Source organism: Rhodopseudomonas sp. NSM (assembly GCF_052445935.1).
In the GTDB taxonomy this organism is placed as follows: Bacteria; Pseudomonadota; Alphaproteobacteria; order Rhizobiales; family Xanthobacteraceae; genus Rhodopseudomonas.
The window spans coordinates 279,106-393,611 of record NZ_JBQTCH010000002.1 but is presented as its reverse complement, the minus strand read 5'-3'; the positions used below and the strand labels follow the sequence as shown (position 1 = coordinate 393,611).

At 65.0% G+C, this 114,506-nt stretch carries 101 protein-coding genes and 3 tRNA genes (2 of these 104 only partly in view); 70 read left to right on the top strand and 34 right to left on the bottom strand.

Features of this window, described 5'->3' with window-relative positions:
* The 3 genes in view from ACTZWT_RS06095 to lptF are tightly spaced (at most 13 nt apart) and all read right to left on the bottom strand, a layout consistent with a single transcriptional unit that may run on beyond the window.
* Nucleotides 1–2,431: the 5' portion of an LPS-assembly protein LptD gene (locus tag ACTZWT_RS06095; RefSeq protein ID WP_444769214.1), read on the bottom strand. The gene continues 71 nt to the left of window position 1, outside the view; 2,431 of the gene's 2,502 nt are visible here — the first part of the coding sequence; the start codon lies at nt 2,429–2,431; the stop codon falls past the left edge of the window.
* Between the two features lie 5 nt (nt 2,432–2,436).
* Nucleotides 2,437–3,522 (bottom strand): LPS export ABC transporter permease LptG, encoded by a 1,086-nt coding sequence (gene lptG / locus ACTZWT_RS06090; RefSeq protein WP_444768801.1) that lies wholly within the window; start codon nt 3,520–3,522, stop codon nt 2,437–2,439.
* 13 nt (nt 3,523–3,535) lie between these two features.
* Nucleotides 3,536–4,702, bottom strand: coding sequence for an LPS export ABC transporter permease LptF (lptF, locus tag ACTZWT_RS06085; protein WP_444769213.1), 1,167 nt, complete (start codon nt 4,700–4,702; stop codon nt 3,536–3,538).
* A 405-nt stretch (nt 4,703–5,107) separates the two neighbouring features.
* Between lptF and ACTZWT_RS06080 the strand changes: the two genes are divergently transcribed.
* The 3 genes from ACTZWT_RS06080 to ACTZWT_RS06070 all read left to right on the top strand — a co-directional run bounded on the left by ACTZWT_RS06080 (nt 5,108) and on the right by ACTZWT_RS06070 (nt 7,721).
* Nucleotides 5,108–6,610: a leucyl aminopeptidase gene (locus ACTZWT_RS06080; protein ID WP_444768800.1), complete on the top strand. Its 1,503-nt coding sequence runs from the start codon at nt 5,108–5,110 to the stop codon at nt 6,608–6,610.
* A 9-nt stretch (nt 6,611–6,619) separates the two neighbouring features.
* On the top strand, nt 6,620–7,072 hold the full coding sequence (locus ACTZWT_RS06075) for a DNA polymerase III subunit chi (protein WP_444768799.1): 453 nt from the start codon (nt 6,620–6,622) through the stop codon (nt 7,070–7,072).
* 118 nt (nt 7,073–7,190) lie between these two features.
* Nucleotides 7,191–7,721 (top strand): hypothetical protein, encoded by a 531-nt coding sequence (locus tag ACTZWT_RS06070; RefSeq protein ID WP_444768798.1) that lies wholly within the window; start codon nt 7,191–7,193, stop codon nt 7,719–7,721.
* Nucleotides 7,722–7,739: 18 nt separating this feature from the next.
* Here ACTZWT_RS06070 and ACTZWT_RS06065 read toward each other — a convergent pair whose 3' ends face one another.
* Nucleotides 7,740–9,617 carry an ABC-F family ATP-binding cassette domain-containing protein gene (locus ACTZWT_RS06065; protein ID WP_444768797.1) on the bottom strand — a complete coding sequence of 626 codons (1,878 nt, stop codon included), beginning with the start codon at nt 9,615–9,617 and terminating at the stop codon, nt 7,740–7,742.
* Between the two features lie 179 nt (nt 9,618–9,796).
* Between ACTZWT_RS06065 and ndk the strand changes: the two genes are divergently transcribed.
* Nucleotides 9,797–10,219, top strand: a complete 423-nt coding sequence (ndk, locus tag ACTZWT_RS06060; protein WP_444768796.1) for a nucleoside-diphosphate kinase — start codon at nt 9,797–9,799, stop codon at nt 10,217–10,219.
* 31 nt (nt 10,220–10,250) lie between these two features.
* Nucleotides 10,251–10,412: a hypothetical protein gene (locus ACTZWT_RS06055; protein ID WP_444768795.1), complete on the top strand. Its 162-nt coding sequence runs from the start codon at nt 10,251–10,253 to the stop codon at nt 10,410–10,412.
* Nucleotides 10,413–10,458: 46 nt separating this feature from the next.
* Here ACTZWT_RS06055 and ACTZWT_RS06050 read toward each other — a convergent pair whose 3' ends face one another.
* On the bottom strand, nt 10,459–11,247 hold the full coding sequence (locus ACTZWT_RS06050) for a Crp/Fnr family transcriptional regulator (protein ID WP_444768794.1): 789 nt from the start codon (nt 11,245–11,247) through the stop codon (nt 10,459–10,461).
* 538 nt (nt 11,248–11,785) lie between these two features.
* Here ACTZWT_RS06050 and ACTZWT_RS06045 point away from each other — a divergent pair.
* A complete protein-coding gene (locus ACTZWT_RS06045; protein ID WP_444768793.1) occupies nt 11,786–11,989 on the top strand; it encodes a cold-shock protein in 204 nt (67 codons plus the stop codon).
* Nucleotides 11,990–12,053: 64 nt separating this feature from the next.
* Here the strand turns inward: ACTZWT_RS06045 and purN are convergent, their stop codons facing one another.
* Both purN and purM read right to left on the bottom strand, forming a co-directional pair.
* Nucleotides 12,054–12,710, bottom strand: a complete 657-nt coding sequence (gene purN, locus ACTZWT_RS06040; RefSeq protein WP_444768792.1) for a phosphoribosylglycinamide formyltransferase — start codon at nt 12,708–12,710, stop codon at nt 12,054–12,056.
* 4 nt (nt 12,711–12,714) lie between these two features.
* A complete protein-coding gene (purM, locus tag ACTZWT_RS06035) occupies nt 12,715–13,788 on the bottom strand; it encodes a phosphoribosylformylglycinamidine cyclo-ligase (protein WP_444768791.1) in 1,074 nt (357 codons plus the stop codon).
* 270 nt (nt 13,789–14,058) lie between these two features.
* On the opposite strand from purM, the gene ACTZWT_RS06030 reads away from it, so the two are divergent.
* From ACTZWT_RS06030 to ppx, 4 genes are all read left to right on the top strand, one after another.
* Nucleotides 14,059–14,604, top strand: a complete 546-nt coding sequence (locus ACTZWT_RS06030) for a CDP-alcohol phosphatidyltransferase family protein (protein WP_322518219.1) — start codon at nt 14,059–14,061, stop codon at nt 14,602–14,604.
* 46 nt (nt 14,605–14,650) lie between these two features.
* Nucleotides 14,651–15,328: a P-loop NTPase family protein gene (locus ACTZWT_RS06025; protein WP_322517332.1), complete on the top strand. Its 678-nt coding sequence runs from the start codon at nt 14,651–14,653 to the stop codon at nt 15,326–15,328.
* A gap of 158 nt (nt 15,329–15,486) precedes the next feature.
* Nucleotides 15,487–17,688, top strand: a complete 2,202-nt coding sequence (locus tag ACTZWT_RS06020) for an RNA degradosome polyphosphate kinase (protein WP_444768790.1) — start codon at nt 15,487–15,489, stop codon at nt 17,686–17,688.
* 12 nt (nt 17,689–17,700) lie between these two features.
* Entirely contained in the window at nt 17,701–19,206 is a 1,506-nt protein-coding gene (gene ppx / locus ACTZWT_RS06015) for an exopolyphosphatase (protein ID WP_444768789.1), read from the top strand.
* A gap of 21 nt (nt 19,207–19,227) precedes the next feature.
* On the opposite strand, the gene ACTZWT_RS06010 is transcribed toward ppx, so the two are convergent.
* From ACTZWT_RS06010 to ACTZWT_RS06000, 3 genes are all read right to left on the bottom strand, one after another.
* On the bottom strand, nt 19,228–20,151 hold the full coding sequence (locus tag ACTZWT_RS06010; protein ID WP_444768788.1) for a bestrophin family protein: 924 nt from the start codon (nt 20,149–20,151) through the stop codon (nt 19,228–19,230).
* Nucleotides 20,148–21,326 carry a ribonuclease D gene (rnd, locus tag ACTZWT_RS06005; RefSeq protein ID WP_444768787.1) on the bottom strand — a complete coding sequence of 393 codons (1,179 nt, stop codon included), beginning with the start codon at nt 21,324–21,326 and terminating at the stop codon, nt 20,148–20,150. Before rnd ends, ACTZWT_RS06010 begins: the two co-directional genes overlap by 4 nt.
* A 114-nt stretch (nt 21,327–21,440) precedes the next feature.
* On the bottom strand, nt 21,441–22,919 hold the full coding sequence (locus ACTZWT_RS06000) for a protein adenylyltransferase SelO (protein WP_444768786.1): 1,479 nt from the start codon (nt 22,917–22,919) through the stop codon (nt 21,441–21,443).
* Between the two features lie 271 nt (nt 22,920–23,190).
* Between ACTZWT_RS06000 and aspS the strand changes: the two genes are divergently transcribed.
* From aspS to ACTZWT_RS05985, 3 genes are all read left to right on the top strand, one after another.
* Nucleotides 23,191–24,963, top strand: coding sequence for an aspartate--tRNA ligase (gene aspS / locus ACTZWT_RS05995; RefSeq protein ID WP_444768785.1), 1,773 nt, complete (start codon nt 23,191–23,193; stop codon nt 24,961–24,963).
* A 50-nt stretch (nt 24,964–25,013) separates the two neighbouring features.
* A complete protein-coding gene (locus tag ACTZWT_RS05990; RefSeq protein ID WP_444768784.1) occupies nt 25,014–27,323 on the top strand; it encodes an NADP-dependent malic enzyme in 2,310 nt (769 codons plus the stop codon).
* 172 nt (nt 27,324–27,495) lie between these two features.
* Nucleotides 27,496–27,948, top strand: a complete 453-nt coding sequence (locus ACTZWT_RS05985; RefSeq protein ID WP_444768783.1) for a DoxX family protein — start codon at nt 27,496–27,498, stop codon at nt 27,946–27,948.
* Nucleotides 27,949–27,967: 19 nt separating this feature from the next.
* Here the strand turns inward: ACTZWT_RS05985 and ACTZWT_RS05980 are convergent, their stop codons facing one another.
* The 3 genes from ACTZWT_RS05980 to ACTZWT_RS05970 form a co-directional block, all read right to left on the bottom strand.
* Complete coding sequence (locus ACTZWT_RS05980) at nt 27,968–28,534, bottom strand: dihydrofolate reductase (protein ID WP_444768782.1); 567 nt, start codon at nt 28,532–28,534, stop codon at nt 27,968–27,970.
* Between the two features lie 37 nt (nt 28,535–28,571).
* The gene (locus ACTZWT_RS05975; RefSeq protein ID WP_444768781.1) at nt 28,572–29,525 is read right to left on the bottom strand and encodes a polysaccharide deacetylase family protein; all 954 of its coding nucleotides are present in this window, start codon (nt 29,523–29,525) and stop codon (nt 28,572–28,574) included.
* A gap of 218 nt (nt 29,526–29,743) precedes the next feature.
* Nucleotides 29,744–31,483, bottom strand: coding sequence for a L,D-transpeptidase family protein (locus tag ACTZWT_RS05970; protein ID WP_444768780.1), 1,740 nt, complete (start codon nt 31,481–31,483; stop codon nt 29,744–29,746).
* Nucleotides 31,484–31,705: 222 nt separating this feature from the next.
* Between ACTZWT_RS05970 and ACTZWT_RS05965 the strand changes: the two genes are divergently transcribed.
* Nucleotides 31,706–32,251, top strand: coding sequence for a CreA family protein (locus ACTZWT_RS05965; protein ID WP_444768779.1), 546 nt, complete (start codon nt 31,706–31,708; stop codon nt 32,249–32,251).
* Nucleotides 32,252–32,333: 82 nt separating this feature from the next.
* Here ACTZWT_RS05965 and ACTZWT_RS05960 read toward each other — a convergent pair whose 3' ends face one another.
* The gene (locus ACTZWT_RS05960) at nt 32,334–32,576 is read right to left on the bottom strand and encodes a hypothetical protein (RefSeq protein WP_444768778.1); all 243 of its coding nucleotides are present in this window, start codon (nt 32,574–32,576) and stop codon (nt 32,334–32,336) included.
* A 493-nt stretch (nt 32,577–33,069) separates the two neighbouring features.
* Here ACTZWT_RS05960 and ACTZWT_RS05955 point away from each other — a divergent pair, with 493 nt between their 5' ends.
* Nucleotides 33,070–33,351, top strand: coding sequence for a hypothetical protein (locus ACTZWT_RS05955; protein ID WP_444768777.1), 282 nt, complete (start codon nt 33,070–33,072; stop codon nt 33,349–33,351).
* 13 nt (nt 33,352–33,364) lie between these two features.
* Nucleotides 33,365–33,757 (top strand): hypothetical protein, encoded by a 393-nt coding sequence (locus tag ACTZWT_RS05950; RefSeq protein WP_444768776.1) that lies wholly within the window; start codon nt 33,365–33,367, stop codon nt 33,755–33,757.
* Between the two features lie 38 nt (nt 33,758–33,795).
* Here the strand turns inward: ACTZWT_RS05950 and ACTZWT_RS05945 are convergent, their stop codons facing one another.
* Nucleotides 33,796–34,062: a DUF6719 family protein gene (locus tag ACTZWT_RS05945; protein WP_444768775.1), complete on the bottom strand. Its 267-nt coding sequence runs from the start codon at nt 34,060–34,062 to the stop codon at nt 33,796–33,798.
* A 131-nt stretch (nt 34,063–34,193) separates the two neighbouring features.
* Between ACTZWT_RS05945 and ACTZWT_RS05940 the strand changes: the two genes are divergently transcribed.
* The 3 genes from ACTZWT_RS05940 to ACTZWT_RS05930 all read left to right on the top strand — a co-directional run bounded on the left by ACTZWT_RS05940 (nt 34,194) and on the right by ACTZWT_RS05930 (nt 36,880).
* Nucleotides 34,194–35,474: an ArgE/DapE family deacylase gene (locus ACTZWT_RS05940; protein ID WP_444768774.1), complete on the top strand. Its 1,281-nt coding sequence runs from the start codon at nt 34,194–34,196 to the stop codon at nt 35,472–35,474.
* Nucleotides 35,475–35,593: 119 nt separating this feature from the next.
* Nucleotides 35,594–35,992 (top strand): PaaI family thioesterase, encoded by a 399-nt coding sequence (locus ACTZWT_RS05935; protein ID WP_444768773.1) that lies wholly within the window; start codon nt 35,594–35,596, stop codon nt 35,990–35,992.
* Between the two features lie 267 nt (nt 35,993–36,259).
* The gene (locus ACTZWT_RS05930; protein WP_444768772.1) at nt 36,260–36,880 is read left to right on the top strand and encodes a GNAT family N-acetyltransferase; all 621 of its coding nucleotides are present in this window, start codon (nt 36,260–36,262) and stop codon (nt 36,878–36,880) included.
* A gap of 142 nt (nt 36,881–37,022) precedes the next feature.
* On the opposite strand, the gene ACTZWT_RS05925 is transcribed toward ACTZWT_RS05930, so the two are convergent.
* Both ACTZWT_RS05925 and ACTZWT_RS05920 read right to left on the bottom strand, forming a co-directional pair.
* On the bottom strand, nt 37,023–37,319 hold the full coding sequence (locus ACTZWT_RS05925; RefSeq protein WP_011441399.1) for a hypothetical protein: 297 nt from the start codon (nt 37,317–37,319) through the stop codon (nt 37,023–37,025).
* Between the two features lie 186 nt (nt 37,320–37,505).
* Nucleotides 37,506–37,679 (bottom strand): DUF1328 domain-containing protein, encoded by a 174-nt coding sequence (locus ACTZWT_RS05920; RefSeq protein ID WP_444768771.1) that lies wholly within the window; start codon nt 37,677–37,679, stop codon nt 37,506–37,508.
* Between the two features lie 253 nt (nt 37,680–37,932).
* Between ACTZWT_RS05920 and ACTZWT_RS05915 the strand changes: the two genes are divergently transcribed.
* Both ACTZWT_RS05915 and ACTZWT_RS05910 read left to right on the top strand, forming a co-directional pair.
* Complete coding sequence (locus ACTZWT_RS05915) at nt 37,933–38,787, top strand: tetratricopeptide repeat protein (RefSeq protein ID WP_444769212.1); 855 nt, start codon at nt 37,933–37,935, stop codon at nt 38,785–38,787.
* A 259-nt stretch (nt 38,788–39,046) separates the two neighbouring features.
* On the top strand, nt 39,047–40,909 hold the full coding sequence (locus ACTZWT_RS05910; protein ID WP_444768770.1) for a potassium transporter Kup: 1,863 nt from the start codon (nt 39,047–39,049) through the stop codon (nt 40,907–40,909).
* 69 nt (nt 40,910–40,978) lie between these two features.
* On the opposite strand, the gene ACTZWT_RS05905 is transcribed toward ACTZWT_RS05910, so the two are convergent.
* Nucleotides 40,979–41,623, bottom strand: a complete 645-nt coding sequence (locus ACTZWT_RS05905) for a lysostaphin resistance A-like protein (RefSeq protein ID WP_444768769.1) — start codon at nt 41,621–41,623, stop codon at nt 40,979–40,981.
* Nucleotides 41,624–41,699: 76 nt separating this feature from the next.
* A complete protein-coding gene (locus ACTZWT_RS05900; protein WP_444768768.1) occupies nt 41,700–41,975 on the bottom strand; it encodes a hypothetical protein in 276 nt (91 codons plus the stop codon).
* A gap of 249 nt (nt 41,976–42,224) precedes the next feature.
* Here ACTZWT_RS05900 and ACTZWT_RS05895 point away from each other — a divergent pair, with 249 nt between their 5' ends.
* From ACTZWT_RS05895 to ACTZWT_RS05885, 3 genes are read left to right on the top strand one after another with little or no spacing between them, the layout of a single operon-like run.
* A complete protein-coding gene (locus ACTZWT_RS05895; protein WP_444768767.1) occupies nt 42,225–42,623 on the top strand; it encodes a hypothetical protein in 399 nt (132 codons plus the stop codon).
* A gap of 57 nt (nt 42,624–42,680) precedes the next feature.
* Entirely contained in the window at nt 42,681–43,271 is a 591-nt protein-coding gene (locus tag ACTZWT_RS05890) for an NADPH-dependent FMN reductase (RefSeq protein ID WP_444768766.1), read from the top strand.
* 31 nt (nt 43,272–43,302) lie between these two features.
* Entirely contained in the window at nt 43,303–43,689 is a 387-nt protein-coding gene (locus ACTZWT_RS05885; RefSeq protein WP_444768765.1) for a group III truncated hemoglobin, read from the top strand.
* A gap of 147 nt (nt 43,690–43,836) precedes the next feature.
* Here the strand turns inward: ACTZWT_RS05885 and yghU are convergent, their stop codons facing one another.
* The 3 genes from yghU to ACTZWT_RS05870 all read right to left on the bottom strand — a co-directional run bounded on the left by yghU (nt 43,837) and on the right by ACTZWT_RS05870 (nt 48,469).
* Nucleotides 43,837–44,712, bottom strand: coding sequence for a glutathione-dependent disulfide-bond oxidoreductase (gene yghU / locus ACTZWT_RS05880; RefSeq protein ID WP_444768764.1), 876 nt, complete (start codon nt 44,710–44,712; stop codon nt 43,837–43,839).
* A 93-nt stretch (nt 44,713–44,805) separates the two neighbouring features.
* Nucleotides 44,806–45,954: a diguanylate cyclase domain-containing protein gene (locus ACTZWT_RS05875; RefSeq protein WP_444768763.1), complete on the bottom strand. Its 1,149-nt coding sequence runs from the start codon at nt 45,952–45,954 to the stop codon at nt 44,806–44,808.
* Between the two features lie 220 nt (nt 45,955–46,174).
* Entirely contained in the window at nt 46,175–48,469 is a 2,295-nt protein-coding gene (locus tag ACTZWT_RS05870; RefSeq protein WP_444769211.1) for a molybdopterin guanine dinucleotide-containing S/N-oxide reductase, read from the bottom strand.
* A 294-nt stretch (nt 48,470–48,763) separates the two neighbouring features.
* Here ACTZWT_RS05870 and ACTZWT_RS05865 point away from each other — a divergent pair, with 294 nt between their 5' ends.
* From ACTZWT_RS05865 to ACTZWT_RS05815, 11 genes are all read left to right on the top strand, one after another.
* Nucleotides 48,764–49,654: a LysR substrate-binding domain-containing protein gene (locus ACTZWT_RS05865; RefSeq protein ID WP_444768762.1), complete on the top strand. Its 891-nt coding sequence runs from the start codon at nt 48,764–48,766 to the stop codon at nt 49,652–49,654.
* A gap of 194 nt (nt 49,655–49,848) precedes the next feature.
* The gene (gene gabT / locus ACTZWT_RS05860; protein ID WP_444768761.1) at nt 49,849–51,123 is read left to right on the top strand and encodes a 4-aminobutyrate--2-oxoglutarate transaminase; all 1,275 of its coding nucleotides are present in this window, start codon (nt 49,849–49,851) and stop codon (nt 51,121–51,123) included.
* 40 nt (nt 51,124–51,163) lie between these two features.
* Complete coding sequence (locus ACTZWT_RS05855) at nt 51,164–52,615, top strand: NAD-dependent succinate-semialdehyde dehydrogenase (protein ID WP_444769210.1); 1,452 nt, start codon at nt 51,164–51,166, stop codon at nt 52,613–52,615.
* 48 nt (nt 52,616–52,663) lie between these two features.
* A complete protein-coding gene (locus ACTZWT_RS05850; protein ID WP_444768760.1) occupies nt 52,664–53,962 on the top strand; it encodes an ArgE/DapE family deacylase in 1,299 nt (432 codons plus the stop codon).
* A complete protein-coding gene (locus tag ACTZWT_RS05845; protein WP_444768759.1) occupies nt 53,962–55,551 on the top strand; it encodes an acetolactate synthase large subunit in 1,590 nt (529 codons plus the stop codon). Before ACTZWT_RS05850 ends, ACTZWT_RS05845 begins: the two co-directional genes overlap by 1 nt.
* A 73-nt stretch (nt 55,552–55,624) precedes the next feature.
* Complete coding sequence (locus ACTZWT_RS05840; protein WP_444768758.1) at nt 55,625–57,214, top strand: ABC transporter substrate-binding protein; 1,590 nt, start codon at nt 55,625–55,627, stop codon at nt 57,212–57,214.
* Entirely contained in the window at nt 57,211–58,233 is a 1,023-nt protein-coding gene (locus ACTZWT_RS05835) for an ABC transporter permease (RefSeq protein WP_444768757.1), read from the top strand. The genes ACTZWT_RS05840 and ACTZWT_RS05835 overlap by 4 nt, the downstream gene beginning before the upstream one ends.
* A gap of 12 nt (nt 58,234–58,245) precedes the next feature.
* Nucleotides 58,246–59,085: an ABC transporter permease gene (locus ACTZWT_RS05830; RefSeq protein ID WP_444768756.1), complete on the top strand. Its 840-nt coding sequence runs from the start codon at nt 58,246–58,248 to the stop codon at nt 59,083–59,085.
* Nucleotides 59,082–60,740, top strand: coding sequence for an ABC transporter ATP-binding protein (locus ACTZWT_RS05825; protein ID WP_444768755.1), 1,659 nt, complete (start codon nt 59,082–59,084; stop codon nt 60,738–60,740). Before ACTZWT_RS05830 ends, ACTZWT_RS05825 begins: the two co-directional genes overlap by 4 nt.
* Before the next feature lie 833 nt (nt 60,741–61,573).
* Nucleotides 61,574–61,921: a 5-carboxymethyl-2-hydroxymuconate Delta-isomerase gene (locus tag ACTZWT_RS05820; protein ID WP_444768754.1), complete on the top strand. Its 348-nt coding sequence runs from the start codon at nt 61,574–61,576 to the stop codon at nt 61,919–61,921.
* A gap of 388 nt (nt 61,922–62,309) precedes the next feature.
* On the top strand, nt 62,310–62,606 hold the full coding sequence (locus ACTZWT_RS05815) for a type II toxin-antitoxin system HicB family antitoxin (protein ID WP_444768753.1): 297 nt from the start codon (nt 62,310–62,312) through the stop codon (nt 62,604–62,606).
* A 105-nt stretch (nt 62,607–62,711) separates the two neighbouring features.
* Here the strand turns inward: ACTZWT_RS05815 and ACTZWT_RS05810 are convergent, their stop codons facing one another.
* The 3 genes from ACTZWT_RS05810 to ACTZWT_RS05800 form a co-directional block, all read right to left on the bottom strand.
* Nucleotides 62,712–63,245 (bottom strand): hypothetical protein, encoded by a 534-nt coding sequence (locus ACTZWT_RS05810; RefSeq protein WP_444768752.1) that lies wholly within the window; start codon nt 63,243–63,245, stop codon nt 62,712–62,714.
* A 449-nt stretch (nt 63,246–63,694) separates the two neighbouring features.
* Nucleotides 63,695–64,480 carry a hypothetical protein gene (locus tag ACTZWT_RS05805; protein WP_444768751.1) on the bottom strand — a complete coding sequence of 262 codons (786 nt, stop codon included), beginning with the start codon at nt 64,478–64,480 and terminating at the stop codon, nt 63,695–63,697.
* A 342-nt stretch (nt 64,481–64,822) separates the two neighbouring features.
* Complete coding sequence (locus ACTZWT_RS05800; protein ID WP_444768750.1) at nt 64,823–68,599, bottom strand: vitamin B12-dependent ribonucleotide reductase; 3,777 nt, start codon at nt 68,597–68,599, stop codon at nt 64,823–64,825.
* Nucleotides 68,600–69,253: 654 nt separating this feature from the next.
* Here ACTZWT_RS05800 and ACTZWT_RS05795 point away from each other — a divergent pair.
* From ACTZWT_RS05795 to ACTZWT_RS05760, 8 genes are all read left to right on the top strand, one after another.
* A complete protein-coding gene (locus tag ACTZWT_RS05795) occupies nt 69,254–70,153 on the top strand; it encodes a DMT family transporter (RefSeq protein WP_444768749.1) in 900 nt (299 codons plus the stop codon).
* A gap of 343 nt (nt 70,154–70,496) precedes the next feature.
* Nucleotides 70,497–71,912, top strand: coding sequence for an ABC transporter substrate-binding protein (locus ACTZWT_RS05790; RefSeq protein WP_444768748.1), 1,416 nt, complete (start codon nt 70,497–70,499; stop codon nt 71,910–71,912).
* A gap of 138 nt (nt 71,913–72,050) precedes the next feature.
* Nucleotides 72,051–72,986, top strand: a complete 936-nt coding sequence (locus ACTZWT_RS05785) for a carbohydrate ABC transporter permease (protein WP_444768747.1) — start codon at nt 72,051–72,053, stop codon at nt 72,984–72,986.
* Nucleotides 72,986–73,900, top strand: a complete 915-nt coding sequence (locus ACTZWT_RS05780; protein WP_444768746.1) for a carbohydrate ABC transporter permease — start codon at nt 72,986–72,988, stop codon at nt 73,898–73,900. The genes ACTZWT_RS05785 and ACTZWT_RS05780 overlap by 1 nt, the downstream gene beginning before the upstream one ends.
* Before the next feature lie 4 nt (nt 73,901–73,904).
* Nucleotides 73,905–75,005 carry an ABC transporter ATP-binding protein gene (locus tag ACTZWT_RS05775; RefSeq protein ID WP_444768745.1) on the top strand — a complete coding sequence of 367 codons (1,101 nt, stop codon included), beginning with the start codon at nt 73,905–73,907 and terminating at the stop codon, nt 75,003–75,005.
* A 32-nt stretch (nt 75,006–75,037) separates the two neighbouring features.
* The gene (locus ACTZWT_RS05770) at nt 75,038–76,027 is read left to right on the top strand and encodes a hydroxyacid dehydrogenase (protein ID WP_444768744.1); all 990 of its coding nucleotides are present in this window, start codon (nt 75,038–75,040) and stop codon (nt 76,025–76,027) included.
* A gap of 150 nt (nt 76,028–76,177) precedes the next feature.
* Complete coding sequence (locus tag ACTZWT_RS05765) at nt 76,178–77,602, top strand: amidase (RefSeq protein WP_444768743.1); 1,425 nt, start codon at nt 76,178–76,180, stop codon at nt 77,600–77,602.
* A gap of 105 nt (nt 77,603–77,707) precedes the next feature.
* Nucleotides 77,708–78,403: a hypothetical protein gene (locus tag ACTZWT_RS05760; RefSeq protein WP_444768742.1), complete on the top strand. Its 696-nt coding sequence runs from the start codon at nt 77,708–77,710 to the stop codon at nt 78,401–78,403.
* 536 nt (nt 78,404–78,939) lie between these two features.
* Here ACTZWT_RS05760 and ACTZWT_RS05755 read toward each other — a convergent pair.
* From ACTZWT_RS05755 to ACTZWT_RS05740, 4 genes are all read right to left on the bottom strand, one after another.
* Complete coding sequence (locus ACTZWT_RS05755; RefSeq protein ID WP_444768741.1) at nt 78,940–79,548, bottom strand: hypothetical protein; 609 nt, start codon at nt 79,546–79,548, stop codon at nt 78,940–78,942.
* A 17-nt stretch (nt 79,549–79,565) separates the two neighbouring features.
* Nucleotides 79,566–79,820, bottom strand: coding sequence for a hypothetical protein (locus ACTZWT_RS05750; protein WP_444768740.1), 255 nt, complete (start codon nt 79,818–79,820; stop codon nt 79,566–79,568).
* Nucleotides 79,821–80,035: 215 nt separating this feature from the next.
* Nucleotides 80,036–81,445 (bottom strand): type I glutamate--ammonia ligase, encoded by a 1,410-nt coding sequence (gene glnA / locus ACTZWT_RS05745; RefSeq protein ID WP_444768739.1) that lies wholly within the window; start codon nt 81,443–81,445, stop codon nt 80,036–80,038.
* A gap of 110 nt (nt 81,446–81,555) precedes the next feature.
* Nucleotides 81,556–81,894 (bottom strand): P-II family nitrogen regulator, encoded by a 339-nt coding sequence (locus ACTZWT_RS05740; RefSeq protein WP_011441447.1) that lies wholly within the window; start codon nt 81,892–81,894, stop codon nt 81,556–81,558.
* 413 nt (nt 81,895–82,307) lie between these two features.
* On the opposite strand from ACTZWT_RS05740, the gene ACTZWT_RS05735 reads away from it, so the two are divergent.
* Complete coding sequence (locus ACTZWT_RS05735; RefSeq protein WP_444768738.1) at nt 82,308–83,807, top strand: NAD(P)H-hydrate dehydratase; 1,500 nt, start codon at nt 82,308–82,310, stop codon at nt 83,805–83,807.
* A 48-nt stretch (nt 83,808–83,855) separates the two neighbouring features.
* Here ACTZWT_RS05735 and ACTZWT_RS05730 read toward each other — a convergent pair whose 3' ends face one another.
* The gene (locus ACTZWT_RS05730) at nt 83,856–85,184 is read right to left on the bottom strand and encodes a multicopper oxidase family protein (protein ID WP_444768737.1); all 1,329 of its coding nucleotides are present in this window, start codon (nt 85,182–85,184) and stop codon (nt 83,856–83,858) included.
* 149 nt (nt 85,185–85,333) lie between these two features.
* On the opposite strand from ACTZWT_RS05730, the gene ACTZWT_RS05725 reads away from it, so the two are divergent.
* From ACTZWT_RS05725 to ACTZWT_RS05685, 9 genes are all read left to right on the top strand, one after another.
* A tRNA-Leu gene (locus tag ACTZWT_RS05725) sits at nt 85,334–85,418 on the top strand.
* Between the two features lie 151 nt (nt 85,419–85,569).
* Entirely contained in the window at nt 85,570–86,928 is a 1,359-nt protein-coding gene (gene tig / locus ACTZWT_RS05720) for a trigger factor (protein ID WP_444768736.1), read from the top strand.
* 305 nt (nt 86,929–87,233) lie between these two features.
* The gene (locus tag ACTZWT_RS05715; RefSeq protein ID WP_444768735.1) at nt 87,234–87,872 is read left to right on the top strand and encodes an ATP-dependent Clp protease proteolytic subunit; all 639 of its coding nucleotides are present in this window, start codon (nt 87,234–87,236) and stop codon (nt 87,870–87,872) included.
* 383 nt (nt 87,873–88,255) lie between these two features.
* Entirely contained in the window at nt 88,256–89,530 is a 1,275-nt protein-coding gene (clpX, locus tag ACTZWT_RS05710) for an ATP-dependent Clp protease ATP-binding subunit ClpX (RefSeq protein WP_444768734.1), read from the top strand.
* A gap of 329 nt (nt 89,531–89,859) precedes the next feature.
* Entirely contained in the window at nt 89,860–92,298 is a 2,439-nt protein-coding gene (gene lon, locus ACTZWT_RS05705; protein ID WP_444768733.1) for an endopeptidase La, read from the top strand.
* A gap of 169 nt (nt 92,299–92,467) precedes the next feature.
* On the top strand, nt 92,468–94,090 hold the full coding sequence (locus tag ACTZWT_RS05700; RefSeq protein WP_444768732.1) for a class I SAM-dependent DNA methyltransferase: 1,623 nt from the start codon (nt 92,468–92,470) through the stop codon (nt 94,088–94,090).
* Complete coding sequence (locus ACTZWT_RS05695; protein WP_444768731.1) at nt 94,080–95,366, top strand: restriction endonuclease subunit S; 1,287 nt, start codon at nt 94,080–94,082, stop codon at nt 95,364–95,366. The genes ACTZWT_RS05700 and ACTZWT_RS05695 overlap by 11 nt, the downstream gene beginning before the upstream one ends.
* A gap of 1 nt (nt 95,367) precedes the next feature.
* Nucleotides 95,368–96,417, top strand: a complete 1,050-nt coding sequence (locus ACTZWT_RS05690; RefSeq protein WP_444768730.1) for an SIR2 family NAD-dependent protein deacylase — start codon at nt 95,368–95,370, stop codon at nt 96,415–96,417.
* A gap of 17 nt (nt 96,418–96,434) precedes the next feature.
* Entirely contained in the window at nt 96,435–99,590 is a 3,156-nt protein-coding gene (locus tag ACTZWT_RS05685) for a type I restriction endonuclease subunit R (RefSeq protein ID WP_444768729.1), read from the top strand.
* Between the two features lie 37 nt (nt 99,591–99,627).
* Here the strand turns inward: ACTZWT_RS05685 and ACTZWT_RS05680 are convergent.
* Nucleotides 99,628–99,704, bottom strand: a tRNA-Val gene (locus tag ACTZWT_RS05680).
* Nucleotides 99,705–99,831: 127 nt separating this feature from the next.
* Between ACTZWT_RS05680 and ACTZWT_RS05675 the strand changes: the two genes are divergently transcribed.
* On the top strand, nt 99,832–100,116 hold the full coding sequence (locus ACTZWT_RS05675; RefSeq protein WP_444768728.1) for a hypothetical protein: 285 nt from the start codon (nt 99,832–99,834) through the stop codon (nt 100,114–100,116).
* A gap of 112 nt (nt 100,117–100,228) precedes the next feature.
* Here the strand turns inward: ACTZWT_RS05675 and pepT are convergent, their stop codons facing one another.
* A complete protein-coding gene (gene pepT / locus ACTZWT_RS05670) occupies nt 100,229–101,506 on the bottom strand; it encodes a peptidase T (RefSeq protein ID WP_444768727.1) in 1,278 nt (425 codons plus the stop codon).
* A gap of 143 nt (nt 101,507–101,649) precedes the next feature.
* A complete protein-coding gene (locus ACTZWT_RS05665) occupies nt 101,650–101,961 on the bottom strand; it encodes an HU family DNA-binding protein (protein ID WP_011503293.1) in 312 nt (103 codons plus the stop codon).
* A 246-nt stretch (nt 101,962–102,207) separates the two neighbouring features.
* Between ACTZWT_RS05665 and ACTZWT_RS05660 the strand changes: the two genes are divergently transcribed.
* Nucleotides 102,208–102,284 (top strand) — tRNA-Asp (locus tag ACTZWT_RS05660).
* Nucleotides 102,285–102,600: 316 nt separating this feature from the next.
* Here ACTZWT_RS05660 and ACTZWT_RS05655 read toward each other — a convergent pair.
* A complete protein-coding gene (locus tag ACTZWT_RS05655) occupies nt 102,601–102,795 on the bottom strand; it encodes a hypothetical protein (protein WP_444768726.1) in 195 nt (64 codons plus the stop codon).
* A gap of 331 nt (nt 102,796–103,126) precedes the next feature.
* Between ACTZWT_RS05655 and ACTZWT_RS05650 the strand changes: the two genes are divergently transcribed.
* The 15 genes from ACTZWT_RS05650 to nuoL form a co-directional block, all read left to right on the top strand.
* Nucleotides 103,127–103,492: an NADH-quinone oxidoreductase subunit A gene (locus tag ACTZWT_RS05650; protein ID WP_011441460.1), complete on the top strand. Its 366-nt coding sequence runs from the start codon at nt 103,127–103,129 to the stop codon at nt 103,490–103,492.
* Nucleotides 103,493–103,503: 11 nt separating this feature from the next.
* A complete protein-coding gene (locus tag ACTZWT_RS05645) occupies nt 103,504–104,103 on the top strand; it encodes a NuoB/complex I 20 kDa subunit family protein (protein ID WP_444768725.1) in 600 nt (199 codons plus the stop codon).
* Nucleotides 104,104–104,119: 16 nt separating this feature from the next.
* A complete protein-coding gene (locus ACTZWT_RS05640) occupies nt 104,120–104,734 on the top strand; it encodes an NADH-quinone oxidoreductase subunit C (protein WP_322517272.1) in 615 nt (204 codons plus the stop codon).
* 72 nt (nt 104,735–104,806) lie between these two features.
* Nucleotides 104,807–106,012 carry an NADH-quinone oxidoreductase subunit D gene (locus tag ACTZWT_RS05635; RefSeq protein WP_444768724.1) on the top strand — a complete coding sequence of 402 codons (1,206 nt, stop codon included), beginning with the start codon at nt 104,807–104,809 and terminating at the stop codon, nt 106,010–106,012.
* Nucleotides 106,009–106,980, top strand: a complete 972-nt coding sequence (locus ACTZWT_RS05630) for an FkbM family methyltransferase (protein ID WP_444768723.1) — start codon at nt 106,009–106,011, stop codon at nt 106,978–106,980. Before ACTZWT_RS05635 ends, ACTZWT_RS05630 begins: the two co-directional genes overlap by 4 nt.
* Before the next feature lie 2 nt (nt 106,981–106,982).
* A complete protein-coding gene (gene nuoE, locus ACTZWT_RS05625) occupies nt 106,983–107,732 on the top strand; it encodes an NADH-quinone oxidoreductase subunit NuoE (RefSeq protein WP_444768722.1) in 750 nt (249 codons plus the stop codon).
* On the top strand, nt 107,729–107,944 hold the full coding sequence (locus ACTZWT_RS05620) for a hypothetical protein (RefSeq protein ID WP_444769236.1): 216 nt from the start codon (nt 107,729–107,731) through the stop codon (nt 107,942–107,944). Before nuoE ends, ACTZWT_RS05620 begins: the two co-directional genes overlap by 4 nt.
* A gap of 18 nt (nt 107,945–107,962) precedes the next feature.
* Nucleotides 107,963–109,288, top strand: coding sequence for an NADH-quinone oxidoreductase subunit NuoF (gene nuoF, locus ACTZWT_RS05615; protein ID WP_444768721.1), 1,326 nt, complete (start codon nt 107,963–107,965; stop codon nt 109,286–109,288).
* 11 nt (nt 109,289–109,299) lie between these two features.
* Entirely contained in the window at nt 109,300–109,509 is a 210-nt protein-coding gene (locus ACTZWT_RS05610; protein ID WP_444768720.1) for a hypothetical protein, read from the top strand.
* A gap of 33 nt (nt 109,510–109,542) precedes the next feature.
* Entirely contained in the window at nt 109,543–111,618 is a 2,076-nt protein-coding gene (gene nuoG, locus ACTZWT_RS05605) for an NADH-quinone oxidoreductase subunit NuoG (protein ID WP_444768719.1), read from the top strand.
* 9 nt (nt 111,619–111,627) lie between these two features.
* The gene (nuoH, locus tag ACTZWT_RS05600; RefSeq protein ID WP_444768718.1) at nt 111,628–112,653 is read left to right on the top strand and encodes an NADH-quinone oxidoreductase subunit NuoH; all 1,026 of its coding nucleotides are present in this window, start codon (nt 111,628–111,630) and stop codon (nt 112,651–112,653) included.
* A gap of 7 nt (nt 112,654–112,660) precedes the next feature.
* Complete coding sequence (nuoI, locus tag ACTZWT_RS05595) at nt 112,661–113,149, top strand: NADH-quinone oxidoreductase subunit NuoI (RefSeq protein ID WP_444768717.1); 489 nt, start codon at nt 112,661–112,663, stop codon at nt 113,147–113,149.
* Between the two features lie 9 nt (nt 113,150–113,158).
* Nucleotides 113,159–113,797 (top strand): NADH-quinone oxidoreductase subunit J, encoded by a 639-nt coding sequence (locus ACTZWT_RS05590; RefSeq protein WP_444768716.1) that lies wholly within the window; start codon nt 113,159–113,161, stop codon nt 113,795–113,797.
* Nucleotides 113,794–114,105 (top strand): NADH-quinone oxidoreductase subunit NuoK, encoded by a 312-nt coding sequence (gene nuoK, locus ACTZWT_RS05585; protein ID WP_444768715.1) that lies wholly within the window; start codon nt 113,794–113,796, stop codon nt 114,103–114,105. Before ACTZWT_RS05590 ends, nuoK begins: the two co-directional genes overlap by 4 nt.
* Nucleotides 114,106–114,170: 65 nt before the next feature.
* Nucleotides 114,171–114,506, top strand: the start of a protein-coding gene (nuoL, locus tag ACTZWT_RS05580) for an NADH-quinone oxidoreductase subunit L (RefSeq protein ID WP_444768714.1). The gene runs 1,740 nt beyond the window's last position; 336 of the gene's 2,076 nt are visible here — the first part of the coding sequence; its start codon is at nt 114,171–114,173; its stop codon lies off the right edge, out of view.

The window sequence follows — 114,506 nt, the reverse complement described above, 5'->3', positions numbered from 1 at the left end:
GTCCGATCTGCAGCATGACCGAGTGATTCAGCGTCGGCGTCGTTCCGTAGTTGGCGTACGAATAGCCGGTGACATAGTTCACGGCCATGACGAAGCAGTCGTCAACGTAACCTGCGCCCACGATATACTGGTTGATCTTGTTCGCCTCAAGGTCCCATCGGGCACCGCCCGACACCACCCAGTTCGACGCCACCTTGATCGAACCGGTGGTGAGGATGCCCTGACGTCGCGTCAGGAACCCGAGATCCGGCTGCGCCGCATAGTTGCCGTAGATCACGCTGACCGACCAGCGATTGAACGACGCGCTGGCTTCGGCCTCGAAGCGGTTGACGTCGAGCGTCGCCTCGTCGAGGCGCGCACGGGTGGTGAACTTATAGGTCGAATTCGGCGAGTATGAGACCCGGCCGACATAGTCGGAACGGGCCGTCGCGAGCCCCGAATCGAGACCGGTATTGGTGGTGTCCTTCACCGCGTAGGAGTTCTGCCCGAACAATTGATAGGACTGCCCGAACAGCACGTTGATCGCGCCACCGCGATCGAATTGCGTGGTCGCCTGAATGCCGACATTGGCGCGGCCGCCGCCTTCGACGCGATCGTAGCCGGAGAACTTGTCGACGCTGAACAGATTGCTGGTGTCGAACACCATGCTCTGCGCGTCCTCGTTCGGCAGCTTGCCGGCGTAGGTTTCATTCGGGCGGACGATCACCTGCGCGATCGGCTCGATCGTCGTGGTGCCCCACGGCTGCACGTTGATGAACGGGTAGCGATATTCGAGGCCGACCGTCGGCATCACCCGGAACGCCTGGGTATCGCCGACCGGGAGATAGTTTGAGACGCCCGGCTGGTTCGAGATAGACGAATCGATCGCATCCATGCGGATCGACGCGAATGGCGTCCAGATCTGACCATAGGAGTCGGTGAACGAGCGGCGCCATTGCGCCTCCGCGGTCACCCGCGTGTAGGTACCGGGAATGCCGCGCAGCAGGCAGCTCGACGGCATGCGCGCCAGCGGGTCGGCGGACGTCGTCAGGCACAGCCCCGTCGTATTGGCGATGGTCGTGATCGGGTCGAACTGCGCGGTCTGCCTGCTCAAGCTGGTGAGGTTGGTCCTGAAGCTGACCTCGCCGCCGAAGATGTTGCGATCGAGCGTCTTCGAATAGTCGAGCACCGGGTGGATGACCGGAATCTGGCCCTGAATGTCGGCGGCGGCCCAACCGAGATAATGGATCGCCCGCAGATCGAAATAGGAACGATTACCGACGCCGGTCAGATAGATCTGCGAGGTCGCTTCCGTGGTCTGGTTGAGGAAGGTGCCCCAGCTGTCGCGATATTGCGCCAGCCGATAGTCGAGGAAGAACGCGCGGTCGGACAGCAGCACGCCTTCCCAGCCGAACACCCATTTGTCGTTCAGCGCGAACTCGCCCTTGGTGTCGACGCCGCCGCGGAAGTCGCGGTTGCCCGGATTGGCGCCGAAGGCGGCCGGATCGGACTGGTTGATGCCATAGGCGCGGATCTGATAGGCGCCGTCCAGCAGACGCTGGCGGAATTCAGCCTGCATCAGCACGCCCTGCTTGGTCGTGATCCGCGGCGTCAGGGTGACGTCGTAATCCGGTGCGAGCGCCCAATAGAACGGAATTTCGAAGCCCAGGCCGAAATTGGTGTTGCTGGTATAGAACGGCATCAGGAAGCCGGTCTTGCGCTTCACCGTCGGGTCGGGCGTCGAGAAATACGGCAGATAGGCCAGCGGAACGCCGAAGAATTCGAGTTGGGCGTTCTCGAAATACAGCATCTTGTCGGTCTGGTCGTGGATGATCCGCGCGCCCTTGACCTGCCACAGCGGGGGCTTCTTGGGATCGTTCTTGCACGGCGCGCAGGCGGTGTAGACGCCGTTCTGAAACACGTTGTAATCGCCGTCGGTGCGATCGGCGCGCGACGCCGCGATGCGGGTGTCTTCGGCGGTATCGACGCGCAGCGAATCGACGAATCCGTCGCGGTAGTCGTCGCTCAGATCGAGCATGTTGGCGTAGGTGATCTTGCCCGTCGCGTCCGTCATGCGCACGTTGCCTTCGGCGCGCAGACGCTTGGTGTTCTGGTCATACACCAGCCGGTCGGCTTCGACGGTGGTGCCGTTGAAGAACATCTGGACGTTGCCGACGGCCGACACCCGCTGGTTGTTGTAGTCGTAATTGACCTCGGTCGCCTGGACGAGCATTTGCCCGTCCGTCCCGGTCTGGGGCGGACGCGGCCGGACCGGGCGCGGATTATAGGTGTAGCTCTGCGCCTCCGCCGAGGAGATCGACGCAAGATCGACGGCGCCCGCCAGCAGCAGGGCGGCCAATGGAATCGCGCAACTGGCCAACAGGGAGCGTTTGCTGCGCACGATGGTGCGTCGCAGCATGCCAGGCAGTTCGTCTCGGAGGGCGGCGATCATGGCCACTACCCGTCCTCCTGGTACAGCAAGGCCAAAAAACCAGCGAGGCCGCCCACGCACACGGGCAACCACGCTGCAGCAAGTGGATGCATCAACTCAGCCTTGCTCAAATCCTCAGTCACTTTCGACAGGATATAGAGCAGAAAGCCTGCCCCCACGCCACTCAAAACCATCTTTTGCACGCCGCCGAAACGGAAGAATCGCAAGCTGACAGAAGCAGCTAGCATCACCATCGCGGCCAGCAAAAACGGCTTTGCCAGCAGCTTGTGATACTGCAGACGATACCCTGCCGTCGCGAACCCGGAGCTCTCAGAGGCCCTGATGTAGGACGGTAGTTGCCAAAAGGACACACTTTCGGGCGTGGCAAAGCTGTTCCGGACTTGCGCAAGCGTCAGCGCCGTCGGCAGGCGGAGGTTCTCCTGCTCTTCCGGTGCGGAATCGAGAGTGAAAATTCGGACGCCTTTCAGCAGCCAATAGCCGGGCTCGAGCACCGCCTCGCGGGCTTCGATTCGGTCCTTGAACTGGAAATCGGGCTCGAACCGGAACACGCTGATCCCGCTCAGCACCGCTCCCTGCTGCTGGCTCCGCGCCGCGTTGATGATCGATTGCCCCTCGGGGCTGACCTGATTCATCCAGAAGCCGTTGGCATCCTGCAGGCTGCCCGAGCCCTGGCCGAACAGTTCGGCCTCCATCTGCTTGGCGCGTTCCTGCATATAGGCCGACATCGGGTTGAAGACCGCGCTGGCGAACACGCCCAGCGCGAGCGCGCTCCACAGCGCCGGGGCGATGAACTGCCACGCCGACATGCCGGCGGCGCGCGCGATCACCAGCTCGAGCCGGCGCGACAGCGCGAGATAGCAGGTCATGGCGCCGATCAGGATGCAGAACGGCAGCAACCGTTCGAGCAATTGCGGCACTCGGAAAAACGAGGCCTGGGCGATCACGAAGGCCGAGACGGCGAGGCCGCCGGCGCGGCGCAACAGATCGATGTAGTCGACGAACACCAGCAGCACGAACAGGCCGAAAAACACGCCGAGCGCCGACGTGACGAAACGGGCAGCGAAATAGCGTCCGAGCGTGTTCAACACCATGGCGGGCACCGCATCACGCCGGCATCGGCCGCCGGACCAGCCGGCTGAGCGAAGCGGTGAGGGCGTTGAACGCGTCGACCAGCAGCGCGGGCGGTTCGATCACCACGTTGCGCCGGATCAGCCAGACGCTGACGGCGATCGCGACGGCGAGCAGCAGATATTGCAGGCCGGCAATATAGGGCGTGTGGTTGGCGACCACCGACAACGCAAATCCCGCGAGCCGGACGACGAAAGCGCACAGCACCGCGCCGACCATCGAGAAATTTCGACTCTGGCGCGTGGTTCGTGGCATCCCCAGAAATGCGAACGTCACGGCCGCGAAGAAGAACGGATAGATCGGCGCCAGCAGACGATCGTGCATCTCCGAGCGGAACTGCGTCGGCAATTGAGCCAGCAGCGGATCTTTCGGATCGGGCCAGATCAGTTCCCAGAGGTAGTGTTCGCGAATCCCGTAGGCGACGTCACGGGCCCGCGAGAATTTCGACATGTCGAACGCATAGCGGCTGAAGGCGACCAGCGCCGGCTCCTGCTTGCCGGCCTGAAAACGTTCGAGGTGGCCGTCCTCGAGCACGAGGAAGGAGCCGTCCTTGTTCTTCAGCACCGTGCCGTGGTCGGCAATGATGCTGACACGATCGTTCGGGTCGCGGCGGTCATCGATGAAGACGCCGACGAGAAGCCCGCCGGGCTGCCGCTCGCGCACGCGGATCGTCAGATTCTGCTCGAGCTGCGCGAAGCGGCCGGGCTGCAAGACATTGGCGAGCACGTCGGCGGTGATTTCGCTGTCCCACCGGGCGATGCGACGCAACCCGTCCGGCGCGATATAGGAGCCGATCAGGGTGACGAGAGCCGCGACGACGATCGTGGCGTAGACGAACGGCCGGAACAGTCGCAGCGGCGACAGGCCGGCGGCGTTCATCACGATGATTTCGGAGTCGGTGGCGAGCCGGTTCAGCGTATGCGCCACCGCGATCATCAACGCGATCGGGGCGATCACCAGGATCAGCACGGGCACCGCGAGGCCGGTCAGGCCGAGAAACGTCACGATGGTCTGCCCCTGGCTGGTCATCAAATCGATGCCACGCAAAGCCTGGGTGATCCAGATCACGCCGGTGAGGCTGGCCATGACCACCGCAAACGACGTGAGAGTCGTGCGGAATATATAGCTATCGATGGAGCCCATCGGCCGGTGAAATCCCCTGGCGCCCATTACGATCGACACCAGGATTCGATTCGAATCCTCCCCAGGGGTCAATCGCGCGGGCCTTCCCACGATCGCATTAGCATCTGTCTGATCTGTCAACAAAATGGCTGACCGGCGGCGGCTTCCGGATATGGTTAATCCTGTGCAACTGTACCCTTCGTGCCACGATATCGAGCTCGCAAATGGTGTTTTGATACCATCTGGCGTGGCCAAGTTGGAACCCGGCAGCCCCCGGGGACGAATCGTTGATCGTTTCAACGGGGCAACGATGCACCGACCCAGATGCCGGCTTGACTTGAGGGCGCAGGGCACCAAAACAGCAAGTCACACCCGTGCCTGCCGGTTTCCGTCACTGCCCGACAGCCCCTATTTGGAGGAATGCCCATGCCCGACGCCGTCAAGGTCGGCTTCGTCCCGTTTTCTGCTGCCGCGCGCGGCACGCTGGTCGTGTTCTGCGACGACGCGCTGAAATTCGGCTCGGCCACCAGCAAGGCGCTGGGGGTGGCGGTCAGCACGGTCAAACGGGCGGTGGCGGCGAGCCATTTCAAGGGCAAGTCGGGCTCCGCACTCGATCTGCTTGCACCCGAGGGCCTCAAGGTCGGACGGCTGGTCGTGATCGGCACGGGCAAGGCGGCTGCGCTCAAGAACTACGACGTCCTCAAGCTCGGCGGCGCGATCGCCGGCAAGATCGGCGCCGGCGATGCCGCGGTCACGGTGATCGCCGAACTGCCGGGCGGCGCGATGAAGCCCGAGCAGGCCGCGGCGATCGCCTCCGGCATCCTGCTGCGGGCCTACAAATTCGATCGCTACAAGACCAAGAAGAAGGACGACGATGCGAATGTGCTGAACGCCAATGTGTCGATTGCGGTGGCGGACGCCGCCGCGGCGAAGAAGGCGTTCGCGCCCGACAGCGCCGTCGTCGACGGTGTAATCATGGCGCGTGAGCTCGTCAACGAGCCGCCGAACGTGCTGTATCCGGAAGAATTCGCCAAACGCGCCGCGCAATTGAAGAAGCTCGGCGTCGAAATCCAGATCCTCGACGTCAAGGCGATGACCCAACTCAAGATGGGCGCGCTGCTCGGCGTGTCGCAGGGCTCCGCGCATCCCGGTCGCACCGTGATCATGCGCTGGAACGGCGGCAAGCGCGGCGAACAGCCGGTCGCCTTCGTCGGCAAGGGGGTCTGCTTCGACACCGGCGGCATCTCGATCAAGCCGTCGGCCAGCATGGAAGACATGAAGGGCGACATGGGCGGCGCCGCCTGCGTCGTCGGCCTGATGCACGCGCTCGCCGCGCGCAAGGCCAAGGTCAATGTGATCGGCGCGATCGGTCTGGTGGAGAACATGCCGGACGGCAACGCGCAGCGCCCGGGCGATATCGTGACCTCGATGTCGGGCCAGACCATCGAGATCATCAACACCGATGCCGAGGGTCGGCTCGTGCTTGCCGATGTGCTCTGGTACGTGGCGCAGAAGCACAAGCCGAAATTCATGGTCGACCTCGCCACACTGACCGGCGCGATCATGGTCGCGCTCGGCACCGATCACGCCGGCCTGTTCTCGAACAACGACGAACTCGCCGAGCGGTTGACCGCGGTCGGCCAGTCGACCGGCGAGAAGGTATGGCGGATGCCGCTCGGTCCGGAATACGACAAGCAGATCGACTCGCAATTCGCCGACATGAAGAACACCGGCTCGCGCAACGGCGGCTCGATCACCGCGGCGCAGTTCCTGCAGCGTTTCGTCGGCGACACGCCGTGGGCGCATCTCGATATCGCCGGCACCGCGATGGGCGCGCCGAAGACCGACATCAACCACAGCTGGGGATCGGGCTACGGCGTTCGGCTGCTGAACGCGCTCGTTGCGGAGTATTACGAAGCCAAGAAGTAATCCGATGCGATGACGGAAGTCCTCTTCTATCACCTGCAAGGGCGGACGATCGAACAGGTTCTGCCGCCGCTGCTCGAGAAGTCGCTGGCACGCGGCTGGCGGGTGGTGGTGCAGGCCGGATCGGAGGAGCGCGCCGACACGCTCGACGCGCATCTGTGGACCTATCGTGACGATTCGTTTCTGCCGCATGCCACCTGGCGCGTCGCCGATGCCGCGCAACAGCCGATCGTGTTGACGGCCGAGGAGGGCAATCCGAACGCCGCCACGGTTCGGTTCTTGCTCGACAACGCGGCTTTGCCCGCCGATGCGGAGGGCTACGAGCGGATGGTGCTGCTGTTCAATGGTGACGATGACGACGCGGTGGGTATGGCGCGCAACATGTGGAAGCAAAGCAAGTCGCGCGGCTTCGAAGTCACCTATTGGCAGGCCGACGCTGCCGGGCGATGGCAGAAGCGAGAATAGCCGGTCGCGCCGTTAACGATATTCTGGCATCCTGCGGGCAATGCCGAGGTGGCCATTGTGGCGCCGTAAATCGATGTTTGGACAGATGCTTACGCTGCGGGATGGGACCCAATCGATCGTGCAACACAAGTTCTCTTGCCGCCCAGTCGTGCTGACTCTCGTGCTGGCCACGCCGCTGCTTGCCGGATGTTCCGGCACTTCCGATCTGCTGTCGCGTGACGCCGACTGGTTCTCGCGGCCGGGCCGGGTGTTCATCAAGAACATCTCGATCGAGACGCCGCCGCTGACGCCCGACAAGCCGGTCACAGCGGAAGACCTGATCTCCGCCGACGGCATGTGTCCGGGCATGGCGCAGCCGGGCGCGGCCGACGCCAATGCGCAGGGCGGTGACCCTGCTGCTCCGACCATGACGGGTAGCGGTACGGTGGCGCTCGGCCACACCGAATGCGACGTCGCCCGCGGCGCCGGTGCGCCCGACAGCGTCAACCTCTCGACCAACGAGCGCGGTCAGCGCGTCGTGCTGCTGACCTACGCGCGTGGTCCGCGCGCCGGAATCTACACCTTCACCGCAGGGCGGCTGACCTCGATCGAACGCGTCGCCGAGCCGGCCCCGCAACCGAGGGCGGCGAGGAAGCGGAGCAGGTCGTAAGAGGCTACGATTCCGCCCTCAGCCCTGCGTCTCGTCCATCGCCGAACTCGACTCAAGCCATTTTTCCTCTGCCTTCTGCAGGGCGGCTTCGGCCTTCGCGCGGGCGGTTGAAAGCTGTGTGGCCTGTTTCGGATCGCGCGTATACAGGTCCGGCAGGGCAAGCGCCGTATCGATCTTGGCGATGATCGCGGTGATGCGCTCGACCTCGGCTTCGGCATCGGCGATCTGCTGCTTCAGCGAAACCCGCTTTTCCGACTTCGGGCGCGGCGGCTTGGCGCCGGCGCCGTCTGCGGCTCGTTCCCTGGGTTGACGCGATCCGCTGCGGGCGCCGCGCGAGGACAACACCGCGCGGCGATAGTCGTCGAGGTCGCCGTCGTAGGATTTCACCTTGTGATCTGCAACCACCCACAACTGATCGGCGCAGGCGTCGATCAGGTAACGATCATGCGACACCATGATCACCGCGCCGGGAAAGTCGTTGATGGCTTCGGCCAGCGCCGCGCGGCTGTCGATGTCGAGATGGTTGGTCGGCTCGTCGAGGATGATCATGTTCGGGCCGTAGAAGGTCGCAAGACCGAGCAGCAGTCGCGCTTTCTCGCCGCCCGACAGGCTCCTGACCAGCGTATCGGCGGCCTTGCCCGAAAACCCGATCTGGCCGGCGCGGGCGCGGATCTTGCTCTCGGGTGCGTCCGGCATCAGCTTGCGGATGTGGTCGTAGGGCGAGCCGTCTTCATTCAGTTCGTCGAGCTGGTGCTGGGCGAAGTAAGCGACCGACAGCTTGTCGGCGCGGGTCACCGTCCCCGAGAACGGCGCCAGCCGGTCGGCCAGCAGCTTCACCAGCGTCGACTTGCCGTTGCCGTTGGCGCCCAGCAGAGCGATACGGTCTTCGGTGTCGACGCGCAGCGTGACGTGACGCAGCACCGGATGCTTGGGGTCGTAGCCGATCGAGACGTTGTCGACGGCGATGATCGGCGGCGACAGCGTCTTTTCCGGCGGCGGAAACACGATGTCGGGGACGTCGTCGCTCACCAGCCGCGTCACCGGCTTCATCTTCTCCAGCATCTTGACGCGGGACTGCGCCTGGCGTGCCTTCGAGGCCTTGGCCTTGAAGCGGTCGACGAACTCCTGCAGGTGCTTGCGCCGCGCTTCCTCGCGCTTGGCGTTCTTGGCGTCGAGCGCTTCCTTGTTCGCGCGGAACTCCGCATAGGCCGAGTAGGTGCCGCGGAAATGCACCAGCCGGCCGCGATCGAGATGCAGGATCTCGTTGACAGAAGTGTCGAGCAGATCACGGTCGTGGCTGATGACGATCACCGTGCGCGGATAGTTGGCGAGGTGATCCTCGAGCCACAGCGTGCCCTCGAGATCGAGATAGTTGGTCGGCTCGTCGAGCAGCAGCAGATCCGGCGCGGCGAACAGCGTCGCCGCCAACGCAACGCGCATCCGCCAGCCGCCGGAGAATTCCGAACAGGAACGGGCCTGGTCCGCAGCGGAAAAGCCCAGACCGCTGAGAATGGCGGCGGCGCGTGCAGGCGCCGAATGCGCGTCGATATCGACCAGCCGGGTCTGGATGTCGGCGATGCGATGCGGATCGTGCGCGGTCTCGGCCTCCTGCAGCAGCGCGTCGCGCTCGAGGTCGGCCTTCAGCACCACTTCGAGCAGGGTCTCGGGCCCGTTCGGCGCCTCCTGGGCGAGGCTGCCGACCCGCCAGCGCGGCGGCATGGTGATGCGCCCGGTCTCGGTCGCGAGCTCGCCGCGGATGGCGTGAAACAGCGTCGACTTGCCGGCGCCGTTGCGGCCGATGAAGCCGACGCGGGCGCCCGGCGCGATCTGCACCGTGCTGTGGTCGATCAGCAGCCGTCCGGCGATCCGGACCGAAATGTCGGACAAAGTGAGCATGAGCGGGTTTTGACCGGGACCGCAGCTAAAGGCAACCACGATCGGCCGGATTGTGACCGAGGTCGGCGCAACGCCGCGGGCGGACCGCTGCGATCGCCCGATGGCGCGGCTTGCCGTGCCGCGGCGGCGCCGATATAAGCGCGCAACTCTCCCGCCCCAGGCGTTTCAAGGACATTTCCATGACTGTTCAACGGACTTTCTCGATCCTCAAGCCCGATGCGACCGAGCGCAACATCACCGGCGCGATCAATGCTCTGATCGAAAAGGCCGGCCTGCGCATCGTGGCGCAGAAGCGGATTCACATGACCCGCGGCCAGGCCGAGACCTTCTATGCGGTCCACAAGGAACGCCCGTTCTTCGGCGAACTGGTCGACTTCATGACCTCGGGGCCGGTCGTCGTTCAGGTCCTCGAAGGCGAGGGTGCGATCGCGAAGTATCGCGACGTGATGGGCGCGACCGATCCGTCGAAGGCGGCGGATGGCACCATTCGCAAGCTGCACGCCAAATCGATCGGCGAGAACTCGGTGCACGGTTCGGATGCGCCGGAGACCGCCGCGATCGAGATCGCGCAGTTCTTCGCCGGCAACGAAATCGTCGGCTGAACAATTCGACAATGAAACCGCGCGCCGCTGATTGGCGGCCGCGGTGATTGCAGGAGATGGGATAGAGCCGCCGCTCCTGTTGAACGCTGTCGCTCATTTCGAAAGCGACATCCGGCAGCCAGCGTTCTGGCTGTCTTTCAGCGAGATCAACGTGGTGTTTTCCGGGGACAACGCGCTCGTGATTGCGCGCTGATCGTCATTACCTTCTGGAAAATCCTCCGCGCCTAATGGCGAAGGCCTCAGGCCGTGCCGGCGATGACGTCGCCGTCGTGCCCATGGGAGCACCCGGCATGATCGTGGCCGTCGTGTGTGACCTGCGTCCAGGCATAGGCGTCACGGACGATGTGGTAGCAATCGCAGGCGCGGTTCTCGAGCCCCGGCCGGTCGATCACGCGCACCGCACCGCGGGTCTTCTGCACGATGCCTTCGGCTTCGAATTGCAGCAGCGCGTTGGTGATGCTGGCGCGGCGGACACCCAGGCTTGCGGCCAGCAGCTCATGGGTGATGTAGAGCACGTCGCTCTGAATGCGATCGTTCGCGAGCAGCAGCCATCGCGCCAGGCGCTGGTTGATCTCGTGGCGGGCGGCGCAGAGCACGCTCTGGGAATTCTGGGCGATCAGCGCCGGGACGTAGCGCAGCAATTGCTCGCGGATTTGCGGCCGGCTCGCCAGCACGCGCGACAGATCCTCGGCCTCGATCCGCAATGCGGTTCCCGGCATGGAAACGATCGACCGCTGCGACGCCACCGACGTGCCGAGCACCAATGGCACGCCGACATATCCGAACACGCCGACCATCGCTGTCTCGACATAGTCGGTGCGGCTTCCGGAGACGTGCGAAACGAGACCGTCCTCGATGAAGTGGATGCACTCCACCGGCCGGTTGGCCTCCTGCAGCACGGCGCGCCCCTTGAACTCGATCGGCCGCAGCATCGGCTTCAGGGCATGAAAATCGTCGGGTGAGAGTTGCGCCAGAACGCGGTTCTTCACCGTCGAAGGGCATTCGAAATCGTTGATGTGGCTGGGCACGATCAGGATCAACTCCTCGCACGCGGGGCGATTGTCAGGTTGCGAAGGGAACCAGCCGCGGCCGATTCAGCCGCAACAGTAGTCAAGTGCGGCGCGCATGAACATCGCGCGAGGTGTTCAAAATTGTCGCATGCCGTGCCGGATGTGCGGCGCAGTGAGGGACGGATCTCCCCGACACGCGTATCCGCGCCTCGTCCGGAACCCGGTTCGGAACCGGCCTAAAGGCGACGGTGAGCGGGCGGCCGGACTGGCGAACTACGTGGCGCAACTATGCGGCGCTTATTTCTGCGGCACCCGCGAGGCTTGCTAACCGGGAAAAATCATGTTGCAATTGACCCGCAATCGGATGTGGGCCGTTCGGCTTTATGTTTCGCGACTCGAAAATCAGCACTTTGCAGTCGAGGCTTGAAGATCAGGGCTTGAAGATCAGGGCCTGGAAGCAAGGCTTGGAAGCAGGCAGGGCGACGGGATCGCCGTTTGTGGCGTGGCACGCAGATAGCGAGCCGCGTCTTTTTTGTGTCTAGACAGGAGACAGGCGATGCAAAAGGGCACCGTCAAGTGGTTCAACCCCACCAAGGGTTATGGCTTTATCCGTCCTACCAGCGGCGACAAGGACGTCTTCGTCCACATCTCGGCGGTCGAGCGCGCCGGGCTCAGCACTCTGAATGAAAATCAGCCGATCGAATACGAGCTGGCCGAAAATCGGGGCAAGACGTCGGCCGAGAACCTGAAGCTCACCTGAGCCGGTTCGATCGTCGGGTCTCGCCGGCACCGGCTTAAGGCCGCGTCGTCGCCGCGAGAAACGATCATCTTTCCGCGGGCACGATCAGCGTCTGATCATTCGCGTCGCTCGAGGTCGATCTGCAGAGATCGCCCTCGAACCGCGTTTGGCCGGATGCGACCATCTGCAGGGCTTTCGGATAGATCCGGTGTTCGATCGCCAGGACGCGGTCCGCCAGCGTGTCGGCCGTGTCGTCGTCGCGCACGGGCACAGCGCCCTGAATGACGATTGGGCCGGCGTCGGTCTCTGCGATGACGAAATGCACGGTCGCGCCGGAGATCTTCACGCCTGCGCGCAGGGCCTGACCGTGTGGATCGAGGCCCGGAAACGACGGCAGCAGCGACGGATGGATGTTGAGCATCCGGCCGTACCAGTGATTCACGAAGTCCGCCGTGAACAGCCGCATGAAGCCGCCGAGGCAGATCAACTCGATGCCGCGCGCGTCGAGCGCCGCCTGCAGCACCTCCTCGAAGCCGGCGCGATCCTTGCCGAACGGCTTGCTTTCGATCACCAGCGTTTCGATGCCGCTGCGTTGCGCGATCGCCAGCCCGCCGGCGCTCGCGGTGTTGGCGATCACGACGGCGATCTCGGCCGGAAAGCCGTCTTCGGCCGCGGCTTCGATCAGCGCGGCCATGTTCGACCCGCGCCCGGAAATCAGGATGGCGACGCGACGCTTGCTCACGCGATCACCAGGACAGGTCGAGGTGACCGTCGTAGACGACGCGATGTTCGCCCTTCGCCGCGATCACTTCGCCGAGCAGATGCACGCTCTCGCCGGCGCCGGTCAGCGCCTCGGTGACCGCGTCGACCGCATCCGCCCTGACGATCGCGATCATGCCGATGCCGCAATTGAAGGTGCGCAGCAATTCCAGTTCAGCGATGTCGCCTTGCTCGGCAAGCCATTTGAACACCGGCAGAACCGGCAGCCGCGGCAGATCGATGCCGACGCCGAGATGCTTGGGCAGCACGCGCGGGATGTTGTCGGTGAAGCCGCCACCGGTGATATGCGCCAGCCCCTTGATGGCGCCGGTCGCGCGGATCGCGTGCAGGCAGGATTTCACATAAAGCCGGGTCGGCGTCAGCAGCGCGCCACCGAGCGTCATCACCGGCGAGAATGGCGCCTTCGCGTCGTAGGGCAGGCCGGACTTTTCGACGATCTTGCGGACCAGCGAAAAGCCGTTGGAATGCACGCCGGAGGAGGCGAGCCCGATCACCGCATCGCCCGCGGCGATGTCCGGCGACGGCAGCAATGTGCCGCGTTCTGCGGCGCCGACCGCGAAGCCGGCCAGATCGTAGTCGCCGTCCTTGTAGAGGCCGGGCATTTCCGCGGTCTCGCCGCCGATCAGCGCGCAGCCCGACTCGCGACAGCCTTCGGCAACGCCGGCGACGATTTCGGCCGCGGCTTCCGGATCGAGTTTGCCGCAGGCGAAGTAGTCGAGAAAGAACAGCGGCTCGGCCCCCTGGACCACGAGATCGTTCACCGACATTGCAACCAGGTCGATGCCAATGCCGGCGTGCAGTCCGGCTTCGATCGCAACCTTGACCTTGGTGCCGACACCGTCGGTCGCCGCCACCAGCACCGGGTCCTTGAAGCCCGCGGCCTTCAGATCGAACAATCCGCCGAAGCCACCGATTTCGGAATCGGCGCCGGCGCGCGCGGTGGCGCGCACCATCGGCTTGATCAGGTCGACGAGACGATTGCCCGCGTCGATATCGACGCCGGAATCGGCATAGGTGAGGCCGTGCTTCCGCTCGGTCATGGCCGGCTCCCGCAAGAAAAAAAGGCGCTGCGCGGCAACGATTGCCGCCCGGCATCGAGCCGCCGCCGAATGAACCCCCGGTCGGTCGCGCTAGACCTAAGTCCCGCTTGTCCGCGCCCGACCAATGGTTTTGGGGTGGTTACGTCGGATTCCGCCGGCGTGCAATGGCTCGCAAGGGGACCCAGCATGTACTATGTAGACAACCATCCCTTCCCGCCGTCGAAAGTTCAAGGGTTTCGCCGGATCTGGGCTGGAAGCCGGGAACGTCGCGTGAGCATTCCGAACATTATTACACTGGGCCGGATCCTGCTGGTGCCAGTCATTGTCTGGGCCATTGCATCGAACGAAATGGCAGTCGCTTTTGCGGTCTTTGTGATCGCCGGCGTCAGCGACGCGATCGACGGCTTTCTCGCCAAGCGCTTCAACATGAGCAGCGAACTCGGGGCGCTGCTCGATCCGCTGGCCGACAAGGCGCTTCTGGTCTCGATCTACGTGTCTTTGGGCATCTGGGGCGCGATCCCGCGCTGGCTGGTGATCCTCGTGGTGTCGCGCGACATCATGATCGTCGGCGCGGTGATCATTTCCTGGCTGTTCGGCAAGCCGGTGCCGATGAAGCCGCTGATGGTGTCGAAACTCAACACCGTGGCTCAGGTCGGGTTTGCGGCGCTTGTGCTCGGCGCGCTCGGCTTTGGCTTTCAGCCGGCGCCCTACGATTTGATCCTGATGATCCTGGTCACGGTCTTGACGTTGCTTTCCGTCTCCTTCTATCTCGTCGAGTGGACGCGGCATATGAGCACGATCGAGCCTGACCGCTGAAGCGCGTCTGCCGGCCGCGCAGAGCGGGCCGGCCTGGAGCGACCCCGTGGCAGTCCGCGTACAACCCCGTCAACTGGCTCTGGACCTGCCGCACGCCGAGAGCCTGTCTCGCGAGGACTTCCTCGAAGGCACGGCGAATTCATCGGCACTCAAACTGATCGAGAGCTGGCCCGACTGGCCGAACCGGATCATGCTGCTGGTCGGACCGGAAGGCAGCGGCAAGAGCCATCTGGCATCGATCTGGGCCGAGCTGGCGGGGGCGCGATCGACCTCGGCCCAGGCGCTGACCACCGCGAACGTCCCTGGTGAACTCGCCACCGGTGCGCTGGTGGTGGAAGACTTGACGCCTGGCAACTTCGACGAGCGCGCGCTGTTTCATCTGATCAATCTGGCGCGCGAGGACGAGGCCTATGTTCTGATCACCGCGCGGCTGGCGCCATCTGCATTTCCGGCCGAACTGCGCGATCTGCGATCCCGGCTGCGCGCCGTGCCGGTGGTGACGCTGTTGCCGCCTGACGATGCGTTGTTTCGGGCGCTGATCGTCAAATTCTGTGCCGATCGCCAGATGAGCATCGACGCCAATCTGGTCGGCTATCTCGCCAACAGGATCGATCGGTCGTTCGCCGCAGCGCGTCTGACGGTAGAGCGGCTCGACGCCGAGGCGCTGCGGCTCCGCCGCCCGGTCACTCGTGCCTTGGCGGCGGACGTGCTGCGGGACGACTGAACCGCCTGCGGCATCCGGGACTGCCGGCCCGGCTTGACGGCGTCCGCGCCAAGTCTCTCAATGTCATGGAAACGTCTTGTGCGTGCAGCATTGTCTCGCCGCACCGCCGCACCGCCGCTTCCGGCACGACGACCCGCACCGCACTGGACCGACTGCACATGGACTCCGAGCAAGTCATTGTCATTGAAGAAAAAAAAGGTGAAGCCGAGCCGGCCTCGGTGGTCGCCGCCGGCCCTGAGCGCTTCATCAATCGTGAACTGTCCTGGCTGCATTTCAATCGGCGGGTGCTCGAAGAGGCGGTCAATCCCTCGCATCCGGTGCTCGAACGCGTCCGGTTTCTGTCGATTTCGGCCAACAACCTCGATGAATTCTTCATGGTCCGCGTCGCCGGCATCAAGGCGCAGGTTCGCGAAGGCATCACCGAGCGCAGCCCCGACGGGCTGACGCCGGCCGAGCAATTGGTGCTGATCAACGAGGCGGTCTCCCGTCTTGCGACGGATCAACAGGCGATCTGGCGCGACCTGCGCGGGATTCTGGCCGAGGCCGGGATCGTTCTGCTCGACGGGCGAGACGCCACCAAGTCCCAGCGCGCCTGGATCGAGGATCATTTCCTCCACAACATTTTTCCGTTGCTGACGCCGCTCGCGATCGACCCGGCGCATCCGTTCCCCTTCATCCCCAGCCTCGGCTTCACCATCGGCCTGCAACTCGCGCGCGTCTCGGACGGCAAGTCGATGAACGCGCTGATCCGGATGCCTGGCAAAATCGACCGCTTCATCCGGCTGCCGCCGAACGGCAAGGACCAGTCGGTCCGGTTGATGACGCTGGAGCAGGCGACGTCGCTGTTTATCGGCAGGCTGTTTCCAGGATACGTCGTCAAGGGGCAGGGCTCGTTCAGGGTGATCCGCGACAGCGAGTTGGAAATCGAGGAAGAGGCCGAGGATCTGGTGCGGTTGTTCGAAACCGCGCTGAAGCGCCGCCGCCGCGGATCTGTGATCCGGCTCGAAGTCGATTCGACGATGCCGGAAGAATTGCGGGCCTTCGTGCAGCGCGCGTTGTCGACCGCGGATGACGAGGTGCTGCTCGTCGATGGCGTGCTGGCGATGAACGAGCTGTCGCAACTGACGCGGGTGGATCGCTCCGACCTCGAATTTCCGCCTTACGTGCCGCGCCATCCGGAGCGGGTGCGCGACCATGGCGGCGACATCTTCGCGGCGATCCGCAAGAAGGATCTGATCGTCCACCATCCCTACGAGTCGTTCGACGTTGTGGTGCAGTTTCTGCAACAGGCGACCCGCGATCCGGACGTCGTTGCGATCAAGCAAACTCTGTACAGGACTTCGAACAATTCGCCGATCGTGCGGGCGCTGGCCGAAGCCGCCGAAGCCGGCAAGTCGGTGACGGCGCTGGTCGAACTGAAGGCGCGGTTCGACGAGGAAGCCAATATCCGCTGGGCGCGCGATCTCGAACGCGCCGGCGTGCAGGTGGTCTACGGCTTCCTGCAACTCAAGACCCACGCCAAGCTGTCGCTGGTGGTGCGCCGCGAAGGCAACACCCTGACCACTTATGTCCACACCGGCACCGGAAATTATCACCCGGTCACCGCTCGCATTTATACTGACCTGTCGTACTTCACCTCCGATCCGATCATCGGCCGCGACGCTGCCCGGGTGTTCAACTACATCACCGGCTACGCCGAGCCGAGCGACATCGAGAAGATGGCGGTGTCGCCGCTGACGCTGCGCAAGCGCATGCTCGAACACATCCACGGCGAGACGGTGTTTGCACGTCACGGCAAGCCGGCGGCGATCTGGCTGAAGATGAACTCGCTGGTCGATCCGGACATCATCGACGCGCTGTACGAGGCGTCGCGCGCCGGTGTTTCTGTCGAGCTGGTGGTGCGCGGCATCTGCTGCCTGCGTCCGGGCGTGCCGGGCCTGTCCGAGAACATCCGTGTCAAATCGATCATCGGTCGGTTCCTCGAGCACGGCCGTGTCTACTGCTTCGGCAACGGGTACGGCCTGCCGAGCGCCAAAGCGGCGGTCTACATCTCCTCGGCCGACATGATGCCGCGCAATCTCGACCGGCGGGTCGAGATTCTGTGCCCGCTGCAGAACCCGACCGTTCACCAGCAGGTGCTGGAACAGATCATGGTTGCGAACCTGAAGGATACCGAGCAGAGCTGGCAGTTGTTGCCGGATGGGTCATCGACGCGTATGAAGGCGGCGAAGGGCGAGGAGCCCTTCAATGTGCACAACTACTTCATGACCAATCCGAGTCTGTCCGGCCGTGGAAAGTCGCTCAAGGAATCGTCGCCGCGACGCCTCACGCGCCGTTCGGAGCGCCATCAGTCCTCTTAAGGAATTCGCGCGGTGACGAAGCGGGTGCGCAGGCGCGAAACCAGCGTCGCAGTGATCGACATCGGCTCGAACTCCGTGCGTCTCGTGGTCTACGAGTCGCTGGCGCGCAGTCTGGTCACGGTTTTCAACGAGAAGTCGCTGTGCGGGCTCGGGCGTGAGGTACAGAGCACGGGCCTGCTCGCGACCGACGCCGTCGACAAGGCGCTGACCGCGCTGCGCCGGTTCCGGGCGCTGATCCGGGTGATGAGAGTGGGGCGGGTCTACGCCATCGCCACCGCGGCCTGTCGCGACGCGAGTAATGGGCCGGATTTCATCACGGCGGCAGAGCGGATCTGCGGCGTGAGCATCGAGATCCTGTCGGGACCGCGCGAGGCCAAGCTGTCGGCGCTCGGCGTCATCTCGGGAGTACACAAGCCGAACGGCATCGTCGGCGATCTCGGCGGCGGTTCGCTGGAATTGATCGATGTTCGCGGCAACCTGGTCCGCAAGGGCGTGACGCTGCCGCTCGGAAGTCTGGCCCTGCAGGACGCCTCACAAAAATCGCTCAAGCGCGCCGAACGCATCGCAAAAGAAGCGCTCGCGGGCGCTGTTCCGCTCAAGGCGGCGCACGGGCGCACGTTCTACGCGGTCGGCGGGACGTGGCGCGCGCTCGCGCGGATCCACATCGCCCAGAGCGGCTACTCGCTCAAGGTGATGCATGGCTATTCGCTTCCGGCGGCGGAAGCGCTGCGGTTCGCCAAGCGCCTGCGCGTGCTGGCGTCGACCAATCAACTCGCCGACCTCGATCTGGTCGCCGACGCGCGGCGGCCGCTGTTGGCCTATGCCGCGCTCGTGCTCGAATACGTGATCGAGGCCGCCAAGCCGAAGACCATCGTGTTCTCGACCTACGGCGTTCGTGAGGGGCTGCTTTACGAGCAGTTGCCGCCCGCGGAGCGCGCCAAGGACGGGTTGATCTGCGCCGCGCAGAACCTCAACTTGTTACTGTCACGCTCGGCGCGCCACGCCGAAGAACTGATCGAATGGACCGACCGGCTGTTTCGGGTTGCGAAGGTTCGCGAGGTCGGAGCCGATCGCCGGCTGCGGCACGCCGCCTGCCTGATGTCGGACATCGGCTGGCGGGTGCATCCCGACCATCGCGGCGAGCAGACCTTGGCGCTGATCACCAACGGCAATTTCGGTGACGTGACGCATCAGGAGCGCGCCTTCATGGCGCTGTCGGTGTTCTATCGCTACGCGGGTTTCAGCGAACAGAACGAGCCGCCGGGCGCCGTGCGCGAACTCGTGACGCAGGCGATGGACGAGCGTGCGCGGCTTCTCGGCGCTGCTTTTCGGGTCGCGCATCTGGTCAGCGCGGCGCGTCCGGGCGTGCTGCCGGCGACGCATTTCCGAACCAGCGAACGCAAGCTGATGCTGGTGTTCGAACACAGGCTGGTCGATCTCGTTGCCGACCGCGTCGGCAGTCGCTTCAAGCAATTGGCGCGGATGGTCGGCCGGACGGGCAGTATCGTGCGGCGCTGAGTTCAGCGGCGGGATCGACGCTCAGGTCAGGATGTAATTGTCGGGCTTCGGCAGAGCCGGCAGGTCTGTTTTACCAAGTGCTTCCCGCAGGTTGATTTCGATCGTGTCCGCCAGTGCGCCGATCGGCAGGTCGTTGGGAAGCTGTCCGAACGGCTCTTCCAGTTCCGAGCCCAGGGCATCAAGTCCGAAGAATGTGTAGGCGGCGAGAGCGGTGGCGAAAGGCGTCAGCCAGCCGAGCGTATTGGCGAAGCCGAACGGCAGAAGGAAGCAGAACACATAGGCGGTGCGATGGAGCAGGAGGGTGTAGCCGAACGGCACCGGCGTCGAGCGGATCCGTTCGCAGGCGGCCTGCACCATCGCCATCTCCCCGAGGGTGCGATCGAGCATCTGCAGCGGGATGTCGCGCAGTTGGCCATTGCGATGCAATGCGGCGATCTCGGCTTGCATCGCCGCCAGCAAAACTTCGGGCGGATTGCGGCTGGCGTTGTAGCGCGCCAGTGTTTCAGGAGGAAGGCGGCGCGCGACCTTGTCGGTGCCGCCGCCGGGGCGCAGGTGAACGACAAGCGACTGGGCAAACGCCATCGCAAGTGTCAGAAGTGTCCGCCGGCTCGCGTCCGGATCGTCGCCGGGTTGCCGCAAAATCAAGGTCTGGCGCGACAGATTGCGGCTGAGGCAGATCAGGGCGCCCCAGTGCCGACGCGCCTCCCACCATCGATCGTAGCAGGCGCTGTTGCGAAACCCCATGAACACCGACAGCGCGATGCCGAGCACCGCGAACGGGGCACTGTTGAAATCCGCGACCATCCCTGGATAGGCGTGATGCGCCCAGACCACTGCCGCAGACAGGCCGGCGATGATCAGTGCCTGCGGATAAATCCGCTGCACCACCGAGCCCCGAACCAGAAAGAAAAGCTGGAACAGATTGGGCTGCTGACGAACGATCATCGTTCAGCGACGGCTTGTCCGGCGTCTTCGGTGCGGGAGACCCGCACCACCTTGCCCTTCTCGATCGCGAGCGCGAGCCGGCCGTGCTTCAGCGCCAGTGCTGCTTCGCCGAACAGTTCGCGGCGCCAGCCGCGCAGCGCGCCGACCTCGGCCTTGTCGTCGCAAGCGATCTGCTCGAGGTCGTCGACGGTGGCGATCACCTTGGCGGCGACGGCGTGGCGCTCGGACGTCATCCGCAGCAGCACTTTCAGCAGCTCGACAATGGCGCCACCGTTGGAATTGTTGCGCGGCTTGTCGATCTTGGGCAGCGTCTGCGGGTCTCGCGCCAGACCGCGCTGCACCGCGGCGACGATCTCGCTTCCCCATTTCGACCGGTCGAAGCCTTTCGGCAGCGAGCGCAGATTGGCGAGCCGCTCCAGCGAGGTGGGCGCGTGGGTGGCGATGTCGCCGAGCGCGTCGTCCTTGAGCACGCGCGAGCGCGGCACGTCGCGGGTCTGCGCTTCCTGCTCGCGCCAGGCCGCGACTTCCATCAGCACCGCAAGCTCTTTCGGCTTGCGCACGCGCGTCTTCAGCCGTTCCCAGGCGCTTTCGGGGTGGAAGTCGTAGGTTTTCGGCGAGGTTAGAACTTCCATTTCCTCGCTGACCCAGTCGCTGCGGTCGCGCTTCTTGAGGTCGGCATCGAGCGCGGCGAAAACATCGCGCAGATGGGTGACGTCGGAGACGGCGTAATGCAGCTGCTCCTCGGTCAGCGGGCGGCGCGACCAGTCGGTGAAGCGGTGGGTCTTGTCAGGGCGGTGGCCGGTGATGCGCTCGACGAGCTGATCGTAGGCAATGCTGTCGCCATAGCCGAGCACCATGGCGGCGACCTGGGTATCGAAGATCGGGTGCGGCACGATCCCGGCGCGGTGCCAGACGATTTCGATGTCCTGGCGGGCGGCGTGGAAGACTTTCAGGACCCTCTCGTTCGCCATCAGGTCGAAGAACGGCTTCAGGTCGATCCCGGGCGCCAGCGTATCGACCACCACCGCTTCATCCGCGCTGGCCATCTGCACGACGCAGAGCAGGGGATAGTAGGTGGTCTCGCGCAGAAACTCGGTATCGACCGTGATGACGGGGTGGCTGGCGAGGCGGGCGCAGGCGTCGGCGAGCTGCTCGGTGGTGGAAATCAGGTCCATCAATCTCTGTCACGTTCCGGAAATGGAGGCGTTGGGGCCTGATCGATCGGCACAGCGCCGCCTGCCCAAAAAACCATCGAATCCGAAACACTAGACACGTTCGCCGTGCGGCGATCAAGTTCCGCAGAAGGTTTCGCGCACCCGTTCATGGAGCTGTGGCGGCTCCGCATAGCGGGCGAATTCCGGCTGTTCCCGGAAGGGGTTGGCAAGCACCGCCAGCAGCTCTTCAAAGAGCGTGAAATCGTCCCGATCGACCGCGGCTCGGATCACCGCTTCGACGCGGTGGTTTCGCGGGATATAGGCCGGATTGACTGCCCGCATCGCCGCCTGCCGGGCGGCTCCGTCCTGCGGCTCGGCCGCAAGCCGGGCCCGCCAGCGCGGCGCCCAATCGTCGAAAACGGCCGGTTCGCCGAACAAGGCCCGGACCGTCTCGAGGTCGGCCGGGTCGATGGCCGCATCGCTCAGCCGGCGGAAGGCGAGGGTGAAGTCCGCGTGGCCTTTGGCCATCGCAGCCAGGAAATCCAGGGAGAGCTGGGCGTCGTCGGGCTGAGCAGTGAACAGCCCCAGCTTGGCCGCCAGCCCTGCCAGATAGGCGGCATTGAAGCGTTCGGCGAAGCCGCCGAGGGCGGTCTGGGCGATCTCGACGCCCTTGTCGTCATCGTCGGACAGCAACGGCACCAGACACTCGGCAAGCCGGGTCAGGTTCCACAGCGCGATCGGCGGCTGATTGCCGAAGGCGTAGCGGCCCATATGGTCGATCGACGAGAATACCGTCTTGGGATCAAACGCGTCCATGAAGGCGCAGGGGCCGTAATCGATGGTTTCGCCGGCAATCGAGGTGTTGTCGGTGTTCATGACGCCGTGGATGAAGCCGATCATCATCCAGCGCGCGATCAGATCGGCCTGGCGCGCAATCACGCCCTCCAGCAGCGCCAGATAGGGTGCATCTGCCCGAGCGGCATCGGGGTAGTGCCGGGCGATGACATGGTCGGCCAGCGCGCGGACGGCGTCGCGGTCGCCTCGGGCTGCGAAAAACTGAAACGTCCCGACCCGGATGTGGCTCGACGCCACCCGCGTCAGCACCGCGCCTGGCTGGATCGGATCGCGCAGCACGGTTTCGCCGGTCAGCACCGCAGCCAGCGAGCGCGTGGTCGGCACGCCGAGCGCTGCCATCGCCTCGCTGACGATGTATTCGCGCAGCACCGGGCCGAGAGCGGCGCGGCCGTCGCCCATCCGCGAGAATGGCGTCCGGCCCGAGCCCTTGAGCTGGATGTCGCGGCGGACGCCCTCGCGGTCGATCACCTCGCCGAGCAGGATGGCGCGGCCGTCGCCGAGCTGGGGCACGAAATTGCCGAACTGGTGCCCGGCATAGGCCATCGCGATCGAGGCCGCCCCGGCCGGAATGCGGGTCCCGGCGAGGATCTCAGCGCCTTCGGGAGTGTCGAGCCGGTCCGGATCGAGCCCGAGCCGCTCGGCCAGCGGGCGGTTGAGCTTGATCAGTCGGGGGGTGGCGACCGGTGTCGGGGCCACCCGCGCGAAGAACGTCTCCGGCAGCGCCGCGTAGCTGTTGTCGAACGGAAAATGGACTGTCATCCGGCACCAGATAGGAATAGTTCGCCGCTATGACAATCGGTCGGAAAGCGGCCCGGATCAATATGTTCAGCGAGTTTCTTGCGGGCGTTTGCCAGCGGCCTCGTCGTCGCCGCTGCTCCAGCCTGAAACGGGCGCCGGTCCCACGCCGGAATGCAGCCGTGACGAGGCCGCATTTGGTTGCCGCGATGGGTTCGCTCGGGTAAACCCTGACGCTCTCCGCAAAGGCTGCGGACGCTCGATTCTGCCCCAAGACGGCTTTCCCGGGATTTCCATGCACCGTTACCGAACCCATACTTGCGGCGCGCTCCGCGACAGCGACATCGACCAGACCGTCCGCGTGTCCGGCTGGTGCCATCGCATCCGCGACCATGGCGGCCTTCTGTTCATCGATCTGCGCGACCATTACGGGCTCACGCAATGCGTTGCCGATCCGGATTCGCCGGCGTTCAAGGACGCCGAGAAACTGCGCGCGGAATGGGTGGTGCGGATCGATGGCCGCGTCCGCCGTCGCCCCGAAGGCACCGACAATGACGATCTGCCGACCGGCAAGGTCGAGATCTTCATCACCGAGATCGAAGTGCTCGGCCCGGCCGGCGAATTGCCGCTGCCGGTGTTCGGCGAGCAGGACTACCCGGAAGATGTGCGCCTGCGGTACCGGTTTCTCGATCTGCGCCGGGAGAAGCTGCATCAGAACATCATGACCCGCGGCGCCATCGTCGACTCGATGCGCAAGCGGATGAAGGAGCAGGGCTTCTTCGAATTCCAGACGCCGATCCTGACGGCGTCGTCGCCGGAAGGCGCGCGCGACTTCCTGGTGCCGAGCCGGATTCATCCGGGCAAGTTCTACGCGCTGCCGCAGGCGCCGCAGCAGTACAAGCAATTGCTGATGATGTCCGGCTTCGATCGCTACTTCCAGATCGCGCCGTGTTTTCGCGACGAGGACCCGCGCGCGGACCGGCTGCCGGGTGAGTTCTATCAGCTCGACGTCGAGATGAGCTTCGTCACGCAGGACGATGTTTTTGCTGCGATGGAGCCGGTGATCACCGGCGTGTTCGAGGATTTTGCCAAAGGCAAACCTGTGACAAAGTCGTGGCCGCGGATTCCGTATGCCGAGAGCATGCGGAAATACGGCACCGACAAGCCGGACCTGCGTAATCCGATCGAGATGCAGGACGTCTCCGAGCATTTCCGCGGCTCCGGCTTCAAGGTGTTCGCGCGGATGCTCGAAGAGGAGCGCAACCAGGTCTGGGCGATCCCCGGACCGGGTGGCGGCAGCCGCGCATTCTGCGACCGGATGAATTCCTGGGCGCAGGGTGAAGGCCAGCCGGGGCTCGGCTACATCATGTGGCGCGAGGGCGGTGAGGGCGCGGGCCCGCTCGCCAACAATATCGGCCCCGAGCGCACCGAGGCGATCCGTGCGGCGCTCGGCCTCAAGGCGGGCGACGCCGCGTTCTTTGTCGCCGGCGATCCGGCCAAGTTTGTCAAATTCGCAGGCCTGGCGCGCACGCGCGTCGGAGAGGAGCTCAACCTGATCGACAAGGATCAGTTCGCGCTCGCCTGGGTGGTCGACTTCCCGATGTACGAGTACAACGAGGACGACAAGAAGGTCGACTTCTCGCACAACCCGTTCTCGATGCCGCAGGGCGGCATGGATGCGCTGACGTCGCAGGATCCGCTGACCATCAAGGCGTTCCAGTACGACATCACCTGCAACGGCTACGAGATTGCGTCGGGCGGCATCCGCAACCATCGCCCCGAAGCGATGGTGAAGGCGTTCGAGATCGCGGGTTACGGCGAACAGGAAGTGATCGACCGCTTCGGCGGCATGTATCGCGCCTTCCAGTACGGCGCGCCGCCGCATGGCGGCATGGCCGCCGGCGTCGATCGCATCGTGATGCTGCTGTGCGGCACCAACAACCTGCGCGAGATCTCGCTCTTCCCGATGAACCAGCGTGCGGAAGACCTGCTGATGGGCGCGCCGTCTCAGGTCGCGCCGAAGCAGTTGCGTGAGTTGCACATCCGTCTCAATCTGCCGGAAAGCTGAGGGCGTCCGAGTCGACGATCCAAGTGCCGACGAAGCTGCCGGGAGAATTCATGGCGTCCAATACCGAAGATCTGCAGACTGCGGCGCTGGCCTATCACCGGCTGCCGCGGCCCGGCAAACTCGAAGTGCATGCGTCGAAGCCGCTGGCCAACCAGCGCGACCTCGCGCTTGCCTACACGCCGGGCGTCGCCGCCGCCTGCAATGCGATCGCTGCCGATCCGGCGCAGGCCGCCTCGCTCACGGTGCGCGGCAATCTGGTCGCCGTGGTTACCAACGGCACTGCGGTGCTCGGCCTCGGCAACATCGGTCCGCTCGCAGCCAAGCCGGTGATGGAAGGCAAGGCGGTCCTGTTCAAGAAGTTCGCGGACATCAACGTGTTCGACATCGAGATCGCGGCCGACACCGTCGAGCGCGTGGTCGAGACGGTGGCGGCGCTGGAGCCGACCTTCGGCGGCATCAATCTCGAGGACATCAAGGGTCCAGAGTGTTTCGAGATCGAGGCGCAGCTCAAGGAGCGCATGAAGATCCCGGTGTTTCACGATGATCAGCACGGCACTGCGATCATCGTCGGCGCCGCGGTCAAGAACGCGCTGCTGCTGAAGGGCAAGGAGCTCAGCGAGATCAAGATCGTCACCGCCGGCGCCGGCGCCGCGGCCTTGGCCTGTCTGAACCTGCTGGTGTCGCTCGGCGCGCAGCGCAAGAACATCTGGGTCTGCGACCTCGAAGGCCTCGTCTACGAAGGCCGCAACGTTCTGATGGACCGCTGGAAAGAGGTCTATGCGCAGAAGACCGACAAGCGGACGCTCGCCGACGTGATCGGCGGCGCCGACGTATTTCTCGGTCTGTCCGGACCCAAGGTGCTGACCCCCGAGATGGTCAAGCAGATGGCCGACAAGCCACTGGTGATGGCGCTCGCCAATCCGACCCCGGAGATCATGCCGGACGAGGTCCGCAAGGCGCGTCCCGACGCGCTGATCTGCACCGGACGCTCGGACTTTCCGAACCAGGTCAACAACGTCCTGTGCTTCCCCTACATCTTCCGCGGCGCGCTCGATGTCGGCGCCACCGCGATCAATGAGGAGATGAAGATCGCCGCGGTCGATGCGATCGCCCAGCTCGCGCGCGATCCGCCGGCCGATCCGGTGGCGGGCAGCCTCGATACCGACGAGGTGCTCGGCTTCGGCGAGGGATCGCTGATCCCGAGTCCGTTCGATCCGCGGCTGATCCTGCGGATCGCGCCCGCGGTGGCCATGGCAGCGATGGATTCCGGCGTCGCGACCCGGCCGATCACCAGTTTCGACGATTACTACGCCCAGCTCGAGCGCTTCGCGTTCCGCTCCGGCCTGGTGATGAAGCCGCTGTTCGCCAAGGCGAAGACGCAGCCGGTGCGGGTGATCTACGCCGAGGGCGAGGACGAGCGCGTGCTGCACGCCGTGCAGGTGATCCTCGAGGAAAAGCTGGCGCGGCCGATCCTGGTCGGGCGGCCCTCGGTGGTCGAGGCGCGGATCAAGCGCTCCGGCCTGTCGATCAAGCCCGGCGAGGATTTCGACCTGGTCAATCCTCAGGACGATCCGCGCTACCGCTCCTATGTGCAGTCCTATATCGACATCGCCGGCCGCGCCGGTGTGACGCCGGCCGCGGCGCGCACGGTGGTGCGCACCAATTCGACCGTGATCGCTGCGCTCGCGGTGGCGCGCGGCGAGGCGGATGCGATGATCTGCGGCCTCGACGGCCGCTACATGAATCATCTGCGCCATGTGCGTGACGTGATCGGCTCGCTGCCCGGCGTCTCGGACTACGCGGCGCTGGCGCTGCTGATCACCAGCAAGGGCGCGATCTTCATCGCCGACACCCAGGTGCGGCCCAATCCCACCGCCGAAGAACTGGCCGAGGTGGCGGCGCTCGCCGCGGTCCACGTCCAGCGCTTCAACATCAAGCCGCGGATCGCCTTCCTGTCGCATTCGGATTTCGGCAGCTATCCGACCGACTCGTCGATCAAGATGCGGCGCGCCACGGCGATCCTCGCCGAGCGGCATCCGGAGATCGAGGCCGACGGCGAAATGCAGGGCGACACCGCGCTGTCGCAGAGCGCGCGCGAGCTGATCCTGCCGCATTCCCGGCTCGAGGCCGGCGCCAACGTGCTGATCATGCCGAATCTCGATACCGCCAACGTCGCCTACCAGATGATCAAGGTGCTGGGCGACGCCTTGCCGGTGGGACCGATCCTGATCGGACCGGCGCGGCCGGCGCACATCCTGACGCCGTCGGTGACCGCACGTGGCATTCTGAACATGACGGCCGTTGCGGTGGTCGAGGCGCAGGAACGGGCAGGGCGGACTCAGCGCACGCTGTTCGGCTGAGTGGAGTGTTCCGACGCTTTGACCGGCGCAAGCCGGTGTCACCCGGCTCGAAACGGGCTGGTCGTGGTGCGTAAGGCTGCGCGCCATCATTTGACCGTTTGAAAACCGTCAATCGACCCCTCATACTTGTCGCGCGTCTGCGCCGCTTTCGCCGTTGCCATTGGGGTCGAAAATGCCTGCCTTCATCGCTCTCGGGCGCTTCCTGTTCTCCGTGCTGTTCATCTTCTCCGGAGCCAACAAGCTGCTCGACATCGCTGCGACCACCCAGCTGACGCAGAAGATCGCCGTTCCGGAGATGCTGGCGACCTACACATCGCAGCTCGAGGGGCTGGCCGGCGGCATGCCGTTCGCGCAGATGCTGGCGATCGGGGCAGGCGTCACCGAACTGGTGTGCGGTCTGTTGATCGCGCTGAATTTCGGCGCGCGTTTCGGTTCGCTGGTGCTGATCCTTTTCGTTGCAGCGAAGATCTATTACTACCATGATTTCTGGAACATGGACGGCGTCGACGCGCAGAACAACATGATCCTCGCGCTGAAAAGCGTGTCGCTGATCGGCGGATTGTTCATCGTCGCCGGGATCGGCCGGGGGCCGCGAGCGGCCGAGTCGTCTCATCTCGACGTCTGAGAGTCTCGACGTCTGAGAGTCAGACGACCCGCCGCCAGGCAGTGACGCCGACATCATGATCGGCGTCGAGGACGATCCGCTCCGCGGGATGCAATCCATGGGTGGCGAGAAGCTGTTGCGGCGTCTGCGCGGGCACGCCGGGAAAGCACGGTTCGCCGCCGGGCAGGCGCACCCGGGGCGCTTCCGACAGCCAGAACGTATCGTAGCGATCAAAAAACATCGCGAACACGTCCGGCCCGCCGATGATGGCGACGACGCCGGACTGGACGCCGATGCGCGCGCGTGCCTGTTCGAACGATGCGCCTGCGGGATTCCAGCGCACCGCGTGGGGATTGGTTTCGTCGGGCGCAAGGCTCGCAATCTGCCGCGTCACCAGCAGCCGCTTGCGCTGCGGCGAGTTTGGCTGGTCCTCGAACGAATTGCGGCCGTGGACGATCAGCGCGGCGCGATCGAGCGCTTCCGAAAAGAAACGCTGGTCGCCCGGGAATTTCAGCGCGTCCGGCATCACGCCGCAGGCGTCCGCGAGATGGCCCTCGGCGGAGACGATCACGAAGCCTTCGATCCGTAGCGCCGGCGCGCCCGTCATCTGGTCTCCAGAGGACAACAGTTCAAGCGGTGTCCGATCACTCGGAGATGGTCTGGACGACGGAGCTCACCGGGCGGGAACTGACGGTCGGCAGCGCGTTGCTCTTGGCGAGTTCGTCGTCGTATTGCGCCATCGTCACCACCGGCGCCTTGGCTTTCATCTGCACGACCTTGTAGCCGCCTTCCTTCAGGCGCCGCAGCAATTCGGGCAGCGCCTCGGCGGTGCTCTTCTGGAAGTCGTGCATCAGGATGATGCCCTTGCCGAGCTTGTCAACCTTCTTCATCACGGTGTCGACGACCTGTTGCGGCTTGCGCGCCTTGAAGTCGAAGGAATCGAGATCGCAGGAGAACATCGCGACATTGCGGGTGCCGAGATAGGTGACCATTTCCGGCGGATGCCGCAGCGCAGGGAAGCGGAAGAACGGCGACGGCGCGGCGCCGAGCGCCCATTTCACGGCCGCAAAGCCCTTTTCGATCTCGTCCTTGCGCTGGTCCTCGGTCAACTTCTTGTTCGAGAGGTTGGCGTGCGACCAGGTATGCGAGCCGATGGTGTGCCCGGCCGCCGCGACCTGCTTGAGGATCTCCGGGTGATAGGTGGCGTGTTTGCCGATCGGGAAGAAGATCGCCTTGGTACAATGATCGGCCAGCGCCTTCAGCACCGCCGGCGTATTGCCCGGCCACGGGCCGTCGTCGAAGGTGAGCACGACTTCCTTGTCACGCAGGAAGTCGAGTTGCTTGAAGTGCTCGAATCCGAAACCCGGGCCGCCGGTGGTGTCGATCTCGACGACGCGGCCGACGCCGATCGCGTCCGGATTGGCACAGGCCTGTTTGGCGGGCGCGGGCGCGGGCGAGGGGGCAGGCGCCGGTGCAGCCTGTTGCGGTGCCGGCGGCGCAGCTGCGCCGGTGGCCTTCGGTGCTACCTGCGACCAGGCTCCTCCGATCGCACCCAATGAGATCGCGCTTGCGACCAGGAGACCCGTTGCTATCCGCATGTCGTTGTCCTTATGCCGTCGTCTGCCGCCAGCGCACATGAAACGGGCAAAAGCTCCGCATTTGACCCTGAAACTAGAGGCAGGAAAGCGGTCCGGGCAACGGTTATTCGACCTCGGCGCCGAGTTGCCCGCAGTTTCGAAGGACCGCCGGTGCCCAGCGGGCACGTCGCTCGGCGAGGCCCCGCGGGCGCGCGTCGGCACGTGGGCAGAGGACGAAGCTACCGATGGCTGATGATGAAATCGGTTCCCCGGCCGGTCTCGCCGCTAGCGGTGATGCCCTGATCGGAGACGATGAGCGATGCGCCGGTGGTGATCGCTTCGGTGATTCGCGCCATCGCCTCCGGGGGAATTGTCAGACGATCCAGCGCCGCGGCCGGGCCATCTGTTTCCAGCGATGCTTTCACCGGTGTCGGCAAGGCCTTCTTTGAATGGCGGGAATTGCTTTCATTGGCCCGGCGGGAGGCCGGCAGCGACACCACGGTCCAGCGGATGCCATCGTCCTTCGCCAGTTCGGCGGTGAAGACGTGCGTCCCGAGCGGGCGCTCGCCTGCCGCGATCTCGACCGGAACGTCGAACAGCGGGGTCATGTTCTGCCGGACGTAAAGCTTCTGGTCCTTGCCGCTGACGAACACGGCAATCTGGCCGCCGCCGCGCTTGGCTGCCGGCAATTCTGCGGCCGGCGTGGTCGCCGCATCGCCGGGGCGAGACTGATCCTTGTTCAGGTCCTTGCTCACGTCGCTGCTTTGGCTGGTGGCATCCGGCCCGCCGTCGACCTTATCCGCAGATTGAACGGATGGCGCTTCCGCATTGGAAGGAGATGCTTTTTCGCTCGCTTGCGGGTTCGATCCGGAAGCTGGTTTTTGCGCCGGGGGCGCAACCGAGGCGGTCGTCGCGGGATCGACGGCGCCCGGCCGGCTTTCGCTCGCTCCATCCTTGGCAACAGCTGCGGTCTGCTCTGCGGCGTCGTCGCTGGCATTCGTGTCCGCCATCACCTCGGCATGCGCCTCGGCGTTGGCCGGGCCCAGCGCGGGCGCTGGCTCTGTCGCGGCGGTCGTCTGCGCGCGTGAGTCGGACATAACGAGCACCGCGCTGCGGTCCGCGGCACTGGCGTCGGCGGTCTTCACCGGCCGGGGGTCATCGAGCAGGATGCCGGCGCGCAGTTCCGGATGCAGACCGGCGGCCGGGGCGCCGGCCGGCTCGGCCGCAGCGGCCTTGTCGGATTTCGACGAGGTGCTCGGCTTCTGCGGATCGGACGCCATCGGCGCGTCGAGCGGCGCCGTGCGCCTGGTCGCCAGCAAAGCGTGGGTGAAATTGGTCGGCGTGATGTCGCCGGGCGTGACGATCACGCGGGCGCCCATCCTGGTCCAGCCCCACATCTTTATGGCGAACGAATTCGGCATGCGGATGCAGCCGTGCGATGCCGGGTAGCCCGGGATCGCACCGGCATGAAGCGCAATTCCCGACCAGGTGATGCGCTGCATGTAAGGCATCGGCGCGCCGCTGTAGATGTTGGAGCGGTGCCATTTGTTTTTCTGGATGACGCTGAACACGCCCATCGGCGTGGAATGGCCGCGCATCCCGGTCGACACCGGCGTCTCCGCAAAGAAACCATTGGCATCATAGACGCGAAGCTTCTGCTGATCGATCGAGATCGAGATCACCAGCGGCCCCCGGGGTTTGGCCGTCGGCTTTTCGAGCAGCTTCTGCTGCCGCGTGTCGAGACGAGGTTGCTTCCTTTGATACCGCTTGGGCGCGGGCTGCGCCGGGATATAGACCGCATCGTCGTTCTCGGGCCACCACCAGCTCGTGGCATGAGCCTCGGAGGACAGCGCGAAGATGCCGGCCGCCGTCAGGATCCCCGCGCGCCATGCGGCTCTGGAGAGCAATCCGGGGACGAGACCATTCTGAGCGGCTCGCGGTGCATTTCGGCGCGAGATTGAAGATTGTTCCAGGCGCACGCGGTGGGTCCTCGAATCTCTTGGGCGATCTCGGAAGCGATCTCAGATAAGTGTCGCAGCCGCGAACCGTTCACCAGCATCGCTCACGGTATTCCCGCGCAGTTGATTCAAGCCTAACAAAAAAGCCTCACAGGAGGTTAAACGAGAGTCGAAGGACGCCAGCATCTTCCGCAACGGTGCGTCGCCCCCCACATGGCTGGCAGCCTGCTTACGGAGACTCCGATGAGACCTCGCCACTTCACGTCGCTTGTGACCCGCCTGACATGCGCCGCCCTTGCCGCGGCCGTGACCACTCTGGCATCCGTGCCGGCCAGCGCCGCGGAAGATCCCGATCTGATCTTCCGTCGCTCGACGGTGTTCAAGCTGCTCAGCCCCAACGACAAGCTGGCCACCTACGGCATCGACGACCCGGAGATCCAGGGCGTTGCCTGTCACTTCACCGTGCCGGAGCGGGGCGGATTCAAGGGATGGCTCGGCCTGGCCGACGAAGTCTCCGACATTTCGCTGGCATGCCGCCAGATCGGTCCGATCCGGTTCAAGGAGAAACTCGAACAGGGCGACGACATGTTCAGCAAGCGGCGCTCGATGTTCTTCAAGAAGATGCAGATCGTTCGCGGCTGCGACGCCAAGCGCAACGTGCTGGTGTACATGGTCTACTCGGACCGGCTGGTCGAGGGCTCGCCGAAGAACTCGACGTCGTCGGTGCCGATCATGCCGTGGGGTGCCGCTGATCCCGCCGTTCAGAAGTGCGGCGAATTTTTCAAGTAGGCGCTTTCCCGGGTCATCTTGCAGAGCGATGCGTTCATTGGCCGGCGGAGCGGCAGGTTGCTGTCGCTCCGCTTGTCGTTGATCAGCTGGATGGCGTCGGGAGCGGGCGGATCGCCGCCGCCGTCCGCGACGGATCCCGGTAGCCCACCAACCGGACCAGGCCCTGCGGAATGGACTGCGTTGCCGGGTGGCCCAACAGGTTCTGCAACGGCATTTCTCCCGGCGACCCGACATTGCGGATCTTGGTGACAGCAGCAGCGATACGACCCGCAACGGGCTGTTCGCCGGCTGTTGTCACGTTCGGCACGCGCGCATTGGTTTTCATCTGCGCTCCTCCACTAAGCCTGGTTAACGCGCATCGCCCGGAATTGTTGCGGTCCGTCGCCGGGCGTCGATGCGGTGATGTCTGGGGTCTGTCGCCTCGAGCCGCGCATTCGCGTGAGATCGGCCCGGGCAGGTCGTCGTGCCGGTCAGCACCGTGGTGCTTCGACACGCTGTCAGCGCTTCTGTATCGACTGGCGCTGTTCGTACCAAGTGCTCGATAAAAACTAGTTTAATACAATCTGCACATCGGGGAAGCCGCCGCACATCGGGCAAACCGACCGTCTGCGCCAGCCGCTGCGCATCGTGACGATGGCCGGTGCGAGCTACGCACTAGTCGCTGCGGATGACAATTTGATGTCGGCGGCCGCTGCTTTTTGCGGCAAAGCGGCTGCGGGGCGGCATACCGGACGGGGAACTTCCGACAAGTCGGAGCCTGCCTTTGTGTTTCGTCGCCACGCCCGCGACGAAACATTCCGGCCGCCGACGAAACCATTTTGCGGCTCGAACGCAGACATCCGGAAACCGGCTTTGGTTATCAAGCTCTCAACAAAATGACGGCGTTTGCCGCCGAAGTCCCCGGAGACACCTCGATGCGAACCCTGAGTCTCATCCTCGCTTTTGCCTTCGTCGTGGCCGGACCGTCGGTTGCGGGCAGTTCGGAAACCGGGCTGCCGGGCGCCGGGGTCTTCTCCTTTATCGGCTGCGGCCTCGGTTCGTCCGATGCTGGCTCGCCGGTCGCGCAGGCTGCGGCGCCCATGCTCGTGGCGGCCAGGTGAGATCGTCGACGTGATGCAGTCTCGTACCGGCCGCTTGCCGCTGGTCTGCGGCATCGCCGCGGTCGTGCTCGGTGTGTCGCTGCTCGCCGGGACCAGCGCGAAAGCGCAGGCCCGCTCGCTGCTGAATGTCCAGGATCCGCGGATCGAATTCATCCGCCAGTGCACCGCGCATATGGCCGGGCGCTGGACGCATCCGGCCGCTGTCTGCAGTTGTCTGCACGATCATGCCGCCGCAGCGGTGCCGGACAACGATCTGCGCGAGGCGCTGTTGCGCGGCATGCGCGAGAGCGGCGTGCCGACGATCCAGAGCGAATGGGTGCCCGCGGCCAAGCAGTCGCAGATCAGCGCGACCTTCACGCTGATCGCGAAGCCGGCGCTGCAATGCATGTTCGATCCGGCCGACTAGCCGACGATCACGACAGTTCGGTCTCCGAAGCCGCCGACCTAACGCCGCTGCAGCCGCGGAACGCATTTGCGCGTCCGGGTCACGCCCGCCGTGGTGAGCGTGGCGCCCATGACTTCCTTGATCTGCCCGTTGGGGCACGAACCGTCGTCGACGTGAATCTTTTGGCCGAGGCGCAAATCGATGATGTCCTGCTCGCGCGACACCTGCTGCTGCGCGGCCGCCGGCGCGGCGAGCGCCAGCAGCGTGACGGCGCTCGTCAGCATCATCGCGAAACGAAGCGGTCGGACTTCACCAGCGTCGGACATCTGATCTCCCTTATGCGCCGAACGCAACGATGGCTTGATTCGGACGCCCGGCCAAACTGTCTGCAAATTTCGGCAATCTGTGGTTTGATCCCGGCCGCCGGATCAATCAACAACAACGGAGCAGCCGCCGCATGAGCGTGTCCGACCTTCAACGCCGAATTCTCGATGCTGTCGATGCCGGCTTCGACGCACAACTGGCCACCACGCGCGATTTCGTCGCGATCCCGAGTACGCGAGGCGCCGAAGGCCCGTGTCAGGACATGATCGCCGATCTGTTGCGGCAACGCGGCTACGAGGTCGACGACTGGCACATCGACGTCGACGATCTCAAGGACCTGCGCGGCTTCGGTCCGATCGAGCATGATTTCTCCAAAGCGCGCACCGTGGTCGGCACCTATCGCCCCGCCAACAATCAGGGCCGCTCGCTGATCCTGCAGGGGCATTGCGACGTCGTTCCGGCCGGGCCGCTGGAGATGTGGGCCACGCCGCCATTCTCGCCGGTGGTCAAGGACGGCCGGATGTACGGCCGCGGCGCCTGCGACATGAAGTCGGGCACGATCGGCGCGCTCTACGCGCTCGACGCAATCAAGGCCGCGGGACTGACGCCGACGGGGCGGATTCACTTTCAGTCGGTGATCGAGGAGGAGAGCACCGGCGTCGGCGCGTTGTCGACGCTGCAACGGGGCTATCGCGCCGACTGCTGCTTCATTCCGGAGCCGACCGATGGAAAGATGGTGCGCTCGCAGGTCGGCGTGATCTGGTTTCGTCTGAAGGTGCGTGGATTTCCAGTGCACGTGTTCGAAGCGGGCTCCGGCTCCAACGCGATCACCGCGGCCTATCATCTGATCCATGCGCTCGAGAAGCTCGAGGAGGACTGGAACAAGCGCGCCGCGAGCGACCCTCACTTCAAGGGCGTGGTGCATCCGATCAACTTCAACCCCGGCATCATCAAGGGCGGCGACTGGGCGTCCAGCGTGCCGGCCTGGTGCGACGTCGACTGCCGCATCGCGATCCTGCCGGGCTGGTCGGTCGCCGATCATCAGGCCGAGATCCTCGCCTGCGTCGCCGCCGCAGCGCGCGATCATCGCTTCCTGTCGAACAATCCGCCGCAGGTGGAATGGTCGGGCTTTCTGTCGGAAGGTTATGAGCTGAAGGACTCCGCGGAGCCGGAGGCCGCGTTCGGCAAGGCCTATGACGCCGTCTATGGCGGGGCGACGCCGGATCTGGTGTTCACCGCGCTGACCGATACGCGGTTCTACGGGTTGAACTACAACATTCCGAGCCTGTGCTTCGGCGCCAGCGGCGCGGCGATGCACGGCTTCAACGAATACGTCGATCTCGACTCTCTGCGGCAATCCACCAAGGCGACCGCGCTGTTCATCGCCGAGTGGTGCGGCGTCGAGCCGGGCTAGCGCATGACCTGACAGGTAATTGCGTTCGGCGGATCGTCATGCACGATCCGTCGGACGTTTCAAGACGCACACGAGCACGCGCCGCCATTCGGCGAGAACGCGGGCCGCAAGGAGGGATGATGACGCCGCTCGAACTGATCAATTCGCGACCGCTGCCGTTTGCAGCTTTGATGGGTGTCAGTTTCACCGAGGCCGGTCCCGATCGGGTGGTGGCCACCATGCTGGTGCGCCCGGATCTGTGCACGCTCGGCGATGCGATCCACGGCGGGGCAGTCATGGCGCTGGCGGATACGGTCGGCGCCGCGGCCACCTTCGTCAATCTGCCGGCTGACGCCAAGGGCACCACCACGCTGGAGAGCAAGACCAATTTTATCGCCGCCGCCAAGGCCGGAACCTCCGTTCGGGCGATTGCGACGCCGGTGCATCGGGGGCGACGGACCCAGGTCTGGCAGACCCGGATAGAGACCGAGGAGGGGCGGCTGGTGGCGATGATCACCCAAACGCAAATGGTGCTTTAATACCGATTTCGGCGGAATTGGAACTCCGTATGATCCCTAGAGTGCGGTGCAGCAACACCGCCTGCGGGGCTCGATTTGCGCTCGCTCAAGGTTTGTTAAGCGACTTGGATTTATGCAGTTTTTGCGAAGTTCGATGGCAGTGCGCCAGTCGTTTCCCTGGCGTGCCCGCCATTTGATCTTGAAATTAATTGTGCGTCGCACAATATACTTTCGGTCTAGGGAATCGAACGCCTCCTTGAGGGTCGTCCCCAAAGGAGATGTGAATCTATGTACGACGCACTCATCGCCGATCTCACCGGGTCGAAAGGGACGATCAGGTCGCTGATCAACCAGGAACTGCCGCTGCTCCGCGACCACATGTTGCGGCTGGACGCCGAGAGCCGGCGTGACCGGTTCAACGGCTATGCCGACGAGGGTTTCATCGACCGCTACGCAATGAAGTGTGGCGGCGACGGCACCATCATCATCGCCTATTTCGCCGAGGACGGCATGGTCCATGCGGCGGCCGAATTGCACCAGCCCGACTTGTCGACCGACTCCCTGCCCGAGATCGCGTTCAGCGTCGAGGCCCATCTCCGGCGCAAGGGGATCGGCAGCATCCTGTTCAAGCAGTTGATGGAGGTGGCGCGGTCGCTCGGCTACGAGAATCTGCGCATCACCACCGGATCGCAGAATCAGGCGATGCGGGCGCTGGCCAACAAGTTCGGCGCCCACCTGACTTTCCGGCAGGGCGAGTCGACCGGTACGATCGATCTCAAGCAGGAAGCGGCGCCCGGCAGCCAGCCGACGATCGAAATTCCGGCCGGCGCCGCGAGCGCGCTGATCGACTTCAATCAGGCGTGCTGGAATCTGTTTCTCAGAATGTCGGGCATCAACCGCGCCGCCTGAGTTTGGTGGATGATCCTGGAATTCCGACGCCGACAGCGAATCTGAAAATGCCAACGCCGCGTGCTGATGCCCGCGGCGTTGTTTGATTCAGCGGCTATTCAAGAAGCAGACGTGGACGGGCGTCCGGCGCGTAGTCCGCGGCTCAGACGCGCTTGTCGTTGCCGATCACCCGGCGCGAGACACGCCGCTCGACGACCACCGAGCGCTGGCTGCCTTGTTCGCCGGTGATCACCCGGGTGGTGCGTGCCGCGGCACGGCCGGCCTTGCGGACTTCGCTCTGCACCTGTTCGACCGGCAGCCCCATCAGCGACGCGGCAATCTCGGCCTGCGATTCCAGATCGTCGGTGATACCCATGGCGGCAAAAATCGCTTCCTCCAGCGTGGGAGGATCTCGCCGCACGCGGCGCACGCCGTACTTCGTATTCCAGTCTTCGCTCATCGACCGCCCCGGGTTTGTTGGGGAATACCTAGTTGAGCCGATGCTGCAATGCAATATTGAATCGGCAACGCGCGTGCGACCTTGGTCGATACCAACCGCGAACCGATTGCGGCAGATCAATCAATCCAATGTTCATGGCAGCCCTGCGTCTTTTTCGAACGGCGGGGCTGCGTCACGCCGTCGCCGCTACGTTCGGAAGATCGTGAAGCCGAGGATCAGCAGAACGATGAAGATGACTGCGAAGATGTAGAACAGAATGCGGGCCAGATCGGCGGAAGCGGCGGAGATTCCGGTGAAGCCGAAGACGCCGGCGATGACCGAGATCACCAGAAAAATCAGGGCCCATTTCAGAATCGTCATTGCTGTCGTCCCCTTTGAAGCATGCGGTCTGAACGAGGAACTCCAGCCTTGGTTCCCGCAGACCGGGATGATGCTATTGTCGGACCGACATCATGTTGGGGGCGACCCGTTCTTTTGTTATCCGGGGGACGGGAATTGCCGGGCGCCGCGGGCAGGGCTGATGTTGGCGGCGACGAACGGGCGGAGCGATGGGCTAATGGGACCACAGCAGCGGCGACGAACGAAACCGGGGCGCAAGGGGATCATGAAGCCGATGACGAGGCGTGCAGGGGGCGTGCGCTGGATTGCCGGGGGGATCGCCGGCGGCATTTTTGCGACTTTGCTGCTGTCCGGCGCCGCCACGCCGGCGCGGGCGCAATCCGCCGACCTGGTGCTGTGCGACCGGATCGCGGCCGATCCGGCCGATCCGGACAAGCCCGCAGGCGTCAAAGGAGTCGCCGAGATCGCGCCGGCCGACGTCGAGACCGCGATCAGATATTGCCGCACCGCCGCCGCCGGTTCGCGTCGCGCGATCTATGCGCTCGGCCGGGCCTATGCGGCCAACAAGCAGCTGGCGGAGGCGATCGCCGCGTTCCGGAAGGCGGCCGACAAGGGCAGCACGTCGGCAATGGTGGAACTCGGGGTCGCCTATGCGACCGGAGCCGGCGTTGCCAGAGACGACGCCAAGGCCCGGCAATTGTTCGAGCGCGCAGCCGAGGCCGGCAACCCGCGCGGCGTCAGCAATCTCGCGGCGCTCGGCGGCGGGACGCCGTCCGATCCCGGCAAGACCCGCGCCTTGCTGTCCAAGGGGGCGGAAACCAACGCCGAGGCGCAATACCAGCTCGGCATGATGCTGGCGGAGGGACTGGGCGGCCCGAAGGACGACGTCGCCGCGCGTGCGTTATTCGAGAAAGCGGCAGCCCAGGGTCATCCGGCTGCGCTCGAGCGGATGGGCGCATTTGCGCAGAGCGGACGCGGCGGCCCGAAGGATTCGGCCGCTGCGAAGGGTTTCTACGAAAAGGCCGCCGCGCTCGGCAACGCCGACGCCGCCGCGGCGTTGAAGCGGGCGGATTGCCCGTTCGTGATCAAGGACAAGCAGGGAAGGCTTGTGACCAACCTGTGTTTCTGAGCCTCCTGCTCAATTCTGCCTGCGCAATTCTGCCTCACGCAGAAATCTTGTATCGAATCGATGATTGGATCAGGGCTGGAAGCGGTCGGCGAAGTCAGCTGTCTGATCCAGGTCAACAACGGGGCGTTGCCGATATGAACAGAAGCATAGATGCCGGCCGTTCGGTTCGGGCTGCGTGCCATTGGTCCCGGGTCGGCATCGGTCTGCACCCTGCGGTTTTCGTCCTGGCGGGCCGATCGACGTGGGGCAGGGGTCGCGCATGAGCCGGCACAAGAACAGCGTCGGGCTGCTGGTCAGCGCGATCGGCGTGGTCTATGGCGACATCGGCACCAGTCCGCTCTACGCCATGAAGGAGACCTTCGCGGGCCATCATCCGATCCCGGTGACGCCGGAGAATATCTTCGGCGTGTTGTCGCTGGTGTTCTGGACGGTGATGCTGCTGGTCACGGTGAAATACGTGATCGTCATCATGCGTGCCGACAATCACGGCGAGGGCGGCAGTCTCGCGCTGCTGGCGCTGGTGACGGAACTGACGCGCGGGCGGCGCGTGCACTACCCGTTGATGCTGCTGGGCGTGATCGCCGCGGCGCTGTTCTACGGCGACAGCATGATCACGCCGGCGATCTCGGTGCTCAGCGCGGTCGAGGGGCTCGAAGTCGTCGCGCCCGATCTGAAAGCCTATGTGGTGCCGATCACCGCGGTGGTGCTGACCGGGCTGTTCGCGATCCAGTCCCGCGGCACCGGGCTGGTCGGCCGCCTGTTCGGCCCGGTGATGTGCATGTGGTTCGTCACGCTGGCGCTGCTCGGCATCGTCAACATCGTCCGCGCGCCGGAAGTGCTCGAGGCGATCAGCCCGACCTTCGCCATCGAATTCGTCATCCGCCATCCGCTGATGAGTTTCTATGCGCTCGGCACCGTGGTGCTGGCCGTCACCGGCGGCGAGGCGCTGTATACCGATATGGGCCATTTCGGCCGGTTTCCGATCCGCCTGGCGTGGTTCGGCATGGTGCTGCCGGCGCTGCTGCTGAATTATTTCGGCCAGGGCGCGCTGCTGATCGCCGATCCGTCGGCGATCCAGAATCCGTTCTTCCGGATGGGGCCGGAATGGATGGTGATGCCGATGGTCGCACTCGCGACATTCGCCACCGTGATCGCCTCGCAGGCGGTGATCTCCGGCGCCTTCTCGGTGGCGCGGCAGGCGATCCAGCTCGGCCTGCTGCCGCGGATGACGATCGTTCACACCTCGGGCGAGGAGGCGGGCCAGATCTACGTGCCGTTCACCAACTGGACTTTGTACTTCGCGGTGATGGCGCTGGTGATCGGCTTCCAGTCGTCGAGCAATCTGGCGGCGGCCTATGGCATCGCCGTCACCGGCACGATGATGATCGACACCATTCTGGTGTCGTTCGTGATGGCGCTGCTGTGGCGCTGGAACATGGCGCTGGTGATCACGGTGGCGGGCACGCTGCTGCTGGTCGACTTCGCCTACTTCGCGGCCAACATCATCAAGGTGGCGCAGGGCGGCTGGTTCCCGCTGTTCATCGGCTTCATCTCGTTCACCGTGCTGACGACATGGCGGCGCGGCCGCGCGCTGGTACGCAAGCAGCTCAAGAAGCAGGCGGTGCCGCTCGACGTCGTGCTGCGCGCGCTCGGCCCCAACGTGTCGCGGGCCCGCGGCACCGCGGTGTTCCTGACCGCCGCGACCGACGGCGTGCCGCCGGCGCTGCTGCACAACCTCAAGCACAACCAGACCGTCCATCAGCGCGTCGTGCTGGCGACCGTGACCACTGCGGAGACGCCCTATGTGCCCGACTCGGAGCGCGTGCACATGACCGATATCGGCGACGGTTTCCATCGCCTGATCATCCGCTACGGCTTCATGCAGACTCCCGACATTCCGGCGGCGCTGACGCTGTGCAAGCAGTTCGGGCACGAGTTCAACATGATGTCGACCTCGTTCTTCCTCAGCCGCGAGACCTTCGTGCCGAGCCTCAATCCCGGCATGGCGCTGTGGCGCGAGCGATTGTTCACCTTCATGACGCTGAACGCGACGCGGGCGACGACCTTCTTCAAGATCCCGACCGATCGCGTCGTCGAACTCGGCACCCAGCTCGAAATCTGATCGCGGCCTTACGACGCGCCGACGAAAGGGAGGCGACGCGCAGGTGCTGCGCGTTGCTTTGCTCGGCGCTCAGGCCAGCCCGAGCGCGAAGGCCAGCGTGCCGATCGCGGCGTGCGAGACGATCAGCGGCCAGATGTTCCGCATCCACAGATAGGCCACGCCCCACACCACGCCGAGCAGGAAGGTGTTGAGCAGCAGCGCCGGGTCGCCGTAGCAGAGGTGGATCAGCGAGAACATCGCCGCCGAATACATCACATAGACCCAGCCGCCGCGCGACAGCTTGTCGGTGATCAGTTTCGGGATCGAGCGGCACACCACTTCCTGACACGGACTCGACACCAGGACGTAGAACGGCGCGAAGCTCAGCCACGCCGGCGGTTTGGCCTCGAAGGCGAAGAATTGCGTCTGCAGCAACATCACCACCGCGATGGCGAGCGTGACCGCCGCGCAGCCGAGCCAATGACTCCATTGATGCGGCTTGCCGAAGCCCAACTCCGCGAAGGACACGCCGGCCCACAGGCACAGGCCGATGCACACGCCCGAGACCAGCAGCAACGCGTGGATCCGGTAGGAGAAGGGAAGCAGATCGAGCTGGATTGCGATGCCGGGACCGGCGAGCAGCAGCGCAAGGCCGGCGAACGGCGCGAGCCGCCAGCTCTGCGAGCGGGCGGGGAGGTCGGCCGGGCTCGAGTCGATCTGTCGCAAATCCGTCATCCAGCAATCACACGGCATTCGCCGCGCACATGCCAGTCACAACTGCGCCAGTGAAAAATGTTCCGCTGAGCGCCGGTCAGCGCCGGCTGCTGCTGCCGACTCCGACGCCGATCCCGCCGCCGAGCCTGACGCAGGTCGCGCTGCCTTCGACCTGGACGAAGCCCGGACCGAATGCGGCGCAGGGATTGCTCGTGGTCTGCTTCGGTGCGGGTGCCGGAAGCGGCTTCGCAGGGCGCTCCGACCCTTGCGACGACCCTTGCGACGACCCTTGCGACTTACCCTGGGACAATGCTGGCGCCATCGCGGCGAGAGGCGAGGCGGCGACGACAAAGGCGATCAGCAACGTTCTCATGGCGTCTGAATATCGCAGAAACCTCGCGGCTTCCACCTGCGCCTCGCGGTCGGGGACGGTTCCGGTTCCGCCGCAAACAAGCCGCAATTGCTGCGCTGATCCTGGCCTGCGGTGGGAAACCGCAGGGCAGCATCGGGCAACGCGCTTGACGTTGCCGCCGGGCTCGGATTTGAGGAAGCGATTGTCTTTGAACAGTTGTCGCAGGGCGCGGATGCCGCGCCGGTCGCGCGCATGTCGACGGGGATTTCGATGAGAACGATTGTTGTCCTGGTTTCGCTGCTGGCTTCGGGCGCGGCGCTCGCGCAGACCGCGCCTGCGCCGGCCAAGCCGCCGATGATCGGCGATCGGCCGCTGGTGCAGGTCAAGCCGCGTGGCGACGCGACGGCCCGGAACGGGGCCGCCAGTCCGGCCGGCAAGCCATCGATCGCGGCGCAGCTGCAGGGCTGCCTCGAGATCGAGGACGGCAGCAAAGAACGGCTCGACTGCTACGATGCGATCTATCCGCCGAAACCGAAGGCGCCGAAGCCCGGCGCCAAACAGCAGCCGGCCAAGGCGGTTTCCGACTGCCGCCTCACCAAGGAGGAGGACGAGCGGCTGGCCTGCTACAACGGCTTCGCCCAGGCGCTCCCGAAGCCGCCGAAGACCTGACCGCGGACGCGCTCCGCCGAGCGAGCCGACGGCCCGCCGTCGCAGAGGAGTCGATCGATGGCCCATCGCCTGCTGGTTTTGTACGGCTCGTATCGCTCCGACCGAATGGGCATCCGGCTCGCGAACTACATCGTCGCGGAGCTGCGTGCGCGCGGCGACGACGTCGAACTGATCGACGCCAAGGCGATCGGGCTGCCGATGCTCGACCGGATGTACAAGGAATATCCCAAAGGCGAGACCCCCGCCGCGATGGAGACGCTCGCGGGAAAAATCCGCGCGGCGGACGGCTTCGTGTTCGTCACCGGCGAATACAATTGGGGGCTGCAGCCGGGATTGAAGAACCTCACCGATCATTTCCTCGAAGAATGGTTCTGGCGGCCGGCGGCGATCGCGAGCTACTCGGCCGGACGCCTCTCCGGCGTGCGTGCGGCGACCGCGTGGCACGGCACGCTCAGCGAAATGGGCATGGTGGTGATCTCGTCGACGCTCGCGGTCGGTCCGATCGCGCAGACGCTCGACGCCGACGGCCAGCCGACCGGCGACGCCGGGAAATCGCTCGCCCGCGCGTTCCCGCGCTTCGCCGAGGATCTCGCCTGGTGGGCCGAGGCCGCGAAGGCGCAGCGGGAGAAGACGAAGCCGCCGTATTGAGTGTGGCCGCGCCGCGCATTACATCCGGGTGATGCACGAGATCACCGAAGCCGAGATCGCCACGATGGTGCGCACGTTCTACACGCGTGCCCGCGACGACGAACTGATCGGCCCGATCTTCGACCGCGCAGTCGACGACTGGGATCATCACATCGCGCAGATCACCGATTTCTGGTCGTCGATGCTGCTGAAGACCGGGCGCTACGGCGGCCGGCCGATGCGACCGCATCTGGTGCTCGATCTGGAACCCGCGCATTTCGACCGCTGGCTGGCGCTGTTCGAGGCAACCGCCAGCGAGCTGTTTGCGCCGGAGCTGGCGGCGGCGTTCATCGTCCGCGCCCGCCGCATCGCCGACAGCTTCGAGATGGGCATCGCCACCACGCAGGGCAAGGTCACAGTGCCGCGACACAGCGTGTAGTTCAGCCGACCACTGTCATTCCGGGGCGCGCGCATCGCGCGCGACCCCGGAATCCCGAGGTTGCTGCATTCCGCGCAGAACAGCCCGAGATTCCGGGTTCGCGAGCTGGCGCTCGCGCCCCGGAATGACGTCGCCGTGCGGTTTGATTTACTTCGCCGCAGCCAGCTTGTCCTGCGTCTTCGTCTCGAAGTCTGCGGCGTCGTGGCGTTCGTGGAGCTGGCTCGCGGGATCGCCGGAGACGCGGTTGACGATGCGGCCGCGCTTGACTGCAGGGCGCGCGCCGATCGCTTCGGTCCAGCGCTTCACGTTGGTGTAGCTCGCGACGTCGAGGAACGTCGCGCTGTCGTTGTACAGCCAGCCGTTGACGAGCCCGCCGTACCACGGCCACACCGCGATGTCGGCGATGGTGTAGTCCGCGCCCGCGAGATACTCGGTTTCCGCCAAACGGCGGTCGAGCACATCGAGCTGCCGCTTCACTTCCATCGCGAAACGGTTGATCGGATACTCCCATTTCTCCGGCGCGTAGGCGTAGAAATGGCCGAAGCCGCCGCCGAGATAGGGCGCCGAGCCCATCTGCCAGAACAGCCAGTTCAGGCACTCGGCGCGGCCGGCCGGATCGGTCGGCAGAAACGCGCCGAATTTTTCGGCGAGATACAGCAGGATCGAACCCGACTCGAACACGCGGATCGGCGGCGAGGCCGAGCGGTCGAGCAGCGCCGGAATCTTGGAATTCGGATTGACCGCGACGAAGCCGGAGCCGAACTGATCGCCGTCGCCGATCTTGATCAGCCAGGCGTCGTATTCGGCGCCGCTGTGGCCGGCTGCCAGCAGTTCCTCGAGCAGGATCATGACCTTCTGTCCGTTCGGCGTCGCCAGCGAGTAGAGCTGCAGCGGATGCTTGCCGACCGGCAGTTCCTTGTCGTGCGTCGCGCCCGCGACCGGCCGGTTGATCGACGCGAATTTGCCGCCGTTCTCCTTGTCCCAGGTCCAGACTTTGGGCGGCGTGTAGGGGGCGTCGGTCATGCGGGGCTCCGGCTGTTTCGGATTGTCGTTGCGGCGGGAAGCTGAGATTGGCGCATGCGCGGCGATTGGCAAGGGGTAACGCGGCGGGAATGTCTAGACCGCCGCGCGGCGTGCGGGCTCGTCGTCCGCATCGGACCGTGCGGTGCCGCCGCCGGCACGCTTGGCGGCATAGAGGGCGCGGTCGACCTGCTCCAGCAGGTGCGCCGTCGAGCCGGCGGCGAACTCGCCGTCGTTGACAAGAACGCCGGCGCTGGCGCCGACGCGAACCGGCAGGTCCGACAGCAGATACGGTTTCGAGAGCTCGAAGATTGCCCTGCGCGCCAGTTCCAGCGCGTCGGCTCGCCCGTGCTCGCCGGCGGCCACGGGTTTCAGCATCATGAATTCGTCGCCGCCGAACCGTGCGGCGATTCCGTCGGCGCCGGCGCAGGTTGCCAGCCGCGCCGCGACCTGGCGCAGCAGATCGTCGCCGGCGTGGTGACCGTGACGGTCGTTGACCGGCTTGAAGCCGTCGAGATCGATCGCGATGATGGCGAAGTTGCCGCCGATGGTGGCGAGCGACTGCAGAAACGCGGCACGGTTCGGCAGGCCGGTGAGGAAATCGCGGCTCGCCTGAAGCGCCAGCCGATGCCTGGCCTCGAGCCGCTCGACGAAGGCGGCGCTGAGATGTTTGGAGGCTTCGCGTAAGGTCAGCCAGAAGAACACCAGCATCACGGCGCCGACATTATACGCGAGTTCCGGCCGCATCAGGCCGGCGACGACGGTCGGCAGCAGCAGGGCCGCCGCGGCGGTCAGAATAACCCAGGGGCGGATCGCCGCCCGCGACACCATGCCGACACAGAACGACATCGACAGGCCGAACGCCAGCCAGGCCCCGGGTGCGTCGCCGAGATGCAGCGTCCGATACGACAGCGCGCCGAGCGCGAGGCTGAAGGCGCACGCGCCGGCGCCGTAGATCCGCTCCCATCGCACCACCTCGACGTCCGATAATTTTCCGGCGCGGGATTTGTAGCGCAGCAGCGAAGCGATCCGGGCCGAGGCCGTGATCAGGATCAGCAACGCGATCACCGCGTAGCCGGGATCGCCGTCGATCACAGTGAGCGCGACGGCGCCGATCACGGAGGTGACGCTGATCGCCATCACCTGCGGCAGCGAGGTGTACAGCAGGTCGACCAGCTCGCGGCGGACGCGCGGATCAGGATGCAGAAATCTGGACAACATCGTGAAGGGCATGGTCGGCACCATGTCCGCGACTTCCTAACAACCGATAGGTAATCGAATGCAGCGCGCGCCACCGATTGTGGCGTCGTTAACAAACGGTGAAAACGGAATCACCGCGCTGAACTTGACCGGTGAACGTGTCGGTGATCGGCGCCCACCGCGATCCGCCGGCGCTGGTTGCGCCGGATCGATCTTTCAATCAGTCAGCCTGTCGAACAGCTGAGCGTTCATCGATATGCGGGGGTCATCGGCGATCTGCCGGCCTCGGCGGATCGAAGGTTCGGATCGTCGGGATCGGACCGGCGTACTTCTCGCATTCGACGACGGTCACCTGACCGGTGCAGCCTTGCGCCAGCCGCGAGGTTCCGACGTCCCGTGTCAGCACGTTCGGGTTGCCGTGGACGCAGAGGGGAGGGCCGTCGCCGTCGGGTTGCGGGTCGTACCATGCACCGGTCGGCAGATGGATCACGCCCGCCGCAACCCGGTCGGAGATCGCAGCGGCCGCAAGACAGGCGCCGCGATCGTTGAACAGGCGGACGATGTCGCCGTCGGCGATGCCGCGCGTTCGTGCATCGGCGGGGTTGAGGCGCACCACCTCGCGGCCGGCGACTTTGCTCGATTGGCTGTACCGGCCGAAATCGAGCTGGCTGTGCAGCCGCGTCGCCGGCTGATTGGCAATCAAGGTCAATGGATGGCGCGTCGTCGCCGGTTCGGTCGAGGGCAGCCAGGTGGGATGGCCCGGACAATCATCGTAGTCGAAGCCCGCTATGGTCTTCGAGAATATCTCGATCCTGCCGCTCGGCGTCGGCAGCTTGTGCGCTTCCGGATCGCTCCGGAACGCGCGCAGCATTCCGCCGTCGTCCGGCTCGGACGGTAGCGCCAGTTCGCCGCGGCGCCAGAATTCGTCGAAGGTCGGCGCATCGTGGCCCTTGCCGGCCAGTGCTTCGCGGGTGGTCTCGTAGAGATGCGCCATCCATTGCCGGCTGTCGCGGCCCTCGGTGAAGGCTTGCTCGACGCCGAGGCGACGCGACAGCTCGACGAAGATATCGAAATCGTCGCGCGCCTCGCCGATCGGGGGCGCGACTTTTCGCATCGCGATCAGCCGCGGATCGGTGGCCGCCGCGCCGATATCGTCGCGCTCCAGCGTCATCGTCGCCGGCAGCACGATATCGGCGAAGCGCGCCGAGGGCGTCCATGCAGTTTCGTGGACCACGATGGTTTGCGGGACGTTGAAGGCAAGGCGAAGCCTGTTGATGTCCTGATGATGGTGGAACGGATTGCCGCCGGCCCAATACACCAGCTTGATGTCCGGGTAGTGCAGCGTTCGGCCGTTGTAGTCGAACGGCTGCCCCGGATTGAGCAGCATGTCGCTGATCCGGGCGACCGGGATGAACGCCTCGACGCCGTTGCGGCCCTGCGGCATGGTCGGAATCGGAACGGCATTGACGCGCCGTCCGGTGTGTCCGAGCGCGCCGAGCGCGTAGTTGTAGCCGCCTCCGGGCAAGCCGATCTGTCCGAGCATGGCGGCGAGCACCGCGCCCATCCACACCGGTTGCTCGCCATATTGCGCGCGCTGCAGCGAATGCGACACGGTGATCAGGCTGCGTCCCTGCGCCGATCTGCGGGCGAGGTCGACGATTTCCGTGGCGTCCATGCCGGTGATGGCCGATGCCCATCCGGCGTCCTTCGGCTGGCCGTCATCGAGGCCGAGCAGGTAGCGCTCGAAGATATCGTAGCCGGTGGCGTGGCGCGCGAGAAAATCCCGGTCGTGCAGCTTCTCGATCACCAGGCTGTGCGCCAGCCCCAGCATCAATGCGACGTCGGTGCCGACCCGGATCGGAAGCCATGTCGCGGAGGCTTGCTCGGGCAGGTCGTCGCGTAGCGGGCTGATACAATAGAACCGTGTCCCGCGCTGCGCCGCCTTGCACATCGCATCCCGCTCGATATGCCGGCTGATGCCGCCGCTGGCGACCATCGAATTCTTCAGCGCCATACCGCCGAACGCCAGCACCACATCGGTATGCTCGCTGACCTGTTCCCAGGTGACGTTGCGCCGTGACAACGCTTCGAACGATCCGAGTACGTGCGGCAGGATCACGGCGGATGCGCCGGCGCTGTAACTGTTGACCGAGCGGACATAGCCGCCGAACGCAACATTCAGAAGCCGATGGATCTGGCTCTGCGCGTGATGAAACCGGCCTGCGCTGGCCCAGCCGTATGAACCGCCGAAGATCGCCGCGGCGCCGTGATCGGTGTGAACGCGCGACAATTCGGCGGCGAGCAGGTCGAGTACCTCGTCCCAAGGTAGTTCGACGAACGCGCCTTCGAAGGTTCGCGGCTCGCCGGTCTTCTCCAGCCAGCTTCGCCGAACCATCGGCCGTTCGATCCGGGCCTTGTGCCGCAACGCGTCGGTGAAATTGCCGAGAATGGGTGACGGGGCCGGGTCGCCTGCATCCGGCGCGACGTCGACGACTTCACCGTTCCACCGCGCCGAGAAGGCGCCCCAATGCGAACTGTGCGTGCTCCAGCCGTCGTTCATGCCGTTGTTCTCCTTCGACCGTTCGAGCCCGCCGATCGTCTCGCGAACGAGCCGAGACCGCACGGGTTGCGATCGTTCTAAATTGATAGGAATGCCGCGCGGTCACGTCCGACATGCGCGGCGAAGTGGAAGCCTAAACATTTGTGACCGTTGCGTCGGCGTGCCACAAGAGCGAAGATTTTCGCTTGCAGTGCAAATTTCGGACACCTCCCGGAACCCCGTGCGAGCGAGCGCGACCATACCGCAAGGAAACAATGTGCAAGCGTGCCGCCCCGATCCATTGACGAGACGTTCATGACCCGGCGTCGCCTGCCGTCGCTGATTGCCTTGCGCGCCTTCGAGGCGGTCGGCCGCACCGGCAGCGTTCGCGCTGCGGGCGACGAACTCGCGGTCAGCCACACCGTCGTGTCGCGTCATCTGCAGAATTTGCAGAAGTCCCTCGGGGTCGCTTTGGTGCGCGGCGAGGGCCGCGGGGTCATGCTGACCGACGCCGGCCTGACCTTTCACACCCAGATTTCCCAGGCGTTCGACATCATCGCCCGCGCCACGATGAGCGCGCGGCCGTCGTCGCTGCCGACGCTGAACATCTGGTGCATCCCCGGTATCGCCAATCGTCTGCTGTTGTCCCGGCTGCCGGAGCTGACCGGGCCGCCGCGCAATTGGGAGGTGAATCTGCAGCCGACCCTGACCCATCCGGATCTGGCGCGGGCCGAGGCGGACGCCGAGATCGTCTATGCCGACGTGGTCGATTCCCGAGGTCCGCTGGTCTCCGAAGCATTGGTGCGGCCGCGCGTGTTTCCGGTGGCGAGCCCCGCTTATCTCGCGCGTTATCCGGTCATCGGCAGTCTCGAGGACCTGTCGAAGATCGCGTTGATCCACGAGGAATCCACCGAGCAATGGACGCGCTGGTTCGAACTCGCAGGGCTCGACGACCTGCCGCCGCTGCGCGGTCAACGGCTCTGGCACGCCCATCTGGCGATCGAAGCGGCGAGGCTCGGCCAGGGCGTTGCGATCGGCAACGAGGTGCTGGTCGAGGACGATCTGCGCTCCGGCGCGCTGGTCGAGGTGATCAGTTCGTCGGTCTATATGGAGACCTATCAGTTGGTGGCGCTGAAGGAGCGTTGGGACGATCCGGAGATCGTCGCGCTGCGCAACTGGCTGAAGCGGGTGCTGGCGGAACGCTAGACGAGCCGGGCGCGACGAAGCCCGCGCGCTGCGCTGACTGTCCGGTGGGCAGGGCGCACAACAAAACGCCAACATCTGCTCGCGATCGGGCAGCCTCGATCGATTGGTGCACGCAAGTCACCAGAGCGAACTTACAAGCTGATTGATTGCCGCCGCCGCCGCTCTAGCCTCGCTAACAGTGCGGGAGAGAGCTGATGACGAATAGTGAGTTGCTGGCGCGCAGGCAGGCGGCCGTTGTGCGAGGCGTGAGCCAGGCCACGCCGATCTTTGCGGAGCGAGCGCAGAACAGCGAGATTTGGGACGTCGAGGGCAAGCGCTACGTCGACTTCGCCGGCGGTATCGCCGTGCTGAATACGGGCCACTGCCATCCACGTATCGTCGAGGCGATCCGCGCTCAACTGGACCGCTTCACGCATACCTGCTTCCAGGTACTTCCCTATGAATCCTACATCCGGCTCGCCGAGCGGTTGAACGAACTGGCGCCGATCAACGGTCCGCTGAAATCCATCCTGCTCAGCACCGGCGCCGAAGCCACCGAGAATGCCGTCAAGATCGCCCGCGCCGCGACCGGCCGCAGCGGAGTCATCGCGTTCACCGGCGGTTTTCACGGTCGCACCGCCTTTGCGTCGGCGATGACCGGCAAGGTCATTCCCTACAAGAAGGCGCTGGGGCCGCCGTTGCCGGGCGTCTGGCACGTGCCGTTTCCGGTCGCTGGTAGTGACGTCACGGTCGACGACGCGCTGCGCTGCGTATCGTTCATCTTCAAGGCCGACATCGACGCCTCGCAGGTGGCCGCGATCATCGTCGAGCCGGTGCAGGGCGAGGGCGGCTTCCATCAGGCGCCCGCCGAACTGATGCGCGGCCTGCGCAGGATCTGCGACGAGAACGGCATCGTGCTGATCGCCGACGAGGTGCAGACCGGCTTCGGTCGCACCGGCAAGATGTTTGCGATGGAGCACTACGACGTCCAGGCGGACATCGTGTGCGTCGCCAAGAGCCTCGCCGGCGGCATGCCGCTGTCCGGCGTGATCGGTCGGGCCGCGATCATGGATGCGGCCGAGCCGGGCGGACTCGGCGGCACCTATGCGGGCAATCCGCTGGCCTGCGCCGCGGCGCTGGCGGTGCTCGACGTGTTCGAGCAGGAGAACCTGATCGCGCGCGCCAACCAGATCGGCGAGCGGCTTCGGTCCGCGATCGATCGCTTCGCGCTGTCGAACACGCTGGTGCCGACCTCGGTCGCGCGTGGGCCGGGCGCGATGGTCGCCTTCGACATCCTGAAGCAGCGCGGCGGCAACGAGCCGGATGCTGAGACGACCAGGCGGGTGACGCGGCTGGCCTATGAGAACGGCCTGATCCTGCTGTCCTGCGGAACGGCTGCCAACACGATTCGTATCCTGGTGCCGCTGACGGCATCGGACGCCATCGTCGACGAGGGGCTCGCGATCCTGGAGAGCTGCCTCGCCGCGTAGCAAGGGTGCGCGTGAGCGTACCGAAACGGGAATGGTCGAGATGTTGATGCCGAGTGATCCGGGCCTGTTGGCCGAGCGCTGCCTGATCGGCGGCAAGTGGTGTGGCGAGCCCGTCGATGCCGTGTTCAATCCTGCGACAGGCGAGCGCGTCGGCGCGGTGCCGCGGTTCGGCGCGGACGAAGCCGGGGAGGCGGTGCGGGCCGCCGAGATCGCTTTCCGGACGTGGTCGAAGCTGCTCGCGAAAGAGCGCGCGGCGATGCTGCGCGGCTGGTTCGATCAGATCATCGCCAACCGCGACGACCTCGCGCGGTTGCTGACGTCGGAGCAGGGCAAGCCGCTCGCGGAAGCCTTGGGCGAAATCGACTACGCGGCGTCGTTCGTGGAGTTCTATGCCGAGGAGGCGCGGCGCATCTACGGCGAAACCATTCCGTCGCACCGCGCCGATTCCAGAACGATCGTGATCCGGCAGCCTGTCGGCGTCGTCGCGGCGATCACGCCGTGGAATTTTCCGGCGGCGATGATCACCCGCAAGGTCGCGCCCGCGCTCGCCGCCGGCTGCACCGTGGTGATCAAGCCGGCGCCGGAGACGCCGCTCACCGCGCTGGCGCTCGGCGTGCTGGCGCAGCGCGCCGGATTTCCGCCCGGCGTGCTCAACATCATCACCGGCGACGCTCCTGCGATCGGCAAGGCCTGGACCGAGCATCCGACAGTGCGGGCGATCAGCTTCACCGGCTCCACCGAGGTCGGCAAAATCCTGATGCGCCAGGCCGCCTCGACGGTGAAGAAGGTCGGCCTCGAACTCGGCGGCAACGCTCCGTTCATCGTGTTCGACGACGCCGACCTCGACGCCGCGGTCGACGGCGTGATCGCCTCGAAATTCCGCAACATGGGGCAGACCTGCGTCTGCGCCAACCGCATCTACGCGCAGGAGCGGATCTACGAGCCGTTCGTCGAGAAGCTCACCGCGAAGGTGGCCACGTTGAAGGTCGGCAACGGACTCGATGCCGGTGTGACCCAGGGGCCGCTGATCACCAGGGAGGCGGTCGGCAAGGTCGAGCGGCATCTCGCCGATGCCGTCGCCAAGGGGGCGAAGATCGTGCTCGGCGGCAAGCGCCATTCGCTCGGGCGCACGTTCTTCGAGCCGACGGTGCTCGCCGCGGTGACGACCGAGATGGTGATCTCGCACGAAGAGACATTCGGTCCCGTCGCGCCGATCTATCGCTTCACCGACGAAGCGGACGTGATCGCGCAGGCGAACAATTCGCCGTTCGGACTCGCGTCGTACTTCTACGCGCGCGACCTCGGTCGGGTGTTCCGGGTCGCGGAGGCGCTGGAGTCCGGCATGGTCGGCGTCAATTCGGCGCTGCTCGGCGCCGACGTGGTGCCGTTCGGCGGCGTCAAGCAATCAGGCCTCGGCCGCGAAGGATCGCGCCACGGCATCGAGGAATATGTCGAGACCAAATACATCCTGCTCGGCGGCCTCGATCGGTGATCCGGCCGAGCATCGATACACATTCATAAAACCTGGGGAGACCGACGCGTGGCGACTGACACATTGACCAACACGGATTCGATCACCGACAGCCTGCGTGCGGCCGTCGATCGCAATTTCGACGATCAGGTCGCGTTCCTCCAGCGCATGGTGCAGTTCCGCAGCCTGCGCGGCGAAGAGGCGCCGCAGCAGGCGTGGCTGGCTGAGCAATTCGCTGCCCGCGGTTACCAGGTCGATACGTTCAGTCTCGCCGACGTCGACATCGCCAGCCATCCCAAGGCGGCGCCGATGGACGCCATCGATCCTGCCGGCTCGATGCAGGTGGTCGCGACGGCGGACAGCGACGGCAAAGGCCGCAGCCTGATCCTGCAGGGCCACATCGACGTGGTGCCGGAGGGTCCGGTCGATCTGTGGAACGACCCGCCGTTCGCCGCCACGGTGCGCGACGGCTGGATGATCGGCCGCGGCGCGCAGGACATGAAGGCCGGCGTCTCAGCGATGATTTTCGCGCTCGATGCGATCCGCACCGCCGGCTACGCGCCCGATGCGCGGGTGCATCTGCAGACGGTGACCGAAGAGGAAAGCACCGGCAACGGCGCGCTCTCGACCCTGATGCGCGGCTATCGCGCCGACGCCTGCCTGATCCCGGAGCCGACCGGGCACACACTGACGCGCGCCCAGGTCGGCGCGGTCTGGTTCCGGCTGCGGGTGCGCGGCACGCCGGTGCATGTCGCCTATTCGGAGACCGGCACCAGCGCCATCCTGTCGGCGATGCACCTGATCCGCGCTTTCGAGGAGTACACCAAGACGATCAACGCCCGGGCGGTGCGCGACCCGTGGTTCGGGCAGATCAAGAATCCGATCAAGTTCAATGTCGGCATCATCAAGGGCGGCGATTGGGCGAGCTCCACCGCCGCGTGGTGCGAATTGGATTGCCGCCTTGGCCTGCTGACCGGCGAGACGCCGGCCGAGGCGATGCGCGGCATCGAACAGTGCCTCGCCGATGCGCAGGCGGCCGACGCCTTCCTCTCGGAGAATCCCGCCGAGCTGATCTGGAGCGGATTCCAGGCCGATCCCGCGGTCTGCGAACCCGGCGGCGTCGCGGAAGCGGTGCTCGGCACCGCGCATCAGGCGGCATTCAACGCCCCGCTCGACGCGCGGCTGTCGACCGCGGTCAACGATACCCGCTACTACTCGGTCGACTACGGCATTCCGGCGCTGTGCTACGGGCCTTACGGCGAGGGTCCGCATGCGTTCAACGAGCGCGTTGATCTCGAAAGCCTGCGCAAGACGACGTTGAGCATCGCGCTGTTCGTAGCGGAATGGTGCGGGCTGAGGAAGCTGTGATGGCGATCGCGGCCGCGTCGACCTCCGCCACGCAGTCCATGACCGGCGCCGACCGGCTGTGCGACGCGCTGCTCGCGCACGAGGTCGACGTCTGCTTCGCCAATCCCGGCACCTCGGAGATGCATTTCGTCGCGGCGCTCGATCGCCAGCCGCGGATGAAGTGCATCCTCGGCCTGTTCGAAGGCGTCGTCACCGGCGCCGCCGACGGTTACGCGCGGATGCGCGACCGGCCCGCGGCGACGCTGCTGCATCTCGGCCCCGGCCTCGCCAACGGCCTGGCGAACATGCACAACGCGCGGCGCGCGCATTCGCCGATGATCAACATCGTCGGCGATCACGCGGTCGAACATCTGCCGCTGGATTCGCCGCTGACCAGCGATATCGATTCGCTGGCGCGCCCGATGTCGCGCTGGGTGAAGCGGATCGGCGATCCGACGCGGATCGATCACGATGTCGCGGAAGCCTGGTCGCAGAGCATGGCGCCGGGGATATCGACGCTGATCCTGCCCGCCGACATGGCGTGGAACGAACATGTCTACCGCTCGGCGCCGACGCGGGGGAAGCGGCTGCCGCAGACGCCGCTGCAGCAGGAAACGGTGGCGCGTATCGGCGATGCGATCCGAACGAAGCGCCGGGTGGTGTTGCTGCTGACCGGCGCCGCTTTGCGCGAGCGGCCATTGCGGATCGCCGACGACATCCGCCACGCCACCGGCGCGGAGATCTACGCGCAGGGCGCCAATGGCCGGATCGAACGCGGCCGCGGCCGCGCGCCGATCGCGAAACTGCCGATGACCCACGAGATCGGCGGCGCGATGCTGCGCGGTGTCGATATGGTGGTGCTGATCGGCGCCAAGGAGCCGGTGTCGTTCTTCGCCTATCCGAACCGGCCCGGCCGGCTGGCGCCGCCGTCTTGCGAGATCGTGCAATTGGCGCGTCCCGATCAGGACCTGTTGCAGGCGCTGGAATGGCTGGCGGACGAGGTCGGCGCGGTGTCGACGACGGCCTCGGCCGCTCCGCGCGCTGCTGCGGCTCCGACGTCGCGAGCGGGCGACGCCCTGAGCGTCGATGCGGTCAACCGTCTGGTCGCCGAGCGACTGCCGGAGCAGGCGATCGTCTGCGACGAGGCGCTGACCTCGTCTGGGTTCTTCGACTACTCCTATGATGCGCCGCCCCACGATTATCTGCAGATCACAGGCGGCGCGATCGGGATCGGCATCCCGATGGCGGCAGGCGCCGCGGTGGCGTGTCCCGATCGCAAGGTGATCAACCTGCAGGCCGACGGCAGCGGCATGTACACGGTGCAGGGGCTCTGGACCCATGCGCGCGAAAATCTCGACGTGCTCACCATCGTGTTCTCCAACCGCTCCTACGCCACGCTGTGGGGCGAGATGAGCAAGGTCGGCGCGCAGACGCCGGGCCGCAATGCGCAGCGGATGCTGCAGCTCGACCAGCCGGAACTCGATTGGACGAAGATCGCGCAGGGGCTCGGCGTCGACGCCAGCCGCGCGACGACGGCGTCGGAATTCGAGCGGGCGCTCGACGCTGCGCTCGGCCGCCGCGGTCCGTGCCTGATCGAGGCGATGGTCTGATGTGGATACCGACCTCGACGCCGACGTCGATGTCGCGGGCGAACTACCAATTCAATCCAACGCGGGGGATCTCATGAACAGGCGTGATTTTACCAAATTTGGTCTGATGGCGGGCGCGATCGGCATCGGCGGCATTCCGCTCGGCGTGACGCGGGCGGAGGGGCAAACCCGCGGCGGAACGCTTAACACCATCATCCAGCCGGAGCCGCCGATCCTGGTCACCGCGCTCAATCAGCAGCAGCCGACGCTGACGCTCGGCGGCAAGATCTACGAGAGCCTGCTGCGCTATGATTTCGATCTCAAGCCGCTGCCGGGACTGGCGCAGTCCTGGGAGGTGTCGCCGGATCAGCTGACCTACACCTTCAAGCTGTTTCCCAATATCACCTTCCACGACGACACGCCGCTGACGTCGGAAGACGTGGTGTTCTCGGTGATGAAGGTGCTGATCGAGAATCACGCGCGGGCCCGTAGCACGTTCTCGCGGGTGGAGAAGGCCGAGGCGCCGGATCCGCTCACAGTGGTGTTCAAACTGAAGGCGCCGTTCGCACCGTTCCTGACGGCGTTCGACTGCACCACCGCGCCGATCGTGCCGAAGCACATCTACGAGGGGACCGATTTCCGGAAGAACCCGGCGAACGCGCGGGCGATCGGCTCGGGTCCGTTCAAGCTGAAGGAATGGGTGCGTGGCTCGCACGTTCACCTCGTCAAACACGAAGGCTATTATCGCCCCGGCGAGCCTTATCTCGACGAGATCATCTACCGCGTGATCCCGGATTCGGCGTCGCGCTCGGTTGCGCTGGAGCAGGGCACGGTGCAGCTCACGCAGTGGTCGGACGTCGAGATGTTCGAGGTGCCGCGGCTGACGAAGATGCCCAACCTGACGATGACCACCAAGGGCTACGAGTTCTTCGCGCCGCATACGTGGCTCGAATTCAACACCCGGATCGCGCCGATGAACGACAAGCGGTTCCGGCAGGCGGTGATGTATGCGATCGATCGCAAGGCGCTGCTGTCCCGCATCTATTTCGGTCTCGGCAAGGTCGCGACCGGCCCGGTATCGTCGAAGACGAAGTTCTACGACAAGAACGTCAAGACCTACGACTACTCGCTCGACAAGGCGAAGGCTCTGCTCGACGAAATGGGCCTGAAGCCGGGCCCCGACGGCAAGCGCGTGACGATTCCCTATCTGGTGCCGCCCTACGGTGAAACGCATCAGCGGACCTCCGAGTTCCTGCGCCAGTCGCTGTCCCGCGTCGGCATCGACCTGCAACTGCAGGGCATCGATATGGCCGGTTGGGCCGACAAGTTCAGCAACTGGAACTTCTCGATGACGGCGACGACGGTCTATCAGTTCGGCGATCCGGCGCTCGGCGTGTCGCGGACTTACGTGTCGTCCAACATCCGCAAGGGCATCCTGTTCTCCAACACTTCCGGCTATTCCAATCCCGAGGTCGACCGTCTGTTCGAGGAAGCCGCGGTCGCGACGTCGGAATCCAAGCGCCAGGAGCTGTACAGCGAGGTTCAGAAGCTGCTGGTCGAGGACGTGCCGGTCGCCTGGCTGCTCGAGATCGACTATCCGAACTTCATGGACAAGCGGCTGAAGAACGTGGTCACCACCGCGATCGGTGTACACGACACCTTCGGTACGGTCTCCTTCGGATGAGAGCGCTGGCGCAGTCGATCGGCGACAATCCCGGCGTGGCGGTCGCTCTGGCGGCCCTGCAATGGGCGGTGCGCCTGGTGGCGGTGGTGCTGGTCATCGCCACCTTCAACTTCGTGCTGGTTCACGCCGCACCGGGCGATCCCGCCCAGGTGATGGCGGGACAGAGCGGCGCGGCCGACGAGGAATTGCTGCGCCAGCTCCGCGCCGAATACGGTCTCGACAAGCCCTATCCGGTCCAGCTCGCGATCTACCTGAAGCGGATCGTGACGCTGGACCTCGGCTATTCCTATCGCCAGCAGCGCTCCGTGCTGTCGCTGATCGGCGAGCGCCTGCCGGCGACGCTGCTATTGACCTGCAGCGCGTTCCTGCTGTCGCTCGCTGTCGGCGTCTCGCTCGGCACGCTGGCCGGGGTGCGGGCCGGCAGATGGTCGGACACGGCGCTGACGATCGTCTCGCTGTTCCTCTACGCCATGCCGGTGTTCTGGCTCGGCCTGATGCTGGTTCTGCTGTTCTCGGTCCATCTCGATTGGCTGCCGGCGTTCGGCTACGTCACTATCGGCGTGCAGATGACGCCGCTCGAACGGGCCCGCGACATCGCCGCGCATATGGTGCTGCCGGTGGTGTCGCTCGGCGCGGTGCATCTGGCGATCTATGCGCGGCTGATGCGATCGGCGGTGATCGATGTGGCGCATCAGGACTTTATCAAGACGGCGCGCGCCAAAGGTCTGAAGCGCGGCCAGATCATCATCCACCATATGCTGCGCAATGCCGTGCTGCCGGTGGTCACCGTTGCCGGGATGCAGGCCGGCACGCTGGTCGGCGGCGCGGTGGTGATCGAAACTGTGTTCGCGTGGCCGGGTCTCGGCCGATTGACCTTCGATGCCGTGCTGCAGCGCGACTATCCGTTGATGCTCGGCATCTTCCTGGTGATGTCGGTGATCGTCATCGCACTGAATCTCCTCACCGACGCGATCTACCGGATTGTCGATCCGCGTGTCTCCCTGCGTGCGGCGTCCTGAGCGGAGCTTGTAATGGATAGGCTGAAGGCGTTCCTGCGCCATCCCACCGGCGTGATCGGTCTCGTGATCCTGGTCGGCGTCGTCGTCCTCGCGGCGGCTGCGCCCGCGATCTTTCCCGATGATCCATGGGACATGGTGGCGGCGCCGTTTCAGCCGCCTGCGAGCGAGGGACTGCCGCTCGGATCGGACATGCTGGGGCGCAACGTCGCCGCCGGCATCGCCTATGGCGCGCGGGTGTCGCTCACCATCGGCATCGCCTCGACGCTGGCGGCGTTGTGCATCGGCGTGGTGATCGGCGCGATTGCCGGTTACTTCGGCGGCAAGGTCGACGAGCTGATGATGCGGATCACCGAGCTGTTTCAGACCATTCCCGGCTTCATTCTCGCCATTCTGCTGGTCGCGACGATCGGGCCGACTTTGACCAACGTGATCATTTCGATCGGCGCGGTGAGCTGGCCGCCGCTGGCGCGGCTGACGCGCGCCGAGTTTCTGCGGCTGCGCGGTCGCGAATTCGTGCAGGCCGCGGTCTGCCAGGGCCAGGCGCCGATGGCCGTGGTGCTCCGCCACATCCTGCCCAATGCGATTTCGCCGATCATCGTCACCGGATCGCTGACGATTGCGACGGCGATCCTGATCGAGAGCGCACTCAGCTTCATGGGGCTCGGCGATCCCAATCAGATGTCCTGGGGGCTGATGATCGGCGCGTCGCGCACGGTGATCCGCCAGGCGTGGTGGATGAGCGTGTTTCCAGGCATCGCGATCCTGCTCACCGTTCTGGCGATCAACCTGGTCGGCGAGGGCCTGAACGACACGTTGAACCCGCGCATTTCCAGAAAGGCGCGCAACGCATGAGCGACGATATCCTGCTGTCCGTCGAGAATCTGTCGGTGGCGCTGCCGCATGGCGGCGATCGCAGCCATGCGGTCGCGGACGTGTCGCTGAGCGTGCGCCGTAACGAGATCGTCTGCCTGGTCGGGGAATCCGGTTCGGGCAAATCGATCACCGCGCATGCGGTGCTGCGGCTGCTGCCGCCGAATCTCGAGATCGGCGCCGGCGCCATCCGGTTTCGCGGCGCCGACCTCGCTCACGCCGATGAGGACGCGATGCGCGGACTGCGCGGCGGCGCGATCTCGATGATCTTTCAGGAGCCGTTGAGCGCGCTCAATCCGCTGGCGCGGGTCGGCGACCAGATCGCGGAAGCGATCCGCATTCACGCGAAGCCGCGCCCGACCCGGGCCGAACTCGACGCGCGGGTGCTGGAGCTGATTTCCGCGGTCGGCCTGCCGGAGCCGTCGACGCTGGTCCGCAGCTATCCGTTCCAGCTCTCCGGCGGTCAGCGGCAGCGCGTGATGATCGCGATGGCGATGTCGAACAACCCGGCGCTGCTTCTCGCCGACGAGCCGACCACGGCGCTCGACGTCACCACCCAGAAGCAGATCCTGGCGCTGATCCGGAAATTGCAGGCCGAGCGCGGCATGGGCGTGCTGTTCATCACCCATGATTTCGGCGTGGTCGCCGATATCGCCGATCGCGTGGTGGTGATGCGGAACGGCCGCGTCGTCGAACAGGGCAGCGTCGACGAGGTGCTGCGGCGGCCGACCGACGACTACACCAAGGCGCTGATCGCCGCGGTGCCGGGCTCGCGGCCGGCGTCCGGGACCTTCCGCGGGATCGAGGGCGAAGCGTTGCTCGACGCGCAGGGGCTGAACAAGACCTTCGTCACCGGGCAGGGGCTGTTCCGGCCGGACCGGACGGTGGTGGCGGTGCGCGACGTCGCGCTCAGCCTGCGTCCGCGCGAGACGGTGGCGGTGGTCGGCGAATCCGGCTCGGGCAAATCGACGCTCGGCCGGATCATCATGCGGCTGATCGATCCCGATGCCGGCGCGATCGAATTCGGCGGCGTCGATCTTCTCGAGCTGCGGGGAAGCCGGTTGCGGGCGATGCGCCGCAAGGTGCAGATCGTGTTTCAGGATCCCTACGCGGCGCTCGATCCGCGCCAGAAGGTCGGCGACGCCATCGCGCGCGGGCCGATGGCCTATGGGGCGCCGCCGGCGGAGGCGGTCGCCGATGCGAAACGGCTGCTGGCCCGGGTCGGCCTCGAGCCCGGCGCGGCCGAGCGCTATCCGCACGAATTCTCCGGCGGCCAGCGGCAGCGCATCTGCATCGCGCGCGCTTTGGCGCTGAAGCCGCTGGTGCTGGTGGCGGACGAGGCCGTGTCCGCGCTCGACGTTTCGGTGCAGGCGCAGATCCTGGCGCTGCTGGCGGAGCTGCGCGAGGAAATGAACCTCGCGATGCTGTTCATCACCCATGATCTGCGGGTCGCGGCCGAGATCGCCGACCGGATCGTGGTGATGCGCCGCGGCGAGATCGTCGAGCAGGGCGAGACCCGCGCGGTGTTCACCGCGCCGCAACACGCCTACACCCGCGCGCTGCTCGATGCGATCCCGGGCCGCAGCCTGTTCGCCGGCCCGCACGCCGCTCCGGCCCCCGGCGCGATGATCGCCTGACCGCGGCGGATCGGCCCGCCCAGCAGCAGCGGCGGCGTGATCGAGGGCCACGGCTTCGAGGGCCACGGCTGCGCGATCCCGCGGCGCGCATGCGCCCGGGCTTTGCCAGAAACGTTCCGCCCTCTGCGACGAGAGGGCGTGCGGAACGCCGGACGCTCGACGCGTCCATGGCCTCGTGTGCAAAAGTAAAAAGCACACGAGTTAGCAACCACGGTCACGCCGGAATCATCCGGCGTTCCGCACGCGATGGTGTTAACGGCCTGGTTCGCGAAGACCCCCGGTGGGCGACCCTGAGTGATCCACCGTTGCGGGAGGCTGACGCACCGTCCTCGCCGGCGGTCAGGCCGGCGCGGCTTGGCGCTGCTCCCTGCGCAAGGCGATGCGCCGGGATATCGCGACTTCGGCCGTCCGCGTTCGGCGTGGCCGTCAGTTTCGTCACCCTCGCCAGGGTTACCCCCGGCGCGATCGGAAACTCGAACGCCGCCCGCGTCCACCGCCTCCCGCCCCGCGGATCGTGACGATCGCGAAACGCCCCTCTCGATGGGGCGGGATGAGCGTGGGTATACTATCCTATAGGAATTTTGTCAAGAGGTGCGGTGCGGACATTTTCGCGCGTTGTCATTCCGGGGCGCCGCGCAGCGGCGAACCCGGAATCCATAGCCCCTGGCGTCGCTCAAGCGCGTCGTGCTTCACCGCGAGTCCAGGGGCTATGGATCCGGGCCTGCGCTGCTGCGCAGCGCATCCCGGAATGACGGCGGCGCGCGGGCTTGACCGCGCCGGCGCGAGCGCCAACAACAGCCGCCGGACTGGCGTGGACGAACCGGAGCAGGGCGATGCCGCATCTCGTGATCGATTACTCGGGCGAAGATCTCGGCCGCGACCGCATCGCGCCGATGATGGACGGGCTCGCCGTCGCCGCCGCGGCGACCGGGGTGATGCACGCCGCCGACATCAAGATCCGCGCCCGCGGCTTCGACGACTATCTCGTCGCCGGCCGGCGCGACAGCTTCGTCCATCTCGCCGTGTACCTGCTGGCCGGCCGCACCCCGGAGCAGAAGGAGGCGCTCAGCATCGCGCTGCGCCAGACTCTCGTCGAGCACTGCCCCGACATCGTCAGCCTCAGCGTCGACATCCGCGACATGGACCCGGTGGCGTACAAGAAGCGGTTGAAGGGGGCGTAGTCCGGAGCCCGTGTAGGGTGGGCAAAGCGAAGCGTGCCCACGCGCAGCGTCTCCCGAGGTCGCGACCTCCGACGTCGGCACGGCGCTCCGCGCCTTTGCCCACCCCACGACGACGCGTCCTCGTCATTCCGGGGCGCGCGCAGCGCGAACCCGGAATCCATACCCCCCGGCATCAATGATCAACCGCGCCGTGTCTCATCGCGAGTCCAGGGGCTATGGACTCCGGGCCTGCGCTGCTCCGCAGCGCATCCCGGAATGACGATGAAGGGGGTTGTAAAAGCTGGTAAGGTGACGGTCCCGCATCCGAAGAAAGACCTGATCCGAAGAAAGACCTGCATCCGAAGATCGTTCGTTCGGTCACTCGGCAGGCAGGCCTGAAGGAGGTCCGGTGAGCGCAACGTCCGGCTATCTGGCGCTGGTCTACAAGGACCGCGACACGTCCTACGGCGTCGCCTTTCCCGACGTGCCCGGCTGCATCTCGGCGGGCGACACCTTCGAGCAGGCGATCGACAACGCCGCCGAAGCGCTCGGCGGTCACCTCGCGCTGCTGCGCGCCGACGGCGACCCGATCCCGCAGCCGCGCAGCCTCGAACAATTGCGCGACGATCCGGACTTCACGGCGGACGCCGCCGACGCCGTGGTGGCATTCGTCAGGCCGCAGGCGGCGAGGGCGGCGGCGGAGTAGTTTGGTGCGAAATTGTAGCGTGGGTTGAGCGCAGCGAAACCCACGGCAGCCAGAACGAAATGGGTTTCGCTTCGCTCAACCCATCCTACGCTTGCTGACCTGCGATCACGGGCAGGCTTCATGCAGAGCCAAGCGGGGCTCCGGGCTGCTCTCCGCGGGCATGAAACGAACCTCGCGTTCGCTGCTGTCTGATACAGCCGTGAGCCCGAACCGCCCGAGATATTTCAGGCCGAGGTAGTATCTGGAGGAGGGCGGATCAGTCGGGATGGGGCCGCCCGCATCGCCCGGCTGCAGCATTTCAAAACGGCGTCTTGCGCCGGGGTCGATGTCCTCGGCTTGTTGTCCCTTTGAGCGCAACTCGAACAGTCGTTTCGCGAGCGTTGTGAGCTTGGGAGAGCTGGTCCACTCGCAAGACCCGGGAGTAAGCCCGCGGCCCGGGATGAAGCGATAGAGATCATGGCCGATGCCGATATCATAACTCTGTCCGTCGTCGTGCGCGTAAACGACGGCTCCCGAACTGTAAGGCTTATCCCAGACCGCGATCCAATCCGTGGACGTGGAGGATTTGGGATCGCCGATCTGCGTCAACGTCATTTTCTCCTTCATGTCGGAGGGACCCCACGTCATCGTGTAGGTCATCTCGTAATCCGTCGACCCGAGCCTTGTCGTGACGGACCGCGTGGTCGTCCTGAACCAAGCCGCGTAGATGGCGGCGAGGACGAGGAAAACGACGAGGGCTCTGAGCGGAAGACCCATCAGCAACTGACTGCCACAGCATGTGTTCGGACGACCGGAGCGCCCGTCGGCATCCGACAGTAAACCTGTCGGGCTGATGAGTGAAGCGCCATCGGGGAGCAGCGTTTCAGCGAGATGAAGAGTCCCGGGTATCGCTGCGCTCACCCGGGCTACGCTTGCTGCCGACACCTTGGTGGCGTACGTCAGACCGCAGGCGGAGCGGGCGGCGGCGGAGTAGCATTGGCACGGGACTGTAGCGTGGGTTGAGCGCAGCGAAACCCACGGCAGCCGGAACGAAGCGATGGGTTTCGCTTCGCTCAACCCATCCTACGCTTGCTACCGGCTATGCTCGCTCAGAACGGAATGTCGTCATCCGTCTCGGACGGTCGAGCTGGAATTGTCTTGACGGTATCTTTCCCTGTGGGGCGCGGGGCGCTTAGTGTCATTGGGGGAGTAGATGGCGGCAGTAAGCGCGCGGCATCATCAGCAACTTTTGCTTCTCCAACCGTCCTCAGGATGTTGGTTAGTAGCTTGTTGGCAACTTCGGCCGAAGACCACAGCGCGCCTGGTGCGCCGGCAATCGTAATTGCAAGAGTTGTGACAGCCAACAAACTTAGACGCTTCTTATCCAACTCAGCCTCAAAGTCGGTCAAGCGGCGCAGTAGAACTTGGCGTTTTGCTTCATCCAAATCGCCAGCGTCTTCGATCAATTTTCGTAGGTGAAAAGCATATGTGCGGATAGAGTCCCTTACCTGAGGAGATATGGTGACGGAGTCTTTCTTTGATCGTGAACTGTTGTCGAGCAGGAGTTGGGTGAGATAGTGATCTAAGTCCTGCTTAAATTGACGATGCTCATCGTTGCCGAAATCGTTAACTCGCGGGACTGCGAGTGAGGCAAACGGTTCAATTTCATACTTTTTCGCAGCGGCAATTGCCACATTCATGAAGCCGAGACGCGCTTCATTCCTTTCGTCCCATCCAGCAGAATCCCCGTCATCTATACGAGAGACCCGCTCTCCAAGACGGCGTTGGGCAATCCTGACAAAAGTAACGAAAGCTGCCTGCGGATCGTCATCCGGAAGGTCGTCGATTTCGTCTTGGGTAAGAAAGTCAAAAATTATCATGATGTCGCCAAGCAAGCTAGACGATAGTGTGGATGGTGCGGTCCTGGCCGTGGCACGCCGCGCTCGACCCGTGCCTGTCCGATGGGCTAATCCTCCTTCCGCACACCCTTGAACGGCTTGCCGTCGGATTTTACATCCATGAATCGGCCCGTCTCGCTATCCCGTTTAACCCAAGTCTCAGTTTTGGTGTTGTACGTCTGCGAGCGATCTCTCACCGCGCCGTTGCGATGACCATCGCCTTTAGGTGGGTTAGTAGCCATAGCCTTTCTCCGAGTTGGTAAGTGAGTAGTTCGTGATTTGTTCTATTGTGTCAAGGGCGGCGAGTAGCCGCCGCCCTTCAACCTGTGGACTAGTAACTTAAGAACACCCCGTCGTGCTCCCGCACGTATCGCACTTCATACAAGTCCCGTTCCGCACCAGCGTGAAATTCCCGCATTCGCCGCAGGAGTCGCCCTCGTAACCCCGCGCCTTGGCTTCGGCGCGGCGTTCGGCTTTCGAGGCTGCGGGCTGGGTCGTGGCGGCGGCGCCGGCGCGGCTCCATTGCAGGGCTTCGAGCTTTTCGGTCGGCGACAGATCGTGCTCGGCTTCCTGCTTCAGCGCGGTAGCGCCTTCGAGGACGTCGCCGATGCGGGAGGTCGACTTGGCGTGGGTGTCCGGCTGCGAGTAGGCCATCTTGACCGGCGCCGAGCCGCCGTCGGGCGCGGCCGGCGCGCTGCGCATCACCACCAGATTGTCGGTGCGCGAGCGGGTCAGGCCCTTCGACAGATATTTGGTCGCGGCGTGCTGGCCCGGCGTGGAGCCTTCCGGCGCCTTGCCTTCGTCGACGCCCTTGCCGATGGCGTCGAAGCCGGTCTCGCTGGGATCGACATGGGCGAGGTCGAAGCGGCCCATGTAGCTGACGGCGAGTTCGCGGAACACGTAGTCGAGGATCGAGGTCGCGTATTTGATCGAGTCGTTGCCCTGGACCGGGCCGGCGGGCTCGAATCGCGTGAAGGTGAAGGCGTCGACATATTCCTCGAGCGGCACGCCGTATTGCAGGCCGAGCGACACCGCGATCGCGAAATTGTTGATGAAGGAGCGCAGTGCGGCGCCTTCCTTGTGCATGTCGATGAAGATCTCGCCGATCCGGCCGTCGTCATATTCGCCGGTGCGCAGATAGACCTTGTGGCCGCCGACGACCGCCTTCTGGGTGTAGCCCTTGCGGCGGTCCGGCATCTTCTCGCGCTCGCGCATCACCACGATGCGCTCGACCAGGCGCTCCACCACCTTCTCGGAGATCTGGGCGGTGCGCGCCGCCATCGGCTTCTCCATGAAGGCGTCGAGCGCGTCGTCGTCCTCGTCGTCGTCGGCGATCAGCTGCGAGTTCAACGGCTGCGACAGTTTTGAGCCGTCGCGATAGAGGGCATTCGCTTTCAGCGCGAGCTTCCACGACAGCATATAGGCGGACTTGCAGTCCTCCACCGTGGCGTCGTTCGGCATGTTGATGGTCTTGCTGATCGCACCCGAGATGAACGGCTGCGCCGCGGCCATCATCCGGATGTGGCTTTCGACCGACAGATAGCGCTTGCCGACCTTGCCGCAGGGATTGGCGCAATCGAACACGCTGTAGTGCTCGGCCTTCAGATGCGGCGCGCCTTCCACGGTCATCGCGCCGCAGATGTGGATGTTGGCGGCCTCGATCTCGCGCTTGGAGAAGCCGATCGCGGCCAAGAGGTCGAAGCTGGGCTGGGCGATCTGCTCGGCTTCGAGCTTCAGCGTCTCGCGCAGGAAGTCTTCGCCAAAGGTCCATTTGTTGAAGGCGAATTTGATGTCAAAGGCGGTCGGCAATGCGGCCTCGACTTTCGCCAGCGCCTCGTCGGTGAAGCCCTTGGCTTTGAGGGTCGAACGGTTGATCGCCGGCGCGTTGCTGAGCGAGCCGTGGCCGACCGCGTAGGCCTCGATCTCGGCGATCTGGTTTTCCGGATAGCCGAGGATGCGCAAGGCGGCCGGCACCGCGCGGTTGATGATCTTCCAGTAGCCGCCGCCGGCGAGCTTCTTGAACTTCACCAGCGCGAAATCGGGCTCGATGCCGGTGGTGTCGCAATCCATCACCAGACCAATGGTGCCGGTTGGCGCCACCACGGAGACCTGCGCGTTGCGGTAGCCGTGCAGCTCGCCGAGTTCGAGCGCGCGGTCCCACGCCGCTTTGGCATGCGCGATCGCTTCGGGGATCGGGCAGCCGGCATGGTCGAGCGGCACCGGCGCCACCGACAGCGCCTCATAGCCGCGGCTCTCGCCGTGGGCGGCGCGGCGGTGATTGCGGATCACGCGCAGCATGTGGGCGGCGTTCTTCTTGTAGCCGGGGAACGGGCCGAGCTTCTGGGCCATCTCGGCCGAGGTCGCATACGACACGCCGGTCATGATCGCCGACAGCGCGCCGCACAGCGCGCGGCCTTCCTTGCTGTCGTAGCTGAGGCCCATGGTCATCAGCAGGCCGCCGATATTGGCGAAGCCGAGGCCGAGCGTGCGGAATTCGTAAGACAGCTCGGCGATCTGCTTGGACGGGAACTGCGCCATCAGCACCGAGATTTCCAGCACCACGGTCCACAGCCGGCACAGATGCTCATAGGCGGGCAGGTCGAACACATTGGCGGTGGTGTCGTAGAAGGTCAGCAGGTTCGCCGACGCCAGATTGCAGGCGGTGTCGTCGAGGAACATGTATTCCGAGCACGGATTGGACGCGCGGATGTCGCCCGACGCCTTGCAGGTGTGCCAGTCGTTCATCGTGGTGTTGAAGTGCAGGCCGGGATCGGCGCTGGCCCAGGCGGCGGTGCCGATCTTCTCCCAGAGGTCGCGGGCCTTCAGCGTCTTCATCACCTTCTTGGTGGTGCGGCTGGTCAGATTCCAGTCGCCGTCGGTCTCGACCGCGCGCAGGAAATCATCCTTCAGCGATACCGAGTTGTTGGAGTTCTGGCCGGAGACGGTGAGGTAGGCCTCGCTATCCCAGTCGGTGTCGTAGATTGGGAAGTCGATCTCCTTGTAGCCCTGCTTGGCGTATTGGATGACGCGCTTGATCATCGCATCGGTGACCAGCGCGCGGCGCGCGATCTTGACCTCGCGGCGCAGCGCCGGGTTCTTGTCGGGATCGAAGCAGTCGTCGCCCGAGCCCTGGCAGTTGACGCAGGCCTTCAGGATCGCCTTGAGGTGCTTCTGGTTGAGCTTGGAGCCGGTGACGAGCGCTGCGACCTTCTGCTCCTCCTTCACCTTCCAGTCGATGTAGTTCTCGATGTCCGGATGGTCGGCGTCGACCACGACCATCTTGGCGGCGCGGCGCGTGGTGCCGCCGCTCTTGATCGCGCCGGCGGCGCGGTCGCCGATCTTGAGGAAGCTCATCAGGCCGGAGGAGCGGCCGCCGCCGGAGAGCTTTTCGCCTTCGCCGCGCAGGCGGGAGAAGTTCGAGCCGGTGCCGGAGCCGTATTTGAACAGCCGCGCCTCGCGCACCCACAGGTCCATGATGCCGCCCTCGTTGACGAGGTCGTCCTCGATGCCCTGGATGAAGCAGGCGTGCGGCTGCGGGTGCTCGTAGGCGGATTTCGACTTGGTCAGCTTGCCGGTCTTGTAGTCGACGTAATAGTGGCCCTGGCCGGGGCCGTCGACGCCGTAGGCCCAGTGCAGGCCGGTGTTGAACCATTGCGGCGAATTCGGCGCGACCATCTGCGACGCCAGCATGTAGCGCAGCTCGTCGTGGAACGCGCGGGCGTCGTCTTCCGACGAGAAGTAGTCGCCCTTCCAGCCCCAATAGGTCCAGCAGCCGGCGAGGCGGTCGAACACCTGCTTGGAGGAATGCTCGGAGACGAAGCGCTCGGCCTCAGGCAGGGCGGCGAGCGCCTCGGTGTCGGGCACCGAGCGCCACAGCCAGGACGGCACGGTCTCTTCCTCGACCTTCTTCAAGCGCGCCGCGACGCCCGCTTTCCGGAAATATTTCTGCGCCAGCACGTCGGAGGCGACCTGCGACCAGGCCTCGGGCACTTCGACATTCTCGAGGCGGAACACCACCGAGCCGTCCGGATTGCGGATCTCGCTCGTCGTCAGCCGGAATTGAATCGCCGCGTAGGGTGACTGGCCGTCCGTGGTGTAGCGCCGTTCGATCTTCATCTGATGCCCCGTTCTATGCCGGACCCCGTGGGCCCGAAAGTTGTTGGTCGCGAACCGTTCGGTTCGCCGTGCGAGCCGTGGTCCGGCCCTGTTCTGTCTCGGAGGCAGCGCCCGCGATTGCCTTCAACCGCGGCCCTGATCCTCTAACGCCCCACGCTTCAAAGCGAGCCGTTTTACGACCCGTCTTTTGCGCCCAAACAGCCGGTTTCGGGCACAGATAACCCCATACCCCGATGCCGTTCAGGCTTGTCGGAGGTGGTCGGCTCGGTACCCTTCTGGGAATGTCCGGCGGGACCAAAAACCCCCTCGCCGGACAGGCCCTGAAGCTAGGCCGACTCCGTCTGACCCGTCAAGCAATAGTGCGGGTTCCTGAATCAAATACTAAATATGGTGGAACTACGTGGAAAACAGGGGGCTCGGCCGCGTCCTGATGTCGCCAAGTATCGGTGAGTCCTCACGGATTCCAAAGGGTAAAAATTCGCCCGACGGGGTCGGAATCCGGACTGCACCCGCTGTTCACAGGGCAGGTATATTTTCGCGCGAAGGGCTTGCCATGCGCGACTCACCGCGGCGCGCCACCGGAACGCTTTTTCGGGTGGTGACGGGACGCCGATACCGGCATGGTGGCGCCGTTCTTCCTGCCGGGTGTTCCCCATGTCCGACCCATCTCCCGCCGCCGCGCCGCCGCGCGTCGCGACCGGCGGCCTCGTCCTGCTCGCCGTCACCTCGGTGGCGTGGGGGCTGGCCTGGCCGGTGTCAAAATACGTGATCTCGGAATGGCCGCCGCTGCCGGCGCGCGGCCTGCCGGGGATCGCCGGCTCGCTGCTGCTGTTCGCCTATGCGGCGCTGCGCGGCGACTCGCTGCGCGTGCCGCGGGCGCTGTGGGGGCGGCTGGCGATCTCGACGGTGTTCAACGTCACGCTGTGGATGGTGGTGATGGGGCTGGCGCTGCTGTGGCTGCCGGCCGGCGAAACCGCGGTGATCGGCTATTCGATGCCGGTGTGGACCGCGCTCCTGGCCTGGCCGCTGCTCGGCGAGCGGCTGACCGCGCGGCGCGTGCTGGCGCTGGTGATGGGGTTCGGCGGCATCGCCGCGCTGATGGGCGCCGACGGGCTCGCGGCCAGCGCCGCGAAATGGCCGGGCGTGGCGCTGGCGCTGTCCGGCGCGATCGGTTTCGCGCTCGGCACCATCTTCCTGAAGCGGTTTCCAATTCAGCTTCCGGGCGCGACCTCGGCGGCGTGGCAGATCGGGCTCGGCTGCATTCCGGTGACCGCGGTCGGTCTCGCATTCGAAGTGCCGAATTTCGCTGCGACCACGGCCTATGGCTGGGCCGGGCTCGCTTACCTGACGCTGATCCAGTTCTGCCTCGCTTATCTGTGCTGGTTCGCGGCGCTGCAGCGGCTGCCCGCCTCGGTCGCGGCGATCGGCACAATGGCGGTGCCGGTGATCGGGGTGGTGGCCTCGGCGATCGCGCTGCACGAGCCGCTCGGCCTCGGCCAGATCGCGGCATTGGGGCTGACGCTCGCCGGCGTGGCGCTGGCGACGCGGTCCTAACCGGATAGTTGTGCGCCGGAGCGGCGATCGCGCGGCGTGCCGCGCGATGATTGCGCTGCAATCGAAACAGTGTGCAGCGCAGTGCAGCCCGGACGGCCGCGACAAACACCCGGCCATCGCTTCGTGTTGCAGTGCGCGCGCTGCTGTGCAAACAGCATCAACTAATCATTTGATCAACTAATCGATCAGATTTCTCGACAGTCGCGAACAATTCTGATCAGATCATCGCGACACCGGAATGCTGCGTCCGTGGCGCAAGCGGCCTTCAGAGCCGCGCCACCAACAACAAAAGCGCTTCAAAGGCCCCAGACCATCGCATTGGCTCACCAGGGAGGAATGCCACATGTCGGATGATGCCAAGTCGCCCGCTGCCAAGTCGCCCGCTGCCAAATCGCCCGCTGCCCAATCGCTCGCCGCCAGTCCTCGGAACAAGCTCAGCCGCCGTCAGTTCGTCGCCGCCACCGCCATCACCTCGGCGGCGCTGGTCACCGCGCCCTACGTCCGCGGCGCCCACGCCGCCGGCAAGCTGACGATGGGGTTCTGGGACCATTGGGTCCCCGGCGCCAACAACACCTGCACCGAACTCGTCAAGCAATGGGGCGAGAAGGAGAAGGTCGAGGTCTCGATCGACTACATCCCGAGCCAGGGCAACAAGAACCTGCTCACCATCGCCGCCGAAGCGCAGGCTAAATCCGGCCACGACATCCTGTCGATGCCGACCTGGTGGCCGCACGCCAATGCCGAACTGATCGAGCCGGTCAACGACCTGATGGAAGACCTGATCAAGCAGAACGGCAAGGTCAACAACACCGTCGAATATCTCGCCAAGCGCGACGGCAAATGGCTCGCGGTGCCGTCCTGCATCGGCAGCCAGATCAAGGGGCCGTGCACGCGCATCGACCTGTTGAAGAAGCACGCCAATCTCGACATCCAGGCGATGTATCCGGCCGGCAGCGAGCCGAAGGACGACGACTGGAACATGGAGACGTTCCTGAAGGCGGCGGAGGCCTGCCACAAGGCCGGCGTGCCGTTCGGCATCGGGCTCGGCGAGACCTCCGACAGCGTCGACAGCGCCGGCGCGTTCTTTCAGGCGTTCGGCGCGCAGCTCGTCGACAGCAAGGGCAACGTCACGGTGAAGACCGACGAGGTCCGTCAGGTGCTGGAATTCTACAAGAAGCTGATGGCGTTCCTGCCGGCCGACGTCACCGCCTGGGACGACTCGTCGAACAACAAATGGATCGTCTCCGGCCGCGGCGCGATGATCATGAACCCGCCGAGCGCCTGGGCGGTCGCCAAGCGCGACGCGCCGCAGGTCGCCGAGCAGCTCTGGACCCACGGCTTCCCGAAGGGGCCGAAGGGCCGCTACGCGCCGTTCCTGCCGTTCTTCTGGACCACCTGGACGTTCTCCAAGAACAAGGAGGCGGCCAAGAGCCTGCTGCGGCATCTGTCGCAGCCGGAGTCGATCGAGAAACTGGTGGCGGCGTCGGGCGGCTACGACCTGCCGGCCTTCGCCAACCTCACCAAGCTGAAGGTCTGGGCCGAGCAGGCGCCGCCGAAGGGCACGCTGTTCAGCTATCCCGACCCGTATCAGCGCCAGACGCTGTCGATCGCCGCGTCGCCGGCGCCGCCGAAGATCGCGCAGCAGATCTACGCGCAGGCGACGCTGACCAAGATGTGCGTGCGCCACTATCAGGGCGAGGCGATGGAGAAGACGCTCGCCTGGGCCGAAGGCGAGTGCGAGGGCTTCATGCGAAGCTGACGGCGCAACAAGCCGAGACTCACGCAACGTCTAAGTTCGTCATTGCGAGCCGAAGGCGAAGCAATCCAGAGCACCGCATGCTGCGCCCCTGGATTGCTTCGTCGCTTCGCTCCTCGCAATGACGAGGAGGAGCCTTCGATGGTCGACATTCCGTATCAGCCCGGCCGCGTCGCCGCGGCACCCCGCCGCCGGCGCGGCGGGCTCGCGGCGATGATGAAGCGCAAATCGATGGTGGCGTTCCTGATGGCGCTGCCGCTGATCGTGCTGATCGGCGTGCTGGTGGTCTATCCGGCGTTCTATGCGGTGCACCTGTCGACGCTGAACAAATCGATGCAGCGCTTCGTCGGTTTCGACAATTTCCTGTTCCTGTTCAAGCGCGACACCTTCTGGCTGGTGGTGCAGCAGAGCTGCATTTTCGCCATCACCGCGGTGGTGTTCAAGGCGCTGCTCGGCTTCATCGTCGCGCATTTCGTCCACAACGTGCCGGCCAAGGGCCAGCGCAAATGGCGCGGCATGCTGCTGGTGCCGTGGGTGATCCCGCCGGCGATGTCGACGCTGGCCTGGCTGTGGCTGTTCGATCCGTCCTATTCGGCGTTCAACTATACGCTCGGGATGTTCGGAATCGGCCCGATCCCGTGGACCGGCGACGCGGGCTGGGCGCGGTTTTCGGTCATTCTGGTCAATATCTGGTACGGCGCGCCGTTCTTCATGATCATGTATCTGGCGGCGCTGAAATCGGTGCCGGAGCAGCTCTACGAAGCAGCCGCGATCGACGGCGCCAACTGGTGGCAGAAGCTGTGGTACGTGACGCTGCCGATGATGCGCAACATCATCGCCATCACCACGCTGTTCTCGCTGATCGTCACCTTCGCGAATTTCGACATCGTCCGCATCCTCACCGCCGGCGGCCCGCTCGACCACACCCACATCTTCGCGACCTGGGCGTTCCGGATCGGGATCGAGGGCTCGGACATTCCGCTCGGCGCCAGCGTGTCGCTGTTCATGCTGCCGATCCTCGGCGTCGCGGCGATCTTCATCCTTCGTGACATCAACAAACGCGGGAACGAAAGCTGATGGCCTCGACGCTGACGATCGACAAGGCCGCGCCGCGGCGCAATCCCGGCTACGGCAGCATCAGCCGCGACCGCGCCTGGGCGCTGAAATGGTCGTATTTCTTTCTGACGATCTTCGCCGTTTTCTCGCTGGTGCCGCCGCTCTACATGCTGATCACCTCGCTCAAGAGCAGCCAGGAGATTTCGGCGGCGACCAATCCGTGGTGGGTGTTTCACCCGACGCTCGGCAATTACATCCAGTTGCTGACGTCGAACCAGTTCCTGACGTTCTTCTTCAACTCGGCGATGGTGTCGATCTTCGTCGTCACCATCACCATGCTGATCAGCGTGCCGGCGGCGTTCGCGCTGGCGCGGATGCGGTTCTGGGGCTCGGCGACGCTCGCCACCGGCGTGTTCCTGACCTATCTGATCCCGGACACGCTGCTGTTCATCCCGCTGTTCAAAATGTTCGCGACGTTCGGCGACTGGAGCGGCATCCAGCTCATCAACCGCTGGTACGTGCTGCTGATCATCTATCCGACGCTGACGGTGCCGTTCTGCACCTGGATCATGATCGGCTATTTCGCCTCGATCCCGAAGGAGCTCGACGAAGCCGCGATCATCGACGGCGCGTCGTGGTTCCAGACGCTGACGCGGATCTTCATCCCGGTGGCGCTGCCCGGCATCATCGCCGCGACGATCTTCGCCTTCACGGTGTCGTGGGCGCAGTTCCTGTATCCGCTGGTGTTCACCACCTCGACCGATCAACTGGTGCTGCCGGTCGGCATCATCACCACGTTGATCAAGGGCGACGTGTTCAACTGGGGTCAGATCATGACCGGCGCGCTGCTCGGCGCTGCGCCGCCGCTGATCATCTACGCATTTCTGATGGACTATTACATCGCGGGGCTCACCGCGGGCGCAACCAAAGGGTGACGACATGGCTGAAGTCAATCTGCGCAAGGTGGTGAAGCGCTACGACGACGTCGAGGCCGTCCGCGGCATCGATCTCGACATTCCGGACAAGGAGTTCGTGGTGTTCGTCGGCCCCTCGGGCTGCGGCAAGTCGACGACGCTGCGGATGATCGCGGGGCTGGAGGAGATCTCGGACGGCGATATCGTGATCGGCGGCGACGTCGTCAACGACGTGCCGCCGAAGGACCGCGACATCGCCATGGTGTTCCAGAACTACGCGCTGTATCCGCACATGACGGTGGCGGAGAACATGTCGTTCGGGCTGCGGCTGAAGAAATATCCCAAGGCCGAGATCAAACAGCGGGTCGACGAGGCCGCGCGGATGCTCGACATCACCGATCTGATCAACCGCAAGCCGAAGCAGCTCTCCGGCGGCCAGCGCCAGCGCGTGGCGATGGGCCGCGCCATCGTCCGCAATCCGAAAGTGTTCCTGTTCGACGAGCCGCTGTCCAATCTCGACGCGCAGCTGCGGGTGCAGATGCGGTTCGAGATCAAGCGCGTGCACCAGAAGGTCCGCACCACCACGGTCTACGTCACCCACGACCAGGTCGAGGCGATGACGCTGGCGGATCGCGTGGTGGTGATGAACAATGGCCGGATCGAGCAGGTCGGCACGCCCAACGAATTGTATCACCGCCCGGCGACGCGCTTCGTCGCCGGCTTCATCGGCTCGCCGGCGATGAATTTCATTCCCTGCACGCTCGAGGACGTTGCCGGCCGGCTGCAGATCCGGCTGTCGGACACGCTGGCGATGGCGGTGCCGGAGCAGAAGGCGGCGCATTATCGTGGCATCGCCCGCGACAGGAAATTGCAGCTCGGCATCCGCCCGGAGCACATCGCCGACGCGAAGGCCACGCTGGAGCCCGGCGTCGCGACGTTCGACGCGCTGCTCGACGTCACCGAGCCGATGGGGATGGAGACGCTGATCTATTTCAACCTCAACGGCAGCGAAGTCTGCGGCCGCGTCAGCCCGAATGCCGGGGCGCGGGATGGCGGCATGTTGCGTTTGGCGGTGGACCTCAACAATATGCACCTGATAGACGAGGGGACCGGTCTCGTGATCTGAAGGCCGGACAGAGAGACGTCCACGGGGCCGGAATGACGACCAACAAGAAGAAACTGCTGATCACGGAATCGCTGTCGGAACGGGGAAGGGCGCTGTTCGCGGAGCGCGCCGACGTCGACGTGATCGAATTCTCCAACATGATCTCGGCGCCGGATTTCGAGGCGCTGCTGAAGACGGAAGCGCCGGTGCACGGCGTCGCGCTCGGCGCGACGCGGTTCGGCGAGGCCGAGCTGGAAGCGTCGCGCGACATGAAGGTGGTGGCGCGGATCGGCGTCGGCTACGACGCGGTCGACGTTCCGGCGCTTTCGAAGCGCAAGGTGCCGCTGATGATCGCCGGCACCGCGAATTCGCCCTCCGTCGCCGAGCAGGCGCTGTTCATGATGCTGACGCTGGCCAAGCGCGGCGTCGAGCTGCACGCGCTGGTCAAGACCGGCGCCTGGGCGACCCGGCTCGGCCTGCTGCCGTTCGACCTGTTCGGCAAGACCGTGCTGATTGTCGGCTTCGGCCGGATCGGCACCCGCACCGCCAAGCGTTGTCTGGCGATGGAAATGACCGTGCTGGTGTACGATCCCTACGTGCCCGCCGCGGCGATCGAAGCGGCCGGCTGCGAGCCGGTGCCCGATCTCGACGCGGCGCTGCCGCGCGCCGATTTCGTCAGCCTGCATTGCCCGAAGACGCCGGAGACCACCGGGATGTTCGACGCGGCGCGGCTGTCGAAGATGAAGGCGACGGCGTATCTGATCAACACCGCGCGCGGCGGCATCGTCGTCGAGCAGGCGTTGTACGACGCGCTGGTCGCGGGCCGGCTCGCCGGCGCCGGGCTCGACGTGTTCGAGGTCGAGCCGCCGCCGCTCGGCCACAAATTATTCGATCTGCCCAATGTGATCATCGCGCCGCACGTCGCCGGCGTCACCCGCGAGGCGCTCGACCGGATGGGCGAGCAGACCGCGCGCAACATACTGAGCGCGCTCGACGGCGCCCCGATCGCCGCGAATGTCGTCAATCAGGACGTGCTCGGTTAGTTCGACAAATCTCGGCCCCGTCATTGCGAGGAGCGTAGCGACGAAGCAATCCAGCTCCGTGGACTGAGATTCTGGATTGCTTCGCTTCGCTCGCAATGACGGCAACCACGATCATTGCATCACACGAAACAACAATTGGGGAGGCTCATCGTGGCATTGAAAGAGTACGGCGATTATGACGCTGTGGGTCTCGCCGAGCTGGTGCGTCGCAAGCAGGTCACGCCCGGTGAACTGCTCGATGAGGCGATCGCGCGGACCGAGGCGCTCGATCCGAAGCTCAACGCCGTGGTGGTGCGGCACGACGACTACGCGAAGGCGCAGATCGACAAGGGGCTGCCGGACGGGCCGTTCACCGGCGTGCCGTTTCTCCTGAAGGATCTCGACCTGCTCGCCGGCACGCGCACCACCTTCGGCGCCAGCCTGTACAAGGATTTCGTCGCGCCGCACAGCGGCACGCTGGCGGGCCGCTTTCTCGCGTCGGGCGTGACGATCTTCGGCAAGAGCGCCAGCCCCGAATTCGGGCTGATGCCAACCACCGAATCGCGGCTGCACGGGCCGACGCGCAATCCGTGGAATCTCGATCACTCCTCCGGCGGGTCGTCGGGTGGCGCCGCCGCGGCGGTGGCGGCGCGGATTCTCCCCGTGGCGCATGCCAGCGACGGCGGCGGCTCGATCCGGATTCCGGCGTCATGCTGCGGCGTGTTCGGGCTGAAGCCGACGCGGGCGCGCAACCCGATCGGGCCGGATCGCGGCGAGGGCTGGGGCGGCTTCGCCTGTGGGCACGTCGTCAGCATCAGCGTCCGCGACAGCGCCGCGATGCTCGACGCGCTGCACGGCCCCGAGCCGTCGAGCCCTTACGTCGCGCCGCCGCCGGAGCGGCCGTTCGCCCAGGAGGTCGGCCGCGATCCGGGGCGGCTGCGGATCGCGTTCACCGATCAGTCGACCTATGGCGATGCGATCGATCCCGAGATCGCCGCCGCGGTGCGCGACACCGCGAAGATGCTCGAAGGTCTCGGCCACCACGTCGAGCAACGCGCGCCGAAGCTGCCGGCCGACCCGGCCGAAGTGATCGCCACCATCGTCGCCTGCAATACCGGGCTGACGGTGAAGCTCGCCGAGCAGGCGATGGGCCGCGCCATGACCGTTCGCGATTTCGAAACGCTGACGCTGGCCAGCGCCGCCAATGCCGGCCGCGCCAGCGGCATCGATTATTGCGCCGCGCAGCTCGCCGCATTTCAGATCTCGCGTACCGTCTCGGACTTCTTCGCCGACATCGACGTCTTTCTGTCGCCGACGCTGTGCCTGCCGCCGCTGCGGATCGGCGAACTCGACACCATGGCGAGTGATCTCTCCGGTATCAGCCCGCTGCTGCGGCGCTACATCCCCGGTACCAGCCTGTTCAACATGTCGGGCCAGCCGGCGATGTCGGTGCCGCTGGCATGGACCGCGGGCGGCCTGCCGATCGGGATGATGTTCGCGGGCCGGTACGGCGACGAGGCGACGCTGTTGCGTCTCGCTTCGCAGCTCGAGCAGCAGCGGCCCTGGAAAAACCGGCGACCGCCGGTTTGCGCCTGATTTAGTCCCGCTTTTCGCCAGCATTCTCAGAAACAAAACGACCAAGGTCGGCGTTGACGCGCCGCCGCGGCTGGCATTTCGTATGTATTTGAGGGGGACTTCGACGTGACTGGCAACGATCCGACCGATCAGACGCTTGCGGTAATCGCAAGCATCTTCGAGAAGCCGGCGCCGAAGCTGGACGCCAAGGCCGATGGCGAAAAAGGCGACGACGCTTCTGCTGACCCCGCTCAGCAGCAGACCGCTGCGGAGGACGGCGCGATGCACACCGATGCCGCGCCCGACCTCATTGGGACCGACGACACGCCCCACGAGGACACGCCCAGCAATGACGCCCCCCGCGATGACGCGGATGACGATGTGGCGGCCGGCGAGCCGGCGCAGCACGATGCGATGGATCGCGCGCTCGCTTTGGCGGAGGAAGGCGTCTCGGTTCGGATCGAGACCATGGAGGTCGTCGAGATCACCATGACGTCGGCGCCCGACGAGCCCGAGCCGGCCGGCGTGGCGATCGACCAAGGGCCCGAGGACCTCGACGCCTTGACGCGCCACGGCCCGGGACCGCTGGAGGCGCTGCGCTTCAAATGGAGCGTGCGCCGCGAAGACGACGGTTACTACGTCGACGAGACGATCGGCACGACGTCGCAGCCGATCGTCGCCGGCCCGCTGTCGCGCGCCGAGGCGATCAGCTTCATCGACACCCGCGAGCGTCGAACCCGCCGCCGCTACGAGCGCCTGCGCAACGATATCGTCTCCGGCCCGTCGGAGCGCGGTGTCGAGGACGACGACAGCGACTTGTAGGATGGTGTGCGCGGCCATCGTATCGGCGCGGCTTTGCGCTGGTCCGAAAGGACGCTTTGCACAGGTGCACCGGTTCGAAAGAACAAGGGCGCCGCAAGGGCGCCTTTGCTGTTTGTGATCCGAGCGTGTGCCGCCGGCGATCGCTTCGGAGCCGTTCTGTCTCCGATGGAATCAGCACTGTCGTTCAGGGATCCTCGCCGCAGGCACAACCTCATGATGAGGAGGCGCGCAGCGCCGTCTCGACCATGGGCCGCGGGCGGTGCGTCGCCACATCCTTCGAGACGCGAGGCTTCGCCGGGCTCCTCAGAGCCTGACTGGAAATGCAGGCCGCAAACGCCCTATCCCCGTCATTGCGAGCGAAGCGAAGCAATCCAGAGGCGCCGAGTATGGGGCCTTCTGGATTGCTTCGTCGCTTCGCTCCTCGCAATGACGAACTTAAGTGCCTGACTTGTCGCTCTCATGTTGAGTCAGACTCTCAGGATGAGGGGCAGTGCATCTGGCAAGGGCTAGATCGCTCCAATCAATCGATGAGGCGGTTAGCTCTTCGAGAACGCCTGAGCGATCCTGCTCCAGGTCTTCTCATAGACCGCTGCGGTTTCATTGAGTCCGGTCTTCAGCGCGCTCCAGGTCTCATCGCCCGCGGCGGAGAGCTGGTTGAGCTTCGGACCCAGGGTCTTTTCGGTGTCCTCGGCCCATTGCCGCAACGCCGCCTCGACTTCCTTGCGGCCTTGCTCTGCCGCGGCGGCGGCGTTGGCCTGGAACGATTGCATCGAAGTCTGAAACGACTGGCGTTGCGCTTCGGCGCGCGCCATCAGCGCGTCCTTGACGAGGCCGGCCTGATCTCCCGACGTCTTGAGGAATTGCTGGAAGGCCAGTTCGACTTCGGTCCACTGCGCGGTGACTGCCGCGGTCGCGGCCTCGGCGTCCTTCTTGGACGCGCTGAGGTCGGCCTGCAGCGTGTCGACCTTGGTCTGGAAGCTGTCACGGGCGCTGCGGAACTGGTCGAGGGCCAGCTTCGCCCTGGCGCTGGCCTCGTCGCCGAGTTTGGCGGCGGCTTCATCGAGCTTGGCGAGGGTCGCGGTCGTTTCCGCGAGCTTCTGTTTGGCCCATTCGAGGTAGGCCTGGGTGAATTCTGTCGTCGGCATCGGATGTCCTTTCGAGGTTACGCCGAAGGCGGATGTCCACCCTCGGCGAGGGAGTGAGAGGCGTGCCGCGGAATGGCCCGGTCGGTCGGCCGCGGGCCGAGCAACTGGGCGAGGGCGAACTGTCGGATCGCCGTATCGAGCCGTGCCCGTGGTTCGGCATCGAGCTTGTCCCAGCCGAGTGAACTGAGCATGACGTTGCGCAACGTCCGGAAACAGGCGATCGAGCCGGGCACGATGACGACGCGGATAGTCGGGCCTTCATCGGTCGGCACCTTTGAAGCATCTTATGCCTTCGAATGAAGGAGCCTTGATCTGGATCAATGGCCAATCGCCAGACCGCCGCAAGCGGCCGGCGCTCCGCCATCGCTGCCATCCTCCGCCGCGCCGACGCAACGCGTGCCGACGCCCGACGAAAAAAGGCGCCCCGTTGCCGGGGCGCCTGATCCGTCATCGAAAGGCCGTTCGCGGCGCGGGCCGCGAAGACGGCTTACTGCGAGTAGTACATGTCGAACTCGACCGGGTGCGGCGTCATTTCGAAGCGCATCACTTCGGTCATCTTCAGTTCGATATAGGCGTCGATGAAGTCGTCGTCGAAGACGCCGCCGGCCTTGAGGAAAGCGCGGTCCTTGTCGAGGTTCTCGAGCGCCTCGCGGAGCGAACCGCAGACGGTCGGGATCGACTTCAGCTCTTCCTTCGGCAGGTCGTAGAGGTCCTTGTCCATCGCCGGACCCGGATCGATCTTGTTCTTGATGCCGTCGAGGCCGGCCATCAGCATCGCCGCGAAGGCGAGATAGGGGTTGGCCATCGGATCCGGGAAGCGGACTTCGACGCGCTTGGCCTTCGGCGAGGTGGTGTAGGGGATGCGGCAGGAGGCCGAACGGTTGCGGGCCGAATAGGCCAGCAGCACCGGGGCTTCGTAGCCCGGGACCAGACGCTTGTAGGAGTTGGTCGACGGGTTGGTGAAGGCGTTGATCGCCTTGGCGTGGGTGATGATGCCGCCGATGTAGTGCAGGCAGGTCTCCGACAGGTCGGCGTACTTGTTGCCGGCGAACACCGGCTTGCCGTCCTTCCAGATCGACTGATGCACGTGCATGCCCGAGCCGTTGTCGCCGAACACCGGCTTCGGCATGAAGGTCGCGGTCTTGCCGTAGATGTGGGCGACCTGATGGATGCAGTATTTGTAGATCTGCATCTGGTCGGCCATGTGGGTGAGGGTGTCGAACTTCATGCCGAGCTCGTGCTGGGCGGAAGCGACCTCGTGGTGATGCTTCTCGACCTTGACGCCCATCCGCGCCATCGCGCCGAGCATCTCCGAGCGCATGTCCTGCACCGAATCCTGCGGCGGGACCGGGAAGTAGCCGGCCTTGGTGCGGATGCGGTGGCCGAGATTGCCGCCCTCATATTCGGTGTCGGAGTTGGTCGGCAGTTCCGACGAATCCAGCTTGAAGCCGGTGTTGTACGGGCTCGACGAATAGCGCACGTCGTCGAACACGAAGAACTCGGCTTCCGGGCCGACGAACACCGAGTCGCCGACTCCCATCGCCTTGACCTGGGCCTCGGCCTTCTTGGCGATGCCGCGCGGGTCGCGGTTGTAGGGCTCACCGGTCGACGGCTCGAGGATGTCGCAGGTGATGACCATGGTGGTCTCGGCGAAGAACGGGTCGATGACCGCGGTCGTCGGATCGAGCATCAGCATCATGTCGGACTCGTTGATCGCCTTCCAGCCGGCGATCGAGGAGCCGTCGAACATCGTGCCCTCGGCGAAGATGTCCTCGTCGATCATGCTGACGTCGAAAGTGACGTGCTGCCACTTGCCGCGCGGGTCGGTGAAACGAAGATCGACGTATTTGACGTCGTTGTCCTTGATGGATTTCAGGACTTCTTTGGCGGTCGTCATGAGTACCCCTTGTGCTTAAGGTCGTCGTAAATGCTGAAGGTGGTCGTGCGATTGCGGCCGCACGCGGCCGCGAGGTGATGCGATCAGGCTGAAGGTGATAGGCCGGTGGATCAGATGGCGTCCAGTCCGGATTCGCCCGTCCTGATGCGGATGGCTTCTTCGATATTGGAGACGAAGATCTTGCCGTCGCCGATACGGCCGGTCTGGGCGGCGCGGCGGATCGCGTCGATGGCCTTCTCGACCAGGTCGTCGCCGATCACGATCTCGATTTTGACTTTCGGGAGGAAGTCCACGATGTATTCCGCGCCGCGATACAGCTCCGCGTGGCCCTTCTGCCGGCCGAAGCCCTTGGCCTCGGTGACGGTGATACCCTGCAATCCGACTTCCTGAAGCGCTTCCTTGACCTCGTCGAGCTTGAACGGCTTGATGATGGCTTCGATCTTCTTCACTTAGACTCTCCCCGGACTTCCAACGTGACTCGGCAGTTGTATGACAGATTGCGCTGCGCTGCGCAGTGGATCGATGACACCGCGGGCCGAATGGGTGAGCAGCTCCGTCTGCGGTCCGGACATGCCTGAAAACCGGAGACGGTCGCGCGCAGACCCCGCCGAGACCGGCGAGCGCGGGGGATCGAAACATGGCTTCCGTAAAAGCAGGGTCCATGCCAAGTTGCCAAGATGGCTGATTATGGAGCGTTATCAGATTATTAAGAGCGCGTCCGCGTAGACTTTCGAGACCTGCGCTCGTCGTGTCTGACTAATGATCAGGCGATCAGCTTATTATATGTGCAGACGATGAGGCGATCGTGGGCGCATTCGGCGTCTGCTGCCTCCGACTGAGGCGAGAGTACTGGGAATTGGGCATGGAGCTGTTGACGCCCGCTGAAATGGACCGCGCGGACCTGCTGACGATCGCATGGGGATCGTCCGGCTTTGCATTGATGCTGCATGCCGGCAGGCACGTCGCGCAGGCTGCGATCGAACTGGCCGAGACCGGGCCGATCCTGGTGATCGCCGGTCCCGGCAACAATGGCGGCGACGGCCTGATCGCGGCCACCGAGCTGGTGGCGCTCGGCCGCACCGTCCACGTCATGCTGCTCGGCGAGCGCGACGCGCTGAAGGGCGACGCCGCGCTGGCGGCGCGGGAATGGAAGGGGCCGCTGCTGCCGTTCCTGCCGCAGTCGATCGGGACGCCGTCGCTGATCATCGACGCGCTGTTCGGCTCGGGGCTCAACCGTCCGGTGAAGGATCAGGCGCTGGAGATGATCGAGGCGGTCAACGCCACCGGCGTGCCGGTGCTGGCGGTCGATCTGCCGAGCGGCATCAACGGCGCCAGCGGCGCGGTGCTGGGCGCGGCGATCAAGGCGCGCGAGACGGTGACGTTCTTCCGCCGCAAGCCGGGGCATCTGCTGGTGCCGGGGCGGCTGTATTGCGGCAAGCTGAAGGTCGCCGATATCGGCATCGACCCCGCGGTGCTCGACGAGATCAAGCCGCAGGCCTTCGAGAACGATCCGGATCTGTGGCTGCCGCATTTTCCGGTGCCGCGCGCCGACGGCCACAAATACGGCCGCGGCCATGCGGTGGTGATCTCCGGCGAAATGTCGCAGACCGGGGCGGCGCGGCTTGCCGCGCGCGGCGCGCTGCGGGCCGGGGCGGGGCTGGTGACGCTGGCGTCTCCGCGCGATGCGCTGGCGGTGAACGCGACGGCGCTGACCGCGGTGATGGTCCGGGCGGTCGACACGCCGCAGGAACTGGGCGAGATGCTGGCCGACCGGCGCTTCAACGCCGTCGGTATCGGGCCGGGCGCGGGCGTCGACGACCGCACCCGCGGCAATGTGCTGGCGGCGTTGGCCGCGGGCGCCGGCGCGGTGCTCGACGCCGACGCGCTGACGGCCTTTGCGGGCAGTCCCGAGACGCTGTTCGAGGCGATCAAATCCGGCGCTAATCCACAGGTTATCCTCACACCGCACGAAGGCGAATTTCCACGACTCTTCAGTGATATGAGCAACAAAAATCCACTTCGCTCGAAACTCGAACGTGTCCGCGTAGCGGCGCAACGTTCCGGGGCCGTGGTGCTGCTCAAGGGGCCGGACACGGTGGTGGCGTCGCCGGATGGCCGCGCCGCGATCGCGTTCAACGCGCCGCCATGGCTGGCGACCGCCGGCGCCGGCGACGTGCTGACCGGCATCATTACCGGGCTGCTGGCGCAGCGGGTGGCGGCGTTCGAGGCGGCCTGCATCGGGGTGTGGATGCACGGCGAGGCCGCCTGCGAGGCCGGGCCCGGCCTGATCGCCGAAGACCTGACCGAGACGCTGCCGGCCGTGACCCGGCGGGTGTATGACGAACTCGGGATCGAATACTGAGGCCGGTTCCACGAAACCGTGGAGTCGGAGAGGCTTGGGTCTCGCAGCTCAGGTGACGACATAACTGCGCAGCAGCCGCGGCGCTGACCATTTCGCGGCGAAGGCTTCCATCAGCCACAGGCCCGGATACTCGGCCGCGAAGGCGATGCGCTGGGTCTGGCCGGCGTCGATCGCCAGCGTGTCCAGCCAGAACGGCTTCCAGCCGTCGTCAAGCCGGTCGAGCAGCCGGAAATGATGGCCGTGCAGATGAAAGATCATCGGCATCGTCGCGCGGTTGACCAGCGCCAGCACCACGGTGCGGCCGCGCTTGACCTGGAAGGCGGGGCCGGCGGCGGGTGTGAATTTGCCGGGCGCAAACCAGTCGAGTTGCGCCGACGTCAGCGCGCCGAGCGGTAACTCGACCCGCAGCGCGGAGGCGAGCGGGAGCTGCGCCGGCAGGCCGTTGTCGGGCAGCGGCGCGGATGGCGGCAGCGGCGCGGGGCGCAGCGCCGGCTCGCTCGACGTGACAAGTCTCGCGATAGGCGTCGGCTTGCCGCCGTCGAGCAGCGTGATCGCCGAGGTCGTGCCCGGCGGCCTTGTGGCATCGAGCAGCACGTCGACGCGGGTGCCGGGCGCCAGCACCAGCGTGCCGTTGCGCGCCAGGAAGGGTTCGGCCGGCTGGCTGTCGAGGGCGATCACCCGGACGTCGTGATCGTCGATTCTCAAAGCAATGACATTGCGCTGGCAGGCGTTGATGAAGCGGAGCCTGAACCGGCCATTGGGGCGCAGTACGATCTCGGCTGTCGGCTTGCCGTTGATGGTGTAGAGCCAGGGCGCATCGCCGGAGTCGGTTCCGGCGGCGAGCGGCCGGCCGTCGCTGCCAAGCCTTGCATCCTCGATCAGCACGACCTCGTCGCCGTCGACCTGCGGCGGGCTGGTCTCCTGCACCACCAGCGGCAGCGCCGGCATCGGCGCCGGACCGCCGTCGGCGGCGAGCCGGAGGTCGACGAGCAGGGTGCCGGCCGACCGCAGCGGCACGATGAAGCCGTCGTTGCCACCGGGCGGCACCGGCTGCCGGCCGACCAGCGGTTCGGCGGCGGCGACGCCATCGATGCCGCGCCAGCCGAGCAGCGCCGGCTGCGCCAGCCGGTTCTCGAATCGCACCGCCACCTCGTCGCCGCGCCGCAGCACGACGGCTTCCGCGAGCGCCAGCATCGGCCGCGCCACCGGCTCGCCGCCGGCTTTCAGGACGGCGCTGCCGATCGTCGCGCGCAGCGTCAGCGCCTTGCGCGGCGCAGCGGTCTGAGCGGACCCCGGCAGCGGCAGGCCGGCGAGCGCGGCGCCGCCGAGACCGGCGAGAAGGGTGCGGCGCGACAGCGGGAAGGGGGCGTTGGTCATCGTCGATGCGGACCATGTTCGGGGCGTGCTGTCCACTGCGGCGGGCCGCCGCGGAAGCCGCAATGCAGCGGGATTTTCTTGATGCACAACCTATATGTCATGTTATAAGCCCGCCGCCCGCGGCATCGCGGCCGGACATGATGCTCTTCGCGGGCGTGGCGGAATTGGTAGACGCGCTGGATTTAGGTTCCAGTGACGAAAGTTGTGGGGGTTCGAGTCCCTCCGCCCGCACCACGCAAGTGCTGCTGCTCATGACGCATTTCCGGCGAGCCGGGTCCGCAGGGACACGCGCCCGCCAAGCCACCGGTGCAGGCGAGACGCCGCGCATCGCAACACTCGACACCTCCAGCCGCCCGGCTGGGTCACACGGAAGAAGATCGACGCCATGCAGGTCAAGGAAACCGTCGCCGACGGGTTGAAGCGCGAATTCGAAGTCAATGTCCCGGCCGCGGACATCGACGCCCAGGTCGATGCGCGTCTGGTCGACCTGAAGGACAAGGTGAAGCTCAATGGCTTCCGTCCCGGCAAGGTCCCGATCAGCCATCTCAAGCGGGTCTATGGCCGCTCGGTCGCCGCCGAGACCATCGACAAGCTGGTCCGCGAGACCAATGACGGCATCTTCGCCGAGCGCGGCTTCCGCCTCGCCACCGAGCCGAAGATCACGATGCCGCAGGACCAGCAGGTGGTCGAGGACATCCTCGCCGGCAAGTCGGACCTGAATTACACCGTCGCGGTCGAAGTGGTGCCGACGATCGAACTCGCCGACTTCAAGAGCTTCTCGGTCGAGAAGCCGGTGGTCGAAGTTGCCGATTCCGACGTCGACGACGCGATCAAGCGGATCGCCGAGGCCAACCGCGCTTATGCCGAGAAGGCCGAAGGCGCCAAGGCCGAGACCGGCGACCGCGTCACGGTGTCGTTCAAGGGCACGATCGACGGCGTCGCGTTCGACGGCGGCACCGGCGAGGACATCCCGGTGGTGATCGGCTCGAACAGCTTCATCCCGGGTTTCGAGGATCAGCTGATCGGCATCGGCGTCGGCGAGACCCGCACCATCAAGGTGTCGTTCCCGGCCAATTACGCCAGCGAGACGCTGGCCGGCAAGCCGGCCGAGTTCGAGACCACGGCCACCAAGGTCGAGGCGCCGCAGGACGTCACCATCGACGACGAATTCGCCAAGACGCTCGGCCTGGAATCGCTCGACAAGCTGAAGGAAGCCGCCAAGGCGCGCCTCGCCGCCGAATATGCCGGCGCCACCCGGCTGCGGGTCAAGCGCCAGCTGCTCGATCGGCTCGACGAGACCCACAAATTCGACGCACCGCCCTCGCTGGTGGATCAGGAATTCGCCGTGATGTGGCAGTCGATCAACGCCGAGATGCAGCAGAACGGCAAGAGCTTCGCCGACGAGGACACGACGGAGGAGGCGGCGCGCGAGGAATATCGCAAGATCGCCGACCGCCGCGTCCGTCTCGGCCTGGTGCTGTCCGAGATCGGCGAGAAGAACAAGATCCAGGTCACCGACGACGAGGTCAGCCGCGCCGTGATCGAGCGCGCCCGGCAGATGCCCGGCCGCGAGAAGGAGGTCTGGGACTTCTACCGCAGCAACAACGAGGCGCTGGCCCAGCTCCGCGCCCCGATCTACGAGGACAAGGTGGTCGACTTCATCCTCGAGCTCGCCACCGTGACCGAGAAGCCGGTCAGCCGCGAGGAGCTCTACAAGGACGACGACGACAAGACCGCCGCCTGAGCCAGTCTATAGCTATTCCAGCGGCCGCCGTGACCACCCGTCACGGCGGCCGTTTCGCGTCGTGAGGCGGCGTTAACGATGCCCGGCAAAACCGCGGTGAATCGGCCGCGGATCGTGCCGCCGGTTTTGCCGTCGCCTGCCGAATCAGTATCAACTCGGCTCAGAAACGGGGCTCGCCCTTGTCGCCGCGCAATCGGCCCATATCTGAGCACTCGCTTCACGTCCTGCATCACGGGACGATCGCTCGCTGCGAGGCCTGTGTTTCGGGCCCGCGAGCGTCGTCTTCGACAACCCTCAGGTGAATTATGCGCGATCCGGTGGAAACCTACATGAACCTCGTGCCGATGGTGGTCGAGCAGACCAACCGCGGCGAACGGGCCTACGACATCTTCTCGCGCCTCCTGAAAGAGCGGATCATCTTCATGACCGGACCGGTCGAGGACGGCATGTCGACGCTGGTCGTCGCCCAGCTGCTGTTCCTCGAAGCCGAGAATCCGAAGAAGGAAATCTCGATGTACATCAACTCGCCGGGCGGCGTGGTGACGTCGGGCCTGGCGATCTACGACACCATGCAGTTCATCCGCCCGCCGGTCTCGACGCTGTGCACCGGCCAGGCGGCCTCGATGGGGTCGCTGCTGCTCGCCGCCGGCCACAAGGACATGCGGTTCTCGCTGCCGAACGCCCGGATCATGGTGCACCAGCCCTCCGGCGGCTTCCAGGGCCAGGCCACCGACATCATGCTGCACGCCCAGGAAATCCTGAACCTGAAGAAGCGGCTGAACGAGATCTACGTGCATCACACCGGCCAGACCTACAAGGCGATCGAGGACGCTCTGGAGCGCGACAAGTTCCTGACCGCCGATATGGCGCGCGACTTCGGCATCGTCGACAAGGTGATCGACAAGCGTGCCGAGGAGTCGGCGCCCGGTCCGAAGGTGTCCTGATCGCGGTTGCCGGTCGGGTCCAGCCTCGTGAAACCTTCAGGGACAGCCTCGATGTTCCGCTTTCGTCCCTGGTCCGCGTGACAAACGCGCAACTCTGCCCTGTTTTCAGGAATGCGGGGTCGCGCGCACGCTGCAAATCACGCTATTGTCACGCGCCTGAGCGTGCTGCCGATTAGCGAAATCTTGATAGACGGGTGCCAGCATGGTTGGCTGAACCTGATCGACGAAAGTGTTTGGGGGATTCGAAACGGTCGCGATTGGTGCGGCCACAGAAGTGCGGGGGTCTTTTCTGGTATGGGATTTGCTCCATTTATACCAAATCTGCCGGGTCCAGCCGGCGGACGAGGTCACCAGAGACGGCCGAACTGCGGACGGAGAACGAAATGAGTAAGGTCGGTACGAGCGACTCCAAGAACACCCTGTACTGCTCGTTCTGCGGAAAGAGCCAGCACGAGGTCCGCAAGCTGATCGCCGGCCCCACGGTATTCATCTGTGATGAGTGCGTGGAACTGTGCATGGACATCATCCGGGAGGAGAACAAATCCTCGCTGGTGAAGTCGCGCGACGGCATCCCGACCCCGAAGGAAATCTGCAAGGTCCTCGACGATTACGTGATCGGCCAGAACCATGCGAAGAAGGTGCTCTCGGTCGCGGTCCACAACCACTACAAGCGGCTCAATCACCAGACCAAGCATAACGACGTCGAACTGGCGAAGTCGAACATCCTGCTGATCGGCCCGACCGGCTCCGGCAAGACGCTGCTGGCGCAGACGCTGGCGCGGATTCTCGACGTGCCGTTCACCATGGCGGATGCGACGACGCTGACCGAAGCCGGCTATGTCGGCGAGGACGTCGAGAACATCATCCTGAAGCTGCTGCAATCCGCCGACTACAACGTCGAGCGGGCGCAGCGCGGCATCGTCTATATCGACGAGATCGACAAGATCTCGCGCAAGTCGGACAATCCCTCGATCACCCGCGACGTGTCGGGCGAGGGCGTCCAGCAGGCGCTGCTGAAGATCATGGAAGGCACGGTGGCCTCGGTGCCGCCGCAGGGCGGCCGCAAGCATCCGCAGCAGGAGTTCCTGCAGGTCGACACCACCAACATCCTGTTCATCTGCGGTGGCGCCTTTGCGGGCCTGGAAAAGATCATCTCGGCACGCGGCCGGTCGACTTCGATCGGCTTCGCGGCGCAGGTGCTCGCCCCTGAAGACCGCCGCACCGGCGAAATCTTCCGTCACGTCGAGCCCGAGGATCTGCTGAAATACGGCCTGATCCCGGAATTCGTCGGCCGTCTGCCCGTCGTGGCGACGCTCGAGGATCTCGACGAGGCCTCGCTGAAGAAGATCCTGACCGACCCGAAGAACGCGCTGGTCAAGCAGTATCAGCGGCTGTTCGAGATGGAGAACATCGAACTCACCTTCGCCGACGAGGCACTGGGCGCGGTGGCCCGCAAGGCGATCGAGCGCAAGACCGGCGCCCGCGGGCTGCGGTCGATCCTGGAGAGCATCCTGCTCGAGACGATGTTCGATCTGCCGGGCCTCGAAGGCGTCGAGGAAGTCGTGATCTCGCGCGAGGTCGTCGACGGCACGGCGCGTCCGCTCTACATCTATGCCGACCGCGCCGATCGCGCGGCGGAGAGCAGCGCCAGCGCCTGATGGCCAGCGACCGCACGCGGAAGTCCGCGCGAAGGGTCCTTCAATATCGGGCTGCCGAGACCTCTCGGCAGCCCGGTTTCGTCTGCGCTCCCGACTCGGCATCCGCCCGCGCATGCCTGACAAAGCAACGCCTTTTCCACGACTTGACACCCCCCCGGTGGATAGCCACCTAATGTTCACGGCGATGACAAGCGTTGTCAGGATTCGCCTTCAAATCCGGACGAGTGGGGCCTGACCGGCCGAAGCGCGCCGGTACACTCGGCACCTTGTGGTGGCTGCGCCGGGGGGGCGGGCCACGGGCAAGGGGGCACAACGAAAAGGAACGGGCCATGACCGCCACGAAACCAAGGCCGACCATCGTTTTCGGCGAAAGCCACTCCTACCCAGTTCTTCCGCTGCGCGACATTGTCGTTTTCCCGCACATGATCGTGCCGCTGTTCGTCGGCCGCGAGAAATCGATCCGCGCGCTCGAAGAGGTGATGAAGAACGACGCGCTGATCATGCTCGCGACGCAGAAGAATGCGTCGGATGACGATCCGGCGCCGGACTCGATCTACGAGATCGGCACGCTCGCCAGCGTGCTTCAGCTGCTGAAGCTGCCGGACGGGACCGTCAAGGTGCTGGTCGAAGGCCTGGCGCGCGCCAAGGTCGAGAGCTACACCGATCGCACCGAGTACTACGAGGCGCAGGCCCAGTCGATCGCCGATACCGACGCCACCAGCGTCGAGGCGGAAGCCCTGTCGCGTTCGGTAGTGTCCGATTTCGAGAGCTACGTGAAGCTCAACAAGAAGATCTCCGCCGAAGTCGTCGGCGTGGTGCAGTCGATCACCGACTTCGCCAAGCTCGGCGACACCGTCGCCTCGCATCTCGCCGTCAAGATCGCCGACCGCCAGGGCATCCTGGAGACGCTGTCCGTCACCGCGCGCCTGGAGAAGGTGCTCGGCCTGATGGAGAGCGAGATCTCGGTGCTGCAGGTCGAGAAGCGCATCCGCTCGCGCGTCAAGCGCCAGATGGAGAAGACCCAGCGCGAGTACTATCTCAACGAGCAGATGAAGGCGATCCAGAAGGAGCTCGGCGACGACGAGGGCCGGGACGAACTCGCCGATCTCGAAGAGAAGATCGCCAAGACCAAGCTGTCGAAGGAAGCCCGCGAGAAGGCGCAGCACGAGCTGAAGAAGCTGCGCCAGATGTCGCCGATGTCCGCGGAAGCGACCGTCGTGCGCAACTATCTCGACTGGCTGCTGTCGATCCCGTGGAACAAGAAGTCCAAGGTGAAGAAGGACCTCGAGGCGGCGCAGGCCACGCTCGATTCCGATCACTACGGGCTGGAGAAGGTCAAGGAGCGGATCGTCGAGTATCTCGCCGTGCAGTCGCGCGCCAACAAGCTGTCGGGCCCGATCCTGTGCCTGGTCGGCCCGCCCGGCGTCGGCAAGACCTCGCTCGGCAAGTCGATCGCCAAGGCGACCGGCCGCGAATTCGTGCGGGTGTCGCTCGGCGGCGTGCGTGACGAGGCCGAGATCCGCGGTCACCGCCGCACCTATATCGGCTCGATGCCCGGCAAGATCATCCAGTCGATGCGCAAGGCCAAGACCTCGAACCCGCTGTTCCTGCTGGACGAGATCGACAAGATGGGCGCCGATTTCCGCGGCGATCCGTCCTCGGCCCTGCTCGAGGTGCTCGACCCGGAGCAGAACTCGACCTTCAACGACCACTATCTCGAGGTCGACTACGATCTGTCCAACGTGATGTTCATCACCACGGCGAACACCCTGAACATCCCGGGGCCGCTGATGGACCGCATGGAGATCATCCGGATCGCGGGCTACACCGAGAACGAGAAGGTCGAGATCGCGCGCAAGCATCTGATCCCGCTGGCGCTGACCAAGCACGGCCTGGATTCCAAGGAGTGGTCGATCGACGACGACGCGCTGCTCCTGATGATCCGGCGCTACACCCGCGAGGCGGGCGTGCGTAATCTCGAGCGCGAACTGTCCACGCTCGCCCGCAAGGCGGTCAAGGACCTGATGCTCTCGAAGAAGAAGTCCGTGAAGGTCACCGAGAAGGCGATCGAGGAATATCTCGGCGTGCCGAAATTCCGGTTCGGCGAGATCGAGCTGGAAGATCAGGTCGGTGTGGTCACCGGGCTGGCGTGGACCGACGTCGGCGGCGAGCTGCTGACGATCGAAAGCGTGATGATGCCGGGCAAGGGCCGGATGACGGTCACCGGCAATCTGCGCGACGTGATGAAGGAATCGATCTCGGCGGCGGCGTCCTACGTCCGCTCGCGCGCGATCACCTTCGGGATCGAGCCGCCGTTCTTCGAGCGGCGCGACATCCACGTCCACGTGCCGGAGGGGGCGACCCCGAAGGACGGCCCGTCGGCCGGCGTGGCGATGGCGACCACCATCGTCTCGGTGCTCACGGGCATTCCGATCCGGCGCGACATCGCCATGACCGGCGAGATCACGCTGCGCGGCAGGGTGCTGCCGATCGGCGGTCTGAAGGAGAAGTTGCTGGCGGCGGCCCGAGGCGGCATCAAGACGGTGCTGATCCCCGAGGACAACGCCAAGGACCTCACCGAGATCTCGGACGCGATCAAGGGCGGCCTCAACATCATCCCGGTCGCCCGGATGGACGAGGTCATCGCCAACGCGCTGGTCCGCGCTCCAGTGCCGATCGTGTGGGAAGAGGAAACCGCCGCCAAGATCCCCGGCAAGCCGGAGACCTCGGAGGCCGACGAAGCCGCCGGCGGACTCACCGCCCACTGAGCGGAAGATCCAATACCAACTTCAGCGGCGCCCTTCGGGGCGCCGTTTGCGTTTGGGGGCGAGCGAATCGGCCATCGCCAGAAGCCGGCTTTCATCCAATGGGGACTGCAGGAATGCGCGGCGATGTCGTACATAGGGCGCACACGTCACACGCGAGTCGAAAGAGAAAATGGCGAGAAGTCCGGGGAAGCGTAAGCAGGCGGCGACCGACACGACCAGTTCGAGCAGCGAGAACGGGGCCTTCGAGGCCAAGCTGTGGGCCGCAGCGGACGCGCTGCGCAACAACATGGATGCGGCCGAATACAAGCACGTCGTGCTCGGGCTGATCTTCCTGAAATACATCTCCGACGCGTTCGAGGCCAAGCACGCCGAACTGGAAGCCGAGCGCGCGCAGGGCGCCGATCCGGAGGACCCGGACGAATACCGCGCCGCGAACATCTTCTGGGTGCCGCCGGAGGCGCGCTGGAGCTATCTGAAGTCGATGGCGCCGCAGCCGACCATCGGCAAGCTGGTCGACGACGCCATGGAGGCGATCGAGCGCGACAACGTCTCGCTCAAGGGCGTGCTGCCGAGGGACTACGGCCGGCCGGGGCTGGACAAGCAGCGGCTCGGCCAGATCATCAATCTCGTCAGCGACGTCGCGCTCGGCGCGCCGGCGGACCGCGCCAAGGATACGCTCGGCCGCGTCTACGAGTATTTCCTGTCGCGCTTCGCCAGCGCCGAGGGCAAGAGCGGCGGCCAGTTCTACACGCCGTCGCACGTCGTTCGGGTGCTGGTCGAGATGCTCGCGCCCTACAAGGGCCGGGTCTACGATCCGTGCTGCGGCTCCGGCGGCATGTTCGTGCAGAGCGAGAAGTTCATCCACGCCCATGCCAACGGCAACGGCAATGGCGGCAAGGCCAGGAACGACATCTCGATCTGGGGCCAGGAGTCGAACTACACCACCTGGCGGCTCGCCAAGATGAATCTTGCGATCCGCGGCATCGACGCCCGGATCGCCCACGGCGACACCTTCCACGCCGACGGCCACCCCGATCTGAAGGCCGACTACGTGCTGGCCAATCCGCCGTTCAACGATTCCGACTGGCGCGGCGATCTTTTGAAGGACGACAAGCGCTGGGTGTACGGCACCCCGCCGGCCGGCAACGCCAACTTCGCCTGGGTGCAGCACTTCATCCACCACCTCGGCCCGACCGGGCAGGCCGGCTTCGTGCTCGCCAACGGCTCGATGTCGTCGAACCAGTCCGGCGAGGGAGAGATCCGCAAGGCGATCATCGAGGCCGATCTGGTCGACTGCATGGTGGCGCTGCCGGGGCAGTTGTTCTACTCGACGCAGATCCCGGTCTGCCTGTGGTTTCTGGCGCGCACCAAGCGCAACGGCCGCTTCCGCGACCGCCGCGGCGAGACGCTGTTCATCGACGCGCGCAAGCTCGGCACGCTGACCGACCGCGTGCATCGCGAACTCACCGATGCAGATATCGCCAGGATCGCCGGCACCTACCACGCCTGGCGCGGCGACCCCGATCTCCCGCTTGCGGGGAAGGGGCAGGGTGGGGGCTACCAAGACGTGCCCGGCTTCTGCAAGGCAGCCAAGCTCGACGACATCAAGCAGCACGGCTACGTGCTGACCCCCGGCCGCTACGTCGGCGCCGCGGCGGCCGAGGAGGACGACGAGCCGTTCGCCGACAAGATGGCGCGGCTGGCGAAGACGCTGCGGGAGCAGCAGAAGGAAGGCGCGAAGCTGGATGCCGCGATTTCCGCCAACCTGAGGGAGCTTGGGTATGGGGGGTGAGTGGGAACTCGCTCCGTTGGTCGATCTCGTTGAGGTCGAACGAGGGATTAGTTACGGCATTGTCCAGCCGGGCCCCGCAGTTGAAGCCGGCGTTCCCATCGTTCGCGTGAGCGACGTAAGGAACGGTCGAATATCGACGACGGCTCCTCTCAGAGTGAGTCCTGAGATTGAAGCGGCGTACTCTCGCACACGGTTGAAGGGCGGAGAACTGCTTCTAACGCTAGTTGGTACAGTGGGCGAAACTGCAATCGTCCCAAAAGCCCTTGCTGGATGGAATACCGCCCGAGCTGTTGCGGTCATACCGGTACGAAAGGAGGTCGGACCGTACTGGGTTCAAATTGCGCTTTGTTCGCCGGAGTTGCGAGAACGGATTGGATCTCGCGTGAACACCACTGTTCAAACCACTCTAAATCTCCGCGACGTTGCTCAGTTACCGATTGTCTTGCCGCCGCAGAAAGAGCGAGAGGCCATAGTCCACATCCTCGGCACGCTCGACGACAAGATCGAGCTGAGCCGGCGGATGAACGAGACGCTGGAGGCGATGGCGCGGGCCCTGTTCAAATCGTGGTTCGTTGATTTCGATCCGGTTCGGGAAAAGTCGGAATTTTCAGGTCTTTCTTCGCGCCTCCTGAAGTTGTTTCCAGATTCTTTTCAGGAAACCAAATTGGGTAACATTCCAACAGGTTGGGAAGTTAAGTCCATCGGCGAGCTAGCAGAAGTAGTGGGTGGAAGTACACCAAGTACGAAGGTTCCTCGTTACTGGGATAGCGGCGGAAATCATTGGGTGACCCCTAAGGATCTTTCAGGATTGTCGACGCCGATCTTGGTCGAGACGGAACGATGCATTACCGATGCAGGTCTATTGCAGATCGGGTCCGGCCTCCTGCCGGTTGGGACGGTCTTGCTTTCGTCTAGAGCTCCGATCGGCTATCTGGCTATCACGGAGATTCCCGTTGCCATCAATCAAGGCTTCATTGCGATGAAGCCGATCAACGGAGTCTCGAGCTTATTCTTGTGGCTATGGGCGAGCTTCGCCCACGCAGATATTGTCAGTAGGGCAAATGGATCGACCTTCCTGGAAATTAGTAAGGCGAGCTTCCGGCCGATACCGGTCTGCACGCCTCCTCAAGGTTTAATGGATGCGTTCGATGGCTTAGTGAGACCACTCTATGGTCGGATGCTCGCGAATGTTCGAGAGATAAAGGTTCTCACGGGACTGCGCGACGAGCTGTTGCCGAAATTGTTGTGTGGCGAAATTCGCGTAGGTGTTCGTTGAAATGGTCCGGGCCCTGGAGGTTTTGTTCGAGGAACAGGTTGTTTTCAGGCTGAGCGACGGCGCTGATGTCGATGGCAGCGTGTTTATCGGCGAGACGGAGTTTTTGCCTGTCGAAATACTTTGCGCTGACAAGACTGCTTATCGCGACGAATTCAAGCGCTGGTTGAACGAAAGGTGGATACCCGAGAGGGCAGAAGAGCGCGAACACATTCTGTCTATCCACGGCAATAGGAAGAGGTTTCAGGATCTCCTGAGTGCGACTGCACGGAAGCAGGTGGTTCCCTTTATCGGGTCAGGTATGTCTGCTCCCAGTGGATTGCCCACCTGGTCCGATCTGCTGAGAGGTATTCGGCGTTACACTGTTGTTTCTGACGATGCGCTGGAGGGATTGATTTCTACTTCGTTATTCGAAGAGGCCGCGGATCTGTTGGCTAGTGCCGCAAACAGGAAGCTCTTGAACGAACGCATTGAGCACGAGCTTCGAATTGACGATCAGGCTATTGACGGGCCGGTCAGATTGTTGCCGGAGGTCTTCTCAAGCCTGGTTGTGACGACAAATCTCGACGACATTCTTGAAAGCAATTATCGTGGCTGCAATGTTGCTTTTCATCATGTTCTCGTTGGTAGTGATTTAGGGCGCTTTAGGCAGCTAAAGGATCCCAATCAGCGTATTTTGTTGAAGCTCCATGGCGATTGCCGGAGTGCTGCTGGCCGCGTGCTGCTTACCTCGGAATATGACGCAGCGTATGGTGTCGGTAGCTCCCCACGCGAAGAACTTTCGCTGATCTATCGGAGTAACCACGTCCTATTTTTAGGGTGTAGCTTAGGGCCGGATCGGACCGTGCAATTGTTCAATGAGGTCGCGACAAGTGACTCTTGCATGCCGAAGCACTTCGCGTTTCTGGAGCTGCCATCGACAGAGAAGAAACGTATTGAAAGAGAGCATATGCTGACCAATGGCGGGATCTTTCCGATCTGGTATGAAGGCCCTCATGACCAAGCGTTGACTGCCCTGTTGGCAGGTTTGCTTAACCCAGGCGAAGACGTCTGAAGGACGTGATCCGCTCGATGAACAAGCTCGCTGAATTTCATGTGGAAGAGGCCGCGCTCGAATGGTTCGCCGGTCTCGGCTATGCCGTGCTGCGCGGGCCGGAGATCGGCGCCGGTGAGCCTGCGGCCGAGCGTGACGGCTCCGGTTGCCGCGATGTGGTGCTGCAGGGGCGGCTGCGGGCGGCGCTGGCGCGGCTCAATCCGGAGCTGCCGGCCGAGGCGCTGGAGGAGGCGCATCGCAAGTTGATGCGGCTCGATGCGCCGACGCTGATCGAGCGCAACCGCGCCGTCCATCGCCTACTGGTCGACGGCGTCACGGTCGAGTTTCGCCGTCCCGACGGTTCGATCGGCGGGGCGCAGGCGCGGCTGATCGATTTCGACGAGCCGGCGCAGAACGATTGGCTGGCGGTCAATCAGTTCACGGTCGCCGAAGGGCAGCATCAGCGCCGGCCCGATCTGGTGGTGTTCGTCAACGGCCTGGCGCTGGCGGTGATCGAACTGAAGAACGCCGCCGATGTGGACGCCGACATCTGGGCGGCATATCGCCAGTTGCAGACCTATCAGGCGCAGATCCCGGCGCTGTTCGCCGCCAATGCCGTGCTGGTCGCCTCCGACGGCGCGCAGGCGCGGATCGGCTCGCTCGGCGCCGGGCGGGAATGGTTCAAGCCGTGGCGCACCATCACCGGCCGCGATCAGCCGACCGGCCTCGCCGAATTGCAGGTGCTGCTGGAGGGCGCGTTCGAGCAACGGCGGTTCCTCGACCTGATCCGTTACTTCATCGTGTTCGAGGCGTTCGACGGCGGGCCGCTGGTCAAGAAGATCGCCGGCTATCACCAGTTTCACGCCGTCAATGTCGCGCTGGAGGAGACGCTGCGGGCCGCGATCCCCGCGCAAAGCTGGCACAAGGCGCAGGGCTTTGCGGAAGAGGACGGTCACTACCACGCTGGACCGATGGCGGGCGGCGCCGAGGGCGACCGCCGCGTCGGCGTGGTGTGGCACACCCAAGGCTCCGGCAAGAGCCTGACGATGGCGTTCTATGCCGGCCGCGTCATCCTCGCGCCGGAGATGGAAAACCCCACCATCGTGGTACTGACCGACCGCAACGATCTCGACGAGCAGTTGTTCGGCACCTTCGCGCGCTGCCGCGAACTGTTGCGTCAGCCGCCGGTGCAGGCCTTGGGCCGCGCCGATCTGCGCGCCAAGCTGGCGGTCGGCGCGGGCGGGGTGGTGTTCACCACCATCCAGAAGTTCTTTCCGGAAGAGAAGGGCGACCGCCACCCGGTGCTGTCGGAACGGCGCAACATCGTGGTGATCGCCGACGAAGCCCACCGCAGCCAGTACGATTTCATCGACGGCTTCGCCCGCCATATGCGCGATGCGCTGCCGCATGCCTCGTTCATCGGTTTCACCGGCACGCCGATCGAACAGACCGACGCCAACACCCGCGCGGTGTTCGGCGACTACATCAGCGTCTACGACATCCAGCGCGCGGTGATCGACGGCGCGACGGTGCCGATCTACTACGAAAGCCGGCTCGCCAAGCTGGAGCTGAAGGCCTCCGAGCGCCCGAACATCGACCCGGATTTCGAGGAAGCGACCGAAGGCGAGGAGGTCGAGCGCAAGGAGAGGCTCAAGAGCCGCTGGGCGCAGCTCGAAGCGGTGGTCGGCTCGGAGAACCGGGTCGAGTTGGTCGCACGTGATCTCGTCGAGCATTTCGAGGCCCGGCTGTCGGCGATGGACGGCAAGGCGATGGTGGTGGTGATGAGCCGCCGCATCGCCGTGGCACTCTACGACGCGATCGTCCGGCTGCGGCCGGATTGGCACAGCGACGACGACGCGGCCGGCGCGATGAAGATCGTCATGACCGGATCGGCGTCCGATCAGATCGAATGGCAGCCGCACATCCGCAGCAAGAAGCGACGCGAGGATCTGGCCGAGCGGTTTCGTGACGCCAGGGACCCGTTCAAGCTGGTGATCGTCCGCGACATGTGGCTGACCGGCTTCGACGCGCCGAGCCTGTCGACGATGTATCTCGATAAGCCGATGCGCGGCCACGGCCTGATGCAGGCGATCGCGCGGGTCAATCGGGTGTTCAAGGACAAGCCGGGCGGTCTGGTGGTGGATTATCTCGGGCTCGCCGAGGAATTGCGGCAGGCACTGGTCACCTACACCGAAGCCGGCGGCACCGGCCGCACCGCGCTCGACCAGGACGAAGCTGTCGCGGTGATGCTGGAGAAATATGACGTCTGCCGCGGCCTGTTCCACGGCTTCGACTGGTCGCATTGGCTGAGCGGCAGTCCGGCCCAGCGTATCACGCTGCTGCCGGCGGCGCAGGAACACATCCTCGCCCAGGACAACGGCAAAGTCCGGTTGATTCAGGCGGTGGACGAACTGTCGAAGGCTTTCGCGCTCGCAGTGCCGCACGACGAGGCGATCCGAATCCGCGACGATGTCGGCTTCTTCCAGGCGGTGCGCGCCGTGCTCGCCAAGAACGAGCCGGGCGAGCGCAAGAGCTGCGAAGACATCGAGCACGCCATTCGCCAGATCGTCTCGCGGGCGATGGTGTCGGACAAGGTCGTCGACATCTTCGCCGCCGCCGGCCTGAAGAAGCCGGACATCTCGATTCTGTCCGACGAGTTCCTGGCCGACGTGCGCGCCATGCCTCAGCGAAATCTCGCCGTCGAGCTGCTGCAGAAGCTGCTGAAAGGCGAGATCAAAACGCGATCCCGACGGAATCTCGTTCAGGCGCGGGCGTTCTCCGAAATGCTGGAGCAGGCGCTGCGTCGGTATCAAAATCGGGCGATCGAGACCGCGAAGGTCATCGAGGAGCTGATCCAGCTCGCCAAGCACATGCGCCAAGCCGCGTTGCGCGGCGAGGCTCTCGGCCTCACCGACGATGAAGTGGCGTTCTATGACGCGCTGGAGACCAACGACAGCGCCGTCAAGGTGATGGGCGACGACGCCCTGCGGACGATCGCGCGCGAGCTGGTCGCCACCGTCCGCGCCAATGTGACGATCGACTGGACGGTGCGCGAGAACGTCCGCGCCAATTTGCGGGTGCTGGTCAAGCGGATCCTGCGCAAATACGGCTATCCGCCCGACAAGCAGGAGAAGGCCACGCGGACGGTGCTGGAGCAGGCCGCAAGGCTTAGCGAAGACTGGGAGTTCGCGTAACCGGCTGGGCACTTGGTCGGGGCGGCCGGGAGGGGCGTGGTGGGCGGCGAGAGATTCGAACTCCCGACCCTCTCGGTGTAAACGAGATGCTCTAACCAGCTGAGCTAGCCGCCCGTCGGGGCTATCTAGCCCGGCGATCGTAGTCTGTGCAAGACGAGCGGGCCCGCCGCCGTGTGGCGTCGAAATGGCGCCGCGGCGCGCGCGGTGATATGCAGGCGCTCGCCGAGCCGGGAGGAACAGCATGAGATTCGTCTACGCCGTCGCCATTTTCGCGTTGCTGGCCGGACAGGCTTACGCGCAAACCGCGCCGATGCAGAAATACGGCGATCCCGACCCGGAGAAATCCCGGACCGAGATCGAGGCCGAGAAGCAGGCGGAGCGCGCCTATCAGCGATCGCTCAGCAACGTCCCGAATGCGACCGGGCCGGTCGACCCCTGGGGCAATGTGCGTAGCGGAGACGCGCAGAAGGCGGCTGCAAAGCCGGCACCCGCAAAACGCAGCAAGCCTGCCAATCCGACCAACTAGGCCGGCGCGGCCGCGGCCGCGGCCGCCGCGCTGCGCCTGGCCGTCCAGCTCTGGATTGTTGTTTGAGCATGATCGTTTCCGAAAACCGGCATCCACTTTTCGGGATTATGCTCTACGCCCGCTCGTCGAAGATCGTCGCCAGATGCACGATGGTGCGGACTGCGGCCTCCATGTCCTGGCGGCTGACCCATTCGAGCCGGGAGTGGAAGGCGTGTTCGCCGGCGAAGATGTTGGGGCAGGGCAGGCCCATGAACGACAGCCGCGAGCCGTCTGTGCCGCCGCGAATCGACGTCGTGACCGGCGTGAGCCCGGCGCGGCGGATCGCCTCGCGGGCATTCTCGACCAGCTCGGGATGGCGGTCGAGCACCTGTTTCATGTTGCGGTATTGCGGCTTGATCTCGACGGTCGCGGTCGAGCGCGGGTAACCGCGCATCACCTCGTCGACGATTCCTTGCAGCAGCGCTTCCTTCTCCTGCAGCCCCGCCTCAGTGAAGTCGCGGACGATGAAGCTCAGCGTTGCCTGCTCGAGCGAGCCTGCAATGCCGATCGGGTGCAGGAAGCCGTCGCGGCCCTCGGTGGTCTCCGGCGAGCAGGTGTCTTTCGGCAGCCGTTCGACGATCGCCGTGGCGATCTTGATGGCGTGCTCGATCCTGCCCTTGGCGAAGCCGGGATGGGCGCTGACGCCGGTGATGGTGACCACCGCCGAATCGGCGGAGAACGTCTCGTCCTCGATGTTGCCGGCGGTCTCGCCGTCGATGGTGTAGGCGAAATCCGCGCCGAGCTTCTCCAGATCGACCTTGTCGACGCCGCGGCCGATCTCTTCGTCGGGCGTGAACAGGATCTTCAGCGTGCCATGCCTGATTTCAGGATGCGCGACCAGGAATGCCGCAGCGTCCATGATCTCGGCGATGCCGGCCTTGTTGTCGGCCCCGAGCAGGGTGGTGCCGTCCGCGGTGATGATGTCGTGGCCGATCTGCTGCGCCAGCGCCGGATGCTCGGCGGCGCGGATGATCTGGGCCGGGTCCGCCTTCAGGACGATGTCGCCGCCCTGATAGTTCTTTACGATCTGAGGCTTGACGCCTTCGCCTGAACAGTCGGGTGAGGTGTCCATATGCGCGCAGAAGCAGATCACCGGCACCGTCTTGTCGGTGGTCGCCGGAATCGTGGCGTAGACATAGCCATGCTCGTCGAGATGCGCGTCGGCCAGCCCGAGGTCGCGCAGCTCCTGCGCCAGCAGGGCGCCGAGGGTCTTCTGCTTGACGGTCGACGGGCAGGTGGGGGAAGCCGGGTCCGACTGGGTGTCGATCGTGACATAGCGCAGAAAGCGCTCAGTGACGCCGTGGATAAATTCGATGTTGCCGACGCCGGTGTGCACGGTCAGGACCGCCAAGACTTCAGGACCGCCAAGACTTCTTCAGGACCGCCAAGGGTCGCCAAGACTTCAGAAAAGCGTGGAAAACTCGGTGGTCGGTCAATCGCGATCCCGGCAGCCGCGAGCGGCTCCCGGGATCCTGGATCGTTGGAAGAGAAAGCTCAGATGGCTTCCTTGAGTTCCTTCGCGGCGCGGAACGCGACCTTCTTGCTGGCCTTGATCTGGATGGTCTCGCCGGTGGCGGGATTACGGCCGGTGCGGGCGGCGCGCTTGCGGACCTGCAGGATGCCGAGGCCGACGATGCGGATGCGCTCGCCCTTCTTGAGGTGCTTGGTGATGCGGGCGACCAGATCGCCGAGGATGGCTTCCGTCTGCTTCTTCGACAACTCGTGCTCTTCGGCGAGCGCCGCGGCGAGATGCTTCAGGGTGACGGTGGTGGGTGTCGCGGCTTTCGCAACTGCTTTCTTCGCCATATTTTGCTCTCCGGGTTTTGTAGCGGCTTAGGAAACTAAGACGTAGCAGGCCTTAGACGATTCGGGTGGGGACTGCATACGCTGTTTTGCCTGCAAACAGCGCATTATTTGCATTGCAGGGCCAAAAACAGCCGGCATCAAAGGACAACAGCGACCCCGGCGGACGAAAATGGAGCTTTCGCGCAATCGGCTTGACTTGGGAAGGACGCCCCGTTAGATCGACCGCCTGCGCGGGACGCAAACCACGCGGGAGTAGCTCAGTTGGTTAGAGCGCCGGCCTGTCACGCCGGAGGTCGCGGGTTCGAGCCCCGTCTCTCGCGCCATTTAGCCCTGTAAAATCAGGCCTTTGGCGAAACCGCAGACTCTCCTCGAAAAATGTCCGAACGGCTCGTGCCGTAACTCGCATTGCATGCCGTCACGCCTCACGGCGCGGCGCGCAGGACGATGCCGCCGTGCCAATCCTGCAGGGGCAGGCCGCCGACGCCGCGCTTCAGATTTTGTTCAGTACGTTGTCGAGAAGTTGCCCGGTCGGGATCCCGCGTCCTGCCCCGGAGTTCGGTACAGACCAAATCAAAGGCCGCCCGGAGGCGGCCGATTTCAACGATCCGTGAGAAAGGGGTGCGAGCGCCGACCGGCGTCCTACCTCACCGTCGAGGTTTCCGAACTGGTGATGGCGATCTGCTTGGTCGGCTTCACGACGTGGGCGGTCTGGCTGTAGTCGGCGCCCACCCGCGCGGAAATGCCCAAGGCGGCGACAGCGATGCTGGCGACCAGCGCCACAACCACGATCTTGAGGTGGGTCGCCCGATCCGCTGAATGAATTGAGTGGTTCATCTGTCGCCTCCGCGCGGTGCTTCTTGCCGCTTCGATGCGCACAGATTTATCCGGCGTGTGTTGCAGGAAAGTTTCGCGGGTTCCGAAAATGGTTTCGTGTGTGGGGGTTATGGTTTCCTGGAGGTATATGCGCATTTTCGCCGCCAGCGACCAAGCTTTGAACCCGGGTTTGAAAATGTGTCCGGGAAAACCCCAGCGCTGTGCGCATGACGAGGTACCTGGGTGTCAACACAGCTTGTCTTGCGCCCCCTGTTGCACTGCGCTAAGCGGTAGAACAATTCAAATGCAAACGAGTCTGCGGCGGTGCACCACCGCGGGATAGGGAACGGTGATGAGCGGCATTCTGCCGAACTATCTACCAATCGTCGTATTCATTCTTGTTGCGGCTGGACTGAGCTTCGTGCTCCTGGTGGCGCCTTTTGCCGTCGCCTATCAGCAGCCCGACCCTGAAAAGCTCTCGGCTTATGAATGCGGGTTCAACGCTTTCGGCGACGCCCGCATGAAGTTCGACGTCAGGTTTTACCTCGTCGCCATCCTCTTCATCATTTTCGATCTCGAAGTCGCTTTTCTGTTTCCCTGGGCGGTCGCATTCGGGAAACTCGGGGCGACCGGGTTCTGGTCGATGATGGTGTTCCTCGGCGTGCTGACCGTGGGCTTCGCGTATGAGTGGAAGAAGGGCGCGCTCGAATGGGATTGAGTCCAGCTTCGATGCATCAGCCGACGCCGTCGACGCGGCCTGAAGGCGCCCAGCCGCTGATCGCGCGAGCCCCCTCCGGCATCATCGATCCGAACACCGGCAAGCCGGTCGGCGCCGACGATCCGTTCTTCCTCGGCGTCAATCGCGAACTGTCCGACAAGGGTTTCTTCGTCGCCGCCACCGACGACCTGATCACCTGGGCGCGCACCGGCTCGCTGATGTGGATGACGTTCGGTCTCGCCTGCTGCGCGGTCGAGATGATGCAGCTGTCGATGCCGCGCTACGACGCCGAGCGGTTCGGCTTCGCGCCGCGCGCCTCGCCGCGGCAGTCCGACGTGATGATCGTGGCCGGCACGCTGACCAACAAGATGGCTCCGGCGCTGCGCAAGGTCTACGACCAGATGCCGGAACCGCGCTACGTGATCTCGATGGGATCATGCGCCAACGGCGGCGGCTACTACCACTATTCCTACTCCGTGGTGCGCGGCTGCGACCGCATCGTCCCGGTCGACATCTATGTGCCGGGGTGCCCGCCGACCGCAGAAGCCCTGCTGTACGGCGTGATGCTGCTGCAGAAGAAGATCCGTCGGACCGGCACGATCGAACGCTGAAGAAGAAAGCTGCTTCATGGACGACAACGGGCTCGACACCCTGGGTCAGACGATCGTCGGCGCCTTGCCGGGCGCCGCGATCGGTCATTCGATCGCCTACGGCCAACTGACGGTGACGATCGACGCCGCGAAGGTGGTGGAGGTCGTGCGGTTTCTGCGCGACGATCCGCGCTGCCGCTTCGTCAACATCGTCGACGTCACCGCGGTCGACTATCCCGGCCGGGTGCCGCGGTTCGATCTGGTCTACCATTTCCTGTCGCCGGCGCTGAACGCGCGGGTCCGGCTGCGCGCCGAGGTCGGCGAGACCACGATGGTGCCGTCGATCATCAGCGTGTTTCCCGGCACCGACTGGTTCGAGCGCGAGGTGTACGACCTCTACGGCATCGTCATCACCGGCCATCCCGACATGCGCCGGATCCTGACCGATTACGGCTTCGACGGCCACCCGCTGCGCAAGGACTTTCCGCTCACCGGCTTCGTCGAGGTTCGTTACGACGACGACCAGAAGCGCGTGGTCTACGAGCCGGTCCGCCTGAATCAGGAATTCCGCAAGTTCGACTTCCTGTCACCATGGGAAGGCGCGGACTATCCGATCCTGCCGGGCGACGAGAAGGCGGGGGTGAAGCCGTGACGCCGATCGCCATGAACCACTCGCCATTCGCTACTCACCATTCGCTACTCGCCAGCAAGCGGAGCTTGCCCCATGGCTGACGCCGCGACCGAGGCCGCCGGGCTTCGCAACTTCACCATCAATTTTGGACCGCAGCATCCGGCGGCGCACGGCGTGCTGCGGCTGGTGCTGGAGCTCGACGGCGAAGTCGTCGAGCGGGTCGATCCGCATATCGGCCTGTTGCATCGCGGCACCGAAAAGCTGATCGAGCAGAAGACCTATCTGCAGGCGATCCCGTATTTCGACCGGCTCGACTACGTCGCGCCGATGAACCAGGAGCACGCGTTCTGCCTCGCGGCGGAAAAGCTGCTCGGCATCGAGGCGCCGCGGCGCGCGCAACTGATCCGTGTGCTGTATTGCGAGATCGGCCGGATTTTGTCGCATCTCCTCAACGTCACCACCCAGGCGATGGATGTCGGCGCGCTGACCCCGCCGCTGTGGGGGTTCGAGGAGCGCGAGAAGCTGATGATGTTCTACGAGCGCGCGTCCGGCAGCCGGATGCACGCGGCGTATTTCCGCATCGGCGGCGTGCACCAGGACCTGCCGCCGAAGCTGATCGCCGACATCGACCACTGGTGCGACAACTTCATCCAGACCGTCGACGATCTGGAAACGCTGCTCACCAACAACCGCATCTTCAAGCAGCGCAACGTCGATATCGGCGTGGTGACGCTCGAGCAGGCGTGGGAGTGGGGTTTCTCCGGCGTGATGGTGCGCGGCTCGGGCGCCGCCTGGGATCTGCGCAAGTCGCAGCCTTACGAATGCTACGCCGAGATGGATTTCGACGTTCCGATCGGCAAGAACGGCGATTGCTACGACCGCTACTGCCTTCGCGTCGAGGAGATGCGGCAGTCGGTGCGGATCATGAAGCAGTGCATCGCCAAGCTGCACGAGCTCGCCGGGCAGGGGCCGGTCGCGATCGACGACAACAAGATCTTCCCGCCGCGCCGCGGCGAGATGAAGCGTTCGATGGAATCGCTGATCCATCACTTCAAGCTCTACACCGAGGGCTTCCGCGTGCCGGAAGGCGAGGTCTATGTCGCGGTCGAGGCGCCGAAGGGCGAGTTCGGCGTGTATCTCGTCTCCGACGGCACCAACAAGCCCTACAAATGCAAGGTCCGCGCGCCCGGCTTCGCGCATCTGCAGGCGATGGATTTCATCTGCCGCGGCCATCTGCTCGCCGACGTCTCGGCGATTCTCGGTTCGCTCGACATCGTGTTCGGAGAGGTCGATCGGTGATCGCGCCAAAGCCCATCCAGTTCGACCGCGCCACCGGCGCTCTCGAGGGCGCCAGCGCTCTCGAGCGCATGGCCGCGTTCGCGCTGGTGATGGGTGCGCGGGTGTCGTCGAATTTCTCGTATCGCGGCTACAACGCCGCGGCGAATCTGATGCGCAAGGCGCTGCCGTCGCGCGATATCGCGATCAAGCTCAATCCCGATGCGACCTTCGTGTTTCCCTATGGCGACGGCTACTGGAGCAAGCTGCTCGAGCGGTCGTATCGCTACGAGATCGAGCTCGACCTGCTGTTCGCCGACTCCGTCGAGGTCGACTACACACTGATCGATTGCGGCGCCAATTACGGCTACTGGTCGGTGCTGGTGTCGAGCAGGCCGTTTGGCGCGCACCGGGCGATCGCGATCGAGCCGTCGCACGCCAACTACGCCCGGCTGGCGCACAACGCCCGCGTCAACGGCGAGCGGTTCGAGACGATGAAGTGTGCGATCGGCGCTGCGCGCGGCACCGCCCGGCTGTCCGGCACCAAGCACGAGGCGCTCAGCATCGTCGGCAAGGCCGACGCGACCGGCGAGGACGTCCCGGTGATCCGGCTCGACGATCTGCTCGAGAACGGGACGATCGCGATCGACGGCAAGTATCTGGTCAAGCTCGACGTCGAGGGCGTCGAGATCGACGCCATCCGCGGCGGCGAACGGCTGCTGCAGGGCGACACTGCCATCCTCTGCGAGGAACACGGCAGCGACAAGGATCATACCGTGTCGCGCTTCATCCTCGAACACACCCCGCTGAAGCTCGTGGTCTACGACCCCGGCACCAACCAGTTCGAGGCCGTGGTCGACCTCGCCATTCTCGACCGGATCAAGGTCGCGTCGAATGTCGGCTACAACGTCGTCGGAACCGCGAGCGCGTTCTGGCAGGCCCGAATTGAAAATCTGAATGCGAGCGCGACCAAACGCGCGATGAGAAACTGATCATGTCCGTTCGTCGTCTGGCTCCCAAGGAGCTGCAGCCCGAGAGCTTCGCCTTCACCGAGGAAAACCTCGCCTGGGCCAAGCGCGAAATCACCAAATATCCGCCCGGCCGCCAGTTCTCGGCGGTGATCGCGATCATGTGGCGGGCGCAGGAGCAGTGCGGCGGCTGGCTGCCGGAAGCGGCGATCCGCGTCATCAGCGACATGCTCGACATGCCGCATATCCGCGCGCTCGAAGTCGCGACCTTCTACACGATGTTCCAGCTCAACCCGGTCGGGAAGAAGGCGCATGTGCAGGTCTGCGGTACCACGCCCTGCCGGCTGCGCGGCGCCGGCGAGCTGATCGAGGTTTGCAAGAACCGCATCCATCACGACCCGTTCCACCTGTCGGCCGATGGCGACTTCTCGTGGGAAGAGGTCGAGTGCGCCGGCGCCTGCGTCAACGCGCCGATGGTGCAGATCCGGAAGGACACCTACGAGGATCTGACGCCGGAGAGCCTGAACAAGGTGCTCGACGGTTTCGCCGCCGGCAACCCGCCGAAGCCCGGCCCGCAGAACGGCCGCCAGTACGCGGCGCCGATCACCGGGCCGACGACGCTGAAGACCGGCGGTATCAATGTCGCCACCGATACCAATGACGGTCCGGCGCTGACCGATCAGGAGCCGAAGAAGGCCACCGAAGCCGCCAATGTGCAGGAGCGGCCCGCACCGAAGGCGCCGGCTGCCGACGCCACTGAAAAGAACCCGCCATGACCGAGCCGAGCAAAGCGGCCTCCGGTCGCGCGGAGAGGGCCGAAACGATGCGCCAGCCGTACTATATTGCGATGCACGCGGTGGTCGCCGCGGGTTTCATATTTCTGCTGCAGCGCTACGCGCTGAGTGCGACACTTGAATCGAGCCTGCTGTGGTCGCTCACTTTCGGTGGATGCGCCGCCGGTCTCGCTTACATGCAATCGAATCGCTGACAGGGAACGCCGCAAGCCATGCTGGACGACAAGGACCGCATCTTCCGGAACCTGTACGGGCTCGACGATTGGGGCCTCAAGGGCGCGCGCCGTCGTGGCCAGTGGGAAGGCACCAAGGCGATCATCGACAAGGGGCGCGACTGGATCATCAGCGAGATGAAGGCGTCCGGCCTGCGCGGCCGCGGCGGCGCCGGCTTCCCGACAGGCCTGAAATGGTCGTTCATGCCGAAGGACAATGCCGACGGCCGGCCGAGCTACCTGGTCGTCAACGCCGACGAATCCGAGCCGGGCACCTGCAAGGACCGCGAAATCATGCGGCACGATCCGCATACGCTGGTCGAAGGCTGCCTGATCGCCGGCTGCGCGATGGGTGCTCATGTCGGCTACATCTATGTGCGCGGCGAGTTCATCCGCGAGCGCGAGCATCTGCAGGCGGCGATCGACCAGGCCTACGAGGCCAAGCTGATCGGCAAGGACAACGTCCACGGCTTTCCGTTCGATCTCTACGTCGCGCACGGCGCCGGCGCGTATATCTGCGGCGAAGAAACCGCGCTGCTCGAGAGCCTCGAAGGCAAGAAGGGCCAGCCCCGGCTGAAGCCGCCGTTCCCGGCCAATGTCGGCCTGTACGGCTGTCCGACCACGGTCAACAACGTCGAGTCGATCGCGGTGGCGCCGGACATCCTGCGTCGCGGCGCGTCGTGGTTTGCCGGCATCGGCCGCGCCAACAATGTCGGCACCAAGCTTTACGGCATCTCGGGCCACGTCAACACGCCCTGCGTCGTCGAAGAGGCGATGAGCATTCCGTTCCGCGAACTGATCGAGAAGCACGGCGGCGGCATCCGCGGCGGCTGGGACAACCTGCTGGCGATCATTCCCGGCGGCGCGTCGTGCCCGCTGATTCCGGCGGCGGACTGCGAAGAGCTGATCATGGATTTCGACGGCACCCGCGCGGTGAAGTCGAGCTTCGGCACCGCCGGCGTCATCGTGATGGACAAGTCCACCGACGTCGTCGCCGCGATCGCCCGCATCAGTTACTTCTTCAAGCACGAGAGCTGCGGCCAGTGCACGCCGTGCCGCGAGGGCACCGGCTGGATGTGGCGCGTGCTCGACCGGATGGTGCACGGCCGCGCCCACAAGCGCGAGATCGACATGCTGCTGGAAGTCACCAAGCAGGTCGAGGGCCACACGATCTGCGCGCTCGGCGACGCCGCGGCCTGGCCGATCCAGGGCCTGATCCGCGCCTTCCGCCCCGAGATCGAGCGCCGCATCGACGATTTCTCGCGCAAGGCCACGCTTGACGATCAGGGCGTGCTCGACCCGGCGCATATGGTCGCGGCGGAGTAGGGAGGCTGATGATGGCCGATGAGCCCGAAAATCTCGTGCTGACTTATTTGCGGAGAATGGACGCCAAGCTCGATCGCGTGATCGATGACGTCCATGGTCTCAAGGTGCGAATGACCGGAGTCGAGGAAGGTTTGGCGGGGGTCAACCGCCGGCTCGACCGTCTCGACGTTCGCGTCGATCGGATCGAGCGACGTCTTGAACTATCCGATCAACCACACTGATCGTTCGCCGACTATGAGAGTGACTGGAACGATATGATCAAGATCATCGTCGACGGCAAGGAAGTCGAGGTTCCGCCGGAATACACGCTGCTGCAGGCCTGCGAGTCCGCCGGCGCCGAGATTCCGCGGTTCTGTTATCACGAGCGGCTGTCGATCGCCGGCAATTGCCGGATGTGTCTGGTCGAGCTGAAGGGCACGCCGAAGCCGGTGGCGAGCTGCGCCTGGGGCGTGCGCGACTGCCGTCCGGGCCCGAACGGCGAGCCGCCGGAGATCAACACCAAATCGCCGATGGTGAAGAAGGCCCGCGAGGGCGTGATGGAATTCCTGCTGATCAACCATCCGCTGGATTGCCCGATCTGTGATCAGGGCGGCGAGTGCGACCTGCAGGACCAGGCGATGGGCTACGGCGTCGATACCAGCCGGTTCGCCGAGAACAAGCGCGCGGTCGAGGACAAGTATCTCGGCGTGCTGGTCAAGACCTCGATGAACCGCTGCATCCAGTGCACCCGCTGCGTGCGCTTCGCTGCCGAAGTCTGCGGCGTGCCGGAGATGGGCGCGACCGGCCGCGGCGAGGACATGGAGATCACCACCTATCTCGAAAGCGCGCTGACCTCGGAGCTGCAGGGCAATCTGGTCGATATCTGCCCGGTGGGCGCGCTGACCTCGAAGCCCTATGCGTTCGCGGCGCGGCCCTGGGAACTCGGCAAGACCCAGTCGGTCGACGTCATGGACGGTCTCGGCTCGGCGATCCGGGTCGACACCCGCGGCCGCGAGGTGATGCGGATCCTGCCGCGCGTCAACGAGGCGATCAACGAGGAGTGGATCTCCGACAAGACCCGCCACGTTGTCGACGGGCTGCGCACCCAGCGGCTCGACCGGCCCTATGTCCGTATCGACGGCAAGCTGCGTGCCGCGAGCTGGCCGGAAGCGTTCGGCGCGATCAAGGCGAAGCTCGCAGGCGTCGACAGCAAGAAGATCGGTGCGGTCGCCGGCGATCTCGCCGCGGTCGAGGAGATGTTCGCTCTCAAACAACTACTCGCGGCGCTCGGATCGTCGAACCTGGCGGCGCAGAACGTCGCGGCGTTTGATCCGAAGGCGGGGCGGGCGTCCTACATCTTCAATCCGACCATCGCCGGCATCGAGCAGGCCGACGCCCTGCTGATCATCGGCTCCAACCCGCGCAAGGAAGCGGCGATTCTCAACGCCCGAATCCGCAAGCGCTGGCGCGCCAGCGGCATGCCGGTCGGCGTGATCGGCGAGCAGGCCGACCTGACCTATCCGACCGAGTATCTCGGCGCCGGCGCCGAGACGCTGGCGGACGTCGCCTCCGGCAAGCATTCCTTCGCCGAGACGCTGAAGAACGCCAAGAACCCGGTCGTGCTGGTCGGCGCCGCGGCGACCTCGCGCCGCGACGGCGCGGCATTGCTGGCGGCGGCGGCCAAGCTCGCGGTCGATATCGGCGCGCTGACCGACGACTGGAACGGTTTCGCGGTGCTGCATCCGGCGGCGTCGAGCGTCGGTGCGCTGGACATCGGCTTCGTGCCGGGCACAGGCGGCCTGGACGCCGCGCAGATGACCACCGCCGGTGCGCTGGATGTGGTGTTCGCGCTCGGCGCGGATGAGGTGAAGCTGCCGGACGGCGCCTTCGTGGTCTATATCGGTACCCATGGCGACCGCGGCGCGCATCGCGCCGACGTCATCCTGCCGGGCGCGGCCTACACCGAAAAATCCGGCATCTACGTCAACACCGAAGGCCGTGTGCAGATCGCCAATCGCGCGGCGTTCCCGCCGGGCGATGCGCGCGAGGACTGGGCGATCATCCGCGCGCTGTCCGAGGCGCTGGGGCACAAGCTGCCCTACGATTCGCTGGCTGCGTTGCGCAAGGCAATGTTTGCCGCCGTGCCGCATCTGATGCGGGTCGACCAGATCGAGCCCGGCGACGCCGGCGCCGTGCGCGCGCTGGCCGCAGCCGGCGGCCGCGTCGACAAGGCGCCGATCAAGCCGGCGATTGCCGATTTCTACATGACGAACCCGATCGCGCGGGCATCCGCCGTGATGGCGGAGTGCTCCCGCCTCGCGTCGGGCCAGATGCTGACGGCGGCGGAGTAGGCGAGGCCCATGGCTGATTTCTTCATGACCAACCTGTGGCCGCTGATCATCGTGATCGGGCAGAGCGTGCTGCTGCTCGTGCTGCTGCTGATCTCGATCGCCTACATCCTGCTCGCCGACCGCAAGATCTGGGCCGCGGTGCAGATCCGGCGTGGCCCGAACGTGGTCGGGCCGTGGGGGCTGCTGCAATCCTTCGCCGACCTGCTGAAATTCGTCGTCAAGGAGCCGACGGTTCCGTCCGGCGCCAACAAGGGCGTGTTTCTGCTGGCGCCGCTGGTGACCTGCGTGCTGGCGCTGTCGGCCTGGGCGGTGATTCCGGTCAACGCCGGCTGGGTGATCGCCGACATCAATGTCGGCGTGCTGTACATCCTCGCGGTGTCGTCGTTGTCGGTCTACGGCATCATCATGGCCGGCTGGTCGTCGAACTCGAAATATCCGTTCCTGGCGGCGCTGCGCTCGGCGGCGCAGATGGTGTCCTACGAAGTCTCGATCGGCTTCGTGGTGATCTGCGTGCTGCTGTGCGTCGGCTCGCTCAACCTCACCGCGATCGTCGAGGCGCAGAACTCGCAATGGGGCATTCTCGGCTGGTACTGGCTGCCGCTGTTTCCGATGTTCGTGGTGTTCTACGTCTCGGCGCTGGCGGAAACCAACCGCCCGCCGTTCGACCTGGTCGAAGCCGAGTCCGAGCTGGTCGCCGGCTTCATGGTCGAATATTCGTCGACGCCGTATTTGCTGTTCATGCTCGGCGAATACGTCGCGATCGTCACGATGTGCGCGATGGGCACGATCCTGTTCCTCGGCGGCTGGCTGCCGCCGGTGCCTTACGCGCCGTTCACCTGGGTGCCGGGCATCGTCTGGTTCGCGCTCAAAGTCCTGTTCATGTTCTTCATGTTCGCGATGGCGAAGGCGATCGTGCCGCGCTACCGCTACGACCAGTTGATGCGTCTCGGCTGGAAGGTGTTCCTGCCGCTGTCGCTGGCGATGGTGGTGATCGTCGCCGCCGTCCTGCAATTCGCGGGGCTCGCGCCGAAATGAGGCCCTCATGAATATCAACGCAACCGCCCGCTCGCTGCTGCTGACGGAATTCGTATCGGCGTTCTTTCTCGCCATGCGCTATTTCTTCAAGCCGAAGCCGACGATCAATTATCCTTTCGAGAAGAATCCGATCTCGCCCCGCTTCCGCGGCGAGCACGCGCTGCGCCGCTATCCCAACGGCGAGGAGCGCTGCATCGCCTGCAAGCTGTGCGAGGCGATCTGCCCGGCGCAGGCGATCACCATCGAGGCCGGGCCGCGGCGCAACGACGGCACCCGCCGCACCGTGCGCTACGACATCGACATGGTGAAATGCATCTATTGCGGCCTGTGCCAGGAGGCCTGCCCGGTCGATGCCATCGTCGAGGGGCCGAACTTCGAATTCGCCACCGAGACCCGCGAAGAGCTGTATTACGACAAGGCTCGGCTGCTCGCGAACGGTGATCGTTGGGAGCGCGAGATCGCCAAGGCGATCGAACTCGACGCGCCGTACCGGTGAGCTGACGCCATGTCCATGCCTGTCCTGTTCTTCTATCTCTACGCCGGGGCCGCGATCGCCGCCGCGGTGATGGTGGTGTTCGCGCGAAATCCCGTGCATTCGGCGCTGTTCCTGATCCTGGTGTTCGTCAACGCCGCGGGCATGTTCGTGCTGATGGGCGCCGAATTCCTGGCGATGATCCTGATCGTGGTCTATGTCGGCGCGGTCGCCGTGCTGTTCCTGTTCGTGATCATGATGCTCGATGTCGACTTCAGCCGGCTGCGCGAGGGCTTCCTCGAATATCTGCCGTTCGGCCTGCTGATCGGCTTCATCTTCCTCGCCGAGCTGCTGCTGCTCGCCGGCGGCTGGGTGATCACCCCCACCGTCACCAAGACGATCACCGCGCCGATCCCGGCCGATGTCAGCAACACCGAGGCGCTCGGCCTGGTGCTGTACACGCGCTACATCCACTATTTCCAGATTTCGGGGGTGATCCTGCTGGTGGCGATGATCGGCGCGATCGTGCTGACGCTGCGCCACAAGAAGTCGGTGAAGCGGCAGAACATCGTCGAGCAGAATGCCCGGACCAAGGAGACCGCGATGGCGATCCGCCAGGTCAAGCCGGGGCAGGGCCTGTCCGACAGCGACTCCGCGGAGTGGGTGCGATGAACGAGATCGGTCTGGGTCACTTCCTGTCGGTCGCCGCGGTGCTGTTCACGCTCGGCATTCTCGGCATCTTCCTCAACCGCAAGAACGTCATCATCATCCTGATGTCGATCGAGCTGATCCTGCTCGCCGTCAACATCAACCTGGTGGCGTTCTCGATCTATCTCAACGACATCGTCGGGCAGGTGTTCGCGCTGCTGGTGCTGACCGTCGCCGCGGCCGAGGCCGCGATCGGCCTGGCGGTGTTGGTGGTGTTCTTCCGCAACCGCGGCACGATCGCGGTTGAAGATATCAACCTGATGAAGGGCTAGGGCATGATCGTCCATCAGGCGTCGCGGACCCGCGGCGTGACCCGGCTCCCAGCGAAGGCGCGCGCATGATCCAGGCTATCGTATTCCTGCCGCTGATCGGCGCGCTGATCGCCGCCGTCATTGCGCTCGCCGGCGCTCATGCCCGCAACCCGAGCGGCGACACCGTCGAGCACGGCGATCATGGTCACGGCCACGCCGCGCATGCCCACGATGCGCACGGCCACGCCGCGCATGAGGACGGCCACGACGATCACGGCCACGGCCCGGTCGAACCCGCGGCGTTCGGTTCACGCGCGACCGAGGTGATCACCACCGCGCTGCTGCTGATCTCCTGCGCGCTGTCCTGGGTGACGCTGGTCGACGTCGGCTTCATGCATCACGACGCCCGCGTCGCGCTGTTT

Excerpts from the sequence above, each read along its gene's own strand:
- lptG (WP_444768801.1), bottom strand. The coding sequence starts at position 3,522 with ATGGTGTTGAACACGCTCGGACGCTATTTCGCTGCCCGTTTCGTCACG.
- lptF (WP_444769213.1), bottom strand. The coding sequence starts at position 4,702 with ATGGGCTCCATCGATAGCTATATATTCCGCACGACTCTCACGTCGTTT.
- ACTZWT_RS06080 (WP_444768800.1), top strand. The coding sequence starts at position 5,108 with ATGCCCGACGCCGTCAAGGTCGGCTTCGTCCCGTTTTCTGCTGCCGCG.
- ACTZWT_RS06075 (WP_444768799.1), top strand. The coding sequence starts at position 6,620 with ATGACGGAAGTCCTCTTCTATCACCTGCAAGGGCGGACGATCGAACAG.
- ACTZWT_RS06065 (WP_444768797.1), bottom strand. The coding sequence starts at position 9,617 with ATGCTCACTTTGTCCGACATTTCGGTCCGGATCGCCGGACGGCTGCTG.
- ndk (WP_444768796.1), top strand. The coding sequence starts at position 9,797 with ATGACTGTTCAACGGACTTTCTCGATCCTCAAGCCCGATGCGACCGAG.
- ACTZWT_RS06045 (WP_444768793.1), top strand. The coding sequence starts at position 11,786 with ATGCAAAAGGGCACCGTCAAGTGGTTCAACCCCACCAAGGGTTATGGC.
- purM (WP_444768791.1), bottom strand. The coding sequence starts at position 13,788 with ATGACCGAGCGGAAGCACGGCCTCACCTATGCCGATTCCGGCGTCGAT.
- ACTZWT_RS06020 (WP_444768790.1), top strand. The coding sequence starts at position 15,487 with ATGGACTCCGAGCAAGTCATTGTCATTGAAGAAAAAAAAGGTGAAGCC.
- ACTZWT_RS06010 (WP_444768788.1), bottom strand. The coding sequence starts at position 20,151 with ATGATCGTTCGTCAGCAGCCCAATCTGTTCCAGCTTTTCTTTCTGGTT.
- rnd (WP_444768787.1), bottom strand. The coding sequence starts at position 21,326 with ATGGACCTGATTTCCACCACCGAGCAGCTCGCCGACGCCTGCGCCCGC.
- ACTZWT_RS06000 (WP_444768786.1), bottom strand. The coding sequence starts at position 22,919 with ATGACAGTCCATTTTCCGTTCGACAACAGCTACGCGGCGCTGCCGGAG.
- aspS (WP_444768785.1), top strand. The coding sequence starts at position 23,191 with ATGCACCGTTACCGAACCCATACTTGCGGCGCGCTCCGCGACAGCGAC.
- ACTZWT_RS05990 (WP_444768784.1), top strand. The coding sequence starts at position 25,014 with ATGGCGTCCAATACCGAAGATCTGCAGACTGCGGCGCTGGCCTATCAC.
- ACTZWT_RS05985 (WP_444768783.1), top strand. The coding sequence starts at position 27,496 with ATGCCTGCCTTCATCGCTCTCGGGCGCTTCCTGTTCTCCGTGCTGTTC.
- ACTZWT_RS05980 (WP_444768782.1), bottom strand. The coding sequence starts at position 28,534 with ATGACGGGCGCGCCGGCGCTACGGATCGAAGGCTTCGTGATCGTCTCC.
- ACTZWT_RS05975 (WP_444768781.1), bottom strand. The coding sequence starts at position 29,525 with ATGCGGATAGCAACGGGTCTCCTGGTCGCAAGCGCGATCTCATTGGGT.
- ACTZWT_RS05965 (WP_444768779.1), top strand. The coding sequence starts at position 31,706 with ATGAGACCTCGCCACTTCACGTCGCTTGTGACCCGCCTGACATGCGCC.
- ACTZWT_RS05960 (WP_444768778.1), bottom strand. The coding sequence starts at position 32,576 with ATGAAAACCAATGCGCGCGTGCCGAACGTGACAACAGCCGGCGAACAG.
- ACTZWT_RS05950 (WP_444768776.1), top strand. The coding sequence starts at position 33,365 with ATGCAGTCTCGTACCGGCCGCTTGCCGCTGGTCTGCGGCATCGCCGCG.
- ACTZWT_RS05945 (WP_444768775.1), bottom strand. The coding sequence starts at position 34,062 with ATGTCCGACGCTGGTGAAGTCCGACCGCTTCGTTTCGCGATGATGCTG.
- ACTZWT_RS05940 (WP_444768774.1), top strand. The coding sequence starts at position 34,194 with ATGAGCGTGTCCGACCTTCAACGCCGAATTCTCGATGCTGTCGATGCC.
- ACTZWT_RS05935 (WP_444768773.1), top strand. The coding sequence starts at position 35,594 with ATGACGCCGCTCGAACTGATCAATTCGCGACCGCTGCCGTTTGCAGCT.
- ACTZWT_RS05930 (WP_444768772.1), top strand. The coding sequence starts at position 36,260 with ATGTACGACGCACTCATCGCCGATCTCACCGGGTCGAAAGGGACGATC.
- ACTZWT_RS05925 (WP_011441399.1), bottom strand. The coding sequence starts at position 37,319 with ATGAGCGAAGACTGGAATACGAAGTACGGCGTGCGCCGCGTGCGGCGA.
- ACTZWT_RS05920 (WP_444768771.1), bottom strand. The coding sequence starts at position 37,679 with ATGACGATTCTGAAATGGGCCCTGATTTTTCTGGTGATCTCGGTCATC.
- ACTZWT_RS05915 (WP_444769212.1), top strand. The coding sequence starts at position 37,933 with ATGACGAGGCGTGCAGGGGGCGTGCGCTGGATTGCCGGGGGGATCGCC.
- ACTZWT_RS05910 (WP_444768770.1), top strand. The coding sequence starts at position 39,047 with ATGAGCCGGCACAAGAACAGCGTCGGGCTGCTGGTCAGCGCGATCGGC.
- ACTZWT_RS05905 (WP_444768769.1), bottom strand. The coding sequence starts at position 41,623 with ATGACGGATTTGCGACAGATCGACTCGAGCCCGGCCGACCTCCCCGCC.
- ACTZWT_RS05900 (WP_444768768.1), bottom strand. The coding sequence starts at position 41,975 with ATGAGAACGTTGCTGATCGCCTTTGTCGTCGCCGCCTCGCCTCTCGCC.
- ACTZWT_RS05895 (WP_444768767.1), top strand. The coding sequence starts at position 42,225 with ATGAGAACGATTGTTGTCCTGGTTTCGCTGCTGGCTTCGGGCGCGGCG.
- ACTZWT_RS05890 (WP_444768766.1), top strand. The coding sequence starts at position 42,681 with ATGGCCCATCGCCTGCTGGTTTTGTACGGCTCGTATCGCTCCGACCGA.
- ACTZWT_RS05885 (WP_444768765.1), top strand. The coding sequence starts at position 43,303 with ATGCACGAGATCACCGAAGCCGAGATCGCCACGATGGTGCGCACGTTC.
- yghU (WP_444768764.1), bottom strand. The coding sequence starts at position 44,712 with ATGACCGACGCCCCCTACACGCCGCCCAAAGTCTGGACCTGGGACAAG.
- ACTZWT_RS05875 (WP_444768763.1), bottom strand. The coding sequence starts at position 45,954 with ATGGTGCCGACCATGCCCTTCACGATGTTGTCCAGATTTCTGCATCCT.
- ACTZWT_RS05870 (WP_444769211.1), bottom strand. The coding sequence starts at position 48,469 with ATGAACGACGGCTGGAGCACGCACAGTTCGCATTGGGGCGCCTTCTCG.
- ACTZWT_RS05865 (WP_444768762.1), top strand. The coding sequence starts at position 48,764 with ATGACCCGGCGTCGCCTGCCGTCGCTGATTGCCTTGCGCGCCTTCGAG.
- gabT (WP_444768761.1), top strand. The coding sequence starts at position 49,849 with ATGACGAATAGTGAGTTGCTGGCGCGCAGGCAGGCGGCCGTTGTGCGA.
- ACTZWT_RS05855 (WP_444769210.1), top strand. The coding sequence starts at position 51,164 with ATGTTGATGCCGAGTGATCCGGGCCTGTTGGCCGAGCGCTGCCTGATC.
- ACTZWT_RS05845 (WP_444768759.1), top strand. The coding sequence starts at position 53,962 with ATGGCGATCGCGGCCGCGTCGACCTCCGCCACGCAGTCCATGACCGGC.
- ACTZWT_RS05840 (WP_444768758.1), top strand. The coding sequence starts at position 55,625 with ATGAACAGGCGTGATTTTACCAAATTTGGTCTGATGGCGGGCGCGATC.
- ACTZWT_RS05835 (WP_444768757.1), top strand. The coding sequence starts at position 57,211 with ATGAGAGCGCTGGCGCAGTCGATCGGCGACAATCCCGGCGTGGCGGTC.
- ACTZWT_RS05830 (WP_444768756.1), top strand. The coding sequence starts at position 58,246 with ATGGATAGGCTGAAGGCGTTCCTGCGCCATCCCACCGGCGTGATCGGT.
- ACTZWT_RS05825 (WP_444768755.1), top strand. The coding sequence starts at position 59,082 with ATGAGCGACGATATCCTGCTGTCCGTCGAGAATCTGTCGGTGGCGCTG.
- ACTZWT_RS05820 (WP_444768754.1), top strand. The coding sequence starts at position 61,574 with ATGCCGCATCTCGTGATCGATTACTCGGGCGAAGATCTCGGCCGCGAC.
- ACTZWT_RS05810 (WP_444768752.1), bottom strand. The coding sequence starts at position 63,245 with ATGACCTACACGATGACGTGGGGTCCCTCCGACATGAAGGAGAAAATG.
- ACTZWT_RS05800 (WP_444768750.1), bottom strand. The coding sequence starts at position 68,599 with ATGAAGATCGAACGGCGCTACACCACGGACGGCCAGTCACCCTACGCG.
- ACTZWT_RS05795 (WP_444768749.1), top strand. The coding sequence starts at position 69,254 with ATGTCCGACCCATCTCCCGCCGCCGCGCCGCCGCGCGTCGCGACCGGC.
- ACTZWT_RS05790 (WP_444768748.1), top strand. The coding sequence starts at position 70,497 with ATGTCGGATGATGCCAAGTCGCCCGCTGCCAAGTCGCCCGCTGCCAAA.
- ACTZWT_RS05785 (WP_444768747.1), top strand. The coding sequence starts at position 72,051 with ATGGTCGACATTCCGTATCAGCCCGGCCGCGTCGCCGCGGCACCCCGC.
- ACTZWT_RS05780 (WP_444768746.1), top strand. The coding sequence starts at position 72,986 with ATGGCCTCGACGCTGACGATCGACAAGGCCGCGCCGCGGCGCAATCCC.
- ACTZWT_RS05775 (WP_444768745.1), top strand. The coding sequence starts at position 73,905 with ATGGCTGAAGTCAATCTGCGCAAGGTGGTGAAGCGCTACGACGACGTC.
- ACTZWT_RS05770 (WP_444768744.1), top strand. The coding sequence starts at position 75,038 with ATGACGACCAACAAGAAGAAACTGCTGATCACGGAATCGCTGTCGGAA.
- ACTZWT_RS05755 (WP_444768741.1), bottom strand. The coding sequence starts at position 79,548 with ATGCCGACGACAGAATTCACCCAGGCCTACCTCGAATGGGCCAAACAG.
- glnA (WP_444768739.1), bottom strand. The coding sequence starts at position 81,445 with ATGACGACCGCCAAAGAAGTCCTGAAATCCATCAAGGACAACGACGTC.
- ACTZWT_RS05735 (WP_444768738.1), top strand. The coding sequence starts at position 82,308 with ATGGAGCTGTTGACGCCCGCTGAAATGGACCGCGCGGACCTGCTGACG.
- ACTZWT_RS05730 (WP_444768737.1), bottom strand. The coding sequence starts at position 85,184 with ATGACCAACGCCCCCTTCCCGCTGTCGCGCCGCACCCTTCTCGCCGGT.
- tig (WP_444768736.1), top strand. The coding sequence starts at position 85,570 with ATGCAGGTCAAGGAAACCGTCGCCGACGGGTTGAAGCGCGAATTCGAA.
- ACTZWT_RS05715 (WP_444768735.1), top strand. The coding sequence starts at position 87,234 with ATGCGCGATCCGGTGGAAACCTACATGAACCTCGTGCCGATGGTGGTC.
- clpX (WP_444768734.1), top strand. The coding sequence starts at position 88,256 with ATGAGTAAGGTCGGTACGAGCGACTCCAAGAACACCCTGTACTGCTCG.
- lon (WP_444768733.1), top strand. The coding sequence starts at position 89,860 with ATGACCGCCACGAAACCAAGGCCGACCATCGTTTTCGGCGAAAGCCAC.
- ACTZWT_RS05700 (WP_444768732.1), top strand. The coding sequence starts at position 92,468 with ATGGCGAGAAGTCCGGGGAAGCGTAAGCAGGCGGCGACCGACACGACC.
- ACTZWT_RS05695 (WP_444768731.1), top strand. The coding sequence starts at position 94,080 with ATGGGGGGTGAGTGGGAACTCGCTCCGTTGGTCGATCTCGTTGAGGTC.
- ACTZWT_RS05690 (WP_444768730.1), top strand. The coding sequence starts at position 95,368 with ATGGTCCGGGCCCTGGAGGTTTTGTTCGAGGAACAGGTTGTTTTCAGG.
- ACTZWT_RS05685 (WP_444768729.1), top strand. The coding sequence starts at position 96,435 with ATGAACAAGCTCGCTGAATTTCATGTGGAAGAGGCCGCGCTCGAATGG.
- ACTZWT_RS05675 (WP_444768728.1), top strand. The coding sequence starts at position 99,832 with ATGAGATTCGTCTACGCCGTCGCCATTTTCGCGTTGCTGGCCGGACAG.
- ACTZWT_RS05665 (WP_011503293.1), bottom strand. The coding sequence starts at position 101,961 with ATGGCGAAGAAAGCAGTTGCGAAAGCCGCGACACCCACCACCGTCACC.
- ACTZWT_RS05655 (WP_444768726.1), bottom strand. The coding sequence starts at position 102,795 with ATGAACCACTCAATTCATTCAGCGGATCGGGCGACCCACCTCAAGATC.
- ACTZWT_RS05650 (WP_011441460.1), top strand. The coding sequence starts at position 103,127 with ATGAGCGGCATTCTGCCGAACTATCTACCAATCGTCGTATTCATTCTT.
- ACTZWT_RS05645 (WP_444768725.1), top strand. The coding sequence starts at position 103,504 with ATGCATCAGCCGACGCCGTCGACGCGGCCTGAAGGCGCCCAGCCGCTG.
- ACTZWT_RS05640 (WP_322517272.1), top strand. The coding sequence starts at position 104,120 with ATGGACGACAACGGGCTCGACACCCTGGGTCAGACGATCGTCGGCGCC.
- ACTZWT_RS05635 (WP_444768724.1), top strand. The coding sequence starts at position 104,807 with ATGGCTGACGCCGCGACCGAGGCCGCCGGGCTTCGCAACTTCACCATC.
- nuoE (WP_444768722.1), top strand. The coding sequence starts at position 106,983 with ATGTCCGTTCGTCGTCTGGCTCCCAAGGAGCTGCAGCCCGAGAGCTTC.
- ACTZWT_RS05620 (WP_444769236.1), top strand. The coding sequence starts at position 107,729 with ATGACCGAGCCGAGCAAAGCGGCCTCCGGTCGCGCGGAGAGGGCCGAA.
- nuoF (WP_444768721.1), top strand. The coding sequence starts at position 107,963 with ATGCTGGACGACAAGGACCGCATCTTCCGGAACCTGTACGGGCTCGAC.
- ACTZWT_RS05610 (WP_444768720.1), top strand. The coding sequence starts at position 109,300 with ATGGCCGATGAGCCCGAAAATCTCGTGCTGACTTATTTGCGGAGAATG.
- nuoG (WP_444768719.1), top strand. The coding sequence starts at position 109,543 with ATGATCAAGATCATCGTCGACGGCAAGGAAGTCGAGGTTCCGCCGGAA.
- nuoH (WP_444768718.1), top strand. The coding sequence starts at position 111,628 with ATGGCTGATTTCTTCATGACCAACCTGTGGCCGCTGATCATCGTGATC.
- nuoI (WP_444768717.1), top strand. The coding sequence starts at position 112,661 with ATGAATATCAACGCAACCGCCCGCTCGCTGCTGCTGACGGAATTCGTA.
- ACTZWT_RS05590 (WP_444768716.1), top strand. The coding sequence starts at position 113,159 with ATGTCCATGCCTGTCCTGTTCTTCTATCTCTACGCCGGGGCCGCGATC.
- nuoK (WP_444768715.1), top strand. The coding sequence starts at position 113,794 with ATGAACGAGATCGGTCTGGGTCACTTCCTGTCGGTCGCCGCGGTGCTG.